Here is a 115,343-nt window from a genome sequence, read left to right as displayed (position 1 = left end):
CGAAGTAAATGTTCTCGAGTTCGATTAATACGGTACCATCGTCTTTTTTGTTGATGATATCTTCAGCATCGTAATACGACTCAACTTTCATTTGTAAATCGAGGTATACTTTTCCTTTCTGACTTGTATCAAATTCGGCTTCGGCAGGAATGTAAAAATCTTTGAAAGCCATGATTTTGTATTTCTTATTAGGCTCGGTATTGAAGGTAAAATCGCCATCTTTGCCCACTATAACTTCCTCTAATAATTCGCCTTTGTCATTGTACAATTTAACGGTAGCGCCCGGTAAAAGCTCGAGAGATTTCAGGTCTCGCACTTCTCCTTCCACCAAATATTGCAGTTTATTTTCTTCGCGAACAAAAGTGTACAAATTATCATCTCCGGTTCTGTTAGAAGCAAAATAGCCTTTATCGTTCACTTCGTCTAAAATAAAATTGAAGTCGTCCATTTCGCTATTGATGGTAGAACCCAAATTAAGTGGTTTGTCGAATTCGGTATCCGATATTTTATAACTCATAAAAATATCAAGATTCCCATTGCCCTGGTGACCATCGGAAGCAAAATAGAGCGTTCCGTCTTCGGTTACAAAAGGGAACTGTTCACGGTGAATGGTATTGATAGTTTCGCCCAAATTACGGGGCTGACTGAAAGTGCCGTCTTGTAAAATATCGACCACAAAAAGATCCATCGAACCAATGGTTCCTTTCATGTCACTGGCAAAATATAATTTCTTGCCGTCTTTGGTTAAGAAAGGATGCTGTACAGAATATTCATCACTGGAGAACGAACACATTTTGACATTGGTCCATTTGCCGTCAACGAATTCTGCTTTGTAAATTTTAACGGTAGCCACTCTTTCATTATTGATTTCGACTTGTCTGTCACCCGTGCGATTGAAATACATAATCTTCCCGTCCGCGCTGAAGGTTGCATTACTTTCGTGCTTTTTGGTATTAATAATTTCCGGAAAAGGTTCCACTTGTACCAACTGCCCTTTATCGTTTACAGAAGCCATAAATAAATCCAAATACGGCCGGTCGTTCCAACCATACGCCTTGTCACCATCGGCATTTCGAAGCGAGGCAAAAGTGACTTTATCTCCAAAAAAAGCAATACCAAAATCACCATTGGTCTTATTTTTCGACATCATTTCGAGCTTGTAACTGTTAGGTGTATTTCGAGTAGCATTCTTCATGAACTTGGGCGTATTTTGCTGATAACCTAAATACTCCGACATGATGGCATCGCCTTTGTCAAAATCTTTGATTCCTTTAAGAGCGTTAGCATAACGGAAATAGACATCTTTCTTTACACTGTCTTTAAAAGTAAAAAACAGTTGTCCGTAGGCTCTAACCGCATTGTTCATTTGAAAATTATAATAGTAACAATCGCCTAAATTTTGTAATACTTCACGAGATTGAGGCAATTGCTCATATGCAGCCGCGGCTTTAATGTAAGCTTTACGTTTGAATAAAGCATTCGCTTGCTTGGCACTGCCTTTCTTTTGGGCAAAAAGAGTGGTGATACTGCAAAAAATTATAAATATGTAAATGATTTTTTTCATCGTATCCGTTTTAGAAGAATCTTGGTGATTTATCATACCCTTTTCCGGATGACATTCGACCTAAATCGAGGTCAAACAACACAAAAACCTCATGTGAACCGGTGTTAAATTTTCTCAAGTTCGTGAGTGTATAATCGTATGAATACCCAATTCTGAGGGTTGGTGTAATATAAAAACTGGCGAGTCCGCTCACCGAATCGTCTAGGCGATAGCCAACACCTGCTTCGAATTTATTGTTAATCAAAACATTGGTAGTCAAATCAACTGAAAGCGGTGCTCCGGCTACACCTTTAGCCATGAATGCAGGCTTCACTTTGAAATTGTCGTTGCCGTTAAAAGTAAATACATAACCTCCCGTCAAAAAATAATGAACTGCTTCTACTCCGGTCGTTGTAATACCGTTGGTATTTTCGAGATGTTTGGTAGTTAATAAATTTGGTGCTGAAAATCCTAGGTAATAATTGTTGCCAAACAAGTAAGTTCCGGCACCAATATTAGGAAAGGTTTGGCTCAAATTGTTCTGAAAAGCAGGATCCGGTAATGGATCGGTGTATTGGAAACCATTAAAATTGGTACTGAATAACGTTACACCCGCTTTCACCCCAAAAGACAATCGAGTACTTTCGGACAAGGATAAGACATAGGCAAAGTCGGCAAAAATATTGCTTTCGTTTACCACATCTCCAATTTCATCATGCACTACGGATAAACCTAACTCGATTTTTTTAGAAATAGGTTTATGTACAAAAAAAGATTGTGTGGTAGGCGCGCCATCAATACCAACCCATTGCGCACGATAGATACCACCCATTTTGATGATGTCTTTATCCTCGGTAGCATAAGCCGGATTAATCACACTCATGTTGTACATGTAATGGGTAAATTGCGGGTCTTGTTGGGCAAACAACTTGGAGGAGCACATTGCCAAAAGTAAGCTTACAAAGCAGTATCGGATCATATATTTTTTAGTAGTACTCATCTTCATTATCGGTTTAGATAAACTCTTCCTTGAATCGGCTTTCTGACACCGTCATTAAAATAGAGAATATAGAAATAAACCCCGTTTGGCAATATGTTGTTGCCTAAATTGAGTCCGCTCACGGTTGTGGTTCCATCCCAATTTGGCGTATTTCTGTTTCCGGTATAAATCAGGTTACCGTATCTATTGTACACTTCTAATTTAAAATTCGGATAAATGATAGCCAAGTTTTCAATTTCAAAAGTATCGTTGATACCGTCATTATTAGGCGAATAACCATCCGGAATAAGTATGTCGTCACATACGGTCAAATCAACTGTAACTTCCAGACGAACCGAACCTTCACAGCCGCTCGCTGTAGTTAAAGCAGCGTAATACGTAGTTCCCTGAACCAATAAATCCGAAGCACTATAAGCCGTTCCTCCCGTTGATGCGTTGTACCAAATTACTGTTGGGAAGCCAACCAAATTGCCCGATAGATTAGCAATAGTCGGACTATCATCTTCGCAGAAAAGATTACCGTCTTGGATGAGTTGCGGCGTACCCAACTGCGTAACATTGAAATCGATTGGAGGAATAATAGTTCCGGTGACACCACAAGTTGTGGTTACCGAATCGAGTTGAACGATTGTTAACGTAGTTGTTCCGTTATTTACCAATTCTGAGGTCGCAATAGTGAAACTTCCATTCCCACCACTAATAGTGATGGTAATCGTCGTAGTAGCGGTATTAGCACCTGACAGTTGGTAGGTTAAAGTATAATCGCCATCGGCTAAGTTGCCGGCTCCGGTAATAGTAACCAAACTGGCAAAGTTGGCACAAGTATCTTGTACTGTAACTATTGCATTTTGAAAACTTGGCAACGCATTAATTACTAAAGAAACAGAAGCGCTCTCAGTAGTATTGGTACAACCTGTAGTAGCAATTATTCCGAAAATAGTCATTGTGTAATTGCCGGCCAAACTAAAAATGGTTGCCGGAACTGTAAATTGTCCTGCACCACCGGTTATGGTAACATTGCCTGAGTTGTTGGAAGTTGGATTAGTACCCGGAATGGAATAATTGAACTGATACACACCATCGGGTAAGTTAGTGGCTCCCGAAATATAGACAACTAAATCGGTACCATAACAAACAGCTGTTGAACTTAAATTAGTACTGTCAATGTCTGCTAAAGGTCGGACAATAATTTGAGCAGCCACACCAATTAACGTTGTAGAACAATTGGTGATTGTATTTAAGATGGTGTTAAAATTAACCACTGTTGTTCCGATGTTTGGCAGCAAAGAAGCCGGAATATTGAAATTCCCTATTCCACCGGCTATTGTAACTGTAACCGTTTGTCCAGATACTGTATTAGCTCCTACCAAATCATAATTAAGAGTGTAAGTTCCGTCGACCATCCCATTCAAACTAACCACTACATTTGAACCCAAACAAGACGGAGAAATAGTTATATTAAAACTAGCTATTTGCGGATTAGGTAAAATGGTAAACTGAACAGTTTCTGTATCTGTCGAACAAGAATTTGTAACAGTATAAGTATAAGAATAAGTTCCGGCAGCAAAACTGAAAATGGTTAAAGGCGACGTCACAGTTTGTGATGCTGCATCAGTCCAAACACCACCGGTGTCTTCTCCATTTAACAGGGAAGTCAAATCTAAAACCCCAACACTTGGACAAAGTGTTACTATTCCGCTAAAAGTTCCTGCATTTGGCAGCGGATTAACGACTACAGTGACCGTTGATGCCGAATTGGCACATGGTGTCGTTCCTGTAACATTATAAGTAAAAGTATAAGTTCCTACACCAACTAAAGAAGGATTAAAGATATTTCCGGATAAAGCGCCGGTGTTATTATCGTCGTTCCATGTTCCTAGCCCTTGTGTTCCGTCTAGTCCCGTTGTCAAATCCAATGAGGTTACATTGGTACAAGTTGATATTGTTTGACCAATGCCTCCTGAATTTGCTGCCGGAACAACCGTAACAGTAACTGATGCCGAAACAGGAGAACAAAATGGAGAACTAACAGTATAGGTAAATGCCCCTTGGTTGTCAACAGCCGGATTAAATATCCCGGATGCACTGGCCAAAGGCGGTGACCATGTTCCTCCAATTTGTGCAGTTGAACCAAGTAATCCAAATAAATCTTGAGGCCCGTCTGTAGAACACACTACTAAGGTGTTATCAGTTCCTGCTATTGGTAACGGATTAACTATAACAGTCACAGTGGAGGTTGCATTAGCACATGGTGAATTTCCGGTTACAGTATAAGTAAAATTATAGGATCCAACACCTACTGCTGATGGATTAAAAATACTTCCCGTCAAGGCACCGGTGTTATCATCATCACTCCACAATCCGGATTCCTGAGTTCCGTCTAATCCACTTAATAAATCTACTGATATCTCGCTTACGCAAACATTCAATGTTTGACCAACTCCGCCAGAGTTAGGCTCTTGAATAATATTTACAACAACAGTTGCTGAATCTGAATCACACAAGCCTCCCCCTACAGTATAGGTATAAGTCCCTGCTGCATCAATGGTCGGATTAAACAAACCTGTCCCACTTGTTAATGTTGGCGACCATGTTCCTCCTGATTGCGCATTTGGACCTAGTAAACCAAAGAGATCTTGAGGAGGATTGTTCTCACAAAGTGTAATCGTATTATCATCTCCTGCATTTGGAACCGGATTAACAATAACTGTTATCACAGCACTATCGTTATCACAAGGTTGTGAACCTGACAAAGTATAAGTATAGCTTCCCGCAACATCTACTGCAGGGTTAAATATACCGGTTCCGCTGGCTAATGCAGGGGACCATGTTCCCCCGGACTGTGAGTTAGGACCAAGCAATAATGCTAAATCTTGTGACGAACTATTAACGCACAATGTAATTGTATTGTCATTTCCGGCCTCCGGACCCGGTGTTACCGTTACAGTTACGGTGGCCGTATCATCAGTACAAGGCAAAACTCCGGAAATAGTATAAGTATAAACTCCTGAAGTATCTAAAGCCGGATTAAAGATACCCGAACCACTCGCAAGCGCGGGTGACCAAGTTCCTCCAGATTGAGGAGTCCCGGATAATGAAGCAAATAAATCAACTGAATTTTGGTTTGAACATATAGCTAAAATACCATCGTTCCCAGCATCTGGCACGGGGTTAACCGTTACTTGCACACTAGCACTTGAATCCGGACAAGGAGCTACCCCGGTAATTGTATAAGTATAAGTTCCGGCTAAATCAACTGCCGGATTGAATACTCCGGTGCCACTGGTTAAAGTTGGAGACCATGACCCTCCAGCTTGTGCTGTTGGACCTAATAAGGTAAATAAATCAATTGGAGGACTTAACACACATAGTGTAGTTGATGCATTAACTCCCGCTATAGGAGGTTGAGTTACGGTGAGTGTTATGGTATCGCTTTGCGGGTTGATACAACTTGGCGTACCTGCGCTGGCCACACTGATAATGTTGATTGTAGTGTTGGCAGTATAGGTGCCACTGATAGTCGCTGTACCGGAAGCATTCAACGTAATGGTTTGGTTTGCTCCGCCGTTGATGTTATAAGTCACCGTGGCATTTGGCGTTCCGGTGAAAGTAAACGTAGCAGTGCTGTTGGCACAAATCGTAGTCGGACTCACCGATACACTCGCCGTTGGCAGTGGTAATATCGTTAAGGTAGTACTGCTGGTTTGCGGGTTGATACAACTCGGTGTGCCTGCGCTGGCCACACTGATAATGTTGATTGTAGTGTTGGCGGTATAGGTGCCGCTGATAGTCGCTGTACCGGAAGCATTCAACGTAATGGTTTGATTTGCTCCACCGTTGATGTTATAAGTCACCGTGGCATTTGGCGTTCCGGTGAAAGTAAACGTAGCAGTGCTGTTGGCACAAATCGTAGTCGGACTCACCGATACACTCGCCGTTGGCAGTGGTAAGATTGTTATGGTTACAGTAGCTGTATCCGGTACACACAAAGCCGATGAGACAGTATATGTAAAAATATAAGGACTCCCATTTAGGTTCATTGATGAAACATCAAGAGTCCCTTGAGAACCGTTTGTGGTTGACAATGGACCCGACCAGACTCCGGTGTTATCAGGAGTTCCCCCTAATAAATTAAATAAATCAAAAGGTACTGTAGTTGGAACTTGATCAATACATATACTTCTGACCCCATCATTTCCGGCATCATTTAATTCATAAATATTAACCAAAACTTCAAATCTGTCACTACTTTCACAAGGAGGATCGACCGTAGAAGCATAATAAAATTGCCCATTAACCAAAGGTGTAGCAGGATCCAAAGGAATCCCAAATGCAGAAGTTAAATACCAATTATTATTTCCGGTAGCTACCAAATCGGCTACTGTGGGAGGACTTCCAGGAATATTACAAAATTCTTGAACGGAATTTCCTGTTGGAGGCGGCACTAAGCCTACATTAACAAATACAGACAACCTTGATGTTTGACAGCCGGTATCAGGATTAACTTGACTTATGTAATAGATTGTATTATCATTCAAGATGGTTGTCGGAGAAATAGCAACTCCTCCTACAGGAACCGTGTACCATTGTAAATCATTACCATTAATAACAAACTGAGGATTGGAAGGAGTTGCCTGACTCAAATTAGTTACACAAACCCCTTGAAAATTTGCCCCCGTTGGGGCCGAATAAATAGTAACGGTAACACTCTGTCGAACCCCACAAGAACCGGAATTGTCGTCGGCAAAATAGTCTTCGCCATTGACCAAAACCGTAGAAGATGATAAAGCGGTTGTAGAAGTAGCTGTAGCATACCATCTGACACCACCGCCATTATCAACAGCTTGTAAACTGGCAATAGTTGGCGACTGTATATCACAAAAGGACTGGTTAGCATTGGTTATTGTAGGACATTGAGAATACAACAAACTATTCTGCCCAAATAGTGTCAGCAATAAAACACAATTAAAAAAATATTTTTTGGCGAGAGTAGTAATTCTCATAAGCAGTTTGATTAAATACATTTTACCTAATACCTCAAGCCATATTTACATAAAGAACACAACACTGTTATCTAAAATTAACAGCATGCAATATCTTTTGGCATTGTAAAATATTAAGATGAAATTCCCGATACTATATTACTTATAATTTTCAACACAGATTTTGACTTGTTAAAATATTATAAACAAAATAATCAACATTATTAACAATGATTGCGACATGACTTTTAAACACAAGAAAATGCTAATCAATTATTTAAATGAAAAAACTTAAAACAAAAATGAAGTTATCAATAAAAAATGAATGTGTTTAAAAATAAAAATTGTTGATAAGTTTAGCTAAAAGAAAACCTATCAACAATTAATTGTAAAAATCTTACTTCTTTAAAAAAGAGGCTGACTCAAAGAATGCTTCACCTCATTAAACTCAGCGATAACTTCATTGATAATATCCTCAACAGACATAACTTCGTGAATTAATCCGGCTATCTGCCCTATTTCCAATTCGCCATCAGTTAAATCCCCTTCGAACATTCCTCTTTTAGCTCTGGCACGACCTAGAAGCGCTTTCAACTCTTCAATTGAAGGACATTTAGCATACAACTCTTGTAAATCTTCATAAAATTTATTTTTGATTAGCCTAACCGGCGCCAACTCTTTTAAAGTGACTTGGGTATCCCCTTCTTTCACTAAAAGGACAGTTTTTTTGAAATTTTCATGGGCAGAACTTTCAAACGAAGCTACAAATCTTGATCCCATTTGCACACCATCTGCACCTAAAACCATAGCAGCCAACATTCCTCTTCCGGTGGCTATTCCTCCTGCCGCAATTAACGGAATTGAAATTTTTTCTTTCACCATAGGAATTAAGGTTAAAGTTGTTGTCTCTTCTCTACCATTATGTCCTCCTGCTTCAAAACCTTCTGCCACAACAGCATCTACCCCTGCTTCTTGCGCTTTTAAAGCAAATTTAGAACTGCTCACCACATGAACTACGGTAATTCCGTGAGCTTTCAAATGACTTGTCCATGTTTTGGGATTTCCTGCAGAAGTGAACACCACCTTCACGCCTTCTTCAATAATAATTTGAATGATTTCTTCAATATTGGGATAAAGCATTGGCACATTGACTCCAAAAGGCTTGTCCGTAGCTGCCTTACATTTTTGAATGTGTTCTCTGAGTACATCGGGATACATCGATCCAGCGCCGATTAATCCTAATCCACCGGCATTACTAACAGCACTAGCTAATTTATAACCGCTGTTCCAAATCATTCCTCCTTGAATTATGGGATATTTGATATTAAAAAGCTGGGTAATTTTATTCATTATTATAAGAAAGGGTTAAGTTTATTTCTTGATTAACTTCCCGGTTTGTACAAAATCGCGACTCTTGATTGTATAGAGATAAATCCCGGAGGAAAAAGACTCTAAATCTATATCGAAACCGGATTGGATGTTTTGCGCCAACACTAATTGTCCTAAATTATTAAATATGGAAATCGTGGCTGAATCAAAATGATTAGGGAAAGATACTTTTAAGTTTTCTGCAACCGGATTTGGATAGACTAAAAACCTACCAAGAGTAGCATCATTGACTGACAGTTGTGCCAAATTCAAAGCCGTTTGAAAATCGGGGATTCCATACCCAAACTGTGAAGTCGGATTCGCATATCTATCGGCTGATTGTCGGATAAAATCCAATACTTGTTGATTAGTAGCCCAAGGAATAGCTTGCCAGAAACTCGCAATAGCGCCCGCCATGATTGGTCCGGAAAACGAAGTCCCGTTGGCCACACCTATGGTTCCGGTGACACTCGACACAACGGCACCTTGCCCTTGCGCCATAACATCGGGTTTTATCCTTTGGTCAAACGTTGGACCAATAGAACTAAAAGTAGCATAGGTTTCATCGGCCTTTACGGCTCCAACAGCAAATCCGTGTAAAGCATCTGCCGGAACAGCCACGTATGGATTTGGTCCTGAACCTGAATTCCCGGCACTCGAAACACAAATCATTCCTTTGCTAAAAGCGATGTTAGTACCTCTGGAGATAAATGAGGTAGCACCGTCCATATTGGCGTAAGTGTAATTGTAGTTGGGATTGTCATACTGAAAGTAACCCAAAGAAGTATTGATAATATCTGCGCCCAAATAATCCGCCATTTCAGCAGCTTCGACCCAATAACTTTCTTCCAACGGATTCTCAGATGCTGCATCTTCTGTAATGAATAGATAATACTGTGCATCGGGAGCAGTTCCAATCAACTGATTTTCTACATAACCACCCATAGTGGAAAGCACCAAGGTTCCGTGTGAATTCGAAGTGTAAAACTCGCTGGATTGTCCCACAAAATTATAGCCGCCAAGAATTAAATTATTATCTCTTAAACGTTGAAAAGGATTCGCCGTATCCACACCGGGAAAACCGGCATCCATGACTGCTATAATCTTTCCGCTTCCCGTGAAATTCTGTTGGTGTAACTGATGTAAGTTAAGCATTTGTGCTTGATTTCCGGAGTTGCCATAAGCGAAATCAATCTGAGTTTCTAAGACTTTATTGATACTATTGGAAGAATTATTCTGAGCTGAGGCTTGGTTTCTTCCTGAGATATTGAGGCTTTTGTTGGCATATTCAATATGATGAACAAATTCAATTTCGGCTAAGCCATTAATAACTTCCAAACTTCCTCTAACGTGTATCGCATTCATCCATTTGGATTTGGCCTTTACTTCTATTGCGGGAATTGCCTCGATTTGATCTACATAAGACTGATGGATAGGCACATCTTGAATATTGATAGCAATATTTTGATTTGTTCTTCTATCCAAGGCTCTTTGTGAAAGCATTGCCAAAGGATTGTCTAAGTAATATTGCGCATTAGGTTTGTTATTGAAGTATACCCAAGCATCTTCTTGCGCAAAACTGACAGCTGTCAGCAATAAAAAAGTAAAATAATACCATTTTTTCATAGCGCCTTACCATTTGTAAAGTGCTAATTTATGAAATTACTCCCGATCCAACTAATTCATCGCCTATATTCCAAGCTACAAACTGGCCTTCGGTTATAGCTGACTGCGGTTCCTCAAAAGCTACATACAATCCGCTTTCGAATTGATATAAAGTGGCTTTTTGCAAGGCTTGTCGGTAACGAATTCGGGCCATGACTTGCATGGTTTCTCCGTTTTTCAGTGCTAAATCTTCTCGAATCCAATGAATTTCAGAAGGCTGTACTCGAAGTACTCTTCTAAACAAACCCGGATGATTTTGCCCTTGACCAGTATAAATCGCGTTGGTTTTAACGTCTGTAGCAATGATGAATAGCGCTTCTTTGGTTCCGCCAACATTCAGTCCTTTTCGTTGTCCAATCGTAAAATAATGCGCACCTTGATGTTTTCCTACCACTTTACCATCTTCCGGAGTATAGGTTATTCCTTTGGATTCATAGGCTAATTGCTCTTCTAAAGAATGAAAAACCGGCTTTTCTTTACGGTAAATTTTGCTGTCAGCGGCTATCTCATAAATCAAGCCTTCCTTAGGTTGCAATTGCTGTTGTAAAAATTCAGGCAGGCGTACTTTTCCGATAAAGCACAATCCTTGGGAATCTTTTTTCTCAGCGGTTACTAAATCTAATTGCATTGCTATTTCACGCACTTCCGGTTTGGTCAGCTCGCCAATTGGGAAAAGTGCTTTGGACAATTGTTCTTGGGATAACTGACAAAGAAAATAAGATTGGTCTTTGTTTCCGTCCTTACCGGCGAGTAATTGGTATACCGATTGACCATTGACTACTGTTTCGGCTTTGCGACAATAATGACCTGTAGCCACATAATCGGCACCTAAACTTAAGGCAATGTTCATGAAAACATCGAACTTAATTTCTCGATTACACAATACATCGGGATTAGGTGTACGACCTTGTTCGTATTCCTTGAACATATAGTCGACGATTTTCTCTTTGTACTGTTCGCTTAAATCAACTGTTTGAAAAGGAATACCGAGTTTTTCGGCTACCAGAAGCGCATCGTTACTGTCTTCCAACCACGGACACTCATTGGAAATAGTTACCGAATCATCGTGCCAATTTTTCATAAAAAGCCCAATCACTTCGTAACCTTGCTCTTTTAGTAAATAGGCAGCAACACTGGAATCAACACCGCCTGACAATCCGACAACAACTCTTTTCATTTGATTTAAAAAATTTGTTGCAAAATTAGGCTAATATTTAGTTTTCTTGTAGAGGTTTAACTCTTTTTTGGAATTTGCGCCCTTGCTTGTCCATGTTAACGTCTTTGAGCTTACCTTTCTCCAGCACTTTCCACAGGCCTACTTTTTTTCCGTTTTTATAAATACCTTCAGCTGCCAAATTGTTATCGGCTGTTCTGAAAGTTGCTTTACCTTCGTATTGTCCGTTCTTATAATTAGTTTCTTCAAGTACAATACCGTTTTCAGTATAGCTTTTATACACGCCGTCTTTCACTCCATTCTTATAAGTAGTCTCTTCTGCCAAAACACCACTTTTGTAAAACACTTTGCGAACACCATTAAGTTTTCCATTCACATAAAATTCTAAAGTCATGATAGCCGGAGAATTTTCATGATAATACTTCCATTCGCCTTCAAATTGCTTGTTCACTACTTTTCCCTCGCTGACTTTGTTGCTTTTTTGATTGTAAAAAATGGTGTAACAAGAATTGTCTTTCGGATTGAACTCACGCGTTGCTATGACTGTTCCGGCTTTGGTATCGTCAAAAAACTTAAATAAGCCGACTTCTTTACCATGATCGAATGTCCCTTCATAACGCGGACGTTTAGACTCTTCATAAAAACCTTTCCAAAGTCCGTGCTTTTTACCGTTTTCGTCTAATTTATTATAATCCTGCGCCAAGGCAAAAACACTTGAGAACAAAAAAAGAAAGATATATTTCATAAATGTGAGGTTTTATTTCAGCGCTTTATTCGGTACAAATTTATACTAATTCTTGTAACGGAAAAACATCGGGTTTTATTACAACTGCAACTGTTAAATTTATTTTAAAAAAAGTTCTTCGATTTGTTTAACTTTTCTGACACTGATAAAATAAGAAAAATCAAGGAAAAATAGAAGAAAAACACATAACACCCTCAAAAGCAAAGTGTTTCAAAAGTCAAACAAAACTGTTAAAGTATTTATAAATTTAAGTTTTGTTTATCTTTTAACAAAATTAGTTAAACAATGTTTACTAATTTAGCCAAAACATTAAACAAAAAATTATTATGAAAAATCTAATCAAAAAATTGTCTTTAGCATGTATTGCTTTAACGATGTTGTCTTGCAGCGATGATGACAACAACACTCCACAACAACAAACTATTGCTGAAATTGCTAGCGGTAATGCTGACTTTTCAACATTAGTGACAGCTTTGAACCGTACAGGTCTAACTGCAACCCTTAACGGTTCTGGCCAGTTTACCGTATTTGCTCCAACTAATGCGGCATTTCAAACATTCTTCAGTTCGCTAGGTTCCGGAGTAACTGTTGACAATGTTGATGTGAATGTATTGAGAAACATTTTATTGAACCATGTAGTAGCTACTGAAATCAAAAGCTCAGATATTCCTGCTTCAGTTTACGTTTCTACTTTATCACCAATCACTACGGCAGCTAATGCACCTACTATAAGCATGTTTGTGCAAAAATCAGGTGCGACTGTTACTATCAATGGTGGTGCTGACAGCAAAGGGGCAGTTGTTTCAACTGCTGACGTTGATGCCAGCAATGGTGTAATCCACATTGTAAACAGAGTGATACAAATTCCAACTTTAGTAGACCACGTAGTTGACAATCCTGAATTTGACACTTTACAAACTGTGGTAACTAGTACTGGTGGTGCTTTTGGTGATCAGAGCGCTGTTTTAAGTGCTTTGAGCGGATTAACCCCTGCTTCTCCGGCTACTCTATTTGCACCTAACAATGCTGCTTTTACCAGTTTGCTTTCTGAGCTTAGCACTGCCGGAATCTCTCCAACCGGAGCTCAATTTTCAAGTGTATTACAGTACCACGCTGTTGCCGGTAATGTTCGCTCATCAGCTTTATCGGGAATTGTATCAGGTTCCTCTGCCGGTGTAGTACCTACTTTAAACGGTCAGAACATTACTTTCTCATTAACTGGTGGTGCTAAAATTACAGGTGCTTTCACTCCTGCCAGACCTGCAAGCAATATCATTACTACAGATATTCAAGGAAGCAACGGTGTAATTCACGTATTAGATAAAGTATTATTACCTGCCTTATAATTTTCTTTGCTATGGAAAAGAAAAGGCGCAGTTTAAAACTGCGCCTTTTTTATTTTAGAATAATCTGTTAGATTATTTTTTTTTGCCTTGAAGTCTCTTTTGCTCTTCAGCTTGCTCCATCATTTCTCTCATCTTTCTTTGGAACTTGCTTTCTGTTTTTGGCTTGGCTTTATTCTCTTGAATTTGAGCGTGAATTTTATCGCTGTCGATAAAGTATTTCTTAATAACCAACATGATACCGATAGTAATTAAGTTGGAAATAAAGTTATACAAACTCAAACCTGAACCGTAGTTATTGAAGAACAACAACATCATTACCGGTGATAAATAAATCATAATTTTCATGATTTTCCCCATATCCGGCATACCTTCTTGTGGTGGTTGTGACATCACCTGATCACCCGAAGTCATTTTCATATAGAAGAAAATAGCGATAGAAGCTAAAATCGGGAACAAACTGATATGATCTCCATAAACCGGAATACGGAAAGGCAATTTCGCAATCTCATCAAAAGAAGATAAATCCTCTGCCCATAAGAATCCTTTTTGTCTTAACTCGATGGCTGACGGGAAGAACTGGAAGGAAGCATACATAAACGGAATCTGAATTAAGGCCGGAATACAACCCGCCATAGGATTCACACCGGCTTTGTTATACAACTTCATCGTTTCCTGTTGTTTTTTCATCGGATCTTTACTGAATTTTTCACCGATTTCCATAATCTCAGGACGCAACACTTTCATTTTGGCTTGCGATAAAAACGACTTAAAAGTAATTGGCGACATGGCAATCTTAATCAAAATAGTAAATACTATAATGGCGATACCCAATCCCATAAAGGTACTCAAGAAACCAAACAAAGGCACAAAAATGAATTTGTTAATCCAACCGAAAATACCCCAACCTAACGGAATAATTTCATCTAAATTTCTATCGTAGTTATTTAACAAGGTATAATCGGCAGGTCCGTAAAACCAATTCATTTTATAATCTAACTCGCCATTGTTAAACGCCAAAGCAGAGGTAGTTTTAAACTCTTTAGTAAAAATAGTGTCCTTCTCTTCATCCTGCACCAAATCATGCGATTTTAAACTTGCTTTTTCAAATGGTGTTTTGGTTAATAATACTGAAGTAAAGAAATGTTGTTTGTATGCGATGTAAGTCACTTTTTCCGGCGTTTCTTCTTGATCTCTGCCTTGACTTACATAATCATCTTTTCCTTCTTCGTATTCAAATACAATTTCCGCATAACGATTTTCATAAGAGATACTTTTCTCATTGCGATACGTTTTCATATCCCATTGGAAATCGACAGGTTTTGAAGTATTCAATACCGAATTCAATCCTTGAGTACGGATATCGAAATCCAACATATAGTCTTTTGGCTTTAACACATATTTGTATTCCAAGAAAGCGTTATCGCTAGATTTTAGCTTCATCGACAAAACCTGATTGCCGTCTACAGTAGTTAATGTTGGCTCGAAAAATAAATCTTTTGTATTAAGTATTCGATTGTCTTTGGTTTGCAATTGTAAATTGAAATAGGCATTGTTGTCTTTGATCAACTCAACCAACTCTTTCGAATTTTTATCGAACTTCTTAAAGTTTTTTAAAGTGGCTTCTGCAATGTACCCCCCTTTGTTGGCAATTTTTAAAATCACCAAATCGTTTTCAAGAGTAGTAAAGGCTTCTTTAGCAGATGGCAAAGTTGCTGAGTAAGCAAAGCTACCTAATTTGCCTTGCAATTGTTGTATTTTAACCGAATCACCTACTGTAGTATCAGTGATAGTTTGGGCAACTGCTTTGGTATTTTCTTTGTTGCTTTTGGCTTGAATTGCTTTTTCTGTTTTGGCTTTGGCTTCCTCCTTAATTTCGTCTTGACGGTTGTTATACATCATCCATAGGATAATGATAAAGATTAAGGCAAAACCGATAATCGAATTAAAATCAAATTTCTTTTGTTCCATTTTTTAATTATTAGTCGTAAGAAGCAACAAAGACCACTTAGTTGCTTACTGTTTTTTATGATTTACCATTGCGGCCACAAAGCTAACAAAAATTGGGTGCGGATTGGCAACGGTACTCTTATATTCCGGATGGTATTGGACACCGATGAAAAAAGGGTGGTTTTTCAATTCCACAATTTCCACCAAACCGGTTTCAGGATTAACACCCGATGTACTCAAACCAGCGGCTTCCAACTGTTTTCTGTAATCGTTATTGTATTCGTAGCGATGACGATGGCGTTCTTGAATTTGGTTTTTACCATAAATTTTATACGCCAAACTGTCTTCTTGCAAGTCGCATTTCCAGGAACCCAAACGCATAGTACCGCCTTTGTCGGTGATATTTTTTTGTTCTTCCATTAAGGCAATAACCGGATGCTGGGTTTCGTCGTTCATCTCGGTAGAATTGGCATCTTTCCAACCCAATACGGTTCGAGCATACTCGATAACGGCCATTTGCATTCCCAAACAAATTCCGAAAAAAGGAATGTTATTTTCTCTGGCATAGCGAACGGTTTCAATCTTACCTTCAATACCCCTTCCTCCAAATCCTGGCGCGACTAAAATACCATCTAATCCTTGTAACTGTTCGGCAGCATTGGTTTCATCCAAATACTCCGAATGAATACTGATGACATTCACTTTAGTTTGATTGGCGGCTCCGGCGTGGATAAAAGCTTCTAAAATCGATTTATAAGAATCTTGCAACTCGACGTATTTCCCAACCAAACCTACATTTACAGTTTGCTTCGGATGTTTCAATCGGTGTAAAAAGGTATTCCAGTTTTTTAAATCCGGTGCGGATTTTTTCGGCAGATTTAATTTCTTCAGGGCAACGATATCCAATCCTTCTTCCAACATTAGATTCGGCACTTCGTAAATAGTAGAAGCATCGATGGATTGGATTACGGCTTCGCGTTTTACATTGCAAAACAAGGCTAATTTTTGACGCAATTCATCGGACAATTCATGTTCGGTTCTACACACCAAAATATCAGCTTGAATTCCGCTTTCCATCAAAGTCTTAACCGAGTGTTGGGTTGGTTTTGTTTTCAATTCACCTGCTGCTGCCAAGTATGGAATTAAGGTCAGATGGACTACAATACTGTTGCTTTCTCCCAACTCCCAAACCAGCTGACGCACTGATTCGATATAAGGTAACGATTCAATATCGCCGACAGTACCGCCAATTTCGGTGATAACAATATCGTAGTCGCCCGATTTTCCGAGCAACTGCATACGATCTTTGATTTCGTTGGTAATGTGTGGTACAACTTGAACGGTTTTGCCCAGAAATTCTCCTCTTCGCTCCTTTTCAATCACCGAAAGGTAAACCCTACCGGTAGTAACATTGTTGGCTTGAGAAGTCGGCACATTTAAAAATCGCTCATAGTGTCCTAAATCCAAATCCGTTTCAGCACCATCATCGGTTACAAAACATTCGCCATGTTCGTAAGGATTTAAAGTTCCGGGATCGACATTGATATAAGGGTCAAATTTTTGAATAGTAGTTCGGTATCCTCTAGCCTGAAGTAGTTTAGCCAAAGAAGCCGCGATGATTCCTTTCCCCAAAGAGGAAGTCACACCGCCGGTAACAAAAATGTACTTAGTTGGATTCATTGTAAGTTGTATGTTGTGTTGTTGTTGTTTTAAAAAACGAGGCAAAAATACGATTATAATTCGATTGTTAGATTGTTAGAACGTTAGATTTTTAGAAAAAAGAGAATCCAATAATCTGAGCTGTCTAAGCAGTCTAACATTCTAAAAATCTTTCTTAGGATACTGTTTTTTGATGTTGCGCACCAAGGCTTCTAAACCGTTTAATTTCAACTCATAAACCAACTTTAATTGTTCACCCAAAGCGCCTTTAGGAAATCCTTTTTGAGAATACCAAACCACATAATGTTCGGGTAAGTCAATAAGATAATAGCCTTCGTATTTACCGAAGGGCATTTTGGTATGGGCGAGTTTGATGAGGAGTTTTTGTTGGTCGTTCAAAATTACTTCCAATTAAACACGATTTCACGTTTAATATCCGGATGTAAACTGTAGTGAACCGGACAAGTCAAAGCCGTTCTTTCTAAAATGGTTTTAGTCTTCTCGTCGGCTTCGATACTCATATTGAAAGTCACGTGAATTTCTGAAATCCTTCTCGGATCGGCTGCCATCACTTTAGTCACTTCGGCTGTTGAGCCTGAAAAATCAACACCCATTTCTCGGGCTTTGATACCCATAACAGTAAACATACAACTGGCTAAACCATTAGCCACGGTATCGGTTGGTGAAAAAGCTTCTCCTTTACCGTTGTTGTCGATGGGCGCATCGGAGATGATTTCGCTACCGGATTGTAAATGAACGGAAGAGGTTCTTAATTCTCCCAAATAAGTAACTTTTGAAGTAGGCATTATGAGGCTTCTTTGATGGATAAATCAGTATCGTAGTACAGGATGTAAATTCCGCTATTGGAATAGCCGTGAGTACTGTTAGGATTGTAATTGAATTTGCTTTCTATTTGCTCCGAGTCATCGAATTGAATTGTTTGTTCGAATGTTTTCTCCTGAGATAAGCGCAATAACGTATCGAAAGTCACATCGAAACCTCGAATAGCAAAAGCATTAGGAATAATCTTGTTTAGCTTTTTGTATTTGACATCAAACTGATTGGCTTCAACACTTTCATTCGGACGGGTCAACGATGGATATAACAATTTTAATTTGGTCAATCGCGTCAAGGAAATTTCTTCAAAATCTAAGGTTTCGTTCGGCTCCATAATTACCAATTGCACTTGATAGTCCTTTTGGGCCGCTAACATAGCATTGGTAGTAGCCAAAATCATCCCGGTGCTTTCTGAAGCTAATACAACATAATTCATCTTGTCTTTTTTCAGGCAAACTCTCAAACTATCCGCCGAAAAAGTATTCTTAGCCGACAATCCGACGATTCTGGCACTGGCTTGATTTTCTTGCAAGTACTGTTTCACACTCCCTTTTTTCGGATCGACTACAGCTACAACATTACCAGCTTTCGCATTCATAAACTCGAAAATGGAGGCCCGCATTTGCTCTAACGAAGGCATGGATTGGTAAAGGTTGCTGAACTTCTTCCCTGATTCTTTGGATAAGGGAGAAATTACCGGCGTATTGGTTGACTGCAACATTTCAGCCAGTTTTTCTACATTCGCTTGATAGAATGGTCCGATTACCGCATCCATAGCACTAAGATTATTTTCGGTTACTAATGAAGCAGCATCAAACGTATTCTTGGTTTCCTGAGAATCTAAAATTTTGATATCGACATTCATTCCCAATACCCGAGCCGAATCGATGGCCATTAAAGCACCTGAATAAAAATCCAAGGTCATGTTGAGAAACTTGTCTTTCTTCAAACGCGCTTGGGTTGAATTCACCGTATCACTTTCAATTTTGCTGATATTAAACGGTAAAAGTAATGCGAGTTGTTTTCTCGCATTAGTATTTATTTTCTTCATTAAATTGCCTTGTTCTTTTTTGATAGGCTCTTTGCGTTGCCCTTTGGGAACTCGGAGAATCATACCCAACTTAACGCCTTTTTTCAATTCGGGATTCAAAGCTATTAATTCTTGTTCGGTCATCCCGTAATCGTTAGCAATGCTGGAGATGGTTTCTTTTGGACGCACTACATATTCTTCCAAGTATTTTTTGGTACTCACTGTAGGTGCTTTTGGTGTTTCTTCTTTAGTTCTACTGCTTTCAGCTCCCGTTTTACTTTCAGGGTTACCGGAAATCACCAACTTTAAGCCAACCGGAAAATCGTTAACAATAGCCGGATTCAATCGCTCCAATTCCTGTATGGTCATTCCGTATTTTTTAGAAATACCGTATTTGGTTTCTTTAGGTTCGATAGTGTGATAAGTAACATTTGCCTTTGTCACTTCAGGTTTAGATTCCGATTTTACTACTGGCTTTGGAGTTTCTTTCGGCGCTGTTACAGGCTTCTCATAAGTTTCCTGATGTGCAACTGCAGATGGAATTCTGATGGTTTGACCGATTTTCAATCCGTCTTTTAACAACTCTGCATTGGCGGATTTTATAGCATCAACACTAACACCGTATTGTCTGGACAAACTGAACAAAGTCTCTTTAGGCTGTACCAAATGAGTGGTCGAATTCCCTTTGGCCTTGGGAGTAGTTTGTTTCTCTTCTGCTGAAAAAGTCGATGTTGCTACAGTAGGCGGAATTAACAATACGCTGTTGAGTTCAATCCCATTCTGAGAGTCGGGATTGAGTTTGTAAATATCATAAGGTGTAACCTTGTATTTTTGCGCAATCATCGTAATTGTTTCCCCTTGAGCTACAGTATGCTTCACGTATTTATCCTGCTTTGCCGACGTATTAAACGTGACACTCAGTACAAATAGCATTGAGAAAATAATTCGGTTTTTCATAAACAGATACTTTATTTAACGTTAAAGTTAACAAATCTTTTGAAACGCAATAGGAATTGCCTTCTTTTTCATTAACTATTTTTGGTTAACAAAAACTATTCCCATTCAATTGTGGCGGGCGGTTTTGAGCTGATATCATACACTACTCGGTTTACTCCTTTTACTTTATTGATAATTTCATTGGAGATTTTCATCAGGAATTCGTAAGGCAAATGTACCCAATCGGCGGTCATTCCGTCTGTAGATTCTACAGCACGCAAGGCTACAACTTTTTCGTAAGTTCGTTCATCTCCCATAACGCCTACACTATTCACCGGCAACAAGATGGCGCCTGCCTGCCAAACTTTATCGTATAAGCCGTGCTCTTTCAAACCGTTGATAAAAACAGCATCCACTTCCTGTAGTATTCTAACTTTCTCCGGTGTAATCGCCCCCAAAATTCGGATGGACAAGCCCGGTCCCGGGAATGGATGTCTGCCTAAAAGCTCCGGATCAATACCTAATGTTTTACCAACGCGACGCACTTCATCTTTGAATAACATGCGCAATGGTTCAACGATTTGTAGTTTCATGTAATCGGGCAAACCGCCTACATTGTGGTGTGACTTGATGGTTGCGCTTGGTCCTTTCACCGAAACAGACTCGATCACATCAGGGTAAATCGTGCCTTGTGCCAACCATTTCACATCTTCGATGCGATGGGCTTCATCGTCAAACACTTCGATAAATACACGACCAATAGCTTTGCGTTTGGCCTCCGGGTCTTCCACTCCTGCTAAAGCTTCCATAAAACGATCGGTGGCATCTACGCCTTTTACGTTCAAGCCCATGTCTTTGTATTGGTGCAAGACGTTTTCGAATTCGTTTTTGCGCAATAAACCGTTATTCACAAAAATACAGTACAAGTTTTTACCGATAGCTTTGTTCAATAAAACGGCTGCTACGGTAGAATCTACACCGCCGGACAAACCAAGGACTACTCTGTCGTTTTGTAATTTTTCTTGCAATTCTTTAACGCAATCTTCTACAAAAGCGTTTGGCGTAAAGTTTTGTGGTACTTCCGCTATTTTGACTAAGAAATTTTCTAAGAGCTGTTTTCCGTCGGTAGAATGGTATACTTCGGGATGGAATTGAATCGCATAGGTTTTTTCCCCTTCAATGCGATAGGCTGCATTGGCCACGTCTTTGGTACTGGCCAATAAAACACCGTTAGTTGGCAATTGTTTGATGGTGTCGCTATGACTCATCCAAACCTGACTGTTTAAGGCGATTTCGTCAAAAAAGGCTTCATCATCTTTGATGAAAGACAAATTGGCGCGACCGTATTCACGAATGTTACTCGGCGCTACTTCACCACCATTAAAATGTGCTAAATATTGCGCTCCGTAGCACACGGCTAACAAAGGCATTTTGCCTCGAATTTGAGATAAATCAGGATGAGGAGCGTCTTCAGCTCTCACAGAATAAGGGCTACCCGAAAGGATAACTGCTTTGTAGGTCGATAAATCATCCGGAAAATGATTGTAAGGGAAAATTTCGCAGAATATGTTTAATTCGCGAACGCGGCGTGCAATAAGTTGTGTGTATTGCGAACCGAAATCTAAAATAAGTACGTTGTGTTGCATGTGCAAAAGTAGCACTCTCAGTTGAAAATAAAAAATCGAAAACCGACATTTAGCCAAATAAAAAAGCATCCCTTTGAGAGATGCTTTTTGAATTATAGTAAATACGATTACTTCTGTTTAAACGCTTTTACACCCGGGAAATAAGCTGTATTAGCCAATTCTTCCTCAATGCGCAACAATTGGTTGTATTTCGCCATACGGTCGGAACGCGAAGCAGAACCGGTCTTGATTTGACCACAATTTAACGCTACCGCTAAATCGGCTATCGTATTGTCTTCAGTTTCTCCCGAACGGTGAGACATTACGGAAGTGTAACCCGCATTGTGTGCCATATTAACGGCAGCGATAGTTTCTGTTAAAGTACCGATTTGGTTTACTTTTACTAAGATAGAATTCGCAATGCCTTTTTCGATTCCGGTTGACAAACGTTGTACGTTGGTTACAAATAAATCGTCTCCAACCAACTGTACTTTGTCGCCAATTAACTCGGTTAAGTATTTCCAGCCTTCCCAATCGTCTTCGTACATTCCGTCTTCGATGGAAATAATAGGATAATTAGCCGCCAAAGAAGCCAAATATTCAGCTTGCTCTTTTGAGGTTCTTACTTTTCCGGTAGCACCTTCGAATTTGGTGTAATCGTATTTTCCGTCTACATAAAATTCAGAGGCAGCACAATCTAAAGCAATCATTACTTCATCTCCGAATTTGTAACCGGCATTTTCAACCGCTTTTTTAATCGTATCCAAAGCGTCTTCAGTGCCACCGGCTAAGTTAGGCGCGAAACCACCTTCATCACCAACGGCTGTCGACAAATGTCGGTCGTGTAACACTTTTTTCAAGTGGTGGAAAATCTCAGTTCCCATTTGCATGGCGTGGGTAAAATTTTGGGCTTTTACCGGCATAATCATAAACTCTTGAAACGCGATTGGCGCATCAGAGTGTGACCCACCGTTGATGATGTTCATCATCGGCACCGGCAAAGTATTGGCAGAAACACCACCAACGTAACGGTACAAAGGCAAACCTAATTCGTTAGCAGCCGCTTTGGCTACAGCTAAAGAAACCCCTAAAATGGCATTGGCACCTAAGTTAGATTTATTAGCCGTTCCGTCTAAATCAATCATCAATTGGTCGATGTGGTTTTGTTCGAAAACCGAAACGCCCATCAATTCCGGAGCAATTTTAGTATTGACATTCTCCACGGCTTTCAAAACACCTTTCCCCATATAGGCTTTTCCGCCATCTCTCAACTCTACCGCTTCGTGTTCGCCGGTAGAAGCTCCGCTGGGAACAGCAGCGCGACCTAGAACGCCGTTTTCGGTTACTACATCTACTTCAATAGTCGGATTTCCTCTGGAGTCCAAGATTTGTCTTGCGTGTACTTTGATAATAATACTCATTTTTATAATATTAAATATTTGATATTAGATTTTAGCTATATCACAAATATATTCCATCTTTATTTAAGAATTTGACAATTGAGCCGAATGTTATTAACGCAAACGATTTAGTATTGTCGAATTTTCAGTAGCGAATGATTCGGGCTTTTTTGTTGTCCATATTCCCGCTGTCCGAGTTACGCGGTAACGCTTCCCATCGGGGCTAATGAAGCAGCCTTAAACCGTTTGTAAGGTTTTGGCTTTCTCGATATTGGCTACAAACTCGTCAAACAAATACTCGGCGTCGTGTGGTCCCGGACTGGCTTCCGGATGGTATTGCACCGAGAAACAATTTTTAGATTTCATGCGCATTCCGGCTACGGTATTGTCGTTGATGTGATAGTGTGTAATTTCCAAATCGGGATGTTTTTCCAGTTCTTCTCTGTTGACAGCAAATCCGTGGTTTTGCGAAGTTATTTCTCCTTTTCCAGTTAGCACGTTCATGACAGGATGATTTATTCCTCGGTGACCGTTGAACATTTTATAAGTTGAAACACCGTTAGCTAAACCAATGATTTGGTGACCGAGACAAATTCCGAAAACCGGTTTGTCAGATGCAATCATTTGTTTAGCCGTTTCAATTACTTCAGTTAACGGCTCCGGATCGCCGGGACCGTTGGACAAGAAATAACCATCTGGATTAAAGGATTTTAAATCTTCAAACGGCGTGTTGTACGGAAACACTTTAATGTAGCAATCGCGTTTGGCTAGGTTTCTCAAGATGTTTCTTTTGATGCCTAAGTCGAGAGCGGCAATTTTATAAGTAGCGTTTTCGTCACCGAAAAAGTACGGTTCGGTTACCGATACTTTGGAGGCTAACTCTAAACCTTTCATATCCGGTACTTGAGCCAGTAAGGTTTTTAATTCTTCTATCGGAGTACCATCGGTGCAAATTACGGCGTTTTGGGCGCCGTTGTCTCGGATGTAACTCACTAAAGCGCGGGTATCGACATCGGAAATACAGATAAGATTTTGCTTTTCGAAATAGTCGTATAAGTTGCTTTCTGAGTCGGGGCGCGAATGGGTAAAACTGAAATTTTTACACACCAATCCTGAAATCATGATTTTATCGGCTTCGACTTCGTTGGCGTTAACACCGTAGTTACCGATGTGCGGATTGGTGGCAACCATGATTTGTCCGAAATAGGATGGATCAGTGAAGATTTCCTGGTAACCGGTCATTCCGGTGTTGAAACAAACTTCTCCGAAGGTTTTCCCTGAGATACCGATGGATTTACCATAGAAAATAGTACCGTCGGATAGTAGTAGTAAGGCTTGTGGTCTTGTAGTGTACTTCATTTGTTGTGCTGTGTGTGTGTTAGTTGTTGCCCTTCGACAAGCTCAGGGTGACAGTTTTAGTTAGCTATAGGCAAAATTACTTTATTGTGTTGTGATTATAAAACGGAATTATTAAAGTTTATAAACATTCCTTAAGATTCCTTTTAGCCCCGATTCCTTCGGCAATTCGCTACACTCGTGTGAAGTGGAAATCCTTTACTGTTTTTGGAAAAAGCCCTTCGACTGCGCTCAGGGTGACAAACAGTAAAGATTGTAACGCAAAGCGGGAAAATGGTATGCCGGTAAATCCCGAGCCATTCGATTCTAAACCTCTACAATGTTCAGAATAGTGCAAAAAAAAAGGATAAACAAAACTGTTTATCCTTTATATTTAAGAGTGGGCAACCATTAGGCTTGCTCTTCTTTAGATTCTTCGTCAGCCGGAGCTTCAGGCGTTTGGTCTGCGGCAGGAGCTTCTGCTACCGGAGTTTCTTCAACAGCCGGAGTTTCTTCCACTACATCTTCTACAACCTGTGCAGGAGCTTCTGCTTTAGGTGCAGCTGCTACAGGAGCTTTCTCGGTTGAAGTCGATTTTTTAGCACGACGTGTTCTACCTTTTTTCTCCTCTTTTTTACCTCCGTTGTATAGTTCGTTGAAGTCTACCAACTCGATCATGGCCATATCAGCGTTATCTCCCAAACGGTTCCCTAACTTGATGATACGAGTGTATCCTCCCGGACGGTCACCAACTTTAGCAGCTACTTCTCTGAACAATTCAGTTACTGCATATTTGTTTCTGATGTAAGCGAAAACAATACGTCTGTTGTGCGTAGTATCTTCTTTTGATTTGGTTACTAACGGCTCAACAAATTGTTTAAGCGCTTTGGCTTTAGCAACAGTGGTAATAATGCGTTTGTGCTCGATAAGAGAACAAGCCATATTAGCCAACATAGACTTTCTGTGTCCGGTTTGTCTGCTTAAGTGATTTACTTTTTTTCCGTGTCTCATGACGTACTTTTTTTAACCTTCATCTTGCTACAATCCGCTTTGGAGAGCAAAATATGAAGTAATTTATTCTTTATCTAGTTTATATTTGCTTAAGTCCATTCCGAAAGTCAAATTTTTGTTGGCTACCAACTCATCTAACTCAGTTAATGATTTTTTACCAAAATTGCGGAACTTCATTAAGTCGTTTTTATTGAAAGATACAAGATCTCCTAAGGTGTCAACTTCGGCTGCTTTCAAACAGTTCAAGGCTCTTACAGACAAGTCCATATCAACCAATTTGGTTTTCAACAGTTGTCTCATGTGTAATGATTCTTCGTCGTAAGATTCTGTTTGAGCAATTTCATCAGCTTCCAATGTGATTCTCTCATCGGAGAACAACATAAAGTGGTGAATCAAAACTTTAGCAGCTTCTGTTAGGGCATCTTTCGGATTGATTGAACCATCAGTTTTGATTTCAAAAACCAATTTTTCGTAATCTGTTTTTTGCTCCACACGGAAGTTTTCAATCGCGTATTTCACATTTTTTACCGGAGTAAAAATAGAATCGATGAAAATGGTACCGATAGCTGCATTTTGTTTTTTGTTCTCCTCAGCAGGAACATAACCACGACCTTTCTCGATAGTCAATTCCATGTTAAGATTTACTTTGCTGTCAAGATTACAAATTACCAATTCCGGGTTTAACACTTGGAATCCAGAGATGAACTTTTGGAAGTCACCTGCTGTAATTTGGTCTTTTCCGGAGATAGAGATAGAAACCGTTTCGTTATCAACCTCTTCAATTTGACGTTTGAAACGTACTTGTTTAAGGTTAAGGATAATTTCGGTTACATCTTCTACCACTCCTGAAATAGTAGAGAACTCATGCTCAACGCCTTCGATACGAACCGAAGTGATGGCATATCCCTCTAAAGCAGAAAGTAAAACTCTTCTAAGGGCATTACCTACGGTCAATCCGTATCCCGGTTCTAAAGGTCTGAATTCAAATTTACCTTCAAAATCGGTAGAATCGATCATGATAACTTTATCGGGCTTCTGAAAATTAAATATTGCCATAATTTAGACGAATGTCAATTATTATTTGTTGTACAACTCTACGATTAATTGTTCTTTGATGTTTTCTGGAATTTGAAGTCTTTGAGGAACAGAAACAAAAGTTCCTTCTTTAGTATCGTTATTCCATGTAATCCACTCGTATACGTGAGAAGAGTTGGCTAATGAACGCTCGATAGCTTCAACAGATTTAGATTTTTCACGAACAGCTACTTTATCACCGGCTTTCAAGTGGTAAGACGGGATGTTTACCAATTCACCGTTAACTGTGATGTGACGGTGAGAAACGATTTGTCTTGCAGCTCTTCTTGAAGGTGCAATTCCCATTCTGTATACTACGTTGTCTAAACGAGCTTCACATAATTGTAAAAGAATTTCACCGGTTACTCCTTTAGAAGCAGCCGCTTTTTCGAACAAGTTTCTGAATTGTTTTTCCAAAATACCGTAAGTGTATTTTGCTTTTTGTTTCTCCATTAACTGAACAGCATACTCGGATTTTTTACCGCGTTTTTTTGCCATTCCGTGTTGTCCCGGAGGGTAATTTCTTTTTTCGAAGGCTTTGTCTTCTCCGAAAATTGCTTCGCCGAATTTACGGGCGATTTTTGTACTTGGACCAGTATATCTTGCCATTTTAAATTGTTTTAAGACAGAGGTTATGAATTCAGGTCGAATCCTTCGATAACCTTGGTTCTGCCTTGATTATACTATAATTATACTCTACGTCTTTTAGGAGGACGACATCCGTTGTGCGGCATTGGTGTAACGTCGATGATTTCGGTTACTTCAATACCTGAGTTATGAATAGATCTGATAGCAGACTCACGTCCGTTACCAGGTCCTTTAACATATACTTTTACTTTTTTAAGACCAGCTTCTAAAGCAACTTTTCCACAATCTTCGGCAGCCATTTGAGCTGCGTACGGAGTGTTCTTTTTAGAACCTCTGAAGCCCATTTTACCGGCTGAAGACCAAGAAATAACTTCACCTTTTTTGTTAGTTAACGAAATGATGATGTTGTTGAAGGTTGCATTAATATGAGCCTCACCCGTTGATTCAACGATAACTTTACGTTTTTTTGCAGTCGTTTTAGCCATACTATTTATTATTTAGTTGCTTTTTTCTTGTTAGCAACAGTTTTTCTTTTACCTTTTCTTGTTCTAGAGTTGTTCTTAGTTCTTTGTCCTCTTAAAGGAAGACCAGATCTGTGACGGATTCCTCTGTAACATCCGATATCCATCAAACGTTTGATGTGCAATGACACTTCTGAACGAAGCTCACCTTCAATTTTGTAGTATGAAACGGCATCACGGATTGCTCCGATTTCGTCGTCATTCCACTCTTGAACTTTTTTATCTTGGCTAACTTGAGCTTTTTCTAAAATCTCAATAGCTCTGCTTTTACCAATTCCGAAGATGTAGGTCAAAGCGATAACTCCTCTTTTGTTTTTTGGGATGTCTACCCCTGCTATTCTTGCCATAACTTATCCTTGTCTTTGTTTAAATCTAGGATTCTTTTTATTAATCACGTACAATCTGCCTTTGCGACGTACGATAATGCACTCGGCACTTCTTTTTTTAACTGATGCTCTTACTTTCATATTAGTTAGCTTTAGTATCTATAAGTAATTCTTGCTTTGGATAAATCGTAAGGGCTCATTTCCAATTTCACTTTGTCACCTGGTAACAATTTGATGTAATGCATACGCATTTTTCCGGAAATATGAGCAATTACAACGTGTCCGTTTTCTAATTCTACACGAAACATCGCATTGGATAATGCTTCAATGATGGTTCCGTCTTGTTCTATTGCTGATTGTTTTGCCATAAAAATTAAGCTACTGCTTTTCTATTTTTACCACTTTTCATCAATCCGTCATAGTGTTTATTCAATAAATAAGAATTTATTTGTTGAATAGTGTCAATAGCAACTCCCACCATAATAATTAGTGAAGTACCACCATAGAACATTGCCCAAGATTGTTGCACATCAAGACTAACAACAATAGCTGGGAACACAGCGATTAATGCTAAAAATAATGAGCCCGGGAATGTTATAAGAGACATGATCTTATCTAAGAAATCTGCCGTTTCTACACCAGGTTTAACACCAGGAATAAAACCACCGCTTCTTTTTAAATCATCTGCCATTTTATTGGTCGGAACTGTAATTGCCGTGTAGAAGAAGGTGAAAATCAAAATCAACAAAGCAAAAACAAAGTTGTACCAAAATCCGAACATATTACTGAATGTACCGGCAATAGACTGGGAAGTTTCAGAATTTGAAAGACCTGCTAAAGCAGCCGGAATAAACATAATAGCTTGTGCGAAGATGATTGGCATAACTCCTGCAGAATTCAATTTTAACGGAATCCATTGTCTGTTTCCACCCATCATGTCTTGTTCGAAATCTCCGGTGGTTGTACGACGAGCGTATTGTACCGGAATTTTTCTAACTGCCATTACTAATAATACACAAGCGATGATTACTAACAACCATACTACTATTTCGAAAACCAACACCATTGGTCCACCATTGTTATTAGTAACCTTAGAGGTGAATTCTTGAATTAATGCTTGCGGTAATCTGGCTAAGATACCTACCATGATTAACAAGGAAATACCGTTACCTATACCTTTATCAGTAATTTTTTCACCTAACCACATGGAGAAAATAGTACCCGTAGTTAAAATTAATACTGACGAGAAAAGAAATTGGAATGAATCAATTGGCAAAAGGAAAGCATTGCCCGGAAGGGTTGAATGCAAGTTATATAAATAACCAGGTCCTTGTACTAATGTAATGGCTATAGTTAACCATCTGGTGATCTGATTCAATTTCTTTCTACCGCTTTCTCCGTCTTTTTGCAATTTTTGCAGGTAAGGGATAGCGATACCCATTAATTGAACAACAATTGAAGCTGAGATGTAAGGCATGATACCTAAAGCAAAAACTGATGCTTTAGAGAAAGCTCCTCCGGTAAACATATCCAGTATTGAACCAATACCATTTTCTGTTTGATCGGCTAAGTTTTCCAACTGAGTTGCATCAATGCCCGGCAAAGTTACATGCGCACCAAATCGATAAACCAATAACAAACCGAGCGTAAACACGATTCTGTTTCTTAGTTCTTCTATTTTCCAAACATTATTTAATGATTCAAAAAATTTCTTCATTGTAATATCAATTATAAGGTTACAGCTTCACCACCGGCAGCTTCAATAGCCGCTTTTGCAGTAGCAGTAAACTTGTGAGCAGTTACTTTTAATTTTGCTTTTAATTCTCCTCTGCCTAAAATCTTAACAACTTCAGTTTTGGTAGCTAAACGATTTTCAACCAACACTGCAAAATCTACAGTATCTGTTACGATTCCGTTATCTACTAAAGCTTGAAGTGTATCAAGATTTACTCCTTGATATTCTACTCTGTTAATGTTCTTGAAACCAAACTTAGGCACACGTCTTTGAAGTGGCATTTGACCTCCTTCAAAACCAATCTTTTTAGAGTAACCTGAACGAGATTTAGCTCCTTTGTGTCCACGTGCAGCAGTACCACCTTTTCCAGAACCTTCTCCTCTACCTACTCTTTTATTTTGATTGTGTGTTGAACCTTCAGCCGGTTGTAAGTTACTTAAATTCATAACTATGATGATTTATTATTTAACTTCCTCAACGGAAACTAAGTGTTTAACTTTATTTATCATTCCAAGGATAGCCGGATTTGAATCATGCTCCACAACTTGTCCCATTCTACGAAGACCTAAAGCTTCCAATCCTCTTTTTTGGGTAAGAGGACAGTTGATTTTGCTTCTAACTTGTTTTACTAATAATTTAGCCATAATTTCCTTGAATTAACCTTTAAAAACTTTCTCTAAAGAAATACCTCTCTGTTTGGCAACAGTAACGGCACTTCTCATTTGCAATAAAGCATCAAAAGTTGCTTTAACTACGTTATGAGGGTTTGATGAACCTTGAGATTTTGACAATACGTCGTGAACCCCAACTGACTCCAATACCGCACGTACAGCACCACCGGCAATAACTCCGGTACCGTGAGACGCAGGCATTAAATATACAGCAGCTCCACCAAATTTTCCTTTTTGTTCGTGAGGTACAGATTGACCACTTAACGGAATTCTAACTAAGTTTTTCTTTGCATCTTCTACTGCTTTAGCAATAGCTTCAGAAACATCTTTAGATTTTCCTAATCCGTGACCAACTACACCATTCTCATCACCTACAACCACGATAGCAGAAAACCCGAAAGCTCTACCTCCTTTGGTTACTTTGGTAACACGATTTACACTTACCAAACGATCTTTTAATTCAAGACCGCTAGGTTTTACTAATTCTACATTTTTGTATTTAGACATAATATATTAGAATTTAAGTCCAGCGGCTCTTGCGCCTTCAGCTAATGATTTAATACGACCGTGGTACAAATAACCTCCTCTGTCGAAAGTTACTTCTGTAATACCGGCTTTTAACGCTTTTTCGGCAGCAAGTTTTCCAACAGCAGCAGCGATTTCAACGTTAGTACCTTTTAGATCAACTCCTTTATCTTTTGATGAAGCAGCTAATAAAGTAACTCCATTCACATCATCAATGAGTTGCGCATAGATTTCTTTATTACTTCTGAACACAGATAATCTTGGTTTAGCAGCAGTACCGCTAACAATCTTTCTGATTCTGAATTTAATTCTTTGTCTTCTTTCAGTTTTTGTTAATGACATAATGCTAATTTTTACGCTGATTTACCTGCTTTTCTTCTTAATACTTCACCAACAAACTTAACTCCTTTTCCTTTGTAAGGTTCAGGCTTACGGAAACCTCTGATTTTGGCAGAAATTAATCCTAAAAGTTGTTTATCGTGAGACGTCAACTTAACGATTGGGTTTTTCCCTTTTTCAGAAATCGTTTCCAATTTTACTTCAGGAGCTACTTCTAAAACGATATTATGTGAAAAACCTAAGGCTAAGTCTAATTTTTGACCTTGATTAGAAGCTCTGTAACCTACTCCAACCAATTCTAATTCTTTTGTAAAACCATCAGATACTCCTACAATCATATTGTTGATTAAGGCTCTGTATAATCCGTGTTTTGCTCTGTGTTCTTTATTATCAGAAGATCTTTCAACGATTACTTGACCTTCTTCAACTTTTACTGTTACATCTGAGTACTCTTGTGAAAGTTGACCTAATTTTCCTTTTACAGTAACTGTAGTAGCGTTTACATCAACAGTTACACCTGCAGGAATCGAAATTGGATTTTTACCTATTCTTGACATTGTTTAACTGTTTTTTAGTATACGTAACAAATTACTTCTCCACCAACATTTAATTGCTTAGCTTGTTTACCGGTCATCAAACCTTTTGAAGTGGAAACGATAGCAATTCCTAATCCGTTAAGGATTCTAGGTAGTTTTGCAGCACCTGCATATTTACGTAAACCTGGTTTACTAATTCTTTGGATATCTTTAATTACCGGCTCTTTAGTATCTTTATCATACTTCAAAGCGATTTTGATGGTACCTTGTACAGTACTGTCATCAAACTTGTAGCTCAAGATATATCCTTGATCGAATAAAATCTTCGTGATTTCTTTTTTCAAGTTAGAAGCCGGGATTTCTACCACTTTGTGGTTAGCCATCACTGCATTTCTAACTCTCGTAAGATAATCTGCAATTGGATCTGTATACATATTTATTAAAATTCGGCAACGGTTTTCAAAAGAAACTATTCCCCTGAACCTGAAGCCATTAAACTCAATTTTTAAAGCAGATAATTGCACGTTACCGGCAAAAATCCGGCAAATGTACAATTATCTGCTGAAATTCCAACTATTACCAGCTGGCTTTTTTTACTCCCGGGATCAATCCTTGGTTTGCCATTTCACGGAAAGTAACACGCGAAATACCAAATTGTCTCATATATCCTCTTGGTCTACCTGTTAATTTGCAACGATTGTGCATACGAACCGGTGAAGCATTTTTTGGTAATTTTTGTAAACCTTCATAATCTCCGGCTTCTAATAAAGCCTTTCTTTTTTCAGCGTACTTTGCTACCGTATTAGCTCTTTTAACCTCACGGGCTTTCATTGATTCTTTAGCCATGTCTTAATTCTTTTTAAAAGGTAAACCTAATTCAGCCAATAATGACTTTGCTTCTTTATCTGTTTTTGCAGAAGTTACGAAAGTTATATCCAATCCGGAGATTTTGTTTACTTTGTCGATATCAATCTCAGGGAAAATGATTTGCTCAGTTACCCCTAAGTTGTAGTTACCTCTTCCGTCAAAACCTGTAGCTTTGATACCGTTAAAATCTCTTACACGTGGTAAAGAAGATGTAATCAATCTGTCTAAGAACTCATACATTCTTTCACCTCTAAGGGTTACTTTAGCACCGATTGGCATGCCTTTTCTCAATTTGAAAGACGCAACGTCTTTTTTGGAAATAGTAGCTACTGCTTTTTGACCGGTAACTTTAGTTAACTCTTCTACTGCATAATCTACTAATTTTTTATCAGACACTGCAGCACCAACGCCACGGCTTAAAACGATTTTTTCCAATTTTGGAACTTGCATCACGTTTTTATAACCGAATTCTTCTTTAAGGGCAGCAATTACTCTGTCCTTATATTCTTGTTTAAGTCTAGGTGTATAAGCCATAACTATAATACTTGATTAGATTTTTTTGAAAATCTCACTTTCTTATCTCCTTCAACCTTGATTCCAACCTTAGTTGCGCTTTTTGATTTTGGATCAATTAAGGCAATATTGGAAATATGAATAGGAGCTTCTTTCTTAACAATGCCTCCTTGAGGGTTTTTAGCACTCGGCTTAGTGTGTTTAGACACCATATTTACCCCTTCAACGATGGCTTTGTTTTTTTCACGGTCAACGCGTAAAACTTTACCTTCAGCACCTTTGTGGTCACCTGCGATAACTTTTACTACATCTCCTGATTTTATTTTTAGCTTTATCATCTTACTAACGAATTAAAGCACTTCTGGTGCTAATGATACAATTTTCATGAATTGTTTTTCACGAAGTTCTCTTGCAACCGGACCAAAAACACGAGTTCCTCTCATTTCTCCTGCTGCATTCAAAAGAACACAAGCATTATCGTCGAAACGGATGTAAGAACCATCGGCTCTTCTCACTTCTTTTTTGGTACGCACAACAACTGCAGTAGAAACAGCACCTTTTTTTACGTTTCCGTTTGGTGTTGCATCTTTAATTGACACTACAATTTTATCTCCAACAGAGGCATAACGACGTTTCGTTCCTCCTAAAACACGGATAGTCAAAACTTCTTTGGCTCCTGTGTTATCTGCTACTTTTAATCTTGATTCCTGTTGTACCATAATTACTTCGCTCTTTCAATGATTTCAACTAATCTCCAACATTTGGTTTTTGATAAAGGTCTTGTTTCCATGATCTTTACGGTATCACCAATGTTACAGTCATTTGTTTCGTCGTGTGCATGAAACTTTTTAGTTTTCAATACGAACTTACCATATAACGGGTGTTTTACTCTGGTTACTTGTGCCACAACAATAGACTTGTCCATTTTGTTTGACGTAACAACACCAATTCTTTCTTTTCTTAAATTTCTTTTTTCCATCTTTTCAGCTAGCATACAATTATTGTAACTCTCTTTTAGTTAGCTCAGTTGCTACTCTAGCAACAGCTCTTCGGGCACTTCTGATTTGAAGTGGATTGGCGATTGGAGAAATAGCATGTGTAGATTTTAAATCCATATAAACTTTTCTCAACTCAGTAAGTTTCACTTGCAACTCAGCTGCAGACAGATTGATAATTTCTGATTGTTTCATAATATTTTTTTGATTATGCTTCGAAATCTCTAGCAACTACAAACTTAGTTTTAACTGGAAGTTTTTGAGCAGCTAAACGCAAAGCTTCTTTAGCAACTGATAGTGGCACGCCACCTACTTCAAACATGATTTTTCCTGGTTTAACTACAGCTGCCCAATATTCAACAGCTCCTTTTCCTTTACCCATACGAACCTCTAGAGGTTTTTTGGTAATTGGTTTATCCGGGAAAATTTTAATCCATAATTGTCCTTCTCTCTTCATGAAACGAGTTGCAGCGATACGCGCAGCCTCGATTTGACGTGAAGTTAAGAACATTCCGGTTTCATGTACTGATTTAATTCCAAACATTCCATTAGAAAGCTCGTGTCCTCTTTGAGAAACACCTTTCATTCTACCCTTCTGTACCTTACGGTATTTTGTTCTTTTAGGTTGTAACATCTTTCTTTAGTTTAAAATTACTTTCTTTTACGAGCTCCTGGTTTTCCGTTTGATTTTCCACCACGTGGAGCATCATTTTTTCCACCACCTTGACCGGCTTGTTTTTTGTCCATGCCTACTAATGGAGATAGATCTCTTTTTCCGTAAACCTCACCTTTCATGATCCATACTTTGATACCCATTCTACCATAAGTAGTATGAGCTTCACCTAAAGCATAATCAATATCGGCTCTGAAAGTTGATAGAGGAATTCTTCCTTCTTTGAATTGCTCAGAACGTGCCATTTCAGCTCCATTCAAACGACCAGAGATCAAAACTTTGATACCTTCTGCATTCATACGCATTGCTGCAGCGATAGCCATTTTAATAGCTCTTCTGTATGAAATACGGCTCTCGATTTGACGAGCGATACTTGTTGCAACTAAATAAGCATCTAACTCTGGTCTTTTAATTTCAAAGATGTTAATTTGAACCTCTTTGTCAGTAACTTTCTTAAGTTCTTCTTTTAACTTGTCTACCTCTTGACCGCCTTTACCAATAATGATACCTGGACGAGCCGTAGTGATAGTAACGGTTACAAGTTTCAAAGTTCTCTCGATAATTACTTTTGACACACTAGCTTTTGATAAACGAGCGTGGATGTACTTTCTGATTTTATAATCTTCGGCGATTTTATCACCGTAATCATTTCCACCATACCAGTTTGAATCCCATCCTCTGATGATACCAAGGCGATTTCCAATTGGATTTGTCTTTTGTCCCATACTGTTTATTAATTACTTTGTGTGTTATCTAATTGTCCCAACACGATAGTTACGTGGTTAGAACGTTTTCTAATTCTGTGTGCTCTTCCTTGTGGAGCCGGACGAAGTCTTTTCAACATCATCCCGCCGTCTACACGGATTTCTTTAACAAATAAGCCTGCTTCCGCTACATTACCTTCAGCATTTTTCTGTTCCCAGTTGTTGATAGCTGATAATAATAGTTTTTCTAATTTGCGTGAAGCTTCTTTTGAGCTAAATCTTAAAATATTTAAAGCTCTTTCCACTTTCTGACCTCTTACCAAGTCTGCTACTAAGCGCATTTTTCTAGGTGAAGTAGGGCAGTTATTTAATTTAGCAAAGGCAATAGACTTGTTAGCCTCTTTTCTTGCGTCTGCAGTTTCTCTTTTACGAACTCCCATTGCTTCTTATTTTTTACCTTTATTTTTTGCTCCAGCATGACCTCTAAAAGATCTTGTTGGTGAAAACTCTCCTAATTTATGTCCTACCATGTTCTCAGTTACATAAACCGGAACAAATTGACGACCATTGTGAACTGCGATAGTTTGTCCTACGAAGTCCGGTGTAATCATTGAAGCTCTAGACCAAGTCTTAACTACTCCTTTATTACCTCCGGCAATATTTTCCTGAACTTTTTTATCTAATTTATAGTGAACAAATGGTCCTTTTTTTAATGAACGTGCCATGTCTATCTAATTATTTCTTTCTGCGTTCTACAATATACTTGTTGCTCGGGTTAACTTTAGAACGAGTTCTGTAACCTTTAGCCGGTAAACCTTTTCTAGAACGTGGGTGACCTCCAGATGAACGTCCTTCACCACCTCCCATTGGGTGATCTACTGGGTTCATTGCTACCGGTCTTGTTCTTGGTCTTCTACCTAACCATCTGCTTCTACCTGCTTTACCAGATACGATTAATTGGTGATCAGAGTTAGAAACAGCTCCAATAGTTGCTGAACAAGTCAACAAGATTAATCTTGTTTCACCTGAAGGCATTTTAATAGTAGCATATTTTCCGTCTCTTGCCATTAATTGAGCAAATGTACCTGCAGAACGAGCAATAACCGCTCCTTGTCCAGGACGCAATTCAATACAAGAAATAACAGTTCCCAATGGAATTTTGCTCAAAGGCAAAGTATTTCCGATTTCAGGAGCTGCACCTTCACCAGACACAACTGTTTGTCCTACTTGTAATCCGTTTTGAGCAACAATATAGGTTTTCTCCCCATCTGCATACCACAATAACGCGATAAAAGCTGTTCTGTTTGGATCGTACTCGATAGATTTCACTGTAGCAGGGATTCCCACTTTAGTTCTTTTGAAATCAATGATACGATACCTCTGTTTGTGACCACCGCCTGTATAACGCATGGTCATTTTTCCTTGACTATTTCTACCTCCTGAGTTTTTTATCGGTGCTAACAAAGAGCGCTCCGGCTTATCAGTTGTAATGGCGTCAAAACCATTCACAACTCTAAAACGCTGACCCGGGGTAATAGGTTTTAATTTTCTAACTGACATTTTCTATTAGATATTATTATAAAAATCTATTGTTTCTCCTTCTTTTACTTGAACAACTGCTTTTTTATAAGCATTTGTTTTACCGCTGATCAATCCGCTTTTTGTATATTTTACGGTTCTGTCAGCTCTGTAGTTCATCGTGTTCACATCTACAACAGTAATTCCATAAGCAGCCTCTACAGCTTTCTTAATTTGAACTTTGTTGGCTTTTTTGTCAACAACAAAACCAAAACGATTAAAAACCTCACCTTCTTTGGTGATTTTTTCAGTAATGATAGGTTTAATAATGATACTCATGGCCTGTTATTTACTTAAGTTTTCAACAATTCCTTCTAATGAACCCTCAGATAACACTAAATTATTAGCGTTTAATATAGCATAAGTGCTTAATTCTGAATTAGTTACAACACTAGAGGCTTTTAAATTGCGTGACGACAAATATACATTTTTATTTAAATCACCCAACACGAACAATGATTTTTTGTTCTCTAACCCTAAAGCTTTCAAAACGTTAATGAAATTTTTAGTGTTTGGTGTTTCAAAATTGAAGTCTTCCACAACAACTAAATTTGACTCTTTTACTTTTAAAGACAAAGCTGATTTACGAGCCAATCTTTTTAAAGTTTTGTTCAATTTGAAAGAGTAGCTTCTTGGTCTTGGACCGAAAACTGTTCCTCCACCTTTGAACAATGGACTCTTTTTAGATCCTGCACGAGCAGTACCTGTACCTTTTTGCTTTTTAATCTTACGAGTACTTCCGGCAACTTCAGCTCTTTCTTTAGCTTTGTGGTTACCTTGTCTTTGATTGGCTAAGTATTGCTTAACATCAAGATATACTGCGTGATTATTTGGCTCAATGCCGAATACTGAATCAGAAAGTTCAACTTTTCTTCCAGTATCTTTTCCGTTGATATCTAAAACTTTTACTTCCATTACTTCTGAATGATTACATAAGAGTTTTTGTGTCCAGGAATAGCACCTTTAACCACAAGTAGGTTCTTTTCAGCCACTACTTTCAAAACTCTAAGATTTTGTACTTTTACATTATCTCCTCCCATTCTTCCAGCCATACGCATCCCTTTGAATACACGTGATGGATAAGAAGATGCCCCGACAGATCCCGGCGCTCTTAAACGGTTGTGTTGACCATGTGTGGATTGTCCAACCCCACCAAAACCGTGACGTTTTACAACCCCTTGGAAACCTTTACCTTTTGATACACCCTGTACATCAACAAATTCTCCTTCGCTGAATACTTCCACAGTGATATTATCACCTAATTTGTAGTTTTCTTCAAATCCTTGGAATTCAACGACTTTTTTCTTAGCAGAAGTACCCGCTTTTTTAAAGTGACCTAAATCAGCTTTTGTAGCGTGTTTTTCTGATTTGTCATCGAAACCAAGTTGAAGAGCCTCATACCCGTCAACCTCTTTGGTTCTGACTTGGGTAACGACACATGGACCAGCTTCGATTACTGTACAAGGAATGTTTTTCCCGTTTTCATCAAAGATGCTTGTCATGCCGATTTTTTTTCCAATTAACCCAGACATATTAAACTTATTTTAAATTACTAATTTTTTGAAAAGGGCATACTACCCCAATCGAGCGTGCAAAAGTATAATAATTATTTTAGAATGCAAACTATTGATTATCCTTTTTTTAAGATTTTTTTAAACTAATCCCAAAACCACTAAAACCGGTTAAAACAGACTAAAAAAACAATACACCGAAACACTCAAATAAAAAAACCGCCTCGTTCACTAAACGAGACGGATTTAATTTTAGATCATACTAGAATCAGACTTTGATTTCCACTTCTACACCACTAGGCAATTCAAGCTTCATTAAAGCATCAATTGTTTTTGATGAAGAACTGTAGATATCCAATAATCTTTTGTATGAACTTACTTCGAACTGCTCTCTCGCTTTTTTATTCACGTGTGGAGAACGCAATACAGTAAATATTTTTTTGTGCGTAGGTAACGGAATTGGACCTGTTACAACAGCACCTGTGCTTTTCACAGTTTTTACGATTTTCTCAGCTGATTTATCCACCAACATGTGATCGTAAGACTTTAATTTTATTCTAATTTTTTGACTCATCTTGATAAAAATTAAGCGTTACCTTTTGCTTTTTTAATTACTTCTTCAGAAATGTTAGAAGGAGTTTGTTCGTAGTGAGAGAACTCCATAGTAGAGGTTGCTCTACCAGAAGATAATGTTCTTAATGTAGTTACATAACCGAACATCTCTGATAACGGAACGTGTGCCTTAATTGTTTTAGCACCTGCTCTGTCACCCATATCATTTACTTGACCTCTTCTTCTATTCAAATCTCCCACGATATCTCCCATATTTTCTTCAGGAGTAATCACTTCGATTTTCATGATTGGCTCAAGAATTACAGCTCCGGCAGCCTTAGCCACTTCTTTGTAACCCATTTTAGCAGCCAACTCGAAAGAAAGCGCATCAGAATCTACCGGGTGGTAAGAACCATCCAATAAAGTTACCTTCAAACTATCCACAGTGTAACCAGCTAAAGGACCTGTTTTCATAGCTTCTCTGAATCCTTTTTCAACAGCCGGGATAAATTCCTTAGGTACGTTACCTCCTTTTACCTCGTTAACGAATTGTAATCCTACAAAAGGCTTACCGTCAACTAAATCAGCAGGCTCCAAACGGAATACGATATCACCAAATTTACCACGTCCACCCGATTGTTTTTTGTAAACTTCTCTATGTTGTGCAGATTTAGTGAATGCTTCTTTGTACTCAACTTGAGGTTCACCTTGGTTCACTTCAACTTTGAATTCACGTTTCATACGATCAACAAGGATATCTAAGTGTAACTCACCCATACCTGAGATAATCGTTTGACCTGAAGCTTCATCAGTTCTAACAGTAAACGTTGGATCCTCTTCGGCCAATTTAGCCAAAGCCATACCCATTTTATCAACGTCAGCTTTAGTTTTAGGCTCAATAGCGATACCGATTACCGGATCTGGGAATTTCATTGACTCAAGGATAATCGGATGCTTCTCATCACACATCGTATCTCCTGTTTTGATGTCTTTAAATCCAACTGCCGCACCAATATCTCCTGCCTCGATGTACTCGATTGGATTTTGCTTGTTAGCGTGCATTTGGTAGATACGAGAAATTCTTTCTTTGTTTCCTGAACGAGTGTTCAAAATATACGACCCAGCATCTAAACGACCTGAGTAAGCACGGAAGAAAGCCAAACGACCAACATAAGGGTCTGTTGCAATCTTAAATGCCAAAGCAGCAAACGGCTCTTTTACATCAGGACGACGAATAACTTTCTTTTGATCTTCTTCTAATAAATCTTTATCATCAGGGTGAATACCTTCAATACCTTCTTTATCTAATGGAGATGGCAAATATTTACAAACAGCATCCAACATGAACTGAACTCCTTTGTTTTTGAATGAAGATCCACATAACATAGGAATGATAGCCATATCGATAGTAGCCGCACGTAAAGCCTTATTGATTTCTTCTTCAGTAATAGAATTCTCATCTTCCATGTACTTGTCTAACAAGTTCTCATCATAAGTAGCAATTTCCTCGATAAGTTTTGAGCGATATTCTTTCACTTCATCAACCATATCAGCAGGAATATCAACAACATCAAAAGTAGCTCCCTGTGTATCATCATGCCAAATGATAGCTTGATTTTTCACTAAGTCAACCACCCCTTTGAAATCTTGCTCCTCACCAATCGGCAAAGTAATAGCTACTGCATTTGATTTCAACATGTCTTTTACTTGTTGACAAACACCCAAGAAGTTAGAACCTTGACGGTCCATTTTGTTTACAAATCCCATACGAGGAACTCTGTACTGATCTGCTAATCTCCAGTTGGTTTCAGATTGAGGCTCAACACCGTCAACCGCACTAAACAAGAACACTAAACCATCTAATACACGAAGGGAACGGTTCACCTCTACGGTAAAATCTACGTGTCCCGGAGTATCGATAATATTGAAGTGGTAAGCCTTAGATTCAGGAATAGCTTTTCCTTGAACAGTTGGGAAATTCCACTCACAAGTAGTAGCGGCAGAAGTAATTGTAATACCTCTTTCCGCTTCTTGTTCCATCCAGTCCATAGTTGAAGCTCCGTCATGAACTTCTCCAATCTTATGGGTTTTACCTGTATAAAATAAGATACGCTCTGTTGTTGTTGTTTTACCAGCATCAATGTGAGCTGCAATACCTATATTTCTAGTATATTTTAAATCTCTAGCCATTTCTTAAATATTAAAATCTAAAGTGAGAGAATGCTTTGTTTGCTTCTGCCATTTTGTGAGTATCCATTCTCTTTTTAACAGCAGCACCTTCTTCTTTAGCCGCGGCTAAGATTTCAGAAGCTAATTTTGCAGCCATTGACTTTTCATTTCTTTTGCGAGCGTAAAGGATCATCCATTTCATCGCCATTGAAATTTTTCTGTCCGGTCTGATCTGCATCGGAATTTGGAAAGTCGCCCCACCTACACGACGAGAACGAACCTCTACGTGCGGCATAACATTGGTTAATGCATCTTTCCATACTTCTAATGAAGTTTTCTCATCATTGTTCTTTTTCGTTTCTACGATATCAATAGCATCGTAAAACACTTTAAAAGCTGTTGATTTCTTACCATCCCACATTAAGTTGTTCACAAAACGGGTAACCAATTGATCATTAAACCTTGGATCTGGTAAAAGAGGTCTTTTTTTGGCCTGTCTTTTTCTCATGTCTTTTCTTTAAAAGTTTTTAAATTACTTTTTAGCTTCTTTTGGGCGTTTAGCACCGTACTTAGATCTTCTTTGTGTTCTTCCTGCTACACCTGAGGTATCAAGCGCACCACGCACAATGTGGTATCTAACTCCCGGTAAATCTTTTACCCTTCCGCCTCTCACTAATACTATCGAGTGCTCTTGTAAATTGTGTCCTTCTCCAGGGATGTAAGCATTCACCTCATTCCCGTTAGTCAAACGTACACGCGCAACTTTACGCATCGCAGAGTTTGGCTTTTTAGGAGTAGTAGTGTAAACACGCGTACAAACACCTCTTCTTTGAGGACAAGAATCTAAAGCAACCGATTTACTCTTCTTAGTGATTTGAGTTCTTCCTGTTCTTACTAATTGTTGAATTGTTGGCATAATTAAATACTAAAATTTCTTTATTTATTAAATTCCCTTTTTTTAGGGGTTGCAAATGTAGTAATTATTTTTATCGAAACAAATCATAATTAATTAATTTTCAAATAGATTCTTTTTCGATTCAATTAACCGCAATAAAAAGATATTTTTTACGTTATTTTGAAGCAAAGTCCAATCGCTTGAAAAAGTTTTTTTTTCTTTTTGCCTTCTTCATTATTAGCGGAAATATCTCTGCCCAAAGCTTGCATTTAAAAATCTTAGGTCAAAATGAAGCAGAAAACAAAATCATTGACAGCATCGGTTACGAAAGAAAACATAAAAACATCAAATCGGTTAACAACACCAATGTTTTACTACTGGAAAAATTAAACAAAACAGGATACTTAGACAGTCAAATCATCGAAACCTACAAACCCAACGACTCTGTTTTACAATTCAAATACAGCCTCGGAACAAGAATAAAGTATGCACGCATATATATAGGTATAAATTTTCAAGATTTCATACCCAAAAATTACCTTGCAAAAAAAGACACTCTGACGCTTCCATTTGACCAAACAGAAACATTCCTTTCAGAAATCATTACGAAATTAGAAACTTCGGGTTTTTCTATGGCTAAAGCAACCCTGATTAATGTCATCAAAAAAGACGATATAATCACCGCCGACCTGAACTTAAATAAAGAAACCCAAAGAACCATCAACGATATTGTCATCAATGGCTACCCAAAATTTCCGGTTAGCCACAAAAAAAATATTTTACGCCTTTATCGAAATAAAACTTTCAACCAAAAAAGTGTAGAAAAAATTTATGCCGACTTTGAAAAGTACCGCTTTATAAAACAATCCAAATACCCTGAGATTTTATTCACCAAAGACTCCACCAAAATTTACATTTATCCGGAAAAAGCCAAACCCAATACCTTCGATGGCTACTTGGGATTCACCAATGACGACAAAGAGAAACTAGTAGTAAGTGGCTACTTAGATTTAGTCTTGAGCAATATCTTAAATTCCGGAGAAAAAATTGCACTCTATTGGAAAAGCGACGGTCAAGACCAAAAAACTTTCAACCTAGGATTGGAGCTGCCCTACATTTTCAAAAGTCCTCTTGGCTTGAAAGCAGAATTAAACATCTTCAAGCAAGACAGCACCTTCCAAAACACCAGAACCAACATAGAATTGGGATACTTTTTTAATTACAACACACGCGCTTATCTGGGATATCAATCTACCGAATCAAGCGATATACAAAACACCAACTCAACATCTATTAGTGATTACGAAAACTCGTTTGTTACTGCTTCATTTGAATTCGCCGCCTTTTCAAACCAAGATTTTTTATTTCCTGAAAAAACCAATCTGCATCTAAAAATCGGCACTGGAAAGAGGGACTCAAAACTCAACAGTAACGAGCAATTTTTCAGCAGTCTACTTATTAAACATAATTTTTACTTGAATCCCAAGAACATTATCAACATCAAATCACAAAACTTCTATTTGCGTAGCGGTGATTACATCATCAATGAACTTTATCGTTTTGGCGGAATCAACTCCGTTAGAGGCTTTAATGAAAACAGCCTGCAAGCCAATACTTTTACATCCTTACTAACCGAGTATCGCTATTTGGCAACTTCTAATCTTTACGTACACACCATAATTGATTACGGCTATATGGCAGACAATGTATCTAATGTTAAAGAAAATTTACTGGGCTTAGGCTTAGGATTTGGACTTTTAACTCAAAACGGTCTTTTTAACATTATTTACGCCAATGGAAGCACCAAAAACCAAACCGCAAAACTCTCCAATTCCATTGTACATATCAGCTTTAAGGCCAATTTCTAAAAGTTTAAAATTTTAAGAATAAATTTTAAGAATTCTTTAGGATTTTTAAGATTTTTTTAAGACTTTTGGTTAACTAATTATAACCAAATTAAATAATGAAAACAAAGTTAAATGGATTCTTGACGCTATTCATAGCGTTATTGGTGCAAATTTCTTTTGCACAAGAAAGGATTGTAACCGGTGTTGTTACCGACAACAGCGGCTTACCAATTCCGGGAGTTAATGTTCTTGTTAAAGGAACTAAACTGGGAACTCAAACCGATTTCGACGGTAAGTTTTCCATCAGCGCCTCTCCAACGCAAACTCTTATTTTTAATTATGTTGGTATGAAGTCGCAAGAAATTGTAGCCTCATCAACAACAATTAATGTAAAAATGAAAGATGATGCAGTTGAATTGGAAGGTGTTGTAGTAACTGCTTTGGGGATCAAAAGAGAGAAAAAATCTCTCGGATACTCCACTCAAGAAGTAAAAGGATCTGATGTATCTGACACACCTATCACCAACTTCGCGGATGCTTTATCCGGAGAAATCGCTGGTTTAGATGTTCAATCCACAGGAACACTAGGAGGTTCCTCAAACATCATCATCAGAGGTTACAATTCGATTTCAGGTTCTAACCAAGCACTAGTTATTATTGACGGAACTCCGGTATTGAATGACACCAACAACTCTGCGGACCAAAGAACAGGTCGCGGGGGGTATGACTATGGGAATGCCGCAATGGACATCAATCCTGACGACATTGAAAGCATTAACGTATTGAAAGGAGCAGCGGCTACCGCATTATATGGTTCAAGAGCCTCCAATGGTGCCTTAATTATTACCACCAAAAAAGGCAAAAAAGGGGAAGGAATCGGAGTTAGTTTTACAAGTTCAATTACAGCAGGAACTGTAGACAGTAAAACCTTACCAAGATATCAAAACAAATACGGAGCCGGTTACGGACCTTATTATGATGACCCAAGCGGATACTTCAGTTACTTCGATATCAACGGAGATGCTACCAACGACTTAGTGGTTCCTTTTACTGAAGACGCTTCTTATGGAGCTGCATTTGATCCGAATTTATTAGTATACCAATGGACTTCTATCTTCCCGCAATTACCAGGTTATCTTCAACCTACTCCATGGGTTGCCGGGAAAAACAACCCTAACTCAGTATTCGAAACAGCTTTGACTAAAACCAATTCCGTTTCATTCGGAAAAAGTACAGACAAAGGTAGTTTCCGTATGGGATTCACTAATAAAATCCAAGAGGGAGTTATGCCTAATAGTGAAATTAAAAGAAACACTATTACCTTTGCTGGTTCTCAAAACTTAACTGATAAACTAAGTGCTTCAGTTGACTTCTCATACACCAACAACATAGGAAAAGGAAGAAACGGGACCGGTTATGACGGTAACAACCCAATGCAAGCTTTCAGACAATGGTGGCAAACTAACGTTGACCTTGGCCAACAAAAAGACGCTTTCTTCAGTACAGGAGAAAACATTACTTGGAATGTAAATTCAGTTTCAGATTTGTCTCCAATCTATACAGACAACGTTTACTGGGTACTCTACAGAAACTACCAATCTGACAGTAGAGACCGCTACACCGGAAACTTCAAATTAGATCAAAAAATCAACAATTGGTTGAGTTTAATGGGAAGATTTACTTTTGACTCCTTCAGTGAAATCAGAGAAGAGAGAACCGACGTAGGTTCAGCTAATGTTTCTCGATACAATGTGGTAAACAGAAAAGCCTCTGAGCTAAACTACGATTTAATGGCTAATATGAATTACGATATTAACAGCGATTTAAATATAAACGGTTTAGTTGGTTTCAACTTAAGAGTAAATAAATTAAACTCTTTAGAAGCGGAAACCAATGGAGGTTTAGTAACACAAGGATTGTTTACATTATCAAACTCTGTTAACCCACTAACATCTGAAGACTATAATAAGATAGATTACACTAAAAAAGTAGATGGTGTATTTGCTAAGGTAGGCTTAGGATATAAAGGAACTTATTATTTAGATGTAACAGGAAGAAGAGATAGATCTTCCTCTTTACCGGTTAAGAATAATACTTATTTCTACCCATCAGTTTCTACAAGTATTATTTTCTCCAATTTACTCAAACAAGATTGGTTAACTTTTGGTAAATTCAGAGCAAATTACGCTGTTGTAGGTAACGACACTGACCCTTATCAAGTATTCAATACTTATGGTGTAGGTGCTTCTTTCAACGGTGCTGCTACAGCTAGTAACCCATCTTTCTTCAACAATCCAAATTTAAGATCTGAAGAAAGTCAAGATATCGAGTTAGGTTTAGAATTACAATTATTCAAAAATCGTTTAGGCTTAGACTTTTCCTACTACAGCAGAAAAACAGTTGATTTGATTACTCCAATAGCAGTTTCATCAGGAACTGGAGCCACAAACTTATGGTTAAACGGTGCTGATATGGAAAACAAAGGGATTGAATTGGTTTTAAACGGAAAACCAATCAAAACAGAAGATTTCTCTTGGGACATTAAAATCAACTACGCTAAAAACAGAAGTGAAGTTACTCGTTTAGCTGAAGGTGTTGAATTCATCCAATTGGCTTCAGTTCAAGGAGGTGTAACCTTAGGTGCTGCTTTAGGCGAGCCTTTCGGTGTTATCAGAGGTAGAGATTTTATATATGGTGATAACGGGCAACCAATGGTTTGGAGTCCAAACGATCCAGACTTACCTTCTGCAGGCTGGATAGGTATGTATAAAAGAACTTCTTCAAGTAATGAAGTTATCGGAAACATCAATCCGGATTGGACTGGAGGAATTAAGAATACTTTCAAATACAAAAATATTAGTTTAGGCTTCTTGATTGATATTCAAAAAGGTGGTGATGTATTTTCACTTGACACCTATTATGGTTATGCCACTGGTCTGTATGATTTTACAGCTGGCACTAATCACCTTGGAAATCCTGTTCGTGATGCTGTAGCCGATGGTGGAGGTGTAATTTTACCAGGTGTATTATTTGATGGCACCCAAAATACAGTAGTAGCTGATGCAACAACCTATGCTAACCCGTGGGGATATGTAAGAACGCCACAAGCATCTCATGTGTACGATGCTTCATTTGTTAAATTGAGAGAAGTAAGTCTTACTTACAACTTCTCAGACAAAATAGCCAAACGCTTGTTCATGCAAAACCTTTCTTTATCTGTAATTGGTAGAAACCTATGGATTATCCACAAAAACGTTCCTTATGCCGACCCTGAAGCTGGTTTAAGCGCCGGTAACATTCAAGGATACCAATCTGGAAGTTACCCTGCCATTAAAGAAATTGGAGCTAGCCTTAAATTTGAATTTTAAAAAAAAATGATATGAAAAAATATTTGTTTTTATTTACATCTGTACTGCTTGTTAGCTGTGCGAATGATGATAAATATGAGGATATCAACCGAGATCCTAACAATCCGACTCAAGTATCTGCTGATGCCTTATTCACATCTGCAACCAAGAGTTTGTTTGACCAAATGGAAAGCACAAACGTGAATACTAATGTATTCCGCTTGTTTGCACAATATTGGACAGAAACAACGTATGTTGACGAAAGTAACTACGATTTAGTAACACGTAACATTCCATCCAATCATTGGACTGAAATGTATTCCAATGTTCTTTATGACTTAAAAGATGCTAAATCAATGGCCGATACCGATAACAAAAAGGCGATGATTGAAGTATTAGAAGTATATACTTGGCAACAATTGGTAGATACTTTTGGAGATATTCCATATTCTGCTGCTTTACAAGGTTCTGCTGAACCTACACCTGCTTATGACAATGATACCGACATCTATGCCGATTTATTGGTTAGAATCAATGCGGCTATTGCCATGTTTGACGCAAGTGGCGAAGCCGGTTTCGTTTCTTCTGATGTAATCTATGGCGGTAATATCAGCCAATGGGAAAAATTTGCCAATACCGTAAAATTGAAATTAGCCATGAGAATGGCCGATGTTAACAATACATCAGCGCAACAAGCGGCACAACAAGCGGTTACTAGCGGAGTGTTTACTTCAAATGCAGACAATGCAATCATACAATACCTAGGCTCTACTCCGAACACAAATCCATTGTGGGTTGATTTAGTACAATCAGGAAGAAGTGACTTCGTAGTAGCTAACACTATTGTTGATTACATGAACAACCTTTCTGACCCAAGAAGAGCGATATTCTTTGATGATAATATCCCGGGCTATCTAGGTGGACCTTACGGTGAAAACAACTCATTCTCACAATACACACACATTGGTGACGTGATGCATGATCCAACGTTCCGTGGTGTTTTGTTAGATTACGCTGAAGTAGAATTCTTGTTGGCTGAAGCTTCTGAAAGAGGATACAGCGTTGGCGGTACTGCCGAATCACACTACAATGCTGCTATCACCGCTTCAATGGAAGACTGGGGCGTATCATCTGTTGATGCTGCTGCTTATTTAGCTAATCCAAGTGTTGCTTACAGCACTGCTGCCGGAACATGGAGACAAAAAATTGGTCTTCAATTCTGGATTGCTATGTACAACCGTGGATTTGAAGGATGGTGTGTTTACAGAAAATACGACGCCCCTGTGATGAACTTGGCCGCTATTTCTGAATTACCAGTTCCAAAAAGATACACTTATCCGTTACGCGAGCAAACTCTTAATGGCACTAACCATGCTGCCGCTGCTGCCGCTATCGGAGGTGACGAACTAGATACTCCGGTATTCTGGGATGTCAATAACGGAGGTGGTGCCAGAATGGCAAGAAGATAATTCCGAAACCACTCAAACGAAATTAAACCACCAGTTTTCACTGGTGGTTTTTTTATATCTTTGCACCATGGAAAAAGAAAATCAAATCTTCGGTATCAGAGCGATTATTGAAGCCGTTAACGCTAACAAAGAAATAGACAAAGTCTTTATTCAAACCGATGCGCAAGGCGAATTGATGCAAGAACTGCTCAAAACCCTAAAAAAAAACAGCATCAATTTCTCATACGTTCCCGTAGAAAAACTCAATCGTTTAACCGCTAACAACCACCAAGGGGCTGTGGCAACCATTGCTCCTATCTCATTTGTCAACTTAGAAACCCTAGTGGATAGCGTTGTGGAAAGCGGCAAAACACCTTTATTCTTAATCCTCGACCAACTCAGCGATGCCCGAAATTTCGGCGCCATTATCAGAACTGCCGAATGTACAGGCGTCGATGGTATCATTGTCCAAAAAACCGGTTCCGCTCCTGTAAACGGCGACACCGTAAAAACCTCTGCCGGAGCCGTTTTCAATGTGCCGATTTGCAAAGTTGATCACATCAAAGACGCCATTTTTTACCTGCAAGGCAGCGGCATCAAAACCGTAGCCGCCACCGAAAAAACCGAAGACAGCCTATACAGTCTAAACCTCAATGAACCTGTTGCCATCATCATGGGTAGCGAAGACCGCGGCATCAACCCGTCGGTGTTGAAAATTGTAGATGAAAAAGCCAAATTGCCTATGTTCGGTACTATCGGTTCCTTAAATGTTTCTGTAGCCTGCGGCGCCTTTCTTTACGAAACAGTTCGTCAAAGACAATAATCACCTCTCTTATATTTAATATTTAATATCTAAAATTTAATATTAAAAGCGAAAGGCTCGGGATTTATCCCAAATCCTTGTTCCCGCTTTACGCGCTACATGGTAGCTGCTCCACACGAGCGTAGCGAACTGCCGAAGGAATCGGGGCTAAAGAACTACCTATTCGGCCGACTTGTTATCGTCTGTCGCTGCTTTGTAGGTGTAAACGTAATGTATTGTAGTTGCAGGAGTTTCTGCTTCAATTTCCTCCGGTTCCGGCGTATTGACAAAGTTGCCGTTCTCATCAAAATGCTTCATAAACATATCGTCCTCCGGATTAAAATCGGGTTGCTCCCACTCGTACTGTATCGCTTTTTTATAATCGGGTGTTTTAAAGATAGCCGCAAAAACAAAACCGGTCAGGAATCCGGCCAAATGGCCTTCCCAGGAAATTTGTCGGTCAACCTCAGGAAACACATACCAAATCATGCCGCCGTACAACATCACCACCGTAAGCGATAACGCCATGAGTCGGTAATACTGTGTCATCATGCCTTTAAAGAAAATAAAAGACACCAACACATAAATCAAACCGCTGGCACCAATGTGATAGGATTCGCGACCAATAACCCAAGTGATCAATCCGGAAAATAAAATACCGTAAACCAACACCTTGAGTGAGATATCGCGGTAAAAATAGATCAGCGCCGCTGTTAAAATAAACAACGGAAACGTATTGTTGGCTATGTGATTCAAATCGCCGTGCAAAAACGGACTCAACACTACGCCGTGCAAACCTTCCAAAGTTCGAGGATAAATGCCGTGTGTGGTCCAATCGAGATTGAAGCGATCTTCCGCTAAGAAAACGCTCCATAACACCAATACCAAAAAAAACGGCACTATCCATACCGAAGGCGTAAACTTAAAATGATGCTGATCGTTCATAGACTTAAAATAACGCATTTGACTTGTCAAAAACACCGCCAAGATAAAAATAGTGCTAATTTGTCAGTTTAAGGTATTTTTTAAAAAGTTTAAAAGAAGCCTTTCGTTTGTGTTTAGCCCCGATGGGAGAAGTTACCGTGTAACTCGGACAGCGGGAACACGGTGCAAAAAATGCCCGAACGTTTGGCTCCTAAACTTCATAAAAATTGTATTTTTACCGCATGGAAGCACCTTTGGCAGAACGCATCAGACCACAGCGACTGGAAGACTACATCAGTCAGTTACACTTGGTAGGCGAAAACGGTTCGTTAACCCAGCAAATTGCTCGCGGCGTTATTCCGTCGATGATTTTTTGGGGTTCACCGGGCACGGGCAAAACCACTTTGGCGCAGATTATAGCCAAGCAAAGCAACCGTCCGTTTTACGAGTTAAGCGCCATTAACAGTGGTGTGAAAGACATCCGCGACGTGATTGAAAAAGCGAAACAAAGCGGCGGCTTGTTTACCGCCAAAAACCCGATTTTGTTTATAGACGAGATCCATCGTTTCAGCAAATCACAACAAGATTCTTTGCTGGCAGCCGTGGAAAAAGGTTGGGTAACGCTCATAGGTGCTACGACTGAGAACCCAAGTTTTGAGGTGATTCCCGCTTTGTTGTCACGTTGTCAGGTGTATATTTTGAATCCGTTTTCCAAGGAAGACTTATTGGCTTTGTTGCACCGCGCGATGAAGGAAGACAAAATCATTTCCGCTAAAAAAATCAAATTAAAAGAAACCGAAGCCTTACTGCGACTTTCGGGCGGTGACGGACGCAAACTATTGAATATTTTTGAACTCGTGGTCAACGCCAGCCCTGAAGGTCAAATTACAATTACCAACGACAAAGTATTGGAATTGGTGCAGCAAAACACTGTGTTGTACGACAAAACCGGAGAACAACATTACGACATTGTTTCGGCTTTTATCAAATCCATCCGCGGTAGTGACCCGAATGGCGCTGTTTATTGGCTGGCGCGCATGATTGAAGGTGGCGAAGATGTGAAATTCATCGCCCGTAGAATGTTAATTTTATCCAGTGAAGATATCGGCAATGCCAATCCGACGGCGTTTATTATGGCGAACAATACCTTCCAAGCCGTTTCCACCATTGGCTACCCGGAGAGCCGAATTATATTGAGTCAGTGTGCGATTTATTTAGCCACATCGCCCAAAAGCAATGCGAGTTACATGGCTATAGGCGAAGCGCAAGCTTTGGTGAAGCAAACCGGCGATTTATCGGTACCGATTCATTTGCGCAACGCGCCAACCAAACTGATGAAGGAATTGGGTTATGGCGAAGCATACCAATATTCGCACAACTACACCAATAATTTCTCGGAACAGGAATATTTACCCGATGAAATCAGGAATACAGATTTCTACAAACCGGGAAATAATGCTCGAGAAAACGAAATGCGTACCTTTTTGAAAAATCGTTGGAAAGATAAGTACGGGTATTAGTTTTGGTTGTTAAAACTTCAAATTAATCGGTTCTGACACCAAATTTCCGTTGTTGTAATATTCAAACACCCATTGTCCGTCTTTGAGTAATACGGTTCCGTTTACCCCATTTTTATCGGCCATAAACACATTCTTTTGGGAAGTGTTGTACAAGCGCATGATGACTTTCGGCTCATTGTCAACTACCTGATAACCATTTGCTGTTGGTTGTGCGAAAAAGAAAGGAGTATTGGGTTTAGATTCTATTTTGTTGTCTATTACTCTTACTGTAGGTTTTTCATTTGAATTAGGCGTGGAAACCGATTCAATTCTGGTTTCGGAAACCCTAACAACTGGTTTTTCAACTGTTGGTTCTGAACTTGAGACTTTGCCTTCATAGCGATAACCAAGTGTTTCAAAAGACTTGGCTGCAGCTCTCAAGGCTTGATTGTACGCTATAGAATATTGTTTCTCGCGACTGGTTCCGAGTTCGGTTTTGTAAACGATATTGCCCTTGCAATCCTTTAAAGCCACTCTGACTTTGGTAACCATTATACCGCTTTCATTGATGAGATCAGCCGTTAAAAAATCACAGCGATTAACCGTATCATCTGCAAAAGATTCATCACTGAAATACGCTTTGAAACCATATTTTTGAAGCAACAACTTTACAGCGGTATTTAGTCCAAACCGGTCATCTGATTTAAAACTGTCAAACTTTTTGGGTACAATTACGTATTGGTAATAATTAACTCCCTGAGAGTAAGACATAAAAGACACAAACAGTAACAAGAGTGCTATTTTTTTCATTAGAGTATGTTTTTTAATTCTGTTAGATGATGGATTGTTTTAAAGGTTGCTCCCGCATGTAATTTTTTCTCATCGAATAAAATGGCTTCCATGCCGAATTCGATGGCTCCGCGTACATCGGCATCAATACAATCACCAATCATTATGGCATTTTTTTTATCAACTTTAGCCAAAGATAAGGCAAATTCAAATATGTTGCGATGCGGTTTTTTTACGCCTGCCATTTCCGAATTGGTTACGGTTTTAAAATAACTTTCTAAACCGGAATTGGCCATTTTTTTATATTGTACTTCAGCAAAACCGTTGGTAATGATGTGCAAATTGTACTTGGGAAACAAATAATCCAAAACTTCAAAAGCACCATCGAACAGTAGGTTATTATCCGGTAAAAATGTAATATAATCATGGGCAATTTTATCGATAGCTTCGTCAGTGATATCATATTGCAATGCCTCAAAAGACTGCTTCAATCGTTGGTACCGCAATTCTTCGTGTGTCATTTTATCTACTTGATACAATTTCCAACAAGCCTGATTGATGGGCGCGTAAACTTCTACAAACTGATGGGTATCAAGCGTAGGATGCTGTTCTTTAAAAATTTTATCAAAGGCCAAAACCGAATTGGCGTCAAAATCCCAAAGCGTATGATCGAGATCGAAAAAAATGTCTGTGATGTGTTTCATGTTAAAAAATGCCTTCATCCTGAAAGCTCAAATAGCCTTTTTCGGTAATGATAATATGGTCGAGCACTTTAATATCCAATTGCTCGCCGGCAAAGGTAAGCTTTTTAGTGATTTCTCTGTCGGCTTCACTAGCCACAAGTTTTCCGGAAGGATGATTGTGGCTTAAAATAATAGAAGTCGCGTTGTGTTCCAAGGCTAATTTAAAAATCAGGCGAACATCTACAACAGTTCCGGTAATGCCGCCTTTTGAAAGTTGGGCTTTGTGAATCACTTTGTTGGCATTGTTGAGATACAGCACCCAAAATTCTTCGTGCAACAAATCGCCTATAATGGGTTGCATGATTTCGAAAACCGCTTTGGAAGAAGTAATTTTAAAGAAGTCAGGCAACGCTTCTGTCCGGCGCCTTCTGCCCAATTCTAAAGCTGCCGCTATAGTGACCGCTTTGGCCTCGCCTACGCCTTTGAATTCCATGAGTTGCTTAAGCGATAACTTACCGAGTGCATTCAGATTATTGTTAACGCTAAGGAGTATTCGTTTGCTTAAGGAAACCGCGCTTTCATTCCGACTGCCGGAACCAATCAGAATGGCGATTAATTCGGCATCACTTAAAACTGATTTTCCTTTAAGCATCAATTTTTCACGAGGTTTATCGTCTTCTGACCAATGTTTTATAGAAAAGTTTTGTTCCATGGCTTATACTAAAAAGAAAGAATTATCGTTAGTTCTTGAAACCTTAAAAGTATGAAAACTTTTTATTTTTTGCTAACTTTACTTACATTTTTAACTTGTAGTCAAAAAGAGATTGAGCAAAATAACGCTGAACCGTTGCTTGAAAACACATTTGAGAACCGTCTTTCCGAAGCGGCGCTTTCCGTAATTGATGAGGAAGTAGTGTACACGCCTGATTATGTTGCGATAAAATATCCTAACGGAGATGTTCCGGCTAAGACCGGCGTTTGTACCGATGTGGTCATCAGAGCGTACCGAAAATTGGGAATCGATTTGCAAAAAGAAGTACATGAGGATTTGAAAACCAACTTTTCAAAATATCCCAATTTAAAAAAATGGGGATTGAAGAAACCCGACACCAATATCGATCACAGAAGAGTACCGAATTTAGAAGTTTTTTTCAGTAGAAAAGGGCAAAAATTAGCCGTTACCCAAAACCCGAGCGATTATAAAACCGGAGAAATCGTGACTTGGATGATTAACGGAAAATTACCGCACATCGGGATCATAACCCACAAAAAATCCTCCAATGGTCATCCGATGATTGTGCACAATGTGGGCAACGGACAAGTATTGGAGGATTGTTTGTTTCGTTATGAGATTGTCGGTCATTTTAAATACCGAAAATAATTTGTAGACTAAAGAATCAACTTTTTCACCTCATCAAAATTCAACCCGCCGTAATTGCCGGAACTCATAAGCAACAAAGCGGTATTATTTAAATCGTAAGAGAATAAAAAGTCTTTAAACTCAACTGGATTGGTGTAAATAATCAAATCGTTTCGCTTGAATGACTGGGCAATTTGGTCGTAAGTCACTTCTTCCAATTGTTTGATTTTGACCGCATCGGGCGAATAAAAAACCACGGCCACATCGGCTGCATTTAAAGCACCTTCGTATTCTTTGAGGAATTCAGCATTCAAACTACTGTAAGTATGCAACTCGAGGCAAGCCACCAATTTTCGATCCGGATACTGCGCTTTTACCGCTTTCGTTGTTGCTGCAACTTTACTTGGTGAATGCGCGAAGTCTTTATAGGCTACTTTGCCTTTCCCTTCAGCTATTTTTTCTAATCGCTTACTGGCGCCTTTAAAACTGGCAATGGCTTCATAGAAATCGGCTTCGTCTACGCCCATATTTTGGCAAATCCATTTGGCTCCGGCTAAGTTGTTTAGGTTGTGTGCTCCAAACACTTCAATCGGCATCGGACCTTCAGGCGTATCTAAAAAAGTTACACCGTCTTTAACAGCATAACTTGGCGTTTGGTAAGGAATTCGGCGAATGGTATTGGTAGATTCTTCGGCAACTTTTTTTACGGTGGCGTCTTCTTCATTATAAACCAAAATTCCGCCTTTAGTGATTTGATTGACAAAAATTTCAAACTGTTCCACATAATTATCAAAGGTTGGAAACACATTGATATGATCCCAGGCAATACCCGACAACAAAGCGATATTGGGTTGGTACAAATGAAACTTTGGTCTTCTGTCTATGGGCGACGATAAATATTCATCTCCTTCTAACACAATAAAATCATTCTCATGTGTAAGATGCACCATAGTGTCAAAACCTTCTAATTGGGCGCCAACCATATAATCTACCTCAATATTATGGTAATGCATTACGTGTAAAATCATAGAAGTAATAGTGGTTTTTCCGTGAGAACCGCCTATAACTACTCGGGTTTTATTTTTGGATTGTTCGTATAAAAATTCGGGATATGAATAAATTTTCAGTCCTAATGCTTGGGCTCTGATCAATTCGGGGTTATCAGCTTTGGCGTGCATTCCGAGAATAACGGCTTCAATATCGGCAGTAATCTTTTCGGGAAACCAACCCATTTCTTGGGGAAGCAAGCCTTTTTTGTCCAAACGAGATTTGGAGGGTTCAAAAATAGCATCGTCGCTTCCGGTTACTTGGTATCCTTTTTCGTGTAAGGCCAATGCTAAATTGTGCATGGCTGCACCGCCAATGGCGATAAAATGTGTTCGCATGAGATTATGACTTATTTTTTTCTTTATAGGTTTCCAAAAGTAATCTGGCTCTTTCGGGCTGATTCATTTTGTTTTTGTAGAGATTTGCCAGTTTTTGATAAGATGTTTTTGAACCGCCAACGGTAATAGCCTTTAGGTAGTACTTTTCAGCTTCTTTGTATCGGTCAAAATATTCTGCTATTCTGCCTTGGGCTAAATAACCGTCAACCGGTGAAATTTTGAGTAATTCAGCAGCGTACCTTTGAGCCTTTTTTTCGCTTCCACCAACAATTCCAGGAAGCTGCAAATACAACTCGATTAATGCCCAACGAGCTTCAATATGATTTGAATCGAGAGCAATGGCCTTCTCAAATGAGGCTTTCACATCATCAATCATTCCCAAAGCTTTAAACTTGTTAGATTCTTTGGCTTTCATTCCTAAACAGCCACCATACTTGTAATGATAATTGGCCTCTCCGGGTTTGAGTTTAATTAACTTACCATAATAAAACATGGCTTTATCCCAAGATTTTTCTGCTCCTTCAATGTCACCGAGATATTCTAATGTTTTTATATGATTAGGGCTTTCCTTCAGAAAACTTTCAAAAATTGGCTTGGCCAAATCATACTTATCCTGCATGAAAAACTTTTCAGCTTTATCAAAATTAGATTGGGAATAAACTAACATCGGAAAACAGAATAACCATTGAACAATCAATCTCATTTAAGGCATTTTAGTTTTAAAGGAAAACAAAGATAGTACATTTTACGCTAACAGATATTCGAAGCTCTATTAAAGAAAAATCGTTTTTCCAAAAACCAAAAAGCAAAAAACATCGTACATATCCGCAAACCAAAACATCCTTAAACGGTTAAAAAAAACGATTAAAGACACCTTATAAAAGCATTACAACATCCTGTTTTTGAGGTATTTATTTAAAAAACCTGTCTAATAAAAGAAAAAAAACAGCTAAAAAATGTAGTTAGTCGATTTTTAAGGTAATACACCTAAAAATGAAACCACTTGTTTTGTTGCACTTTAAATTTGTATTGGTATTAACGAAGTTTAAAATTCATCGCCCTATGAAAAAAAACTACAACTACACAGACAATAAATCTTTCTTAGCATTATTTTTTTTAAAAAAACACTTATTTCTAATAGTGCTTTTAGTGCTAACTTATGGTTCTTCTTTATCTCAGGTTTCCGGACCTTTTTATCCAACTACTGGCTCAAATGTAACAGGTATCGGAACTGTAGGTTGGACTGCCACAAATAATATTGTAAGTGCCAATACCATAAATGCTACTGTGACCTTTACAGCAAGTGGAAATTCAAATTACTTGATGGGATCTAATTATGGTTTCAATATTCCTAATGGTGTTCAAGTTACGGGAATTGTTGTTGAAATTCATCGTAGAACAAGCTCGGTAGCCGCCGGAAGAACGGCTAAAGACAATGTTGTAAGCTTGGTTAAGAACGGTACTATTTTAGGAGTTAACAAAGCTGTTCCGACCAATTACACTACAACACTCACTACCGCTACTTATGGTTCAGCAACTGATTTATGGGGAACCACATGGACTGCAGCGGATGTTAATGCCTCCAATTTTGGGGCTGTAATAGCCGTAACGGCCACGAACAATCCAACTGTTCATGTAGATTACATTAGAATAACGGTACATTACATCCCTATTCCTGTAATTTCTTCACTCAGTCAAACTAGCGCATGCTTTAACTCTTCAACTCAGATAATTATAACAGGTAATCACTTTACCAATGCCTCCAATGTAAGTTTTAATGGTATTTCTGCCTCATACATTGTAAACAGTAATACACAAATAACGGCAACTTTACCAAATGGTTCATCCACAGGAAATATAACTGTTACTACTCCATCAGGCACTACGTCCAGCCCAACATCATTTACTATAAACCCTTTACCAACAGTAGAACCAATAACCGGCAATTTAATAGTTTGTCCTGGGGCTGATACCCAACTTTCAAATGCTACAATTGGGGGGATTTGGTCAAGTAATTCAACAAGTATAGCTAATGTAAATAATTCGGGTAATGTAACCGGTATTAGTGCTGGAACTTCATTGATAAGTTATACTTACACAGACGGAAACGGTTGTTCCAATGCTTCCTCTGCTACAGTTTTAGTTAATACACCTCCTAGTGTAACTGCTACCGGTACAGTTTGTTTTGGAAACACTTTACAACTCTCACCAATGTCAGGCGGAACTTGGATTAGCAATGATGTTACAAGAGCTACAATTGACAACAGCGGACTGGCAACGGGGCTTAATTATGGCACTGTAACCTTTACTTTTACTGACGAAACCACAACTTGTTCCAGTACAACCGGTTTGATTGCCATTCCATCCCCAATGTCAATCACCAATCAGCCAACTGATATTACTATTTGTGAAAATAGTCCTTTTTCTATTTCAGTTGAGGCGAATGGAGACAACTTAAGTTATCAATGGTATAAAGGAGCTACTTTACTTACCAATGGTGGGACTATTTCAGGAGTCAATTCCTCAACCCTCTCCTTTTCTCTTGCTGCACCTTCGCATACAGGTAATGATTATTATTGTGTAATAAGCAATGGATGTGAATCTAACTTAGTCAGTAACTATGCGATTGTAACCGTTAATGCTCAAAGTGTAGGCGGTACTGTTTCCGTTTCACTACCTAATGTTGTTCCAGTGGAAAGAACCACTACTGTATGCCATTTCGGATCCGGCACACTTTATTTAAGTGGGCACGTCGGCAATGTTATACGATGGGAATCGACCACAAATGGCGGAACAACTTGGAACAACATCAACAATACCACTACTACTCTCAATTATACGAATATTTTGCAATCAACATTTTTTAGAGCCGTTGTTCAAAACGGAAACTCTTGTATTTTGGCCTATTCCTATGTTGGTTTAGTTGATGTTATCCCGAACATAAAACCAACACCGGTTACCGCCACACCTAATACACTATGTATAGGTGAATCCTCGGTTTTATATTCCGAAAGCGGTTTTGCAACAAGTTCTTACTTAGCAACAGGAGGAACTTTCAGCAATGCGAATCCTGAAAATTGGTTAATTGACGGTTGTGGAAATTGCTTAAATGCCGGTGGAAGTAATACTGCCGAAGGACCGTTCAGATTAAGCGCTACCAACGGAGGAACCTACTCCGGAATCAATTTTGCATCAATCGGAAAGTTTGCCATTGCTAACGGAAATTACAACTCCATCATGCAAACACCTATATTCAACACCTACGGATTGTCCTCAGCCAGTTTGAGTTTTAATCATGCTTTCAATTTACAAGCAGGGGCTTCTGTATCGGTTGAACTTTCCTTAGACAGTGGTGCTACCTACACGGTAGTTTTAGCAACCTTTAGTGGTCCAAGCATAAGAAATCCCTATAATGCCTTCCCTAATCAAACTATTGATTTAAGCAATTATATCGGACAAGCGAATCTAAGAATTCGATTTGTATATAATGGAACCGCGAATAGTTCTTGGGCCATTGATAATATTTTAATTCCCGAAGCACCGGCCAACATAACCACACAATGGATTGATTCAATCACCGGAGAAGTGATTAGCACCACTGCTACGGCTACAGTTACACCAACCACAACCACAACATATGCTATCACTTCTTTCTTGAACGGATGTAGCAGTTATGGTCCTGATGGAACAACTTATATTACCGTTACCGTAAACCAAAGGCCTACTGCTTCAATTGGCCCTTCACAAACTATCTGCAATAATGGAACGGCCACCTTTAGTGTTGCCTTAACAGGATCAGCCCCTTGGACCATAACTTATACTAATGGAATAACTTCCACGACAGTTAATAATATTACTACTAACCCTTATATTTTTAGTGTTAGCGGGATGACTGCCAATAGAACGTATACCATTACCTCGTTAAGTGATTCTAAATGTGTGGCAAAACCGGAAAACATTACGGGCTCAGCGACAGTTACAGTTTTAAACGGAACGGTTGGATTGTGGACCGGATTAGTTAGTGATGATTGGTTTGACTGCAAGAATTGGGCTGGTGGATTACCTTCACCGTCAATTGATGCCGTAATTCCAAATGGTGCTATCAGAATGCCGGTTATTGACCCAGTAAACTCTGCTTTTGCAGCGCTATACGGTAATGTTGCAAGGGCTCGCGACGTGATTATTGCCACCAACGCCTCTTTAACAATGAATGCAAATTCAAATTTGTATGTTAATAGAGACTGGAAAAACAGTGGTACGTTTGAACACGGTACCGGTACTGTTGTTTTTGACGGTTCCTTGTTAAACCAAATACAACTGGTTAATACCGGAATAAAAAACAACGAAACTTTCTATAATCTTACCCTTAACAATACTAATGGTGCTAAAGGAATTAGTCTAATCGACGGTTTTGAACTTACAGTCATCAACAACCTATCCTTGTTAAGTGGTGATTTAAGATTGGTTGGAGAAGCACAAATTGTACAAAACGGCACTTCAGCAAATACGACAACAGGAACAGGAAAAGTATTAAAAGATCAACAAGGCACTATAAGTAGTTATCACTATAACTATTGGTCTTCTCCTGTTTCAACTAACGGCACTACTTACACCATTGGCGGTGTATTGAGAGACGGTACAGAATCCTCTTCCAACCCTTTTAATCCCGGAGTCATTAACTTTGGAAGCGGATCCGGTTTTGCAGATGGTGCTTTAACGAGTCCGATAAAGCTTAGTACCAGTTGGATGTATAAATACACTAGCCTGAATGCTAACTATGCCGGATGGCAATTTGTTGGAGTTAATGGCAGTATCAAGATTGGAGAAGGTTTTACTATGAAAGGACCTTCAGGAAGTGTCCCAGCCTCTGAACAACAAAACTATGTTTTTTCCGGAAAGCCAAACAATGGCAATATCAGTTTGACTATCGGCATGAATCAAACATATTTGGTTGGAAACCCATATCCTTCAGCATTAGATGCCGATGAATTCATCAAAGACAACATTAAGGATGGTGACGGAAGGGCAGCCAGTAATATTTTTAACGGTGCATTGTATTTTTGGGATCATTTTGGTGGTCAAACTCATATACTCAATCAATATATTGGTGGGTACGCTACCTATACTTTAATGGGCGGCGTAGTTGCCATATCAAATGACCCATTAACGGCGAATAATGGCACCAACGGTGTGAAAACCCCGAAAAGATACATCCCTGTAGCACAAGGATTTTTCATAGGCACTACAAATGTAGCTCCATTAACCAGTAATAATCCTAATCTTACCTCTCCTGTAACAGGTGGTACTGTGATGTTCAAAAATACGCAACGTGTTTTCAAAACGGAATCTGCGGCAAACTCAGTTTTCTTCAGAAACCAACAAGAAGAACAATCTGTTAGTTCAGATGAAAGAAGTAAAATTAGACTTCTGTTCCAGTCACCTTTACAAACATATCGCCAAATATTAATCGGTACAGATGAAAACACGACTAACAGTTTTGACATCGGCTATGATGCACCTATAATCGATTTAAATCCGGATGATTTTTATTGGAATATTGATAATAATAAATTTTCCATCCAAGCTGTGTCGAACTTTACATCCGACCAGGTTATTCCACTTGGAGTACAAACTTCTGTAGAAGGACTTTGCACCATAAAGATTTTAGGATTAGATAACATTGCATCAAGTACAGCTATATACATTCATGACAATCAAACCGGAATCTATCACAATTTAAGCGAAGGTGATTTCAGTATTTCATTGCCTACAGGTGAATACAATAACCGATTTAGTTTACGTTTCTCAAGCCAAACCTTGAGTAATGATGTGCCTAAACAAATCAATCCGATTATTTATTTCACCAACAATGACAATATGCTCAATATTAAAAATCAAGATTTGAACCTTAACTTTAAAGACGTTTCGATTTACAATATTTTGGGACAACATTTGTTTACTTATTCCATTACAAATAATGACATTGAAGATTTAAGTATCCCAATTCAAAATATCAGTTCCGGAACATACATCGTGAAACTTAATACTATTGATCAAAAATCCTTTAGTCAAAAAATCATCAAAAAATAAACCTAGCCTTTAGCTGAAGAATTTAATAGACAATAATTAAAACAGAAACTGTAACGCTAAAATGTCAATAATAAAAAAACGTCCTGATTACTCAGGACGTTTTTATTTATAAGTTTTAAGTGGAAATTACTTCACTAAAGTCATTTCGTCAACAATGTGTTTAGCACCTGAGAAATTCTCAATCACCCATAACACATAACGGATATCAACGTTAATAGTTCTTTGTAATTTGCTGTCGAAGATAACGTCTCCGGCCATAGCTTCAATGTTTCCGTCGAAAGCCAAACCAATTAATTCTCCTTTACCGTTCAATACCGGTGAACCTGAGTTTCCTCCGGTGATATCATTATCGGTTAGGAAATTCACGTGTAGAGAACCGTCTTTATCAGCATAACGACCGTAATCTCTGTTTTTGTTCATCTCTAAAACTTTCAAAGGCAAATCAAATTCTTGATCTCCTTTTTTGTATTTCTTAACCTGACCATCTAAAGTGGTGTAGTTGTTAATTTTGGCGTCATTACGCTTATCAGCCGGCAACGAACGTACTTTACCGTAAGTCAAACGCAAAGTAGAGTTAGCATCCGGATATTTGATAGTTCCAATTTTTGACTCTCTCAAACCTTCTACTAACAAACGAAAAGAAGCACTGAAATCGTTTTGCGCTTTGGCAATTTCATCTGATTTAGAGCTGAAATGTGTCAACATATCATTCGATAACACATACAACGGATCATTTTCCAAAGCACCTTGGCTAGGAATCACTAAAAACGCTTTGATTCGGTCTAAAGAAGTAAAAATACTAATATCGAAAGCCGCATTTACGTACTTGGTAAAATCGTTTCCGTTTTCATCACCAATCTTTTTCACAGACGGTGCGATAGCATATCCTGTAGCTTTGGTTGCGTAGATTTTTAATTGAGCTGCCAAAATATCTTTCTCAGCAGGAATGTGTATTTCTTTGTACATTTCTGTTGCCATTTCTTCAATAGCCGGAGCCATTTGAGCACGTTTAGTCGCATCTGCTTTAGCATAAGCTTCCAATTGTCTTCCTAAAGTTCTTCCGATAGTACCGAAAGAAGTCGTTCTGAACAATTGTTGCATGTAGTTATCGTGTCTTGACTTTTCGTTAGTTAAAGCGTAAAACTTGTTGATGTTGGCAATTACAGTTCCATACTTAGCTTTATTAGCAGGTTTGTTAGCCCATTTTTCAAATTTTGTTTCTTGTGCTGCTTTTGTTTTGGCAGTACCAAACTTGGTCAAAGCGTCAATCATTCCCTGACGGTTTTTCCAATAGTTAGCCGTTGAAGCATATTTGGAAGCATACATTAGATTCAAAGCATCACTTTGATCCATATATTTTTTCATGTTATCCATACCTACTTTAGCACCTTCAACCCAAGCAGGATAAGCAAACTTAACGTTTTGCTCAATTCCGCCTGCCGGCATCCAACGGTTGGTTCTACCTGGATAACCTAAAATCATGGCAAAGTCATTTTCTTTAACACCGCCAATATTTACCGGCAAATAGTGTTTAGGCTGTAAAGGCACATTGTTTTCTGAATACTCCGCTGGATTACCGTCTTTGTCAGCGTAAACGCGGAACATTGAGAAATCAGCGGTGTGACGCGGCCATTCCCAGTTGTCGGTATCACCACCAAATTTACCTAAGCTTTCAGGTGGTGTTCCTACTAAACGTACATCCTTGTAATCTTGGTAAACAAAGTAGTAAAACTCATTCCCTTGGAAGAATGAACGAACAGAAACCGTGTATTTTCCACCACCGTTGTTTTCTTTTTCGATAGCCGCAATCTCAGCATTAATGGCTTTCTCTCTGTCGGCTTCCGACATTGAAGGATTAACTTTAGCTAAGATACGCTTAGTACAATCGTCCATTCTCACGAAAAAGCGAACAAATAAGCTGGCTGGCTTCATTTCTTCTTTGCGGTTTTTAGCCCAAAAACCATCTTTTAAATAGTTTTTTTCTGCCGATGACAATTCGGCTATAGCATCATATCCACAGTGGTGATTGGTTAACACCAAACCGTCTTTAGAAACGATTTCCGCGGTACAACCTCCGTTAAACTGAACGATAGCATCTTTCAAACTGTGGTTGTTGATACTGTAAATTTCTTCGGCTGTCAACTGCAAGCCCATTTTTTGCATGTCTCTGTGATTCAAACGCTCGATGAACATCAAAAACCACATTCCTTCGTCGGCTTTTACACTAGTCGGAACAAGCATAATGGCAGCAATCAAGGATAAAATAATTTTCTTCATTGTTAATATGTGTTTTAAATAGTTTGTGTGTTAGTAACCTACGAGATAAAAAATACTTGATACCTGCAAGCTAAAAACGATTGCGAATATACTTTTTTTTAAGGAGTAAGCAGAAAAACCGCTTTAAAAACTATAACGATTGAGAGAATTTTAACTTAATTTTTAGAAATAAAAAAAGCCACTCTTTAGGATAGCTTTGTAATGATAGTAAACTGCAGATTAAATACCATGACTATTTTCCGGCTCCTCGGTATCAACATTCAGCATTTCCCAAAGCTTGTCTTTCAATTCGGTAAGCCCTTGATTGGCTACTGAGGAAATGAACAAATAAGGTAAACCTTTGAATTCTTTATCGAGTTGCTGTTTGAGTTCCGCTTTCAGTTCATCATCGAGCATATCGCATTTCGAAATGACTAACAAACGATCCTTATCTAACATCTCCGGATTATAACGACGCAATTCATCCAATAAAATTTCGTATTCTTTTTTGATGTCATCTGCATCGGCCGGCACCAAAAACAATAAAGTAGAGTTTCTTTCGATGTGTCGCAAAAAGTAATGACCTAATCCTTTGCCTTCGGCTGCGCCTTCAATAATACCCGGAATATCGGCCATGACAAACGATTTGAAATCGCGGTACGCCACAATCCCTAAATTGGGCTTTAAAGTAGTAAACGGATAATCAGCAATTTTTGGCTTGGCAGAAGTCAATACCGAAAGTAAAGTCGATTTTCCGGCATTTGGGAAACCTACCAAACCAACATCGGCTAAGACTTTCAACTCTAAAATCACATCCATTTCTTCCGGCGGCATACCCGGTTGTGCGTATCTCGGTGTTTGATTGGTAGCACTTCTGAAATGCCAATTACCCAATCCACCTTTTCCCCCTTTGACCAAGATTCTTTCTTCGCCGTGCTCGGTAATTTCGAATAAAATTTCTTCTGTTTCTTTATCGCGTACTACGGTTCCGAGTGGCACTTCGATAATTTTATCTTCACCGTCGTGACCGGTACTGCGAGAACTTCCGCCATCGCCCCCGTGACCGGCTTTAATATGACGCGCAAATTTTAGGTGAAATAAAGTCCACAGTCCTTTGTTCCCTCTCAATATGACGTGACCGCCTCTTCCTCCGTCTCCGCCATCAGGCCCGCCTTTTTCAATAAATTTCTCTCTATGCAGATGCGAGGATCCTTTCCCTCCTTTTCCGGAAGAAACATAAATTTTTACGTAGTCTACAAAGTTTCCTTCTGTCATTATTTCTAGGGTTCAGTCTAAGTTTTACTGCGTCAGTTCGCTAACGCTCGTGTCAGTCTCAATTTAACTGTTTACAACTTACTGTAAACTGCGACTGTGACTGTTGACTTATTTTATTCTTTTATCGCTTTTACAAGCACTTTATCAATCTTTACGCCATCCATATCGATGACTTCTATTTCAAATTTATTCCAAATGAGTATTTCTCCGGTTTTTGGTATATTACCTAGTTCGGTCATGATTAAACCACTCACTGTAGTGACGTCATAATCGTTAATCAGTTCGTCCATATCAAAATACGTCAGGAAATCGTGTAACGAATAATGGCCGTCTACCAACCAAGTACCATCTTCACGGGCAATTAATTTGAACTCGTCTTCGTAGAAATCGGCAGCGTCACCAACCAAGGCTTCTAAGATGTCGTTCAGCGTAATGATTCCTTGAAAAACGCCGTATTCATCAGTTACTAAAGCATAATGTACTTTCGATTTTTTGAAATTCTCCAGTGCTTTGTAAGCTGACGTATGCTCTATCAAATACACCGGTTCTTTGGTAATGGCCTTTAAATCGAAGGTACCTTTTTTCTCAAAAGCCGTAAACAAATCTTTCAGCAAAACCACACCGACTACATCGTCCAGATTTTCATTACAAACCGGATAAACCGAATGTAATTCGTCCAATACTTTGGCTTTCAGCTCCTCAATTGTATCTTCATACGACAGATAAACTATTGATTTCCGGTGCGTCATTAACGAATTTACTTTTCGGTCGCCAATGTGAAAAACACGCTCTACAATATCTTGCTCAATTTCCTGTACTTCACCGCCTTCAGTACCTTCTTTGATGATGGCTTTGATTTCTTCTTCGGTCACTTTACCGTCAGCTGTCGGTTTGATTTTGAAAACATCCAATATAAAATCGGTTGAAACCGTAAGCAACCAAATAAACGGCATAGTGATGATGGAGACCATTTTCATGGGAACGGCCACGGCTTTCGCAATAGCCTCAGGATAGTTCAAACCAATTCTTTTCGGCAATAATTCGCCTAAAACCAAAGAGAAAAATGTCAATACCACTACAACTATCCCAACGGAAAGTGAATGAGCATACGGTTTTAAACCGGCAAATCCTTCTACAAACAACTTAACATCTTCGGTAATCTTGTCGCCCGAATAGATACCGGTTAAAATCCCGATTAAGGTAATTCCGATTTGAACGGTGGACAAAAATTTGTTGGGCGAATTGGCCAAATCGAGAGCCACTTTCGCATTGGTATTCCCTTTCTTTGCTGCGGTCTCCAAACGATTTTTACGTGCGGATATCAAAGCGATTTCCGACATCGAAAATACTCCGTTAAGCAGGATTAAAAAAAGAATAATAAGTATTTCCATTTGTTATTGGTTGCGAGTTTTGGGTTGTTAGGTTGCGGGTTTAACTCGACCCGAGCAAAGCGAATTGGCAAAGCAAAAAAGCACCTCGGAACTTAAAAACTATCAAAAACGTTTGTGAGTCTTTCTGTTACTTCCTCAATAGTCCCGATACCGTTTACCGCGTGAAATTTGCCTTGAGCTTTATAATAATCCATCAAAGGCGCTGTTTTTTCGTTGTACTCTTGGTAGCGGTTTCGGATTTTCTCTTCGTCTTGATCATCAGGTCGGCCGGAGGTTTTCCCTCTTTCCAATAAACGAGCCACTAAAATATTATCGTCGGCTTCTAAAGCCACAGTAGCCGTGATGTTTTGTCCTTTTGCCTCTAAAAATCGGTCCAAAGCTTCCGCTTGTGCAAGCGTTCTCGGAAAACCGTCAAATAAAAATCCGGCCGACTGAGGGTTTTTATCCACTTCGCTTTGCAACATTTGAATGGTCACTTCATCCGGAACCAAATCACCTTTGTCCATGTAGGTTTTGGCTAACTGGCCTAACTCGGTGTCGTTTTTAATGTTGTATCTGAAAATGTCTCCGGTAGACAAGTGTGTCAAGTTGTATTTCTCTTTTAAAAATTCAGCTTGAGTACCTTTTCCGGCACCCGGTTTTCCGAAAAGAACGATGTTGATCATTTTGTAAAAGTTATATGTTGTAAGTTGTATGTTATAAGTTATTATGTTGTATGTTGTGAGTTGTTGATTAAATCATATTTAAGTGGTCTTGCACCAAATTTTAACCTACAACTTACAACCTACCACCAAATTATTGCGCCAATTGGTAAACATCCGGTAAATTTCTGCCTAAACCATCGTAGTCTAAACCATAACCAACGATAAATTTGTTTGGAATACGGATACCAACGTAATCAATTTTAATCTCTTTTTTGTAAGCTTCCGGTTTAAAGAATAAAGTAGCAATTTTCAAATGCTTAACTTTCTTTTCTTTAAAAATGGCTTTCAATTCTTCCACTGTGTTGCCGGTATCAACGATATCTTCCACAATGACAACAGTTCTGCCTTCTAAATCTTGATCTAAACCGATTAATTGTTTCACATCACCAGTACTTTGCGTACCTTCATAGGAAGCCATTTTAACGAAATTCACCTCGCACATTCCGCGGTATTTTTTCATCAAATCACTCAAAACCATAAAGGAACCGTTTAAAACCCCAATAAAAACAGGCACTTCATCAAAAAAATCATCATCCATTTGCTTTGCCATATTCGCAATCGCAAAATCAATTTCTTCTGAAGAAATAAATGGCTCGAAGGATTTATCGTGTAAGTGTATCATGTTGTGTTGATTTTGAAATAAGCTGCAAATTTAAAGAAGTCTAAAGTATTACATACTAAGTATTGACACTTTTTTGCAAAATAGATATATTTACCTAATGGATGCTACTTACTACCAAACTATAGCCAACAGTACAGCGCATCGCAAATGTCGAGATGACCAAAGAGATTTCATCTTTAACCATTGCGAATATTTACCTGATTTATTGCAAATCAGTTACAACACTACAGACAAAAACCACCACAAGGCTTGTTGGATTTTGGAATTGGTCTTTGAAGAACGATTGGCACTCATACAATCGCATCTGAGTGATTTTTGCGACAATTTAAAACACTTCACTTCGGATTCCGCTATTCGTTCGTTGTCGAAAATTTGCTTGTTTTTAGCCCAAAGTAAAACCCTTAAGCTAACCGAAATCCAAGAGGAACAAATTATAGAAGCTTGTTTGGACTGGCTGATTCAAACCGACAAAGCTGCAAACGCTGCGTACAGTATGAGAGCCTTATACTTTTTAGGCAAAAGACAGCCTTGGATAAACAGCGAATTAAAACTCATTTTATCCCGCGAATTCGAGAACCAAACGCCGGGTTATCGCTCGGCCGTTAAAGACCTTTTAAAACGATTGCGATAGTTTTATGGATTACTTATCTTTGCGCAAACACAACTACAATGAACTACTTTTCCTCCGATTTTAAACTCGGCATCCTAGGTGGCGGACAATTAGGCAAAATGCTTTTGGCCGAAACCCGAAAATTCGACATTCAAACTTATGTACTGGATTCCAGTGATGAAGCGCCAAGCCGTTTCGGTGCTCACGCTTTTTACAAAGGGAGTTTGATGGATTTTGATACCGTTTACCAATTTGGGAAACTGGTCAATTTACTAACCATCGAAATTGAAAATGTAAATTTGGATGCTTTAGACCAATTGGAAGCTGAAGGCTTACCCGTTTTCCCGTCGCCCAAAACCTTGCGACTCATTCAAAACAAAGGCAGGCAAAAGGATTTTTATGTCGACAATCACATTCCAACCTCACAGCACCAACGTTTTGTTGACCTCAACGATTTGAAAAAATCGCTCGAAAAAGACGAACTCGAATTTCCTTTTGTATGGAAATGTGCCCAATTTGGCTATGACGGTAATGGTGTGAAAATCGTACGCTCTACCCTGGATTTAATCAATCTTCCCGAAGTAGAATGCATCGCCGAACAAATGGTGCCGTTTAAAAACGAATTGGCAGTAATTGTTGCCCGCTCGGTTTCAGGTGAAGTCAAAACTTATCCTGTTGTAGAAATGGAATTCCATCCCGAAGCCAACCAAGTAGAATATGTAATCTGTCCGGCACGCATCAACGAGAAGGTCACCCAAAAAGCCACTGAGGTTGCTTTACAGGTATCACAAGCCTTCAATCATGTTGGCTTATTAGCGGTGGAAATGTTCCAAACCGAAGCCGATGACATTTTGGTGAATGAAGTCGCGCCAAGACCACATAACTCGGGTCATTACAGCATAGAAGCGAGCTACACTTCGCAGTTTGAAAACCATTTGCGAGCCATATTAAATTTACCTTTAGGCAATACCGATAGCAAAGTAGCCGGAATTATGGTAAATTTGGTGGGCGAAGAAGGCTTTTCGGGTTCGGTAGTTTATGAAAACATCGAAAAAATTATGGCCATTGACGGCGTAACGCCACATATTTACGGCAAAAGAGAAACCCGTCCGTTCCGAAAAATGGGACACGTAACCATTGTTAATGAAGACATGACCGAAGCCAGAAAGATTGCGGAAGAAGTGAAAAACAGTATTAGAGTAATTAGTGAAATGAAATAACCACAAATTTCACAAATTAGCACGAATTCAATTGGTGTTAATCAGTGTAATTCGTGGCAAAAAAAATAAAACATGAGTAAAGTAGCCATCATCATGGGTTCAAAATCAGATTTACCCGTAATGCAAGAAGCCATCGACATCTTAAACGGATTTGACATCGAAACGGAAGTCGACATCGTATCGGCCCATCGAACCCCCGAAAAATTATTCGAATTCAGTAAAAATGCACACCAACGCGGGATTTCGGTCATTATAGCCGGCGCCGGTGGTGCTGCCCATTTGCCGGGCATGGTTGCTTCGATGTCGCCTTTGCCGGTGATTGGCGTTCCTGTAAAATCGAGTAATTCTATCGACGGCTGGGATTCGGTGTTGTCTATTTTGCAAATGCCGGGCGGCGTTCCGGTAGCCACTGTGGCCTTAAACGGTGCTAAAAACGCCGGTATCTTAGCCGCGCAAATTATAGGCAGTCACGACAAATGCGTACTCGACAAAATCATTTTCTACAAAGAAAGCTTGAAAGAAGCGGTCAATAAATCGTCGGACGAACTCAAAAAATAAAATGATTTAGGAGCTGTTTCCCGCTATACGTTGCAATCTTTTTACCGCTTTTGTCACCCTGAACTTATCTTAGGAACTTTCTAAAAAGCGCTAAAAAGGATTTCCACTACTATCGGGGCTAGAAACCATTGATAATAAACACATGAAAATCTTAACCTCAACATTCCAAACCAAACACAATACTGCGCCATTCTCTCAAATCAAAATTGAGGATTACCAACCGGCGTTTGAAGAAAATATTGCCAAAGCACGCGCCGAAATTGACGCTATCATCAACAATCCCGAAGCGCCGACTTTTGAAAACACCATCGAAGCCTTAGATTTTGCCGGACAAACCTTAGACCGTTTGTCCTCTATATTCTTCAACTTGAATTCGGCCGAAACTTGCGACGAAATGCAAAAAATCGCCCAAGAGGTTTCGCCTTTGCTAACCGCTTTTGGCAACGACATCACCTTAAATGAGGATTTATTCAAAAGGGTCAAAGCCGTTTATGAGCAAAAAGACCAACTGGATTTAACGCCTGAGCAAGCTACGTTACTCGACAAAAAATACAAAAGCTTTACCCGAAACGGTGCGTTGCTTTCTGATGATAAAAAGGAAGTTTTACGCGAAATCGACAAAACTTTAGCCAAACTCAAACTCACTTTTGGCGAAAATGTATTGGCCGAAACCAACAGCTACAAACTGCACATTTCCAACGAAGCCGATTTACAAGGCTTACCCGATGGTGCCAAAGAAATGGCGCGTTCTCTAGCCAAAGCTGACGATTTAGACGGTTGGCTATTTACCTTAGATTTCCCGAGTTATTTGCCGTTTGTAACCTATGTAGACAACCGCGAATTACGCAAAGAAATGGTCATAGCCGCCGGCAAAAAAGCCTTCCAGGAAAACGATTACGACAACCAAGAGAACGTGAAAAACATCGTGAAATTGCGTCACGAAAGAGCCCAATTATTGGGTTATGCCTCGCATGCACATTTTGTTCTAGAAGAACGCATGGCGCAATCGCCAGAAAAAGTACAATCGTTTTTAAATGATTTATTGGCCAAAGCCAAACCGGCTGCCGAAAAAGAGTTTGCTGAACTAACCGCATTTGCAAAGGAATCAGACGGATTAGATAGCCTTGAAAAATGGGACGGCACATATTACTCGGAGAAATTGAAGCAAAAATTATTTAGTTTAGACGACGAAATTTTAAAACCGTATTTCCAACTGGAAAACGTGTTGAACGGTGCGTTTACTGTGGCTGAAAAATTATTCGGTATTACGTTTAAAGAAGTATTTGACATTGATAAATACCACACCGACGTGCAAACTTTTGAAGTAGTAGACTTTGAAGGTCAACTGGTAGCCGTTTTTTATGCCGATTTCTTCCCGAGAAAAGGCAAACGCAACGGTGCTTGGATGACCTCATTCAAACCACAATATATTAAGAATGGTGTAAATGAAAGACCACATGTTTCGATAGTGTGTAATTTCACGCCACCAACGGAAACGAAACCTTCCCTCCTAACCTTTAACGAAGTGACGACTTTGTTCCATGAATTCGGACACGCGTTGCATGGCATGTTGGCCAATACGACTTATCCGAGTTTATCGGGCACCTCAGTATACTGGGATTTTGTGGAATTGCCGAGTCAGATTATGGAAAATTGGTGTTACGAACCGGAAGCCTTGGCGTTGTTTGCCAAACATTATGAAACCGGTGAAATCATTCCGCAACAATATGTCGACAAAATTAAAGAAAGTGCGAGCTTTTTAGAAGGTATGGCGACCTTACGCCAATTAAGTTTTGGGATTTTAGATATGGCATACCATGCCAAAGCACAAACCGTAGACAACGTGAAAGCGTTTGAAAAAGCGGCTATGGAAATCGCTTCTTTGTATCCTGATGTTGCAGAGAATTGTATGAGTGTTTCGTTTTCGCACATTTTCCAAGGCGGTTATTCTTCGGGTTATTACAGTTACAAATGGGCGGAAGTATTGGATGCGGATGCTTTTGCGTATTTCCAAGAGCGAGGCATTTTCGACAAGGAAGTTGCTGCCAAGTTCAAAGACAATGTACTTTCCAAAGGCGGTACCGAATTACCGATGGAACTCTACAAACGTTTCCGCGGACAAGAACCCAAACCGGAAGCTTTGTTGAAACGCGCGGGATTGATTTAGACCACTTAGATTATTAGACTGCTCAGAATATTAGAAACCGAAGTTTAGGCTTCGGTTTTTTTGTACACTATACCCGCGTTAGGGATGGGAGCAAGTACCGCGTACTGCGGACAGCCCGACCCCGATAGCCAAACATTCGGGTCAAAGCAGATTATACTTATCGGGGGAACGCCCTACTCCTAAAAACAAAAAAGCCACCTTTCGGTGGCTTTCTTTATGGTGTGAAATGACAATTACTTTTTCACCACTTTAATTATTCTGGCAGCATTAGCAGCTTGTACTTTTACAAAGTAAGTACCGGCGGCTAAGTTTGACATGTCTACTGTAGTGCTTAAAGCATTTACGTTTTTAGCAGTTACTTTTTGACCTACAATATTGAATACTTCGATAGCCGTGATGGTATCAGTATAATCTACAGTCAACAATGAGTTCACCGGATTAGGGTACAATTTTAAACCGGCTAAGTTGAAAGAATCGTTGCCCAAAGTAACAGTGACAGTTACTGCAAAGGCAGCACTGCGACAACCTGTTGCAGAAGTACTCACCACATAATATGTAGTACCACTTACCAATTGGGTGCCGGTAGCTAAAGGATTTAAATTATCGATGGCATCGTCCTCTGAGGCAAACCAAGTTAAATTATCTCCGGTAACCACTAATGAAGCGATAGTAGCTTCAGCAGGATCATTAACGTTGAAAATTTGGGTTGGATTTCCGGTTGGCGTTGCAGCGCTGTTCACAGCAACAGCAACGGTGGCTTCTCCAAAACATCCTGAGTTAGGGTTTGTACCTCTTACGGTGTAAGTGGTATTTGCTGTTGGCGCTACCGTTACTGATTCACCTGATAATGCACCTGGGTTCCATGACCATGTTAATCCGAAAGGAGCCGGAGCTAATTGACCTCCGAACACCACATTTAATCGCTGCGTAGAAGCTGTAGGAACTACAGTTCCGGCAGTCACCAAGTTTTGGAGTGAATTGGTAGCCAATGTTGTACTGGTAACAGCCGAAATAGTGGTATTAGCAGTAGTAGCTGTAAAGTAAGTAATTGCATTATTAGTACTATCGGCACCATTTTGTCTGATATCAACAATAATATTAGAAACACCATCCCAGTAATAAGGTGTAGCAAAAGTGATGGTATTTACTCCAACTTGATGGTTGTAAGTGGACGGACCATACACGGTAGTCAAACCTGTAGTTTGAAAAGCAGTCAATGCAGTATTTGAAGTTGTTCCGATACTGATTGAGAAATTAGTAACATTAGAGCCTGAACCTAAAGTGGTAATGTTATAAGCAATTGAAGTGATATTTCCGGCAGTTAATCCTAAAGCTTGTAATTCGGCTGCAGTGAAAACCGTTTGGTTCCAATATTGCGCCCAACGGTTACAAAATGCTGTAGGTTGCGTAGTTGCACTTGTTAATGTAGTGGCGTTTCCAACGGCTAATGTTCCTGTTACTGAAGCATTCAACGCTGTTGAACTTCCTTCACAAATAGTATTTTCTGTAGCTGTAGCGACAACAACCGGATTCTGATTGATATTTACTGTTACGTTGGCAGTAGTAGTACACAAAGCTCCTGATGTTTGAGAAGCAGTCAAAGTGTAGCTAGTTGTCGCGGAAGGATTGAAAACCCAACCATTAACAGCATCTCCCGTTACGTTTGTTGATGGAGACCAAGTAAAAGTATTGTAATCTGTACCACCGGTTGAAAGGGTAACCGGATTTGAAGATTGCCCTTGACAAACGGCAGCTGTATTGTTAGTACTTACTGTTAAGGCAGGTGGTGCTACTACTGAAGCTACAACTTCAGTTCTGGCAGAAGTACATCCTTGGTTGTATTTTAAATCATAGAAATAATAGTAAGTACCTGTGGTGGTTCCACCCCATTCTGAAGAGGTAACTGTTACTTTACCATCGGTTCCAACATAAGGGAAGGCTAAAGTTGAAGAGTCTCTGACTAAAGTAACTCCCGTGTAAGCTTTCACCAAGATTCTGTATCCTGTTCCGGCAGGAACTGTAAAATTAAGCGGAATAACATTTGGTGTTGTTGTACCTCCGGCAGCAATCGCTACATCTCCGGTGGCGTATAACTCCGTTAAAGCAGCATTGGTTACTTTAATGTTTACCGTACCGGCTGTAGTGGAGTATAAGGATACACTTTGTAAATTAACACTTTCCGTTGCATTGAAAACAATACCCCAATTTACTATGGAAGTTCCTGTTGCAGTGGCTGGAGGAGCCGATTTACCTGAAGATTGTGTAACTCCTGTTGAAGCTTGTGCCCAATAAGAGGTTGTAGTGTTAATGCTTGGCGTAGTAAAAGTACCTCCGGTTGCTAAAGTTAATCCACCGGTTTGAGTTGCATGCCAAGTTATAGTTCCTTCATTTGAAGTAGCTGATAAATTTACTGTTCCTTGTCCACATACAGAACCAGGAGTAGTTGCAGTAATTACCGGTGGATTACATAGTGTTTTGAAAGTTACCGGAACTGAAGTCCAATTGCTCAAACCATTAGCATCACAATTGGTTCTGATCCAAACGAAATAATCTGTACTTGGAGTCAATCCTGAAACTGTTGCAGTCACTATACCTTGTCCAACACTTCCTGATGGCGTTGTACCTGATGTTGGCGCTGTATTAGAAGTTGAATGATAATAATCGTAACCATTATTAGTTGAAACAGAAGCCGTCCAATTAAAAGTAGCACCTGTAGCTGTAACATTATTAATAGTTAAACCGGTTGGAGCCAAACAACTTGGTTGTGCAATTACTGTAAGTTTATAATCTTCTGCTTCTGTTCTTGTATTGGTGGAAGCACAAGCATCAGGAGCAATAGCATTGAAATCCACTCTGATTCTCAATCTGTAATCTCCCAGTGGCGTACCGTTTGGCACTACAAAACTTCCGACTTGATTGCCTCCGTATGCTGTAGTCACGAAAACTCTTTCCGTAGCATTATCAAATATCAAATCATTGTTCCAATCTACCCAAATACTGGTTCCAAGAGTTCCGCCAACAATATCAGAAGCAAAGTTGATGGTTCCTGTTGGATATTGACTCACAGCTGCTGTATCATAGTTATTTTGATAACCGGTTGGGGCATAACCAGAAGCTAGATTTGAAATATTAGTTGTTCCTCCCGAGGTAGAGAAATTATTAATATATGTTGCATTTGAAGTAGAAGAAGGGACGCAATATCCTGTTAAGAATGTAGCTGATGCCCAAGCACTATTGTCGCCCGAGCCACAAATAGCTCTTACGTAATATGTATAAGTTGTATTGGCTGTTAACCCGCTCACAGGCAAACTTAGTCCGCTGGTGGTTCCGCTAGTAACTAAACCGGTTGTACCACTACCAACAGTTCCTGAACTTCTTACTTCATACTCATAACCGCCATTAGGAGCTGATACAGATGCAGTCCAAGAAACAGTAGCACTATTAAGCGTGAGATTTCCGGCAGTCAATCCCGTTGGAGCAACACAAGATGGTGGTGTCCAAGTGTAAGTTAAACCGGCACTTGGGATAGTAGTCCCATTGTATGCCATAGTATTATTGTTTGCAATACCTGCAGTAGAGTTAATCCAATCACCACCACCGGCAGCGATAGTTCTGTTATTGTAAACTGTTGCCGAACCACCACCTAATCCAACTTGTGGATAGGTAGTACTTGGCGTAACTCTGTCCACACAAGTTCCATAAACAACTTTCACCTTACCGGTTGCTGTGTCCAAACGAATCTGAAAATTCAAATTTTCAGCAGAAGTAGCACCGCTGGTCGTATAGCGACATACGTTAGCCCACTGTACAACAAACTCATTGGCCACTTGTTGCCATCTTATTTCAGGAACGCCTGTACCTGCACTGGCTGATTTGGCATCAATATCAAGAGCAAAAGCAGCTACAGCATTACGTCCTGCAGAAATCGGAGTGGTTGTTGCTGTAGTACTACCGAACAAAACATATCCATTTACATTGACATATATAGTATTGTATGTCACACCTTGAAAAACAAAAGGACTCGGTAATGTAACTGTAGTTGACTCGCTGTCAAAAGCATCATAACCGGTCCAAAGCACAGTCCCTCCTGTTATAGGAGTATAAGAGCCCGCTGTTTGTGTAAACGTGTAATTGTTTACTTGAGCAAGAGATGTGTTTGCCAACAATAGAAAAATCGGCATCAACAAAACTGCATACCAGCGTTTAAAACCAACAGGATTGCCCTGTTCTGCCAGTAAAGTAATTTTTTTCATAATAATAATTTTTAGTTAACAAAGCTAAATTAGGGCGTTTTAAAGCCTTTCCAAGTCAATAAAATCAATTTAACTTTTAAGAATTATTTTCTATAACAAATTTACAATTTTTAAGACTTTTTAATCATAAAAACTGTTAAATAACCAACTCCTTCAATAATTATTTTATACTATAAAGTCAAACTATTAAATATGTTTCATTTTTTTTTGAAAGTTTAAAAACTTTTATCTAACTTTGTTTCATGGAATTCAAAGAAGCAAAAAATAAGTTCGTTCAAACTTGGGGTGCTTTAGGCTCGCAATGGGGCATCAACAAAACTATGGCACAGATTCACGCCTTGTTAATGGTGTCGCACGAACCCGTTTCCATGGAAGACATCATGGAAGAACTGCAAATTTCACGTGGTAATGCCAGCATGAACTTAAGAGCTTTAATGGATTGGGGCATTGTTTATAAAGAATATAAAACCGGAGAACGCAGAGAATACTTTACCGCTGAAAAAGACTTAGACGAATTGGCCGTAAAAATTTCTAAAGAGCGCAGTAAGCGTGAGATTAAACCTGCTTTGAAAGTATTAAAAGAAGTTTCCTCTATCGAAGCCGACGGAACTACTGAAGAAAAGCACTTTGTAGAACAAACCACCAAATTATATGACTTTGTACTGAAAGCCGATAACGTTTTGGATAAAATAACCGAATACAAAGATAATTGGCTGGCTCAAATTTTATTAAAATTTATGAAGTAAACCTTTTTTTTAATCAAAACTTTCATTTTTTTCTGAAAGTTTAAAATTTATAATAACTATGAATGCAATAAAACAATTTAATGCCTTTGCCGTAGGACTTCCTTTCGCCATAGCCTTTACTTATCCGTTATTTAAAGAAGGTGCCCTGATGTTAGCCCTACTTTCTACCATGTTGACCGGTTTTATTCAAGTCGTATTGGCTTTGTGTATGCTTTATGATGAGCCGAATGACAGAAAGCTTCAAGGCTACATAGCAGCTACAATCATATTTTTCACACTGTGGTACATCAATGCGCAAATCGAATATTATAATCCGCTAACCTTAACTCTGTTTGGGATTCCTGCTGCACTAGCTTTTTACTTGACTTATATCATTCACCAAAAAGCAAAACTATGAACCTCAACCTTATCGGATACGCTATTTATTTACTGATAACGATTGTAATTATTATCAAAGTAGGCCGAATTTGCTACCAAAATGGGAATGTATATGTGGCGCAACTCATTCCAGAGCACATGGGTTTATGCCATAAAATCAATCAAATACTCCTATTAGGGTATTATTTACTCAATATTGGGTACTGCGCCATGACACTAATTTCCTGGGAAAAGATTACCACGCTCAACCAACTCATTGAAGTCATCGCCTCCAAATCGGCCATCATCATCGGAACCATTGCCTTGATGCATTATCTAAACATTTACGCTCTCACCAAATACATTCAAAAATTAATTTAAATACATATTATTATGGAAACTACAAAAATCATAATCGGTTACGCTATCTATCTACCTGTGGCTTTGTTTTTAACTTACTATGTTTCTAAGACTTTGTTCAAAAACAGTAAAATTTACATGTTGGATATCTTTAAAGGAAGAGAAGAAATTGCCAATGCCACCAACAAACTCTTTGAAACGGGATTTTACCTGCTCAATCTTGGCTTTGCTTTGATGATTTTAGAGATGAATCTATACGAGGACAGTTACCAGCGATTGATTGAAGAACTCAGTTATAAAATTGGCGGATTCACCATTTATTTGGGTTTGATGCTTTTTTTGAACCTTTACTTTTTCTTTAGAGGCAAACGAAAAGCCCGAGAAGCACAAACAGAAGAACACTTAGCTTTCAAAGACTAACGCAAACTAAAAAAAGGAGCCGAAGATTGACTTCGGCTTTTTTATTGGAACAAAACCAGTAAAATCCACCACAAAATGGGAATACTCTCTGCCCAAAAAGCAGAATAATATTTCGAGCGATTCTCATGCGCAAAAAGCAGAAAAAGCAAAACGCTGCCTGCAATACCCGATTTCAGTATCAATGAAGGCCAATTGAAATCGGCGTACAAAAATTCCAATACAATAAATCCAACCAACAACAAAGCCCCCAAAGTTTTGGTTCGACCTACGCCTATTTGTTGCGGTACGGTTTTCAAATGCGGGTCATCGTATTGCAAATCGATGATTTCAAAAATCAAAACCAACACAAAAATTAAAATGTAACGCTGAACTGCTACTAAAAAAACTGCAATGGTCAATGGATAACCAGAATCAAATATCGGCAAAAATAAAGTCACGCCAACCCAGCACAAGGTTACTATATAAATCTTCACACCGGCCCAATTGCGCGCATTCTTTCGATTAGGAAAAAAAGGTAACGTATAAAGTAATGTCAGCAATAAAAAAACAAGAGCTACTATTTTGGTTTGAGAAGCCAATTGGAAAAAGTAAAACCCACAAGCCAAAAAAGATAGAAAGCTCAAAACAACTATCGCTTTTAATTGCTTCCGCAATTGTATTTTTCGGATTCGCGCCAAAGCATCATATTTCACAAAATTGTAGGCGACTATTGTTCCGAAAAAAGCAAAAAGAGCCGTGTTTTCGATAGTTGAAATTTGAAACAAAAATCCTGTAATTTTCACCAATGCATAAACCGACAACGCCACGTGTACGCTGCTGTTTAGGTAAAAATCCAAAAGTCGTTTTACAATTTGCATTCTTTAAAGATAAACAATGTGTTAATAAGAAGCTGTTTTGGTTAAAAAATTCTCAAAATATTAGACTTTGTTTAGCACAAAATTAGAACATTAATAATTACTTTTGTTGGCGTTATAAAACCTTAGTGTTTTGCAACCAACATACACAACTAAATACATTTAGAACCTTACAATTTAATGAAAACAGACGCATTTGCATTACGCCACATCGGTCCGCGTGAAAGCGACCTGAACCACATGTTCAAAACCATCGGAGTGGAAAACTTCGACCAATTAATCTACGAAACTATTCCAGACGATATTCGCTTGAAAAACGATTTAAATCTGGATGCTCCTATGACCGAATATGAATACTTGACTCACATTCAGGAGTTGGGCAGAAAAAATAAATTATTTAAATCATACATTGGTTTGGGATACCATCCGACTATAGTGCCCGCTGTAATCCAAAGAAATATTTTTGAAAACCCGGGTTGGTACACTGCTTATACACCTTACCAAGCCGAAATTGCACAAGGCCGATTAGAAGCGATTTTGAATTTCCAGACCATGGTAATGGAATTGACCGGCATGGAAATCGCCAACGCTTCCCTACTAGATGAAGGAACTGCTGCCGCCGAAGCGATGGCTCTACTTTATGATGTTCGCACTCGTGACCAAAAGAAAAACAATACTTGTAAATTTTTCGTTTCCGAAGAAATTTTACCGCAAACCTTATCTGTATTGCAAACGCGTTCTACGCCTATCGGTGTCGAACTGGTCGTAGGCAACCACGAAACCTTTGATTTTTCATCCGATTTCTTCGGAGCCATTCTACAATATCCGGGCAAGTTCGGACAAGTTAATGATTATGCTGCCTTTATTGCCAAGGCGAATGAAAACGAAATTAAAGTAGCCGTAGCTGCCGATATTTTATCGTTAGCCAAACTGACTTCTCCGGGAGAAATGGGCGCTTCAGTTGTTGTTGGAACCACACAACGTTTTGGTATTCCAATGGGCTTTGGCGGACCACATGCAGCCTACTTCGCCACTAAAGAGGAATACAAACGCTCTATGCCGGGCCGTATCATCGGAGTATCTATTGATGCCAACGGAAAACGCGCTTTGCGTATGGCATTGGGAACCCGTGAGCAACACATCAAACGTGAAAAAGCGACTTCTAACATCTGTACCGCTCAAGTTTTATTAGCGGTTATGGCCGGAATGTACGCGGTTTTTCACGGACCGAAAGGATTAAAATACATCGCTAATAAAGTACATGCATCCGCAGTAACTCTGGCCGATGCTTTGAATAAATTAGGCGTTTACCAAACCAATACGGCTTTCTTTGATACCATTTCAGTAAAAGCAGATGCGGTTAAAGTAAAAGCCATAGCCGAAAAACAAGAGGTTAACTTCTTTTACATCGACAACCAAACGATTTCAATTTCCTTAAACGAAACGACTTCGTTAAGCGATTTGAATCAAATCATAGCCATTTTTGCAGAAGCCACCGGCAAAGAAGCTTTTACGGTTTCAGGTTTAAGTTCACAAAATAATTTCCCTGCTTCACTCGAAAGAACCTCAACGTTTTTACAACACGAAGTATTCAACAACCATCATTCTGAATCACAGCTGATGCGTTACATCAAAAAATTAGAGCGCAAAGATTTGTCGTTAAACCACTCGATGATTTCCTTGGGTTCTTGTACAATGAAACTCAATGCGGCGGCTGAAATGTTGCCTTTGTCGATGCCAAACTGGAACAGCATTCACCCATTTGCGCCGGCAGATCAAACAGAAGGTTATCTTACCATGCTAAAAAAACTGGAGCAACAGCTGAATGTAGTAACCGGTTTTGCAGGCACCACTTTGCAACCGAATTCAGGAGCGCAAGGCGAATACGCCGGTTTGATGGCGATTCGTGCATACCATTTGTCACGCGGTGATGCTCACAGAAATGTGTGTTTGATTCCGTCCTCGGCACACGGCACCAATCCTGCTTCAGCAGCTATGGCCGGTATGCAGATTATCGTAACCAAAACCATGGAAAACGGTAACATCGATGTAGAAGATTTGAGAGCAAAAGCTATCGAGCATAAAGACAATCTCTCGGCCTTAATGGTGACTTATCCGTCAACTCACGGTGTATTTGAGAGTGCTATTTGCGAAATCACTAAAATTATTCACGATAATGGTGGTTTAGTCTACATGGATGGCGCTAACATGAACGCCCAAGTTGGTTTGACCAATCCGGCTACCATTGGTGCCGATGTTTGTCACTTAAACTTACACAAAACATTTGCTATTCCGCATGGCGGAGGCGGTCCTGGTGTTGGTCCGATTTGCGTTAACGAAAAATTGGTTCCTTTCTTACCAACCAATCCTATCGTAAAAGTTGGCGGTGAACAAGCCATTACAGCCATCTCATCCGCACCGTACGGTTCTGCTTTAGTGTGTTTGATTTCTTATGGCTACATCACCATGTTAGGCGCTGAAGGCTTGAAAAAATCGACTGAACACGCTATTTTAAATGCCAATTATATGAAAGCCCGTTTGGAAGCACATTACCCGGTTTTATATTCCGGAGAAATGGGACGCGCGGCACACGAAATGATTTTGGATTGTCGTGCCTTCAAACAAAACGGTATCGAAGTAACCGACATTGCAAAACGTTTGATGGATTACGGTTTCCACGCACCAACGGTTTCTTTCCCGGTAGCCGGCACTTTAATGATTGAGCCTACTGAATCAGAAGATTTAGCCGAATTGGATCGTTTTTGCGATGCCATGATTGCTATTCGTAAAGAAATTGCTGCTGCCTCAGCTGACGATAATAACAACGTATTGAAAAATGCACCGCACACTTTAGCCATGCTTACAGCAGATACTTGGAGTTATCCATACACTCGTGAGCAAGCTGCTTATCCTTTGGAGTACATCCACGAAAACAAATTCTGGCCAAGTGTTCGCCGAGTAGATGATGCTTACGGAGACAGAAACTTAGTTTGTTCTTGTGCGCCGATTGAAGCGTATATGTAATTTAAAAGTACGAAGTTAGAAGTACAAAATACAATGTAATACAAAAGGTTCCAAGTTTATTCTTTGGAACCTTTTGTTTTATTGCTAAACCCTTGAGAAGTTTTACTTTTGTATCAAATAAAAAACCATGAACGACATCAAAAACCAAGACGATTTATATTTATTAGTAGATGAATTCTACAAAAAGCTCTTATCCGATGAGGCTATCAGCTATATTTTTACTGATATAGTCAAGATAAAACTCGAAGAACATTTACCTATTTTGGTTACCTTTTGGTCTCAAGCGATTTTAGGCACCGGCGGTTATACCAAAAACTTAACGCAAATTCATTTGGATGTTAATGCCAAATCATACCTTTCACCGGAACTTTTTAAAATTTGGCTCAATCATTTTTACAATACAGTCGATGAAAACTTCGTCGGTCCAAAAGCAGAGCAAATCAAAACCCAAGCCTTAAGTATCGGAACAGTTATGCAAATTAAAATAAAAAACGAGAGGAACTAACCTCTCGTTTTTTGTTATTGTTTGATAATCTTTTTTACTATTGAACCCGAATCATTGGTTAGCTTGAGCACATAAATACCTGCTTGTAAATCTTGTATATTAATTAGATTACTATTTAGTTTATCCTTTCGTATCATTTGTCCCAAATGATTGTATAACTCATAACCGGTCAAACCTTCAACATTACTTACTTGTAAAAAATCATTTGCAGGATTAGGATAAACTGCTACGTTTTGAAGCGAATTTTCTGGAGAACTCAGTGTTGCATCTACCACACAAATATTAAAACTTGAAGTGGTTAACGGTGTCGAATATTCATTTACCACACGTACATAATACTCGTTACCAACCGTATAAGCACCATAAGTATATGTTTCGCCAGACCCATTTCCGTTGGCATTTCTGCAATACACCAGCGTTCCGTTACATCCTCCTTCATAAACTTGATAACCATTGCTAACATCTACAACAGTAGACAAGGAAATGGTCAAGGAAGCATTAGTTGCCGTAAACTTATACCAGACATCTTGTGATGGATTAGGCGAACACGGAAATATAGAACTCACACCATCTAAAGTTGAACCGCTTAAAGCTACCGTATTGGTGGTACAACTACTATTGGGCTGAATCGTGATAGCATTTGAACAATTATCATTTGCAGGCTGTGGATAGCTTTGCACACAAATCGTAAAAGTATTGATAGATGGGGTTGTAAATGCATTAAAAACTCTGACAAAATAGGTTGTCCCTATTTCAAAGTTATTGAACAGAACACTCTCACCGGAACTACTGGCATTGTTGGCATTTCTGCATAGGAATGACGGTCCGCTGCAATTACCGGTTAAAACTTCAAAGCCATTACTTATCCCCGAAGTTCCTGATAAATGAATCCCCATTGTTTTTTCAGTTGCTACAAAACTATACCAAACATCTTGAGATGCATCCGCAGCACATCCGGGGGCAGCAGTAGTTATTGTCGCACCGGAAAATGTTCCTTCAACTGCATTACATGCGGTTGAAGTATTCAAAACAATTGCATTGGTACAATTGTCATTGACCGGCGCCGGATAACTTTGCAAACAAATAGAAAAAGTATTGGAAGACGTTGCTATGAAAGCATTAAAAACACGAATATAATAAGTGGTTCCTATTTCATAGTTGTTATAAATTAGACTTTCTCCTGAACCCGTTGTATTGTTAACATTTCTGCAAATGATTATTGAACCGTCACAACTTCCGGTTCTAACTTCAAAACCGTTACTGATTCCGGCGGTTCCAAATAAAACTATACCCATCATTTTCTCAGTAGCAACAAAACTATACCAAACATCCTGAGAGGCATCCGTGGCACAACTCGGTTTAGGTGTTGCTATTGTTGCACCATTAAATGTGCCTTGAACCGTTGTACAAGATGAACCGGGAGTTAAGACTATAGCATTAGCGCATAAATCATTTTGAGCATAAATTACTGCTGCGTTAAACAAGGCTACTAGGAGAAAGTAAAGTTTTTTCATATTCATATTTTTTTCAAAAATAAAACAATCTAAATTATTTACAAAAACGAGAATAATTTATATTTTGTTAAAAAAAGACAGTAAAAAACAAACGAATTCGCAAAAATTAACAATTAATAAATAAAAGCGTTAAATGTTATTATTAAATCAATAATTTAGTAGAACTATTACTTTTACACATGAACATTAAAATATCCGGTTCCGGGAGTTATATCCCGACCGAAATAGTGACCAATAAGGATTTTACTAAACATGTCTTCCTTAATGATGACGGTACACCTTTCCCATTACCCAACGAAGTCATCACCGAAAAATTTTACGACATCACCGGCATTGAAGAACGCCGTTATGTCTCTGACGATTTATTAACTTCAGACATAGCTACTATCGCTGCCAAAAAAGCGATTGAAAACGCCGGTATAGATCCCGAAACTTTGGACTATATTATCTTTGCCCACAATTTCGGCAATGTTAAAAAAGGCGCGATTCAAACTGATATTTTGCCGAGTTTAGCTACCCGAGTTAAATTTGATTTGCGTGTCAAAAACCCTAAATGTGTTGCCTATGATATGCTTTTCGGTTGTCCGGGCTGGATAGAAGGTGTGATTCAGGCACAAGCTTTCATCAAAGCCGGTATGGCCAAAAAATGTTTGGTGATTGGAGCCGAAACTTTATCTCGTGTAGTAGACATGCACGACCGCGACAGTATGATTTACTCAGACGGCGCCGGCGCTACCATTATAGAAGCTACAGAAGAAGAAGAAGGCGGTATTTTAGCACACGCTTCTGCTACTTTTACGTATGACGAAGCCTATTATTTATTTTTCGGAAATTCTTTCAATAAAGAGCACGATCCCGATGTGCGTTACATCAAAATGCACGGGCGAAAAATTTACGAATTTGCTTTAAGTCAGGTTCCCAAAGCCATGAAAGAATGTGTTGACGCGAGTGGTATCGATATCAGTAACATCAAAAAAGTGCTCATACACCAAGCCAATGAAAAAATGGACGAAGCCATTATTCAACGCTTCTACAAACTTTATGGACAAAAAGCACCGGAAGGCATTATGCCAATGAGCATTCATAAACTAGGAAACTCAAGTGTAGCTACAGTCCCAACTTTGTACGATTTACTGGTAAAGGGCGAATTGGAAAATCATAAACTGGACAAAGGCGATGTCATTTTGTTTGCTTCCGTAGGTGCCGGAATGAATGTGAATGCGATTGTGTACAGAATGTAAAAAAGTTTATCCGTTCAAAGGTTTAAAAGTTTAATTTTGCCGAATACCTAACGACAATCTTTTTAACACGCTATGTACGAGAAGACCTATCCGAGCAAACGATTTAACCTTACTTTACAGTTTTTAAAAAAACACGTTAAAACCTCCGAAACCATTCTTGATTTGGGTGTTCCCAATCCGTTTTCCAAAATCATGGAAGACAATGGTTATACCGTTATCAATACCAAGGGCGAAGACGTAGACAACGACCAAAGTACTCTGCAAAAAGAAAACTACAAGGTATTTACTGCTTTCGAAATCTTTGAGCATTTGCTTAATCCTTATACAGTGTTACAAAACGTAAAAGCTGACAAAGTATTGATCTCAATTCCTTTGCGTTTGTGGTTTTCACCGGCATATCGTAGTAAGACCGATATGTGGGACAGGCATTACCACGAGTTTGAAGATTGGCAACTCGATTGGTTGTTGGAAAAAGCCGGCTACAAAATTGTTGACCGCCTAAAATTCACCCATCCGGTAAAAAAGTTAGGATTGCGTCCTTTGTTGCGTTGGATTACGCCTCGCTACTATTTGGTATATGCTGAAAGAGTAAAATAATGAACTACTATATTGTTATTCCGGCGCATAACGAGGAGGCCTTTATGGCACTGACGCTACAATCTTTGGCAGACCAAACGGTTTTGCCAAAGAAAGCTGTTATTGTGAATGACAATTCTACTGACAAAACCGGCGAAATTGTGCTGACTTTTGCCAAAAAACATCCTTGGATTTCATTGGTCAACGCTACTTCCGATGCGATTCATTTGCCCGGCAGCAAAGTTATTCTGGCCTTTCAAAAAGGATTAGAAACACTAGATGATCAATACGACATTATCGTCAAAGCCGATGCCGATTTGATTTTCCCTCCGAATTATTTCGAAACCATCATACATCATTTTCAATCCGATGCCAAAATCGGGATGGTTGGCGGTTTTGCTTACATTGAAAAAAACGGAGAATGGCTTTTGGAAAACTTAACCGACAAAGACCATATTCGCGGCGCCTTTAAAGCCTATCGAAAAGCAACTTTCCAACAAATCGGCGGATTAAAACCGGCTATGGGCTGGGACACTGTTGACGAGTTGCTGTGCAAATTTTACGATTGGAAAGTAGTAACCGATGCGTCTCTGAAAGTCAAACACCTCAAACCAACCGGTGCCAATTACAATAAAACAGCGCGTTACAAACAAGGCGAGGCTTTCTACACTTTGGGTTACGGCTTTTTCATCACAGCCATTGCTTCTTTAAAATTGGCGATACGAAAAGGCAAACCGCTACTTTTTGTAGATTACATCAAGGGGTTTTGGAAAGCGAAATCGGCTAAAAAACCTTTATTGGTCTCAGAAGCACAAGCGAAATTCATTCGAAATTACCGTTGGAAAAAGATGAAAGAGAAGTTGTTCTAAAAAAGCTAGGGATTCCTTCGGCAGTCGCTTCGCTCGTGTGTAGTGAAAATCCTTTTTAGAATAGCCCGGTAGCCCAATGCAAGAAAAAATTCAATCCTAAAAACATTGTAACGGATAGCCCGACCCGAAGGGACACGAGGCTGAAAGGCGACTGCAGAAGGAAACACCCAAAAACTTATAACTTATAACTGCTTCGCCGATTCAAAAAATAAAGAAATTTATTTTTCCTCGGGTCATAACTTCTGCTTATTTTTGACATTATTTTAGGCCTATGATGCTCATTCGGTATTTATCGCAAATTGGGAAATATTTCTTGATGTTGAAGGAAGTTTTCCGCAATCCCACAAAATGGTCGGCTATGCGACAGTTGATTTTTAAGGAGATTGATGATTTGATCATTGACTCACTTGGGATTGTTTGCTTTATTTCGTTTTTCGTTGGCGGCGTAGTGTCGATACAAACGGCTTTGAACTTGACCAATCCGTTGATTCCGAAATACCTCATCGGTTTTGCCACTAGACAATCGGTTATTTTGGAGTTTGCGCCCACTTTTATCTCGATTATTATGGCGGGAAAAATGGGCTCATTCATTACTTCGAGTATAGGAACCATGAGGGTTACCGAACAAATTGACGCCTTGGAAGTGATGGGTGTGAATTCGTTAAACTATTTAATTTTTCCAAAAATTATTGCCTTGCTACTCTACCCTTTTGTCATTGGAATTTCAATGTTTTTAGGTGTTTTTGGTGGTTGGATTGCCTCAGTTTACGGCGGGTTTGCCTCTAGTAATGATTTTATCACCGGAATACAACAAGAATTCATACCGTTTCACATTGCTTATGCTTTTATCAAAACTGTGGTTTTTGCGATGTTGCTCGCCACTATTCCGTCGTTTCACGGGTATTACATGAAAGGCGGCGCGTTGGAAGTAGGTAAAGCCAGTACGGTTTCGTTTGTATGGACGTCGGTGACAATCATTTTATCGAATTATATTTTAACACAATTACTGCTAACCTGATGATAGAAGTTAAAAATGTAGAAAAGTCTTTCGGAGACAGCAAGGTGTTAAAAGGAATTTCAACTGTTTTTGACGCCGGAAAGACCAATTTAATTATCGGACAGAGTGGTTCGGGAAAAACGGTTTTACTGAAAAGTTTGCTCGGCATACACTCGCCCGACAAAGGCACAATTTCCTTTGACGGTCGCATCTATTCGGAGTTAACACCGGATGAAAAAAGAGCGTTGCGAACCGAGATTGGGATGGTATTCCAAGGCAGTGCACTTTTCGACAGTATGACGGTGGAAGAAAATGTAGGCTTTCCGTTGAAAATGTTTACCAATAAAACCGATGCCGAAATTAAAGACCGCGTGAATTTTGTCATCAACCGCGTGAACCTCATCAATGCCAATCATAAAAAGCCTTCCGAAATTTCGGGTGGTATGCAAAAAAGGGTGGCGATAGCCAGAGCCATTGTGAACAATCCGAAATATCTTTTTTGTGATGAACCCAATTCAGGTTTAGATCCGAAAACGGCTATCGTAATCGATAATTTGATTCATGAAATCACGGTAGAATACAATATTACGACGGTAGTCAATACGCACGACATGAACTCGGTAATGGAAATTGGCGACAAAATTATCTTCCTCAAAGAAGGTGTTTTGGCTTGGGAAGGCACCAAAAAAGACATTTTTAAAACGGATAATGAAGCGATAACCGATTTTGTGTATTCGTCTAATCTGTTCAAAAAAATCAGAAAAGCGCAGAATAAAGAAGAGTAATTATTCGTGCATCAAATACACCCAACCCGATTTCACTTCGCCGGTATCCATAGTAGCTAAATAATAATAGGTAGCACTTGGCAGAATGTGTCCGTATTTGTCTTGTCCTTTCCATTGGTTGACGTAATTCCCCATTTCATACACCAACATCCCGTAACGGTTAAAAATCTTTAGCCTTTCTACCCCAAAACCGGTTAAATCTAAAGAATCGTTATCGCCGTCATTGTTGGCCGACACTCCTTTCGGAATCGAACAAATGGTTCGAATTACATTTATAGAATCGGTAACACTACACCCATTTTGATCCGTAATAGTTAAATCGTAGTTCCCGGTAGCCGCTTTGGTTATCACAATCGGATTTTGCGAACTACTGAAACCATCCGGTCCGCTCCAATTGAAATCTACATTTGAAGTGGTAGTGGCCGTAATCACATATTCGTCATTGATACAATCCTGACTCAGACTAACAACAGGTAAAGCATTTACGATGATTTCCACACTATCTGATGGTGATTGACAACCATCCAATACCGTATAAACAGTATAAGCTCCACTATCATTAAGCGATAACGGATTCAACGTTGGATTTTGTTGTTGGGAAGCAAACCCGTTTGGTCCGCTCCATACATAGGTAGCATTAGGTACTATTGAAGCGTATAAGTTCAAACTTTGGGTGTCGCAAATCACCGCATCTGAAGAAGCCACAGGTTGTTGCGGAATTTCTTTTAGAGTAATGTTCACTATGGCTTCATCCGAAGTATTGCAATTGCCTTCTACTCGATATTTAAACTGGTAAGTTCCGAAAGATACAGCTGCTGAATTCCAAAGATTGTTAGTCAAAGTTCCGCTTGAAGTCAGTTCCGACCAAGTGCCGTTGGCATCGTAACTACCTTGTAAGAGTGCAAACAAATTGACTTCACCTTGACGACCGCAATATGAAACTGTATTGTTATCACCTGCATTAGGTTGGGTATTCGAAATATTAATGGTATAACTCAACACTTGATTCAAACAGGAAGATTGATTGTTTGAATAAGAGATACTCACATAATAAGTTCCGTTATTAGCCGGCACGTTAAAAGGCAAAAAGTCAAGGGAATTTGTTGTACTCAATATGTTGGCTGTGTCGTTTCCTTTCCACCATTGGTATTGGAAAAAAGAAAAATCAGGGACAGATAATGTCAGATTTTCGCCGTTACACAAAATTGCATCAGCAGTAATCACCAACGGATTCGGATTGACAATTTCAAAAGCACTATTTAATAAATTCCCACAGGCATCTTCTACTTGAAAGTTATACGTAGCGGCTTCTAAAGCTGAAAACATATTGGAGTTACCGTTATCAACAGCAAAGGGCTGACCGTTTTTAGTGGTAATTCGGTATTGCAACGGATTTAACCCTTCTGCCAGGACAATTACCTCAAAAGTGCTACCGCAGGAAACAGCATAAACATCAGTAATCTTTGGCAAGCCATTGAACTCAAACTCTTCCAGGGTTTCATAACACCTAAACGTTAATTGATCTTCAAAAAGATTAAAAACCTTCAGCACTCGGAAACTTCCCAATGTGGCAAAATTATAATTGATAGCGTTATTAATCAATGGGAAAGAGTTCATGTTGTTTGGCGGAAAACCTTCATTATAGCCAATATTAGTTATAGGATGTCCCCAACTGTTAGTACTAGGATTCCATTTTTGCAGCCAATAAGATGTTTGCCCTAAATTATTTGAACTATGTGCTAACGACAAATCAAATGATCCGCAATTCGGATTGATAGCAATATTGGTCACCGGTTGGTATCCTTGTATAGTTACCGGCACAGTAAACGGAATACCGCAAACTATAGCCTCAAAAGTATAATCTCCGGCAGGGAGCATTCCTAAAAAGAAAGAAGTTCCGTTTTGATTAATTCCGTCCGATACGTTAAAAGGCAACGATTGCGGATAGGATGCTGGTGCCGTAAGCATAGTGACCGAAGATAATTCAGCCGTAAAATAAACAGCACCATATCCAGGCAAACAACCGACTCCAATTATAGGTGACGGCGGTCCCGGAGCCGGAACAATATTGATTATGATTTCAACTGGAACTGTGCCACCACATAATTCAATAGCATTAAAAACATAAGTCCCCACAGGCAACACCAAACCAATATAATTTGCTGAATTGATTTGGGAAGTATAATCAAACGGAAGTCCTAAAGTATAAGTTGCTGGAGCCGATATCAGAAGTAGTTCCTGTATATTATAAATCAAGACCGAACCGGAAACACAACCAACGTTGTAAACCAAATGGAACGGGGGATTTTCTGAAAAAGAAACCTCTATGACCAACGTAAAGGATTCATCACACTGATTTATAGCTTTAAAGGTATAAATTCCGGCAATCAAACCTGTTACTGAGACAGAGTTGTCGGCTATTTGGGGTGTGAAATTGTACGGTATGGGCAAATTGAAACCCGATGGCCCAGACAAAAGATTCAATTCGACTACATTGTAAAAAACCGCCATTTTATGAGTACAATCGATTGGCGCTAATGCGTAATACGAATCTTTATTCAAATTAGAGACTAGCCCATTGAGTGTATAAGTAGTACCACATCGATCGACTATGGTAAAGGTGTAATTGTAATCCTGCTCATAAAAAGGAATGTTTTGTGTAAATGACAAACCGGATGGCACAGTTTGCGTATAAACTAAATTTGAACCACTTGGTGGAGTAACCGTAGTGGTAACTGTTAGCGGATAAGCAATTACACCATTGGGGTCCAAAGTTTCAAATAAGGCTGAAACAGCAACGCTATCGCAATCGTCTAATTGTGGGGGCAACATTTCAAATACTATAGCCGTATTGGCTTTTTCAATGGTAAATGTCTGGACAACAGCATCATCACAATTGTCTCGAACCCGAACTTGGTATGTTCCTTGGGTTAGGTTGTTAAACGTATTGGAAGTTTGTATCGGTCTGATAATAGGTCCGGAAAAAATCTCATAACTAACCGCAGTTCCTGTAAGCGCAGTAACAATGATAGAACCGTCAAAACTGCACACTTCATCATTTCCTATAATTAAATAGGTTAAGGTATCTACTTCGTCATCAATCGTAACCTCTTGTTGTTGTGTACCACTTTGACTGCCTAAAGATTGCGTAGCCACAACACTATAAGTGCCGGCAATTAATCCGGTTAAGGAGTTTGCCGATTGCACGGAAATAGGCGTAGTCACATCCGGCAAGCGATAAACGGAATACAACATGGTTGCGCCTGCTGTGGTATTAGCAACTGAAAAATGCAACTCACCATTGGCGGTACAAGTTTCATCCACTTTTGTGACTGTAAGAGTAAAATTTGACAATTGTCCAAAACTCAATTGAGTCAAAAAAAGCAAGATTACTCCAATTTGCCAACGCATATCTTTCATAGTAGTATAATTTTTAATCTTGAAAGATACGATAAATCCTATTTGGATGCGTAAATTCTTAGAATTTGACACAAAAAAAAGAGCAAATGCTCTTTTTTAATTATAATTTGTCGGCCATAGCGGTAATCCGCTTGATGTCTTGTTCTTTGCTTTTCGGGTAAATCATCAGCACACTATCGTTATCCACAATGATGTAATCGTCTAAACCATCTATGATTACCAATTTTTGAGCATTCGAACGAATGATGTTGTTGGAGGCATTTTCTAAAATCACCGTAGCATTAACTATAGCATTGTTTTGATGGTCTTTATCGAGTTTTTCATGCAATGAACCCCAAGTTCCCAAATCGTTCCAATCGAAAGTTGCCGGTAGTACATAAACGTTATCTGCTTTTTCCATCACGGCATAATCAATTGAGATGTTTTCTGCTTGGGCGTAGTAATCCAAAATGAATTGCCTTTCTTGCGAAGTATTGTAACTGTCTAATCCTTTTTGAAATAAAGCATTCATTTGGGGTTGAAACTTTTCAAAAGCTACCGTAACCGATTGCGCGCTCCAAATAAAAATACCGCCATTCCACAAAAAATTTCCTGCTTCCAAAAACAACTTGGCGGTTTCATAATCGGGTTTTTCTCGGAACTGTTTAACTTTTTTAATTGGATTAGTATCAACTCTGTCAAATTCGATATAGCCAAATCCGGTGTTGGGAAAAGTCGGCTGAATTCCTAAAGTCATCAGTGCATTTTTCTCCTGACAAAAGTCAAAACATTGTTGCAAGTCGCGGGTGAAAGCTGCCTCATCTTCTATCCAGTGATCGCTGGGTGCTACTACCATTAGAGCATTAGGATTTTGCTTTTTAATTTTTAACGAAGCATATAAAATACAAGGCGCTGTATTGCGCATCGCTGGCTCCAGCAAAACTTGCTCAGGTTTCACCATAGGCAATTGTTGCAATACCAAATCGTTATATCTTTCGTTGGTAAGAATGAGTATATTTTCTGTTGGAATCAACTTTGATAAACGGGCAAATGTTTTCTGAATCAAGGTTTCTCCCGAGCCTAACATGTCGTGGAATTGCTTCGGAAAATCGGTAGTACTTACCGGCCAAAATCGGGAACCGACACCGCCGGCCATGAGTATTGCGTAATAATTGTTGTTCATTTTTTTTTGGGAGTAACTGAGTTGCTAAGATACTAAGTTGCTGAGTTTTTTTTGCAAATTTATACCGGAATTATTTCCACCTCAGCGTTGGCGTTAAACAAATACAAGCGTCCTGTTTTAATTTCGAGGCATTCGTAGCGCTTTACTCGCAAGCCTTTCTTTTGAAAAATTCTGCCGTTTTTAATGCGGAATAAACTGCCGCTTGGGACTTCGTGCACAAAGTGAATATCGGGTTTGCGCTCGTCAAACTGTTTCAAGGCGAAAGCCAATCGCGCATCGGTATCGCTACTTGCTGTGGGATTTCGGAAATGATTGGCCACCAATGGCAACACCGAATGCGGAAAAATCTCGGGGCGAATAAACGGCACCATCAACCGCTGAAACGTATGCTTCCACTCGTTGCCATGTGGTTTTATCAAACGACCGAATTTTTCATAAGCCACCAAATGGGCAATTTCATGAATTAAAGTGATGAGGAATCGGTATTTGTTCAAATTAGCATTCACAGTAATCTCATGCTTTCCACCTACCGCTCTACGATAATCTCCGTGGCGTGTTTGGCGCTCGTTGACTATCTTCAAATGCACATTGTTGCTCTTGATTAATTCAAAGCAAGGCAGTACGGCGTGTTCGGGAAGGTATTTTTGAAGGACTTCGCTCAATGGATGATGGTTGCGGGTTACGAGTTTCGGTTTTTAAGGTGTAGACGAACTTACTTGAATTAATTTTCCATTGTGGTATTTGTTGCCGGTTAAAGCAAAATGGGCAATATAATCAGCCATTGCTGCGGCGGAAATTGGGGCTTCATAACCCGGAAAGGCTTCTTGCAACATCTCGGTATTTACAGCTCCGAGCGCCAACACATTGAAGGCAATACCTTGCTCTTTATATTCTTCAGCCAACAGTTCAGACAGCGTAATCACAGCACCTTTACTGGAACTGTACGCCGCCAAACCGGCAAACTTCATGGTTCCTTGAACGCCGCCCATCGAACTGATGGTTACCACATGACTGCCTTCTTGAAGGTATGGCAAACAGACACGAGTCAGATTGGCTACCCCAAAAACATTCACTCGGTAAACGCTTTCAAAATCTTCTTGGAAGGTTTGCGAAAACGGTCGGTTCAACAAACTACCGGCGTTGTGTATGATAACATCCACTTTTTTCCAAGCATGGGTAAGAAACTTGTCGACCTCAATTAACTCTTCTTCTTTCCCTAAATCTACCGACAAACAAGTAATGTTTTCATTTTCGATTAGTGCTTGCGGTGTTTTACGGGAAATCGCTAACACTTGGTGTCCGGCTTTAGCCAATTGTAAAGCCAATTCGTAGCCAATACCACGCGAGGTTCCGGTAATAATGATATTTTTTTTCATAGCGTTCTTTTGTAGGGTAAATATAGTAAAACCTGAAAAGCTTACAAAAAGAAAAACCTTCCCGTAAAGGAAGGCTTTTGTATTGATTTTTGAAGATGGATTTACGAAACCAATCCTCTTGAAATTACAATTCTTTGGATTTCGGAAGTTCCTTCGTAAATCTGTGTGATTTTCGAATCGCGCATCATTCTCTCTACATGGTATTCGGCTACATAACCGTTTCCACCGTGAATTTGAACGGCTTCATTAGCCACTTCTAAAGCAATTTCAGAAGCGTACAATTTGGCCATAGCGCCAGAGTGAGCAATGTCTTTTCCTTCGTCTTTCTCACAAGCTGCTTTCATGATTAACAATTTAGCTGCAGTGATTTTAACATACATATCGGCCAATTTGAAAGCAATGGCTTGGTGCTTGAAGATTTCTTTACCAAAAGCTTTTCTTTCGTTAGCGTATTTTAAGGCCAATTCGTAAGCACCGGTAGCGATACCTAAGGCTTGAGAAGCAATTCCGATACGACCGCCGTTCAAAACATTCATGGCAAAATTAAAACCGAAACCATCGGCTCCGATACGATTTTCCTTTGGTACTTTTACATCAGTAAACATTAACGAATGCGTGTCACTGCCGCGGATTCCCATTTTCTTTTCTTTAGGTCCGATTTCAAAACCTTCCCAACCTCTTTCTACGATGAAAGCGTTGATTCCTTTATGTCCTTTTTCGACATCAGTTTGTGCCATTACTAAATATGTAGAAGCAGTTCCTCCATTGGTAATCCAGTTTTTGGTACCGTTCAGCAAATAGTAATCGCCCATATCTTTGGCAGTCGTTTTTTGAGAAGAAGCGTCACTTCCGGCTTCCGGCTCAGAAAGACAGAACGCACCGATTACTTCTCCTTTGGCCAACGGCACTAAGTATTTCATTTTTTGTTCTTCCGAACAATATTTTTCCATTCCGGCACATACTAAAGAGTTGTTCACCGACATAATTACCGCTGCCGAAGCATCTACTTTGGCAATTTCTGTCATGGCTAAAACATAAGAAACGCTGTCCAAACCGGCACCGCCATATTTCGGATCTACCATCATTCCCATAAATCCTAACTCTCCCATCATCTTCACTTGTTCTGTTGGAAACTTGGAATGTTCGTCTCTTTCTATTACCCCCGGCAACAATTCGGCTTGGGCAAAATCGCGAGCCGCTTGTTGAATCATTAACTGTTCTTCGGTTAAATTAAAATCCATATACTGTAACGGTTATTGTTTGTTGTTTCTTTACTTTTGGTGCGCAAAAATAGGATTTAAAAGTTAGAATTTCAAACGTTTTCGTAATTTTAGCCAATGTTGAAAGAAAGTTATAAAGTTATAGGCGTCATGTCGGGTACTTCGCTAGATGGCGTCGATTTGGCGCACATCCATTTCACGGTAAATCACCAAAAATGGAGCTACAAAATTTTAGAAAGTGAAACCGTCCCGTACACCGAAGATTGGTTAAACAAATTGCGAACTGCAGTTGATTTTTCTCAGAAAGAATTAAAACAACTGAACCGCGATTATACTTCACTTTTGGGACATACCATTAAAGACTTTATCAGCCGCAATAAAATCAATAAGCTTGATGCCGTTTGCAGTCACGGACACACGATTTTGCACCAACCGCAAAATGGCTTGACATTGCAAATCGGCAACTTAAAAGAAATTGCTGAAATAGTTAATCAAACAGTAGTTTGTGACTTTCGGGTGCAAGATGTAAAACTCGGTGGACAAGGCGCTCCTTTGGTGCCGATTGGTGATCGAATTTTATTTGCTGATTATGATTACTGCCTGAATTTAGGCGGATTTTCCAACATTTCATTTGAACAAGACGGAAAACGTATAGCATTTGACATTTCACCGGTGAATACCGTATTGAATTTTTATGCGAATCAACTCGGCTTACCGTATGACGACAAAGGCGAAATAGCCCGCAGCGGCGAAACCGATATTGCGCTTTTGGAAGAATTAGACAACTTGTCGTATTACCAAAAACCGTATCCGAAATCATTAGGCTTTGAATTTGTCAAAACCATCGTCCTGCCTTTGATAAAGAGTTACGATCTTACCGTAGAAGACAAAATGCACACCTTTATCAAGCACATTGCCAAACAAACAGCTTACGCTTTGCCGGAAAGAAAAGGCAAAATGCTCGTTACCGGTGGCGGTGCTTACAATACTTTTTTATTGGAATGCATGCAAAACTATTTGACTGACATGACCATCATTGTGCCTGATACCAAAACCTTAGAATACAAAGAAGCTCTTATTTTTGGCTTACTTGGTGTTTTGAAATTGCGCAAAGAAGTTAATGTTTTGAGCAGTGTTACGGGCGCTAACAAGGACCATTCCTCCGGCAAAATATACCGACCCTAACAAATATAAGCATAAAAGTTACCCTGATATTTAATGTGTTTTATAAACAGATTTACCAACTTCCAGCTTACAACTCCTAACTCATAATTACTATATTTGCACCACAAACTAAAATTCTAACTAAAACACGGTCTGAAACAAACACTGACCAAACTAAACTCATGAAAGATTTACTTAAAAAATTCGAAAACAAACAACCTGAAATAGTATTCCATTGGAAAGATAACGAAACCGATGCTGAAGGATGGACTGTGATTAACTCCTTGCGCGGTGGTGCTGCCGGAGGCGGAACTCGTATGCGTAAAGGATTAGACATGAACGAAGTATTGTCGTTGGCCAAAACTATGGAAGTGAAATTCTCAGTGTCAGGTCCGGCGATTGGCGGTGCAAAATCTGGAATTAATTTCGACCCGAATGATTCGCGTAAAAAAGGGGTTTTGCAACGTTGGTATAAAGCGGTTTCTCCGTTATTGAAAAGCTACTACGGAACCGGCGGTGATTTGAATGTAGACGAAATCCACGAAGTAATTCCGATGACCGAAGAATGTGGTGTTTGGCATCCGCAGGAAGGTGTTTTTAACGGCCACTTCAAACCTACCGAAGCCGATAAAATCAACCGAATCGGGCAATTGCGTCAAGGCGTAATTAAAGTAATCGAAAACCCGAAATTCTCTCCTGATGTTTTGCGTAAATATACTGTAGCCGATATGATTACCGGTTATGGTGTAGCCGAAGCCGTACGTCATTATTACGACATATATGGCGGCGATGTGAAAGGCAAAAAAGCCATCGTACAAGGTTTCGGAAACGTAGGTTCGGCAGCGGCTTTTTATTTGGCCGATATGGGTGCTAAAGTGGTGGGTATCATTGACCGCGACGGAGGTGTGATTAAAGAAGAAGGCTTTTCGTTTGAAGAAATCAAAAGGTTGTTCTTGAACAAAGACGGCAACAAATTGGTAGCACAAAATATGATTCCGTTTGCAGAAATCAACGAAAGTATTTGGAAATTAGGCGCACAAATCTTTACCCCTTGCGCGGCTTCCCGATTGGTAACCAAAGACCAAGTTGACACCATGATTGCCTCCGGATTGGAAGTGATTTCTTGTGGGGCGAATGTACCTTTTGCCGATAAAGAAATTTTCTTTGGCCCGATCATGGAAGAAACTGATAGTAAAGTAAGTTTAATTCCGGATTTCATTTCCAACTGTGGTATGGCGCGTGTTTTTGCCTACTTCATGGAGAAAAAAGTACAAATGACAGACGAAGCTATTTTCTACGACATATCAGAAACCATTAAAAAAGCCCTGGAAAAAGCACACGATTTGAATTCGGATAAAAAGCATATTAGCGCTACGGCTTTTGAAATTGCTTTGAAACAGTTGGTTTAATATTTCATTAACTGTACGGATTACACAATATTTAGTACCTTTAAGCGTTATAAAGTAAACTAACACCGGATAAAATGAGTTTCGAAATATCAGATAACGATAAAAAATCCTTAGCCATCACTACGTTAGTGTATGCTGTTTTGCTGTTGTTGTTATTCTTATTGCGCTTTTGGCCTCCGGCTGACATGAAAATCATGGGCGGCGGTGGCGGTGGCGGCATCGAAATGAACTTTGGCGACAGCGATTTCGGTATGGGCGACAATTACAAAAGCGAAGTACTGAATGTAAAAGACCAAACTAAAGTTACCCCAACAGCAGCCTCGCCTGAAGATGATGTGATTGCCGATGAAAGCGACGATAACGAAACCAACGTAGCCATTCCGAAAAAGGATATCAAAAAAACGCCTTCACCGGTTGAGCCGAAAAAAGACATCAAACCTACGCCTGAAAAACCGAAAGTTTCTAAAAATGCGAATGACGCTTTGTCGAGTTTGTTAGGCAACAAAGGCGGCGACGGTAACGATTCCAAAAGCGGCAATAAAGGCAATGCCGGCGGAAACTTAAACTCCAGCGGTTATTATGGTAACGGCAGCGGAACAGGTTCGGGTGGCGGAAACGGGAGTGGCAACGGAACCGGAAATGGTTCGGGTAGCGGCTCCGGTAGTGGTAGCGGAAGCGGTGGTGGAAATGGTAGCGGTTCAGGTTATTCATTAGGTAACAGAAAAGCCTTAAGTAAACCACAGCCGGATTACACTTGCCAAGAACAAGGTCGAGTAGCCGTTCAGGTAACGGTTGACCGAAACGGCAACACGATTAGTGTGATTGCCGGTGTACAAGGAACGACCAATACTGCTAAATGTTTGCTTGACCAAGCGCGCATAGCCGCTCAAAACACCAAATGGCAAGCTGACGGTAATGCTCCGGAAAAACAAGTTGGAAAAATCATCTATACATTTAGTCTGAATTAAAGATAAAACGTGAACTATAGCCCTGATAGCAGTGGCATCCTTTTAAAAAAAATCTCCACCCGAAAAGGTGGAGATTTTTTTTAAAAGATAGAACGGATAGCAGGACAACTGTGGTAAGAAAGGTAATGGTCCTGCTCCTTATTCTTAGACTATTTCGGACTCGTAGCGATGACGAATTTCAATTTGTTTCTCACGCCAATTTGCAGCACGTCTACTAAATCTTGTACTTGCAAGTTGAACGGAATTCTAATCACAACCGTTTGTTGCTTAGAAGGGTCGATTTTAGACAACAAGGTGGTTTCCAATTGCTCGAAAGCGACTTGTTCTTTGTCGATAAAAAACTCTTTCTGTTCGGTAACAGAGAGCGTAATTAATTGCTTGTTGGTTTTTTCGTTGGTTTGCGACTTAGGCAAGGTCATTCGAATCACATTGGGATTGGCCAAGGTGGAAATGATGAGGAAAAACAACAACAAGAAAAACATAATGTCGCTCAAGGACGAGGTGGCGACTTCTGCGTGAAATCGTTTATTTCGCTTTATGGCCATTTGGTCTTTGGATTATGTTGACAAATTCTAATACTTGTTTTTGGATAGACAACGCAAAGCTATCGATGCGGCCGTTGAATAAGTGGTACGCGGCATAAGCGATAATTCCAACAATCAATCCGGCACCACTACTGATCATTTTTTCGTATAAACCTCCGGAAATGTTTCCGATACTGATGTCTTCGGTTACTGAAATACTATAGAAGATTTTGATTACCCCGGAAATGGTTCCGATAAATCCTAACGTTGGCGCGATACCGGCGATTAATCCGAGTTGTCCTAAGCGTTTTTCCATATAACCGATTTCGATGTTGGCGGCGCGTTCCATATTGGATTCTATTTCGTTGATGTGGCGACCGATGGTAAGCACACCTTCTTTAATCACATTACCTTGCGCATTGCCGCTTCTTTCGGCTGCGTTTACAGCCAATTCGATGTTGGCATTATTCAAATGATTGCGAATATCGGCCATCAAATGATTGTCGATTTTAGCTGCTTTTTGAATATACATATAGCGTTCAAAAATGAGATACAAAGTGTAAAAAAGTAAAATGGCAATAGGGATTAAAAAAAGACCACCTTTGAAAAGGAACTCTAAGACAGAAACTTCATTAGTTAAAGCGGGATTTGCAGTGTCTACGGTTGGAATATTCTGAGCTAAACTGTCCACTTGCAACTGTAAAAATGTACTGATCATATTTGTTTAATTTTGGGCTGTTAATTCTGAAAATAGTTTCAAATTTGTATTGACCGTATCGGCATCACAATATACAACGAAAAAAAAATTAAAAAAGTATATCAAAAAAATATTTTCCCGAAATTATGAACTATCAGGAAACCTTGGAATGGATGTTTAACAAACTGCCGATGTATCAAACGCAAGGTGCTACGGCATATCGAAAAGACATCACCAATACGGTGCTGCTGGCGGAGCATTTAGGGCATCCCGAAAAACAGCTGCAATACATACACGTAGCCGGAACCAACGGCAAAGGCTCTACTTCTCACCTATTGGCTTCGGTATTGATGGAAGCGGGATATAAAGTTGGGCTTTACACTTCACCACACTTAAAAGATTACAGAGAGCGAATTACCATTAACGGCGAACCGATTTCGGAAGCTTATGTTGTAGAATTCATCACCAAAAATAAACCCTTTTTTGAAACGCATAACTTGAGTTTTTTCGAGATGAGTGTAGGTTTGGCCTTTGACTATTTTGTTAAAGAGAAAATCGACATAGCGGTTATTGAAGTCGGCATGGGCGGTCGCTTGGACTCCACCAATATTATTACACCTCTGATTTCCGTTATTACAAACATTGGATTAGACCATACACAATTTTTGGGTGACACCTTTGAAGCCATTGCTTTTGAAAAGGCCGGGATTATCAAAAACAACATTCCTGTGGTAATTGGCGAATACTTACCGGAGACCAAACCTGTATTTACAGCTAAAGCGCAAGAGACAAATTCCGAGCTATACTTTGCCTCCGATTTAGTACAAGAAGACTATCCTTGCGGCTTGTTGGGCGACTATCAGTTTTACAACAAAAAGACTGTTATCCAAACTTTGCGGGTTTTACAGGAAAAGCATTTATTGCAAGTTTCAGAAGACGCCATTAAAAACGGTTTCCTGAAGGTGATTGACAACACGCATTTGCAGGGGCGTTGGCAGCAATTGGGCACTAATCCGAAAATTATTTGTGATACAGCTCACAATGCACACGGTTTAAAAGTGGTAATGAAACAGCTAGAAAAAGAAAAATACAATCATTTACATTTGGTTTTAGGCGTGGTAAACGACAAAAAACTGGATGATATTTTGATTTTATTGCCAAAAAATGCAAAATATTACTTTTGCCAACCGAATATTTCGCGCGGCTTAGAGGCGTCTGTTTTACAAGAAAAAGCGGCAGCATTCGGACTTAAAGGCGCAATATACAATTCTGTTTCAGAAGCTTACGAACACAGTAGAAAAATGGCCGGTGTTGATGATTTGATTTATATAGGCGGCAGCAATTTTGTGGTTGCAGAAATTTTGTAATTTTTTTTCATTTTAATTTGCAGAATCAAAAAACTGCCCTATATTTGCACCGCAATCAAGCACAAAACGGGCGATTAGCTCAGCTGGTTCAGAGCATCTCGTTTACACCGAGAGGGTCGGGGGTTCGAATCCCTCATCGCCCACTACCGTTTTAAAATTCCACTTACATAGTGGAATTTTTTTTTGCCCATATCTAAAGCGACTTCTACACATAAAAAAAACCACTCCGAAGAGTGGTTTAATATTATATAAATTCGAGTGTTCTTTCGAGTGCCATACCTCGCGATCCTTTAACCAAAATAGTTTTGTTTTGCCATTCAAAAGTAGACAATGCATTTGCGAAATCATCGAAAGTTTTATAGAAGAAAAAATGAGCTTTCGGGAGTTGATTGGCGTAAAAATCTTTTCCCACGAAATAACAGTTCATGGATTCGTTTGTACTTAAAAAATCGACTATACTTTTGTGTTCTGCCTTGCTCTCTTGGCCAAGCTCATACATGTCGCCTATGACAATTATTTTATTAGGCTTATCCAATTGTATAAAATTCTCCAAAGCGACTCTCATACTGCTTGGATTAGCATTATAAGCGTCTAAAATGATTTCATTGGTATGCTTAACCATTAACTGCGAACGATTATTATCAGGCACATAGGATTCAATAGCTTTTTTAATATCCTCAATCGGCACTTTGAAGAAATGACCAATAGTAATAGCCATACAGATATTAGTAGCGTTGTATAATCCAATCAAATGCGAAGTAATCTCAGCACCGAGCGCTTTGACCCTTACAAAAGGATTGGCAGAAACTGACTCGATAAAGACAGTAGCACTGGGATTGGTTTGACTGAAAGTAATTCTGTTGAAATGTGCCGTTTTTTCGTTTTGCAAGGTATCGTCTAAATTGACAAAAGTAGTTTTATTATACTTGGCTAAAAAAGCATACATTTCGCTTTTCCCTTTAATCACGCCTTCAACACCACCAAACCCTTCCAGATGCGCTTTCCCGAAATTGGTGATAAAACCATAATCCGGTTGCGCTATGCCGCATAAAAACTCAATCTCTTTTTGATGATTAGCGCCCATCTCTACAATTCCGATTTGGGTGGATTGGTCAAACGACAACAAAGTGAGTGGCACACCAATATGATTGTTCAAATTACCAACAGTAGCTTTAACTTGAAACTTTTTAGCCAAAACAACGTTGACCAATTCTTTGGTGGTGGTTTTACCGTTACTCCCGGTCAAAGCAATTATAGGCAACTTTAAATATTGCCGGTGATATGTGGCTAATTCCTGTAGCACTGTTAAACTGTCCGAGACCAAGATTGTTCTGTGGTCAATACGATACGCTTCATTATCAATTAAAACATACTTAGCACCTTTTTCTAAAGCTTCTGCAGCAAAAGTATTGGCGTCAAAACGATCACCTTTAATAGCTACAAAAAAGGAATCTTTGTTAATCTTTCTGGTATCGATAGCAATCCCGGAGGTTTGCAAAAAAAGGGCATGAATCTCTTGAATGGTCATCCGCAATTGTATTAAAATAAAAAAGCCCTTAAAAATAGGGCTTTTTTGGTATTATAATCAACTAATATTAGTTTCTTGGTCTTTTCTTTTTGTCGGCTTTTGAACCAACTCTTGACATAGCACATCTGAATCCGATGTAATCTGTCGCGATATCTTGCGGGAAGTATCTTCTTTGTGCAGGATCTAACCAATATGCTCTGTCTCTCCAAGAACCTCCTTTGTAAACTCTTACATCATCGTTTACCAAAGTCGTTCTTTTGTTTGACTTATCATATTTTTTAGTCATGTTTCCTAAACTGTCTGTAGAAACATTATGCTTAGGAGAATCATACATTCTTTGATCGTCTCTTACTTTGCCTTTTTCATCTCCATCTTCAGAACCAAACTTAAAGTATCTTGAAGATTGTTTGTCCCCGTCACGATAGTTACGGTTATCAGATTTATCAAAGTTTTGTCTCAAATAAGTTTCTTTATCATCAACCGGTACTTGAGCGATTTGCCCAGGGAAGTTTCTTGAAACAATTTTACCATTTGATAATGTATCGAATTGTTGGGTTTCGGCAGTAACCAATTCCACTTTACCGTCTTCTCCAATTTTGTTTTTCATGTAAACGTTACCTCTGTAGTAGTTGAAGTCGTTCGCTTCATCATCAACGATAGGTCTGTAAACGTCTGCTACCCATTCAGCCACGTTTCCGGCCATGTCATACAAACCGAAATCATTTGGCGGATAAGATTTAACTTTATTAGTGATATCAGCACCGTCATCAGACCATCCGGCTAAACCACCGTAATCACCTTTTCCTTGTTTGAAGTTAGCCAATTGATCCCCTCTAACTTGTCTTTTACCAGAACGAGTATAAGTACCGGACCATGGATATTTCTTTTGACCTTTGTAAGCGTTGTACTCTCTTTGACCTACATCTGCAGCAGCAGCATATTCCCACTCTGCTTCAGTTGGCAATCTATACTCGGGCAAAATCAAACCTGAAGTTCTTTGGGCATAAACATTTTTAGGACTGTTACCTTGGGTATTAGTTGCTCCGGCTGCAGCTGGATCACCACCCTTTCTAGCGGCTGTTTTTTGTCCTTTTTTCAATACGATTTTTTCATCACCACCCATAGCTGTTGACGGCGAAGCCAAATAAGCTTCCGTACTGAAAACTTTATCGGCAGAAGCATCAGTTACCTTAGCATCTTTCTTCAAAAATCTTTGCTCTTCTAATATTTTTTCGTTTACACGGTCAGTTCTCCATTTAGCAAATTCAGTAGCTTGAATCCAATTAACCCCTACTACAGGATACTCAGCATAAGCCGGATGTCTTAAATAGTTATTGGTCATGGTCTCGTTATATCCTAAACGATTTCTCCACACCAAGGTATCAGGAGAAGCACCTTCATAAATATTTTTGTAGTTTTCTTGATCCGGAGGGAACACTCTTTTTAACCAATCCAAGTACTCCATGTACATCATGTTAGTAACCTCAGTTTCGTCCATGTAGAACGACATTACGTGTTGCTGATTTGGTGTGTTGTTCCAATCATGCATCACATCATCCTGAACTTTACCCATAGTAAATGTTCCGCCTTCCACCAAAACCAAACCCGGTCCTGTAGCCTGCTTCTTAAATTTAGAAGCATACTGAAAACCACCTTTCTTGTCGTTGATTTTCCAACCGGTAGCTCTAGAGCCTCCTTTAGAATCAGATTTCTTACTACAACTGGTAAAACCAATCATTACCACTAGGGATAGCAATAATTTTACAGCGATAATTTTGTTTACTTTCATATTTTTAGTAGGTAAAAATTTTAGAGGCGCAATATAAGAATTAACCTTTATACTGCAACAACTTTTTTTATTAATACTAAAACACGCCGTTTTCGACGAGTTTCATATACAACGCAAAAATAATAGTTTTATTGTATTTTGACTTAAAAAAAATATTTTTTTCCTTTTTAATACTATTTTGTTGAAATTTGCGTTAATTGTTGACTATGAAAAAGATTATTACTGTACTTATTTTGTTAACTGCTTTTTTGAGCAACTCTCAAGAGCAGGGCAATGTTGTGTTGAATTGGATGGAAAAAAAAGCCTTTTCATACGGAGACTATACTTACACCATCCCACAATTTAATCAGGAGAATTTTCAGTTTGATAATTACAATCGAACACTACATTTCAATCTTCGAATAAAACGCAATAGTCCGGTTAGTGAAAACAGTTTACAACTGAGTAATGTTGTTTACGAACCGATAAGTGAAGAACAATTGGGTGATATCTCTGCAATTAATCTTCCCACAGCATTCAAATATTCTGTAAAAAACAGTAAAGCACGCAACATCAATTACGCCCAAATCAGCATTACTCCCATCATCAAAGAGGGCAATTCGTATAAAAAACTACTTTCATTCAGTTATTCGATTCAAAATAGCAACAATAATAGAAGCGCTCCTGTTGCAAACAATATCAACAGTATAGAGAACTCAGCTTTAGCAACAGGTAATTGGTATCGTTTTTATGTTCAAAAATCAGGAGTTTATAAGGTAAGCAAAAACTTTCTCCAAAGCTTAGGAATGGAAACCAATGTTGACCCCAGAAAAATAAAGATTTACGGTCACGGAGGCAGAATGGCACCTCTCCAAAACAGCACTCCTTATCCTATGGATATTGAGGAAAATGCCATTCTATTTGTAGGCGAAAACGATGGAATATTCGACAACCAAGATTATATCCTTTTCTATGCGGAAGGGCTGGACAATTGGAGCGATGAAAATAAAACTCATTTAAACTTGTATGCGGAAAAAGCCTATTATTATGTGACCGTTTCCGGCGACACCGGTAAAAGAATTGTTGATTTTACTCAACCCACCGGAAGCCCAACAACAATAATCACAGAATTTGACGACTACAAGTTTCACGAAGTCGACGACATCAACATCGCAAAATTAGGCAGGGTTTGGTTTGGAGAACAATTCGGCATCGACAATGAACAAGAATTCGAGTTTGATTTTCCTAATTTAGTGACCGGAACTCCCATTCAAGTAACTGCTCATGTGGCAGCCTCAGCTTTCAATCAAACCAGCTTTAAAATCGAAGCCAATAACCAATTGGTGGGGAATATCGGAATTAACGCTTTGGGCATTAACAGCGGATGGGCAGCATTTGATAACACCTTGGTTAACAATGTCACTGTTAACAGCGATGATGTTACTATAAAAGTGACATACGACAATGGCGGCGTACCAAGCGCCAAAGGCTATTTGGATTACATCGCTATCAAAGCCAAAAGAAACCTCAAAGGAACCGGAAAACAATTCCGATTTCAATTCAATCAGGCACCGTTATTATCGGGAATTGGAGAATACCAAATTACTAACGCATCAAGCATTGCTCAAGTTTGGGACATTACTGATATCTATAACGTTACCAAAGCCGACAACAGCAACCAAAGCTTGTTTTCGTTTAAAGCAAACTTAGGGGAAACCCGAAAATATATAGCGGTTGAAAACTCTGATTTCTTATCACCATCTAAAGAATCCAAATCAAGAGTAGAAAATCAAAATATTAAAGGAACGATTTTCTCCAATGCACAAGGTCAGTTTCAAGATATCGATTACCTTATTATTACTCCCAAATTCTTAACCGCGCCGGCCGAAAAACTGGCCAACTTTCACCGAAACTATTCTAATCTGAATGTCAAGGTAGTGAATCTGGAAAACATCTACCAAGAATTCTCCTCCGGGAAACAAGACATTGCAGCCATTAGAAATTTTATTAAATACGTATATTTCAACGCTTCGGAAGATGGCAAGAGAGTAAAATACCTTAACCTTTTTGGGGATGGTTCTTACGATTTTAAAGATCGTGTAGCGAACAACACTAATATCGTCCCCATTTTCCACGCGCTTAACAGCTACACCGAAACCGAATCTTCTTTTTCCTCGGATGATTTCTACGGAAGTATGGATCCCGACGAAGGGAATACAGCCTTTTTCTTTGACGGAATTGATATTGCTGTCGGCAGAATGATTGTGAGCACAATCCAACAGGCAGAGGAAATGGTGAACAAAGTAATTGAATACCATGATTTAAAATCTTACGGCAGTTGGCGCAACAATTATGTAGCCATTGCCGACGATTCTGATAAAACTGCCGATGCCACTTTACAAACCAAGCAAAACAACCTAACAGATGTTATTGTTACCGAAAAACCCTTTATCAATTTCAAGAAAATTTTACTCGATTCTTACCAACAAGAAACTTCGGCAGGAGGAAAACGCTATCCCAAAGCCAGAGAAGAAATTTTTGCCGCTTTTGAAAAAGGCGCTTTGGTATTCAATTACCTTGGTCACGGCGGAGAAGACGGACTCTCAGGAGAGAGAATTTGGGAAAAGTCAGATGGCGAAAACTTACTCAATAGGTACAAATACCCATTATTCATAACCATTACCTGCGATTTTTCTCGATTTGACAATCCGTACCGACCAACTGCAGGAGAATATACTTATTGGAATCCTCGTGGCGGGGCTATTTCCATGATTACAACCGTTCGCTCTATCGGTCAAATTCCGGCAGAAATTTTCAACGACCGAATAGCTAAATACCTTTTCTCCTATGGCAGTAGCGAGTACACTTCCATCGCGGAAGCCCTTCGTTTGGCCAAAAACGAAAACCCAAACACCGCAACCAACGTAGTATTTTATTTGGGCGACCCGGCTTTGATGTTAGCCATTCCAAAACCCAAAGTAGTTCTTACCAAAGTAAACGACATGCCGATAACCGGACCAATAGACGATTTGCAATCTTTAGCCTATGTAAAAATCGCCGGAGAAGTATTGGACGAAAACAACAATTTACTCCCTCTTTACAACGGAGAACTTTCAGTTAACATCTTTGACAAAAACGTCACCAGAGCGACCTTAAATAATGACGGAAATAGTCCGGCCATTAATTTCACAACGTTAGGAGAGACCATTTTTAGGGGTAATGCTACAGTAAGCAACGGCCGATTTGAATTTGGCTTTGTGGTTCCAAGAGACATCCGCATCCCCGTTGGCAACGGAAAAATAAGTTTTTACACCAAACGAAATCAAATTCTGTTTGATAAAACGGGCTACAATACAGACATCAGAATAGGCGGAATTAATCCGAATGCAGCCACAGACAATATCGGACCGAGAGTACGATTATATATGAATGACGAAACTTTTGTCAATGGAGGTATCACTAACAAATCGCCTTTTTTACTCGCCTTACTCGAAGACGAAAACGGAATCAACACTGCCAGCGGGATTGGCCATGATATCATAGGTATTTTAGATGGCGATGAAAGTAAGCCTTATATCATGAACGATTATTACGAAACCGAATTGGACGATTACACCAAAGGAAGAGTGTATTTCCCTTTCCGAAATTTGGCTCCGGGATTACACACTATTACTTTCAAAGCCTGGGACGTATACAACAATCCGATTACTGCCGAAATTCAATTTGTGGTAGTAGGAGAAGAAACCATAGCGCTTGATAACGTTCTGAATTATCCGAATCCGTTTGTAAATTACACCGAGTTCTGGTTTTCACACAACAGACCATTTGAACCTTTAGAAGTACAAATCCAAGTCATGACAATTACCGGTAAGATAGTATGGACTAAAAATCAAACTGTAATTACTGATGGCTTCTTATCCAGAGAAATCACCTGGGACGGAAAAGACGATTTCGGCGATCGAATCGGAAAAGGTGTTTACATCTATAAATTAACTGTAAAGTCCGCTTTATCGAATAAAAAAGCAGAAAAAATAGAAAAACTTGTTATCCTTTAGGAAAATGCTATATTTGTTAACTTTTATTAAAATGAAGATGAAAAAAATTGCGTTACTACTTTTATTCTCTACCACTATAACTTTCGTAAACGCCCAACAAGACAGCCGAGTAATCACTACCGGAGTTCCTTTCCTTTTGGTAGCTGCCGATGCGCGCGCTGCCGGTCTAGCTGACCAAGGAGTAGCCACTTCAGCGGATGCTTTTTCACAACAATGGAATCCGGCAAAATATGCCTTTAGTGTTGACGGACAAGGGTTCACTGCCAGTTACACACCTTATTTGACGGATTTAGTAAATGACATATCATTAGGTCAAGCCACTTACTTCAAACGCTTTGGAGCCGATGGGCGTAGTGCTTTTGCGGTAAGTTTGCGCTATTTTGGCTTAGGAGAAATAGAACTCCGACAAAATGCCGACGATCCGGCTCAAATAGTAAAACCTAATGAACTAGCTTTAGACGGTTCTTACTCGCTTAAGCTTAGTGAAAAATTCTCCATGGCCGTAGCCGGTAGATACATCCGTTCAGCTTTAAGAATCCCAACCGGAGAGGGCGATGCCAAACCGGCAAGTTCTTTTGCAGTAGATATCGCAGGTTTTTACCAAGGCGAAGAAACGGCTTTAGCAGATTTTAACGGCAGACTGCGATTAGGATTCAATTTCCAAAACTTAGGACCAAAAATCAACTACGATGCGGGAGCATCCGACGACAATAGCGCCAACTTTCTACCGGCCAATATGAGATTAGGTGGTGGATACGATTTCATCTTCGACGAATACAATAAAGTTTCCGTGAGCGTTGAACTGGCTAAACTTTTGGTGCCAACACCACAAAGTGCCGACTTAGACGGTGATGGATTAGTAACTACACCGGAAGAAATTGATTTGAGAGATGCCAATAACGCAGCCTACAATAAAGTAAATTGGGTTTCCGGTATTTTCAAATCGTTCAACGACGCACCGGGCGGATTCAGTGAAGAATTAAAAGAGTTCACTTATTCGGTTGGAGCAGAATATTTATATCAAGACTCTTTTGCCATGCGTTTAGGCTACTTTAATGAAAGTCCGGAAAAAGGTGCCAGAAGATTCTTTTCTTTGGGAGCCGGTTTCAAATACAATGTAGTTAAAGTAGACGTATCTTATTTATTTTCTGCCTCGAAAGTTAAAAACCCGTTAGAGAATACACTACGTTTCTCTTTAACGTTTAACTTTGGTGATAAATACGAAGAATATTAGTAGATAAACAATCATAAAAACAACATCCAAATTTCAATTGAAATTTGGATTTTTTTTCCTCAATACTGAAATAAATGCTATTCGAATGCAACAAATAAACATCAACACCTCGTTTACGGTTTTCCAATCTACAGCGGAATTACCACAAGACATTCAATCCTTAATGCAACAAGCCGTAGCTATCCGAAAAAAAGCTTATGCTCCTTATTCAAAATTCAGAGTCGGAGCTGCACTGCTGTTAGACAATGGTCAAGTTGTTTTAGGTTCTAATCAAGAAAACGCAGCTTACCCATCCGGACTTTGCGCAGAGAGAGTCGCTATATTCCAATCGGGCGCCATTTATCCCGAAGCGAAAATTTTGAAAATGGCAATTTCAGCAGGTTCTGACACCAACGAGACCAAATCACCTATTCCGCCTTGCGGTGCTTGCAGACAATCGATTTATGAATACGAGTTCAAGCAAGATGCAGATATTGAGATTTACTTTATGGGAGAAAGCGGAGCCATTTACAAATCGGATTCCATTAAAAATTTATTACCCCTAAGTTTCGATAAAAACTTCTTATAGCAAATAAAAATTACTGCTTTTAAATTTTACTTCTTACGGGGAATGTTTTACTTTTGCCTTTCGCAAATTTGTGTGTGAGTGAACTATTTTGCGTTGAATAAAATAAAAACTTAAATAACACTTTAGAAAAGTAAAAATGAAAGAAGTAACCAGAGAAGTTTATTTAAAATGGTATGAAGACATGCTGTTTTGGAGAAAGTTTGAAGACAAACTTGCCGCACTTTATATTCAACAAAAAGTTAGAGGATTTCTTCACTTATATAACGGACAAGAAGCCGTATTAGCCGGAGCACTCCATGCAATGGATTTATCCAAAGACAAAATGATTACGGCTTATCGTAATCACGTTCAACCTATCGGAATGGGTGTTGATCCCAAAAAGGTAATGGCTGAATTATTAGGAAAAGTTACAGGAACATCCAAAGGTATGGGTGGTTCTATGCACATCTTTTCCAAAGAACACGGATTTTACGGAGGTCATGGTATTGTAGGAGCGCAAATTCCTGTAGGTGCCGGTATGGCTTTCGCCGACAAATACTTCAATACCGGCGGTGTTACCCTAACCTATTTTGGTGACGGTGCCGCGCGTCAAGGTTCTTTACACGAAGCTTTCAACATGGCTATGCTATGGAAATTACCGGTGGTTTTCATCTGTGAAAATAACGGATACGCCATGGGAACTTCAGTAGAAAGAACAGCTAATCATACTGATGTTTGGAAATTAGGTTTAGGCTATGAAATGCCATGCGGACCGGTTGATGGCATGAACCCAATTAAAGTAGCAGAAGCGATGCATGAAGCTATTGAAAGAGCACGTCGCGGAGACGGACCAACTTTCTTAGAAATGAAAACGTACCGTTACAGAGGTCACTCAATGTCTGACGCCCAATTGTACCGCTCTAAAGAAGAAGTGGAAGAGTACAAAAAAATCGATCCGATTACCCAAGTCTTAGACATCATCAAAGAGAAAAAATACGCTACTGATGAAGAAATTGAAGTGATTGACGAAAGAGTAAAAGATTTAGTAGAAGAATGTGCCACATTCGCCGAAGAATCTCCTTTCCCGGATGCACAACAATTGTATGACGTAGTATACGAACAAGAAAATTATCCTTTCATTCCTCACAGACTATAATTATGGCAACAAAAATCACTATGCCGCGTCTAAGCGACACGATGACGGAAGGAACCGTAGCTACTTGGTTAAAAAAAGTGGGCGACAAAGTTTCTGAAGGAGATATTTTAGCAGAAATTGAAACTGACAAAGCCACTATGGAGTTTGAAGCTTTTACAGCCGGAACTCTTTTACATATTGGGATTAACGAAGGAGAAACCGCTCCGGTAGATTCGCTTTTGGCCATCATTGGTAAGGAAGGCGAAGATATTTCAGCCCTACTTTCTGGCGGCAACGCAACGGAAGTTACTGAATCAAAAGCTGAAACTCAACCAACAACCGAAAAAACACAACCAACCGCTTTACCAAAAGGGGTTACTGTAGTTACCATGCCACGTCTAAGTGATACCATGACAGAAGGAACAGTAGCTACTTGGTTGAAAAAAGTAGGCGACGATGTGAAAGAAGGCGATATCCTAGCTGAAATCGAAACCGACAAAGCTACTATGGAGTTCGAATCTTTCAACGCCGGTATGTTATTGTACATCGGAATTCAAGAAGGACAATCGGCTCCTGTTGACAGCGTTTTAGCGATCATCGGACCTGCAGGTACCGACATTACAGGTGTTGCTGAAAACTTTACAAAAGGAGGCGCTTCAGCTCCGGCTGCAACAGAAGTAACTCCTTCTCTAGCTCCCGTTACCACAACAATCCCTGTAGCAGAAACAACTGCAAGCGGAAGAATATTTGCTTCGCCTTTAGCTAAACAAATTGCCAAAGACAAAGGCATCAATTTAGCTCAAGTAAAAGGTACCGGAGAAAACGGACGCATTACCAAAAGCGATGTGGAGAATTTCACGCCATCGAATGTCACACCGAGCGCAGTCGAGGTGTCACAACCAACAACCGATAACAGTCAACCAACAACCGTTGTCAAACCATTTGTCCCTGCCGGTGAAAAATTCTCTGAAGAGATTAAGAATTCGCAAATGCGTAAAACCATTGCGCGTCGTTTGGCAGAATCAAAATTTACAGCACCACATTATTACTTAACTATTGAAGTAAGTATGGATGAAGCGATGAAATCACGTGCCGTTATCAACACGGTTCCGGATACTAAAGTATCGTTTAACGATATGGTAGTAAAAGCTTGTGCCATGGCCTTGAAAAAACATCCGCAAGTCAATTCGCAATGGAGAGAAGATGCCATGATTATCAATCACCATGTAAATATAGGAGTGGCAGTAGCCGTTGAAGACGGATTGGTGGTACCCGTACTAAACTTTACCGACCAAATGACTTTGTCACAAATTGGTGCTGCAGTGAAAGATTTAGCCGGAAAAGCCAAAAACAAAAAACTGACACCGGCCGAAATGGAAGGTAGTACTTTCACCGTTTCAAACCTTGGAATGTTTGGCATCCAATCTTTTACTTCTATTATCAATCAACCGAATTCAGCTATCCTTTCAGTAGGAGCTATTGAAGAAAAACCGGTGGTTAAAAACGGACAAATCGTAGTAGGCAATACAATGACTTTAACGCTAGCCTGCGACCACAGAACCGTTGACGGAGCTACAGGAGCACAATTCTTGCAAACGCTAAGAATTTATCTTGAGAATCCGGTAACTATGTTAGCATAATATAAAAACACTTTAAACTGTAATAAAACCCGCTCCTTAGAGTGGGTTTTTTATTGGGGCGTGTCCTTTCAGGCCGGGCTATCCGCTGTATCTTTTACTGTTACAACTCATATCTAAATAGACTATAGTCCAAACCAGTAAAAGGATGCCGCTCCTATCCCTCACGCGAAGCATTGCCTTTACAACAAACCTTTTTATCTATTGGATTTGATATTAAAAGGAGGAAGCCCGGTGGGCTTCAGGTAGTTTTGATTTATCAAAACCATATAAAACAAA

The 115,343-nt window shown here is 39.2% G+C and carries 102 protein-coding genes and 1 tRNA gene (1 of these 103 running past the window's edge); 33 read left to right on the top strand and 70 right to left on the bottom strand.

Features of this window, described 5'->3' with window-relative positions; all coding sequences use genetic code 11:
* From Q0M21_RS12195 to Q0M21_RS12165, 7 genes are all read right to left on the bottom strand, one after another.
* Positions 1-1,564, bottom strand: partial view of an OmpA family protein gene (locus tag Q0M21_RS12195; protein ID WP_295338749.1) — the 5' portion only. 320 nt of this gene lie to the left of the window's left edge; only the first 1,564 of its 1,884 coding nucleotides appear in the window; it begins with the start codon at positions 1,562-1,564; its stop codon lies beyond the left edge, outside the window.
* Positions 1,565-1,574: 10 nt separating this feature from the next.
* A complete protein-coding gene (locus Q0M21_RS12190; protein WP_367273731.1) occupies positions 1,575-2,543 on the bottom strand; it encodes a type IX secretion system membrane protein PorP/SprF in 969 nt (322 codons plus the stop codon).
* Positions 2,544-2,548: 5 nt separating this feature from the next.
* Positions 2,549-7,546 (bottom strand): gliding motility-associated C-terminal domain-containing protein, encoded by a 4,998-nt coding sequence (locus tag Q0M21_RS12185; RefSeq protein ID WP_295338745.1) that lies wholly within the window; start codon positions 7,544-7,546, stop codon positions 2,549-2,551.
* A 384-nt stretch (positions 7,547-7,930) separates the two neighbouring features.
* Positions 7,931-8,875, bottom strand: a complete 945-nt coding sequence (locus Q0M21_RS12180) for a nitronate monooxygenase (RefSeq protein WP_295338742.1) — start codon at positions 8,873-8,875, stop codon at positions 7,931-7,933.
* A 21-nt stretch (positions 8,876-8,896) separates the two neighbouring features.
* The gene (locus tag Q0M21_RS12175; protein ID WP_295338739.1) at positions 8,897-10,519 is read right to left on the bottom strand and encodes a S8 family serine peptidase; all 1,623 of its coding nucleotides are present in this window, start codon (positions 10,517-10,519) and stop codon (positions 8,897-8,899) included.
* Positions 10,520-10,547: 28 nt separating this feature from the next.
* Positions 10,548-11,735: a tRNA 2-thiouridine(34) synthase MnmA gene (gene mnmA, locus Q0M21_RS12170; RefSeq protein WP_295338735.1), complete on the bottom strand. Its 1,188-nt coding sequence runs from the start codon at positions 11,733-11,735 to the stop codon at positions 10,548-10,550.
* A gap of 37 nt (positions 11,736-11,772) precedes the next feature.
* Complete coding sequence (locus tag Q0M21_RS12165; RefSeq protein WP_295338732.1) at positions 11,773-12,477, bottom strand: hypothetical protein; 705 nt, start codon at positions 12,475-12,477, stop codon at positions 11,773-11,775.
* Positions 12,478-12,803: 326 nt separating this feature from the next.
* Here Q0M21_RS12165 and Q0M21_RS12160 point away from each other — a divergent pair, with 326 nt between their 5' ends.
* Positions 12,804-13,823: a fasciclin domain-containing protein gene (locus tag Q0M21_RS12160; protein ID WP_295338729.1), complete on the top strand. Its 1,020-nt coding sequence runs from the start codon at positions 12,804-12,806 to the stop codon at positions 13,821-13,823.
* A 72-nt stretch (positions 13,824-13,895) separates the two neighbouring features.
* Here Q0M21_RS12160 and yidC read toward each other — a convergent pair whose 3' ends face one another.
* The 40 genes from yidC to rpsL form a co-directional block, all read right to left on the bottom strand.
* Positions 13,896-15,791: a membrane protein insertase YidC gene (gene yidC, locus Q0M21_RS12155; RefSeq protein WP_295338725.1), complete on the bottom strand. Its 1,896-nt coding sequence runs from the start codon at positions 15,789-15,791 to the stop codon at positions 13,896-13,898.
* A 45-nt stretch (positions 15,792-15,836) separates the two neighbouring features.
* Positions 15,837-17,450 (bottom strand): CTP synthase, encoded by a 1,614-nt coding sequence (locus Q0M21_RS12150; protein ID WP_295338722.1) that lies wholly within the window; start codon positions 17,448-17,450, stop codon positions 15,837-15,839.
* Positions 17,451-17,591: 141 nt separating this feature from the next.
* Positions 17,592-17,828, bottom strand: a complete 237-nt coding sequence (locus Q0M21_RS12145; RefSeq protein ID WP_295338802.1) for a DUF3820 family protein — start codon at positions 17,826-17,828, stop codon at positions 17,592-17,594.
* Positions 17,829-17,830: 2 nt separating this feature from the next.
* On the bottom strand, positions 17,831-18,235 hold the full coding sequence (locus Q0M21_RS12140; RefSeq protein WP_295338717.1) for an OsmC family protein: 405 nt from the start codon (positions 18,233-18,235) through the stop codon (positions 17,831-17,833).
* Positions 18,235-20,253 (bottom strand): LysM peptidoglycan-binding domain-containing protein, encoded by a 2,019-nt coding sequence (locus Q0M21_RS12135; protein WP_295338714.1) that lies wholly within the window; start codon positions 20,251-20,253, stop codon positions 18,235-18,237. Before Q0M21_RS12135 ends, Q0M21_RS12140 begins: the two co-directional genes overlap by 1 nt.
* A 95-nt stretch (positions 20,254-20,348) precedes the next feature.
* Positions 20,349-21,878, bottom strand: coding sequence for a glutamine-hydrolyzing GMP synthase (guaA, locus tag Q0M21_RS12130; RefSeq protein WP_295338711.1), 1,530 nt, complete (start codon positions 21,876-21,878; stop codon positions 20,349-20,351).
* A 107-nt stretch (positions 21,879-21,985) separates the two neighbouring features.
* Positions 21,986-23,278 (bottom strand): phosphopyruvate hydratase, encoded by a 1,293-nt coding sequence (gene eno / locus Q0M21_RS12125; RefSeq protein ID WP_295338708.1) that lies wholly within the window; start codon positions 23,276-23,278, stop codon positions 21,986-21,988.
* 216 nt (positions 23,279-23,494) lie between these two features.
* The gene (carA, locus tag Q0M21_RS12120) at positions 23,495-24,616 is read right to left on the bottom strand and encodes a glutamine-hydrolyzing carbamoyl-phosphate synthase small subunit (protein WP_295338705.1); all 1,122 of its coding nucleotides are present in this window, start codon (positions 24,614-24,616) and stop codon (positions 23,495-23,497) included.
* Between the two features lie 387 nt (positions 24,617-25,003).
* Positions 25,004-25,603 (bottom strand): 50S ribosomal protein L17, encoded by a 600-nt coding sequence (rplQ, locus tag Q0M21_RS12115; protein ID WP_295338702.1) that lies wholly within the window; start codon positions 25,601-25,603, stop codon positions 25,004-25,006.
* A gap of 63 nt (positions 25,604-25,666) precedes the next feature.
* Complete coding sequence (locus Q0M21_RS12110; protein ID WP_295338700.1) at positions 25,667-26,659, bottom strand: DNA-directed RNA polymerase subunit alpha; 993 nt, start codon at positions 26,657-26,659, stop codon at positions 25,667-25,669.
* A 21-nt stretch (positions 26,660-26,680) separates the two neighbouring features.
* Positions 26,681-27,286 (bottom strand): 30S ribosomal protein S4, encoded by a 606-nt coding sequence (gene rpsD, locus Q0M21_RS12105; RefSeq protein ID WP_295338697.1) that lies wholly within the window; start codon positions 27,284-27,286, stop codon positions 26,681-26,683.
* An 80-nt stretch (positions 27,287-27,366) separates the two neighbouring features.
* Positions 27,367-27,750 (bottom strand): 30S ribosomal protein S11, encoded by a 384-nt coding sequence (rpsK, locus tag Q0M21_RS12100; protein ID WP_133533891.1) that lies wholly within the window; start codon positions 27,748-27,750, stop codon positions 27,367-27,369.
* Positions 27,751-27,758: 8 nt separating this feature from the next.
* Complete coding sequence (rpsM, locus tag Q0M21_RS12095) at positions 27,759-28,133, bottom strand: 30S ribosomal protein S13 (RefSeq protein ID WP_290877559.1); 375 nt, start codon at positions 28,131-28,133, stop codon at positions 27,759-27,761.
* Positions 28,134-28,136: 3 nt separating this feature from the next.
* Positions 28,137-28,253 carry a type B 50S ribosomal protein L36 gene (gene ykgO / locus Q0M21_RS12090; RefSeq protein WP_002987490.1) on the bottom strand — a complete coding sequence of 39 codons (117 nt, stop codon included), beginning with the start codon at positions 28,251-28,253 and terminating at the stop codon, positions 28,137-28,139.
* Between the two features lie 11 nt (positions 28,254-28,264).
* Positions 28,265-28,480 (bottom strand): translation initiation factor IF-1, encoded by a 216-nt coding sequence (infA, locus tag Q0M21_RS12085; protein ID WP_026725626.1) that lies wholly within the window; start codon positions 28,478-28,480, stop codon positions 28,265-28,267.
* A gap of 5 nt (positions 28,481-28,485) precedes the next feature.
* Positions 28,486-29,829, bottom strand: coding sequence for a preprotein translocase subunit SecY (secY, locus tag Q0M21_RS12080; protein WP_295338686.1), 1,344 nt, complete (start codon positions 29,827-29,829; stop codon positions 28,486-28,488).
* Positions 29,830-29,840: 11 nt separating this feature from the next.
* Positions 29,841-30,293: a 50S ribosomal protein L15 gene (gene rplO, locus Q0M21_RS12075; RefSeq protein WP_295338683.1), complete on the bottom strand. Its 453-nt coding sequence runs from the start codon at positions 30,291-30,293 to the stop codon at positions 29,841-29,843.
* Positions 30,294-30,308: 15 nt separating this feature from the next.
* Positions 30,309-30,491, bottom strand: a complete 183-nt coding sequence (gene rpmD / locus Q0M21_RS12070) for a 50S ribosomal protein L30 (protein ID WP_131476282.1) — start codon at positions 30,489-30,491, stop codon at positions 30,309-30,311.
* Between the two features lie 12 nt (positions 30,492-30,503).
* Complete coding sequence (gene rpsE / locus Q0M21_RS12065; RefSeq protein WP_171222711.1) at positions 30,504-31,028, bottom strand: 30S ribosomal protein S5; 525 nt, start codon at positions 31,026-31,028, stop codon at positions 30,504-30,506.
* Between the two features lie 3 nt (positions 31,029-31,031).
* Positions 31,032-31,385 carry a 50S ribosomal protein L18 gene (rplR, locus tag Q0M21_RS12060; protein ID WP_290877988.1) on the bottom strand — a complete coding sequence of 118 codons (354 nt, stop codon included), beginning with the start codon at positions 31,383-31,385 and terminating at the stop codon, positions 31,032-31,034.
* Between the two features lie 11 nt (positions 31,386-31,396).
* Entirely contained in the window at positions 31,397-31,939 is a 543-nt protein-coding gene (gene rplF, locus Q0M21_RS12055) for a 50S ribosomal protein L6 (RefSeq protein ID WP_295338677.1), read from the bottom strand.
* A gap of 14 nt (positions 31,940-31,953) precedes the next feature.
* On the bottom strand, positions 31,954-32,352 hold the full coding sequence (gene rpsH, locus Q0M21_RS12050) for a 30S ribosomal protein S8 (protein WP_131476286.1): 399 nt from the start codon (positions 32,350-32,352) through the stop codon (positions 31,954-31,956).
* Positions 32,353-32,494: 142 nt separating this feature from the next.
* The gene (gene rpsN / locus Q0M21_RS12045; protein ID WP_131476287.1) at positions 32,495-32,764 is read right to left on the bottom strand and encodes a 30S ribosomal protein S14; all 270 of its coding nucleotides are present in this window, start codon (positions 32,762-32,764) and stop codon (positions 32,495-32,497) included.
* A 3-nt stretch (positions 32,765-32,767) separates the two neighbouring features.
* Entirely contained in the window at positions 32,768-33,319 is a 552-nt protein-coding gene (rplE, locus tag Q0M21_RS12040) for a 50S ribosomal protein L5 (protein WP_283239745.1), read from the bottom strand.
* Positions 33,320-33,321: 2 nt separating this feature from the next.
* Positions 33,322-33,636, bottom strand: a complete 315-nt coding sequence (gene rplX, locus Q0M21_RS12035) for a 50S ribosomal protein L24 (RefSeq protein WP_295338667.1) — start codon at positions 33,634-33,636, stop codon at positions 33,322-33,324.
* Positions 33,637-33,648: 12 nt separating this feature from the next.
* Positions 33,649-34,017: a 50S ribosomal protein L14 gene (rplN, locus tag Q0M21_RS12030; RefSeq protein ID WP_007803649.1), complete on the bottom strand. Its 369-nt coding sequence runs from the start codon at positions 34,015-34,017 to the stop codon at positions 33,649-33,651.
* Positions 34,018-34,019: 2 nt separating this feature from the next.
* A complete protein-coding gene (rpsQ, locus tag Q0M21_RS12025; protein WP_162128603.1) occupies positions 34,020-34,277 on the bottom strand; it encodes a 30S ribosomal protein S17 in 258 nt (85 codons plus the stop codon).
* Between the two features lie 19 nt (positions 34,278-34,296).
* The gene (gene rpmC / locus Q0M21_RS12020; protein WP_295338661.1) at positions 34,297-34,488 is read right to left on the bottom strand and encodes a 50S ribosomal protein L29; all 192 of its coding nucleotides are present in this window, start codon (positions 34,486-34,488) and stop codon (positions 34,297-34,299) included.
* Positions 34,489-34,501: 13 nt separating this feature from the next.
* Positions 34,502-34,927, bottom strand: coding sequence for a 50S ribosomal protein L16 (gene rplP, locus Q0M21_RS12015; RefSeq protein WP_131476292.1), 426 nt, complete (start codon positions 34,925-34,927; stop codon positions 34,502-34,504).
* Positions 34,928-34,944: 17 nt separating this feature from the next.
* The gene (gene rpsC / locus Q0M21_RS12010) at positions 34,945-35,691 is read right to left on the bottom strand and encodes a 30S ribosomal protein S3 (protein WP_295338657.1); all 747 of its coding nucleotides are present in this window, start codon (positions 35,689-35,691) and stop codon (positions 34,945-34,947) included.
* Between the two features lie 8 nt (positions 35,692-35,699).
* On the bottom strand, positions 35,700-36,110 hold the full coding sequence (rplV, locus tag Q0M21_RS12005) for a 50S ribosomal protein L22 (RefSeq protein WP_188601661.1): 411 nt from the start codon (positions 36,108-36,110) through the stop codon (positions 35,700-35,702).
* A gap of 6 nt (positions 36,111-36,116) precedes the next feature.
* Complete coding sequence (gene rpsS, locus Q0M21_RS12000) at positions 36,117-36,395, bottom strand: 30S ribosomal protein S19 (RefSeq protein ID WP_007136562.1); 279 nt, start codon at positions 36,393-36,395, stop codon at positions 36,117-36,119.
* A 10-nt stretch (positions 36,396-36,405) separates the two neighbouring features.
* Positions 36,406-37,230, bottom strand: coding sequence for a 50S ribosomal protein L2 (rplB, locus tag Q0M21_RS11995; protein WP_295338649.1), 825 nt, complete (start codon positions 37,228-37,230; stop codon positions 36,406-36,408).
* Positions 37,231-37,236: 6 nt separating this feature from the next.
* A complete protein-coding gene (gene rplW, locus Q0M21_RS11990; RefSeq protein WP_295338646.1) occupies positions 37,237-37,527 on the bottom strand; it encodes a 50S ribosomal protein L23 in 291 nt (96 codons plus the stop codon).
* Positions 37,528-37,533: 6 nt separating this feature from the next.
* Positions 37,534-38,163 (bottom strand): 50S ribosomal protein L4, encoded by a 630-nt coding sequence (rplD, locus tag Q0M21_RS11985; RefSeq protein ID WP_295338643.1) that lies wholly within the window; start codon positions 38,161-38,163, stop codon positions 37,534-37,536.
* Entirely contained in the window at positions 38,163-38,780 is a 618-nt protein-coding gene (gene rplC, locus Q0M21_RS11980; protein ID WP_295338639.1) for a 50S ribosomal protein L3, read from the bottom strand. The genes rplD and rplC overlap by 1 nt, the downstream gene beginning before the upstream one ends.
* A 247-nt stretch (positions 38,781-39,027) precedes the next feature.
* Positions 39,028-39,333, bottom strand: coding sequence for a 30S ribosomal protein S10 (rpsJ, locus tag Q0M21_RS11975; protein WP_026710316.1), 306 nt, complete (start codon positions 39,331-39,333; stop codon positions 39,028-39,030).
* An 11-nt stretch (positions 39,334-39,344) separates the two neighbouring features.
* Positions 39,345-41,501, bottom strand: coding sequence for an elongation factor G (gene fusA / locus Q0M21_RS11970; protein ID WP_295338634.1), 2,157 nt, complete (start codon positions 41,499-41,501; stop codon positions 39,345-39,347).
* Positions 41,502-41,511: 10 nt separating this feature from the next.
* Positions 41,512-41,988 carry a 30S ribosomal protein S7 gene (rpsG, locus tag Q0M21_RS11965; RefSeq protein ID WP_131476300.1) on the bottom strand — a complete coding sequence of 159 codons (477 nt, stop codon included), beginning with the start codon at positions 41,986-41,988 and terminating at the stop codon, positions 41,512-41,514.
* A 24-nt stretch (positions 41,989-42,012) separates the two neighbouring features.
* Positions 42,013-42,396 (bottom strand): 30S ribosomal protein S12, encoded by a 384-nt coding sequence (gene rpsL / locus Q0M21_RS11960; RefSeq protein ID WP_007136570.1) that lies wholly within the window; start codon positions 42,394-42,396, stop codon positions 42,013-42,015.
* A 179-nt stretch (positions 42,397-42,575) separates the two neighbouring features.
* Between rpsL and Q0M21_RS11955 the strand changes: the two genes are divergently transcribed.
* The 4 genes from Q0M21_RS11955 to rlmB all read left to right on the top strand — a co-directional run bounded on the left by Q0M21_RS11955 (position 42,576) and on the right by rlmB (position 49,840).
* The gene (locus Q0M21_RS11955) at positions 42,576-44,243 is read left to right on the top strand and encodes a BamA/TamA family outer membrane protein (RefSeq protein WP_295338628.1); all 1,668 of its coding nucleotides are present in this window, start codon (positions 42,576-42,578) and stop codon (positions 44,241-44,243) included.
* A gap of 95 nt (positions 44,244-44,338) precedes the next feature.
* Complete coding sequence (locus Q0M21_RS11950; protein WP_295338626.1) at positions 44,339-47,590, top strand: SusC/RagA family TonB-linked outer membrane protein; 3,252 nt, start codon at positions 44,339-44,341, stop codon at positions 47,588-47,590.
* Between the two features lie 11 nt (positions 47,591-47,601).
* Complete coding sequence (locus Q0M21_RS11945) at positions 47,602-49,038, top strand: SusD/RagB family nutrient-binding outer membrane lipoprotein (protein WP_295338622.1); 1,437 nt, start codon at positions 47,602-47,604, stop codon at positions 49,036-49,038.
* Between the two features lie 67 nt (positions 49,039-49,105).
* Positions 49,106-49,840: a 23S rRNA (guanosine(2251)-2'-O)-methyltransferase RlmB gene (rlmB, locus tag Q0M21_RS11940; RefSeq protein WP_295338619.1), complete on the top strand. Its 735-nt coding sequence runs from the start codon at positions 49,106-49,108 to the stop codon at positions 49,838-49,840.
* Between the two features lie 159 nt (positions 49,841-49,999).
* On the opposite strand, the gene Q0M21_RS11935 is transcribed toward rlmB, so the two are convergent.
* Positions 50,000-50,764 carry a rhomboid family intramembrane serine protease gene (locus Q0M21_RS11935; protein WP_295338616.1) on the bottom strand — a complete coding sequence of 255 codons (765 nt, stop codon included), beginning with the start codon at positions 50,762-50,764 and terminating at the stop codon, positions 50,000-50,002.
* 221 nt (positions 50,765-50,985) lie between these two features.
* On the opposite strand from Q0M21_RS11935, the gene Q0M21_RS11930 reads away from it, so the two are divergent.
* Positions 50,986-52,263 carry a replication-associated recombination protein A gene (locus Q0M21_RS11930; RefSeq protein WP_295338612.1) on the top strand — a complete coding sequence of 426 codons (1,278 nt, stop codon included), beginning with the start codon at positions 50,986-50,988 and terminating at the stop codon, positions 52,261-52,263.
* Positions 52,264-52,272: 9 nt separating this feature from the next.
* Here Q0M21_RS11930 and Q0M21_RS11925 read toward each other — a convergent pair whose 3' ends face one another.
* The 3 genes from Q0M21_RS11925 to radC are packed head-to-tail and all read right to left on the bottom strand — an operon-like array spanning position 52,273 to position 54,426.
* Positions 52,273-53,052 carry a hypothetical protein gene (locus Q0M21_RS11925; RefSeq protein ID WP_295338609.1) on the bottom strand — a complete coding sequence of 260 codons (780 nt, stop codon included), beginning with the start codon at positions 53,050-53,052 and terminating at the stop codon, positions 52,273-52,275.
* Positions 53,052-53,735, bottom strand: coding sequence for a YjjG family noncanonical pyrimidine nucleotidase (locus Q0M21_RS11920; RefSeq protein ID WP_295338605.1), 684 nt, complete (start codon positions 53,733-53,735; stop codon positions 53,052-53,054). The genes Q0M21_RS11925 and Q0M21_RS11920 overlap by 1 nt, the downstream gene beginning before the upstream one ends.
* Position 53,736: 1 nt before the next feature.
* Positions 53,737-54,426 carry a DNA repair protein RadC gene (gene radC / locus Q0M21_RS11915; protein ID WP_295338601.1) on the bottom strand — a complete coding sequence of 230 codons (690 nt, stop codon included), beginning with the start codon at positions 54,424-54,426 and terminating at the stop codon, positions 53,737-53,739.
* A gap of 51 nt (positions 54,427-54,477) precedes the next feature.
* Here radC and Q0M21_RS11910 point away from each other — a divergent pair, with 51 nt between their 5' ends.
* On the top strand, positions 54,478-55,095 hold the full coding sequence (locus Q0M21_RS11910) for a DUF1287 domain-containing protein (protein ID WP_295338596.1): 618 nt from the start codon (positions 54,478-54,480) through the stop codon (positions 55,093-55,095).
* 8 nt (positions 55,096-55,103) lie between these two features.
* Here Q0M21_RS11910 and murC read toward each other — a convergent pair whose 3' ends face one another.
* Positions 55,104-56,459 (bottom strand): Mur ligase family protein, encoded by a 1,356-nt coding sequence (gene murC / locus Q0M21_RS11905; protein ID WP_295338593.1) that lies wholly within the window; start codon positions 56,457-56,459, stop codon positions 55,104-55,106.
* Positions 56,460-56,463: 4 nt separating this feature from the next.
* A complete protein-coding gene (locus Q0M21_RS11900; protein WP_295338590.1) occupies positions 56,464-57,162 on the bottom strand; it encodes a hypothetical protein in 699 nt (232 codons plus the stop codon).
* Positions 57,163-57,521: 359 nt separating this feature from the next.
* Between Q0M21_RS11900 and Q0M21_RS11895 the strand changes: the two genes are divergently transcribed.
* Entirely contained in the window at positions 57,522-62,549 is a 5,028-nt protein-coding gene (locus Q0M21_RS11895) for a T9SS type A sorting domain-containing protein (protein ID WP_295338586.1), read from the top strand.
* A gap of 126 nt (positions 62,550-62,675) precedes the next feature.
* On the opposite strand, the gene Q0M21_RS11890 is transcribed toward Q0M21_RS11895, so the two are convergent.
* The 5 genes from Q0M21_RS11890 to hpt form a co-directional block, all read right to left on the bottom strand.
* The gene (locus tag Q0M21_RS11890) at positions 62,676-64,826 is read right to left on the bottom strand and encodes a S46 family peptidase (protein WP_295338583.1); all 2,151 of its coding nucleotides are present in this window, start codon (positions 64,824-64,826) and stop codon (positions 62,676-62,678) included.
* 219 nt (positions 64,827-65,045) lie between these two features.
* Complete coding sequence (obgE, locus tag Q0M21_RS11885; RefSeq protein ID WP_295338580.1) at positions 65,046-66,080, bottom strand: GTPase ObgE; 1,035 nt, start codon at positions 66,078-66,080, stop codon at positions 65,046-65,048.
* Between the two features lie 113 nt (positions 66,081-66,193).
* Positions 66,194-67,471, bottom strand: coding sequence for a hemolysin family protein (locus tag Q0M21_RS11880; protein WP_295338577.1), 1,278 nt, complete (start codon positions 67,469-67,471; stop codon positions 66,194-66,196).
* 92 nt (positions 67,472-67,563) lie between these two features.
* On the bottom strand, positions 67,564-68,136 hold the full coding sequence (locus Q0M21_RS11875; protein WP_295338574.1) for an adenylate kinase: 573 nt from the start codon (positions 68,134-68,136) through the stop codon (positions 67,564-67,566).
* A gap of 130 nt (positions 68,137-68,266) precedes the next feature.
* On the bottom strand, positions 68,267-68,797 hold the full coding sequence (gene hpt, locus Q0M21_RS11870; protein ID WP_295338571.1) for a hypoxanthine phosphoribosyltransferase: 531 nt from the start codon (positions 68,795-68,797) through the stop codon (positions 68,267-68,269).
* Positions 68,798-68,894: 97 nt separating this feature from the next.
* Here hpt and Q0M21_RS11865 point away from each other — a divergent pair, with 97 nt between their 5' ends.
* From Q0M21_RS11865 to Q0M21_RS11850, 4 genes are all read left to right on the top strand, one after another.
* Positions 68,895-69,428, top strand: a complete 534-nt coding sequence (locus Q0M21_RS11865) for a hypothetical protein (protein ID WP_295338568.1) — start codon at positions 68,895-68,897, stop codon at positions 69,426-69,428.
* Positions 69,429-69,466: 38 nt separating this feature from the next.
* Positions 69,467-70,627, top strand: a complete 1,161-nt coding sequence (locus tag Q0M21_RS11860) for a 5-(carboxyamino)imidazole ribonucleotide synthase (RefSeq protein WP_295338565.1) — start codon at positions 69,467-69,469, stop codon at positions 70,625-70,627.
* Between the two features lie 72 nt (positions 70,628-70,699).
* Positions 70,700-71,185 (top strand): 5-(carboxyamino)imidazole ribonucleotide mutase, encoded by a 486-nt coding sequence (gene purE / locus Q0M21_RS11855; RefSeq protein WP_295338562.1) that lies wholly within the window; start codon positions 70,700-70,702, stop codon positions 71,183-71,185.
* Positions 71,186-71,327: 142 nt separating this feature from the next.
* On the top strand, positions 71,328-73,352 hold the full coding sequence (locus Q0M21_RS11850) for a M3 family metallopeptidase (RefSeq protein WP_295338558.1): 2,025 nt from the start codon (positions 71,328-71,330) through the stop codon (positions 73,350-73,352).
* 233 nt (positions 73,353-73,585) lie between these two features.
* Here the strand turns inward: Q0M21_RS11850 and Q0M21_RS11845 are convergent, their stop codons facing one another.
* On the bottom strand, positions 73,586-77,605 hold the full coding sequence (locus Q0M21_RS11845; RefSeq protein WP_295338555.1) for a GEVED domain-containing protein: 4,020 nt from the start codon (positions 77,603-77,605) through the stop codon (positions 73,586-73,588).
* A gap of 242 nt (positions 77,606-77,847) precedes the next feature.
* Between Q0M21_RS11845 and Q0M21_RS11840 the strand changes: the two genes are divergently transcribed.
* The 4 genes from Q0M21_RS11840 to Q0M21_RS11825 are packed head-to-tail and all read left to right on the top strand — an operon-like array spanning position 77,848 to position 79,488.
* Entirely contained in the window at positions 77,848-78,351 is a 504-nt protein-coding gene (locus tag Q0M21_RS11840; RefSeq protein WP_295338552.1) for a MarR family transcriptional regulator, read from the top strand.
* 58 nt (positions 78,352-78,409) lie between these two features.
* Positions 78,410-78,748 carry a hypothetical protein gene (locus tag Q0M21_RS11835; RefSeq protein WP_295338549.1) on the top strand — a complete coding sequence of 113 codons (339 nt, stop codon included), beginning with the start codon at positions 78,410-78,412 and terminating at the stop codon, positions 78,746-78,748.
* Positions 78,745-79,089 (top strand): hypothetical protein, encoded by a 345-nt coding sequence (locus Q0M21_RS11830; protein WP_295338546.1) that lies wholly within the window; start codon positions 78,745-78,747, stop codon positions 79,087-79,089. Before Q0M21_RS11835 ends, Q0M21_RS11830 begins: the two co-directional genes overlap by 4 nt.
* Positions 79,090-79,101: 12 nt before the next feature.
* The gene (locus Q0M21_RS11825; RefSeq protein WP_295338542.1) at positions 79,102-79,488 is read left to right on the top strand and encodes a hypothetical protein; all 387 of its coding nucleotides are present in this window, start codon (positions 79,102-79,104) and stop codon (positions 79,486-79,488) included.
* Between the two features lie 41 nt (positions 79,489-79,529).
* On the opposite strand, the gene Q0M21_RS11820 is transcribed toward Q0M21_RS11825, so the two are convergent.
* On the bottom strand, positions 79,530-80,345 hold the full coding sequence (locus Q0M21_RS11820; protein WP_295338539.1) for a hypothetical protein: 816 nt from the start codon (positions 80,343-80,345) through the stop codon (positions 79,530-79,532).
* A 177-nt stretch (positions 80,346-80,522) separates the two neighbouring features.
* Between Q0M21_RS11820 and gcvP the strand changes: the two genes are divergently transcribed.
* Together gcvP and Q0M21_RS11810 are read left to right on the top strand one after the other, a co-directional pair.
* On the top strand, positions 80,523-83,366 hold the full coding sequence (gene gcvP / locus Q0M21_RS11815) for an aminomethyl-transferring glycine dehydrogenase (RefSeq protein ID WP_295338535.1): 2,844 nt from the start codon (positions 80,523-80,525) through the stop codon (positions 83,364-83,366).
* Positions 83,367-83,493: 127 nt separating this feature from the next.
* Complete coding sequence (locus tag Q0M21_RS11810) at positions 83,494-83,871, top strand: group III truncated hemoglobin (protein ID WP_295338532.1); 378 nt, start codon at positions 83,494-83,496, stop codon at positions 83,869-83,871.
* 14 nt (positions 83,872-83,885) lie between these two features.
* Here Q0M21_RS11810 and Q0M21_RS11805 read toward each other — a convergent pair whose 3' ends face one another.
* Positions 83,886-85,385 (bottom strand): T9SS type A sorting domain-containing protein, encoded by a 1,500-nt coding sequence (locus Q0M21_RS11805; protein ID WP_295338529.1) that lies wholly within the window; start codon positions 85,383-85,385, stop codon positions 83,886-83,888.
* Between the two features lie 179 nt (positions 85,386-85,564).
* Between Q0M21_RS11805 and Q0M21_RS11800 the strand changes: the two genes are divergently transcribed.
* The 5 genes from Q0M21_RS11800 to Q0M21_RS11780 all read left to right on the top strand — a co-directional run bounded on the left by Q0M21_RS11800 (position 85,565) and on the right by Q0M21_RS11780 (position 89,853).
* Positions 85,565-86,626: a 3-oxoacyl-ACP synthase III family protein gene (locus tag Q0M21_RS11800; protein ID WP_295338526.1), complete on the top strand. Its 1,062-nt coding sequence runs from the start codon at positions 85,565-85,567 to the stop codon at positions 86,624-86,626.
* Between the two features lie 72 nt (positions 86,627-86,698).
* Complete coding sequence (locus tag Q0M21_RS11795; RefSeq protein WP_295338523.1) at positions 86,699-87,223, top strand: methyltransferase; 525 nt, start codon at positions 86,699-86,701, stop codon at positions 87,221-87,223.
* Entirely contained in the window at positions 87,223-88,071 is an 849-nt protein-coding gene (locus tag Q0M21_RS11790; protein WP_295338520.1) for a glycosyltransferase family 2 protein, read from the top strand. The genes Q0M21_RS11795 and Q0M21_RS11790 overlap by 1 nt, the downstream gene beginning before the upstream one ends.
* A 271-nt stretch (positions 88,072-88,342) precedes the next feature.
* Positions 88,343-89,089, top strand: coding sequence for an ABC transporter permease (locus tag Q0M21_RS11785; RefSeq protein ID WP_295338517.1), 747 nt, complete (start codon positions 88,343-88,345; stop codon positions 89,087-89,089).
* The gene (locus Q0M21_RS11780; protein ID WP_295338513.1) at positions 89,089-89,853 is read left to right on the top strand and encodes an ABC transporter ATP-binding protein; all 765 of its coding nucleotides are present in this window, start codon (positions 89,089-89,091) and stop codon (positions 89,851-89,853) included. The genes Q0M21_RS11785 and Q0M21_RS11780 overlap by 1 nt, the downstream gene beginning before the upstream one ends.
* Here the strand turns inward: Q0M21_RS11780 and Q0M21_RS11775 are convergent, their stop codons facing one another.
* The 5 genes from Q0M21_RS11775 to Q0M21_RS11755 all read right to left on the bottom strand — a co-directional run bounded on the left by Q0M21_RS11775 (position 89,854) and on the right by Q0M21_RS11755 (position 97,052).
* Entirely contained in the window at positions 89,854-93,273 is a 3,420-nt protein-coding gene (locus Q0M21_RS11775; protein ID WP_295338509.1) for a gliding motility-associated C-terminal domain-containing protein, read from the bottom strand.
* A gap of 100 nt (positions 93,274-93,373) precedes the next feature.
* Positions 93,374-94,435 carry a mannose-1-phosphate guanylyltransferase gene (locus Q0M21_RS11770; RefSeq protein ID WP_295338506.1) on the bottom strand — a complete coding sequence of 354 codons (1,062 nt, stop codon included), beginning with the start codon at positions 94,433-94,435 and terminating at the stop codon, positions 93,374-93,376.
* Between the two features lie 59 nt (positions 94,436-94,494).
* On the bottom strand, positions 94,495-95,097 hold the full coding sequence (locus Q0M21_RS11765; RefSeq protein ID WP_295338503.1) for a SprT-like domain-containing protein: 603 nt from the start codon (positions 95,095-95,097) through the stop codon (positions 94,495-94,497).
* Positions 95,098-95,130: 33 nt separating this feature from the next.
* Positions 95,131-95,811 (bottom strand): SDR family oxidoreductase, encoded by a 681-nt coding sequence (locus tag Q0M21_RS11760; RefSeq protein ID WP_295338500.1) that lies wholly within the window; start codon positions 95,809-95,811, stop codon positions 95,131-95,133.
* A gap of 101 nt (positions 95,812-95,912) precedes the next feature.
* A complete protein-coding gene (locus tag Q0M21_RS11755; RefSeq protein ID WP_295338497.1) occupies positions 95,913-97,052 on the bottom strand; it encodes an acyl-CoA dehydrogenase family protein in 1,140 nt (379 codons plus the stop codon).
* A gap of 96 nt (positions 97,053-97,148) precedes the next feature.
* Here Q0M21_RS11755 and Q0M21_RS11750 point away from each other — a divergent pair, with 96 nt between their 5' ends.
* From Q0M21_RS11750 to Q0M21_RS11740, 3 genes are all read left to right on the top strand, one after another.
* Positions 97,149-98,216: an anhydro-N-acetylmuramic acid kinase gene (locus Q0M21_RS11750; protein WP_295338494.1), complete on the top strand. Its 1,068-nt coding sequence runs from the start codon at positions 97,149-97,151 to the stop codon at positions 98,214-98,216.
* 161 nt (positions 98,217-98,377) lie between these two features.
* On the top strand, positions 98,378-99,604 hold the full coding sequence (locus tag Q0M21_RS11745) for a Glu/Leu/Phe/Val dehydrogenase dimerization domain-containing protein (protein WP_295338491.1): 1,227 nt from the start codon (positions 98,378-98,380) through the stop codon (positions 99,602-99,604).
* 74 nt (positions 99,605-99,678) lie between these two features.
* Positions 99,679-100,572 carry an energy transducer TonB gene (locus Q0M21_RS11740; RefSeq protein WP_295338488.1) on the top strand — a complete coding sequence of 298 codons (894 nt, stop codon included), beginning with the start codon at positions 99,679-99,681 and terminating at the stop codon, positions 100,570-100,572.
* Between the two features lie 149 nt (positions 100,573-100,721).
* On the opposite strand, the gene Q0M21_RS11735 is transcribed toward Q0M21_RS11740, so the two are convergent.
* Both Q0M21_RS11735 and Q0M21_RS11730 read right to left on the bottom strand, forming a co-directional pair.
* The gene (locus tag Q0M21_RS11735; RefSeq protein ID WP_290875544.1) at positions 100,722-101,117 is read right to left on the bottom strand and encodes a biopolymer transporter ExbD; all 396 of its coding nucleotides are present in this window, start codon (positions 101,115-101,117) and stop codon (positions 100,722-100,724) included.
* Positions 101,098-101,814: a MotA/TolQ/ExbB proton channel family protein gene (locus tag Q0M21_RS11730; RefSeq protein ID WP_295338485.1), complete on the bottom strand. Its 717-nt coding sequence runs from the start codon at positions 101,812-101,814 to the stop codon at positions 101,098-101,100. Before Q0M21_RS11730 ends, Q0M21_RS11735 begins: the two co-directional genes overlap by 20 nt.
* A gap of 125 nt (positions 101,815-101,939) precedes the next feature.
* On the opposite strand from Q0M21_RS11730, the gene Q0M21_RS11725 reads away from it, so the two are divergent.
* Together Q0M21_RS11725 and Q0M21_RS11720 are read left to right on the top strand one after the other, a co-directional pair.
* The gene (locus tag Q0M21_RS11725; protein ID WP_295338481.1) at positions 101,940-103,160 is read left to right on the top strand and encodes a folylpolyglutamate synthase/dihydrofolate synthase family protein; all 1,221 of its coding nucleotides are present in this window, start codon (positions 101,940-101,942) and stop codon (positions 103,158-103,160) included.
* A 68-nt stretch (positions 103,161-103,228) separates the two neighbouring features.
* A tRNA-Val gene (locus tag Q0M21_RS11720) sits at positions 103,229-103,303 on the top strand.
* A 101-nt stretch (positions 103,304-103,404) separates the two neighbouring features.
* Here Q0M21_RS11720 and murF read toward each other — a convergent pair.
* The gene (gene murF, locus Q0M21_RS11715; protein WP_295338478.1) at positions 103,405-104,688 is read right to left on the bottom strand and encodes a UDP-N-acetylmuramoyl-tripeptide--D-alanyl-D-alanine ligase; all 1,284 of its coding nucleotides are present in this window, start codon (positions 104,686-104,688) and stop codon (positions 103,405-103,407) included.
* 67 nt (positions 104,689-104,755) lie between these two features.
* A complete protein-coding gene (gene gldJ / locus Q0M21_RS11710; RefSeq protein ID WP_295338476.1) occupies positions 104,756-106,477 on the bottom strand; it encodes a gliding motility lipoprotein GldJ in 1,722 nt (573 codons plus the stop codon).
* Positions 106,478-106,683: 206 nt separating this feature from the next.
* Between gldJ and porU the strand changes: the two genes are divergently transcribed.
* The 5 genes from porU (at position 106,684) to Q0M21_RS11685 (ending at position 115,067) form a co-directional block, all read left to right on the top strand.
* Complete coding sequence (porU, locus tag Q0M21_RS11705) at positions 106,684-110,511, top strand: type IX secretion system sortase PorU (RefSeq protein WP_295338473.1); 3,828 nt, start codon at positions 106,684-106,686, stop codon at positions 110,509-110,511.
* 37 nt (positions 110,512-110,548) lie between these two features.
* Complete coding sequence (porV, locus tag Q0M21_RS11700; RefSeq protein ID WP_295338471.1) at positions 110,549-111,745, top strand: type IX secretion system outer membrane channel protein PorV; 1,197 nt, start codon at positions 110,549-110,551, stop codon at positions 111,743-111,745.
* An 85-nt stretch (positions 111,746-111,830) separates the two neighbouring features.
* The gene (gene cdd / locus Q0M21_RS11695) at positions 111,831-112,313 is read left to right on the top strand and encodes a cytidine deaminase (RefSeq protein WP_295338468.1); all 483 of its coding nucleotides are present in this window, start codon (positions 111,831-111,833) and stop codon (positions 112,311-112,313) included.
* Between the two features lie 136 nt (positions 112,314-112,449).
* A complete protein-coding gene (gene pdhA, locus Q0M21_RS11690; RefSeq protein WP_295338465.1) occupies positions 112,450-113,448 on the top strand; it encodes a pyruvate dehydrogenase (acetyl-transferring) E1 component subunit alpha in 999 nt (332 codons plus the stop codon).
* Positions 113,449-113,450: 2 nt separating this feature from the next.
* Positions 113,451-115,067, top strand: a complete 1,617-nt coding sequence (locus Q0M21_RS11685; protein ID WP_295338462.1) for a pyruvate dehydrogenase complex dihydrolipoamide acetyltransferase — start codon at positions 113,451-113,453, stop codon at positions 115,065-115,067.
* Positions 115,068-115,343: the final 276 nt, after the last annotated feature.

It is taken from the genome of Flavobacterium sp. (genome assembly GCF_024710485.1).
In the GTDB taxonomy this organism is placed as follows: domain Bacteria; phylum Bacteroidota; class Bacteroidia; order Flavobacteriales; family Flavobacteriaceae; genus Flavobacterium.
Note: the sequence above shows the minus strand (reverse complement) of the source record. Positions and strands in the feature narration are given on the sequence as shown.

Bases quoted from the DNA above. Each gene is read 5' to 3' on its own strand.
- Q0M21_RS12190 (WP_367273731.1), bottom strand. From the start codon at position 2,543: ATGAGTACTACTAAAAAATATATGATCCGATACTGCTTTGTAAGCTTA.
- Q0M21_RS12185 (WP_295338745.1), bottom strand. From the start codon at position 7,546: ATGAGAATTACTACTCTCGCCAAAAAATATTTTTTTAATTGTGTTTTA.
- Q0M21_RS12180 (WP_295338742.1), bottom strand. From the start codon at position 8,875: ATGAATAAAATTACCCAGCTTTTTAATATCAAATATCCCATAATTCAA.
- Q0M21_RS12175 (WP_295338739.1), bottom strand. From the start codon at position 10,519: ATGAAAAAATGGTATTATTTTACTTTTTTATTGCTGACAGCTGTCAGT.
- mnmA (WP_295338735.1), bottom strand. From the start codon at position 11,735: ATGAAAAGAGTTGTTGTCGGATTGTCAGGCGGTGTTGATTCCAGTGTT.
- Q0M21_RS12165 (WP_295338732.1), bottom strand. From the start codon at position 12,477: ATGAAATATATCTTTCTTTTTTTGTTCTCAAGTGTTTTTGCCTTGGCG.
- Q0M21_RS12160 (WP_295338729.1), top strand. From the start codon at position 12,804: ATGAAAAATCTAATCAAAAAATTGTCTTTAGCATGTATTGCTTTAACG.
- yidC (WP_295338725.1), bottom strand. From the start codon at position 15,791: ATGGAACAAAAGAAATTTGATTTTAATTCGATTATCGGTTTTGCCTTA.
- Q0M21_RS12150 (WP_295338722.1), bottom strand. From the start codon at position 17,450: ATGAATCCAACTAAGTACATTTTTGTTACCGGCGGTGTGACTTCCTCT.
- Q0M21_RS12140 (WP_295338717.1), bottom strand. From the start codon at position 18,235: ATGCCTACTTCAAAAGTTACTTATTTGGGAGAATTAAGAACCTCTTCC.
- Q0M21_RS12135 (WP_295338714.1), bottom strand. From the start codon at position 20,253: ATGAAAAACCGAATTATTTTCTCAATGCTATTTGTACTGAGTGTCACG.
- guaA (WP_295338711.1), bottom strand. From the start codon at position 21,878: ATGCAACACAACGTACTTATTTTAGATTTCGGTTCGCAATACACACAA.
- eno (WP_295338708.1), bottom strand. From the start codon at position 23,278: ATGAGTATTATTATCAAAGTACACGCAAGACAAATCTTGGACTCCAGA.
- carA (WP_295338705.1), bottom strand. From the start codon at position 24,616: ATGAAGTACACTACAAGACCACAAGCCTTACTACTACTATCCGACGGT.
- rplQ (WP_295338702.1), bottom strand. From the start codon at position 25,603: ATGAGACACGGAAAAAAAGTAAATCACTTAAGCAGACAAACCGGACAC.
- Q0M21_RS12110 (WP_295338700.1), bottom strand. From the start codon at position 26,659: ATGGCAATATTTAATTTTCAGAAGCCCGATAAAGTTATCATGATCGAT.
- rpsD (WP_295338697.1), bottom strand. From the start codon at position 27,286: ATGGCAAGATATACTGGTCCAAGTACAAAAATCGCCCGTAAATTCGGC.
- rpsK (WP_133533891.1), bottom strand. From the start codon at position 27,750: ATGGCTAAAACGACTGCAAAAAAACGTAAAGTTATCGTTGAATCAACG.
- rpsM (WP_290877559.1), bottom strand. From the start codon at position 28,133: ATGGCAAGAATAGCAGGGGTAGACATCCCAAAAAACAAAAGAGGAGTT.
- ykgO (WP_002987490.1), bottom strand. From the start codon at position 28,253: ATGAAAGTAAGAGCATCAGTTAAAAAAAGAAGTGCCGAGTGCATTATC.
- infA (WP_026725626.1), bottom strand. From the start codon at position 28,480: ATGGCAAAACAATCAGCAATAGAACAAGACGGAACCATCATTGAAGCA.
- secY (WP_295338686.1), bottom strand. From the start codon at position 29,829: ATGAAGAAATTTTTTGAATCATTAAATAATGTTTGGAAAATAGAAGAA.
- rplO (WP_295338683.1), bottom strand. From the start codon at position 30,293: ATGAATTTAAGTAACTTACAACCGGCTGAAGGTTCAACACACAATCAA.
- rpmD (WP_131476282.1), bottom strand. From the start codon at position 30,491: ATGGCTAAATTATTAGTAAAACAAGTTAGAAGCAAAATCAACTGTCCT.
- rplR (WP_290877988.1), bottom strand. From the start codon at position 31,385: ATGTCATTAACAAAAACTGAAAGAAGACAAAGAATTAAATTCAGAATC.
- rplF (WP_295338677.1), bottom strand. From the start codon at position 31,939: ATGTCAAGAATAGGTAAAAATCCAATTTCGATTCCTGCAGGTGTAACT.
- rpsH (WP_131476286.1), bottom strand. From the start codon at position 32,352: ATGTATACAGATCCAATTGCAGATTATCTTACGAGAGTTAGAAATGCA.
- rpsN (WP_131476287.1), bottom strand. From the start codon at position 32,764: ATGGCTAAAGAATCAATGAAAGCCCGTGAGGTTAAAAGAGCTAATACG.
- rplE (WP_283239745.1), bottom strand. From the start codon at position 33,319: ATGGCTTATACACCTAGACTTAAACAAGAATATAAGGACAGAGTAATT.
- rplX (WP_295338667.1), bottom strand. From the start codon at position 33,636: ATGATAAAGCTAAAAATAAAATCAGGAGATGTAGTAAAAGTTATCGCA.
- rplN (WP_007803649.1), bottom strand. From the start codon at position 34,017: ATGGTACAACAGGAATCAAGATTAAAAGTAGCAGATAACACAGGAGCC.
- rpsQ (WP_162128603.1), bottom strand. From the start codon at position 34,277: ATGGAAAAAAGAAATTTAAGAAAAGAAAGAATTGGTGTTGTTACGTCA.
- rpmC (WP_295338661.1), bottom strand. From the start codon at position 34,488: ATGAAACAATCAGAAATTATCAATCTGTCTGCAGCTGAGTTGCAAGTG.
- rplP (WP_131476292.1), bottom strand. From the start codon at position 34,927: ATGTTACAACCTAAAAGAACAAAATACCGTAAGGTACAGAAGGGTAGA.
- rpsC (WP_295338657.1), bottom strand. From the start codon at position 35,691: ATGGGACAAAAGACAAATCCAATTGGAAATCGCCTTGGTATCATCAGA.
- rplV (WP_188601661.1), bottom strand. From the start codon at position 36,110: ATGGGAGTTCGTAAAAGAGAAACTGCAGACGCAAGAAAAGAGGCTAAC.
- rpsS (WP_007136562.1), bottom strand. From the start codon at position 36,395: ATGGCACGTTCATTAAAAAAAGGACCATTTGTTCACTATAAATTAGAT.
- rplB (WP_295338649.1), bottom strand. From the start codon at position 37,230: ATGTCAGTTAGAAAATTAAAACCTATTACCCCGGGTCAGCGTTTTAGA.
- rplW (WP_295338646.1), bottom strand. From the start codon at position 37,527: ATGAGTATCATTATTAAACCTATCATTACTGAAAAAATCACCAAAGAA.
- rplD (WP_295338643.1), bottom strand. From the start codon at position 38,163: ATGGAAGTAAAAGTTTTAGATATCAACGGAAAAGATACTGGAAGAAAA.
- rplC (WP_295338639.1), bottom strand. From the start codon at position 38,780: ATGTCTGGGTTAATTGGAAAAAAAATCGGCATGACAAGCATCTTTGAT.
- rpsJ (WP_026710316.1), bottom strand. From the start codon at position 39,333: ATGAGTCAAAAAATTAGAATAAAATTAAAGTCTTACGATCACATGTTG.
- fusA (WP_295338634.1), bottom strand. From the start codon at position 41,501: ATGGCTAGAGATTTAAAATATACTAGAAATATAGGTATTGCAGCTCAC.
- rpsG (WP_131476300.1), bottom strand. From the start codon at position 41,988: ATGAGAAAAAGACAGGCCAAAAAAAGACCTCTTTTACCAGATCCAAGG.
- rpsL (WP_007136570.1), bottom strand. From the start codon at position 42,396: ATGCCAACAATTCAACAATTAGTAAGAACAGGAAGAACTCAAATCACT.
- Q0M21_RS11950 (WP_295338626.1), top strand. From the start codon at position 44,339: ATGAAAACAAAGTTAAATGGATTCTTGACGCTATTCATAGCGTTATTG.
- Q0M21_RS11945 (WP_295338622.1), top strand. From the start codon at position 47,602: ATGAAAAAATATTTGTTTTTATTTACATCTGTACTGCTTGTTAGCTGT.
- rlmB (WP_295338619.1), top strand. From the start codon at position 49,106: ATGGAAAAAGAAAATCAAATCTTCGGTATCAGAGCGATTATTGAAGCC.
- Q0M21_RS11935 (WP_295338616.1), bottom strand. From the start codon at position 50,764: ATGAACGATCAGCATCATTTTAAGTTTACGCCTTCGGTATGGATAGTG.
- Q0M21_RS11930 (WP_295338612.1), top strand. From the start codon at position 50,986: ATGGAAGCACCTTTGGCAGAACGCATCAGACCACAGCGACTGGAAGAC.
- Q0M21_RS11925 (WP_295338609.1), bottom strand. From the start codon at position 53,052: ATGAAAAAAATAGCACTCTTGTTACTGTTTGTGTCTTTTATGTCTTAC.
- Q0M21_RS11920 (WP_295338605.1), bottom strand. From the start codon at position 53,735: ATGAAACACATCACAGACATTTTTTTCGATCTCGATCATACGCTTTGG.
- radC (WP_295338601.1), bottom strand. From the start codon at position 54,426: ATGGAACAAAACTTTTCTATAAAACATTGGTCAGAAGACGATAAACCT.
- Q0M21_RS11910 (WP_295338596.1), top strand. From the start codon at position 54,478: ATGAAAACTTTTTATTTTTTGCTAACTTTACTTACATTTTTAACTTGT.
- murC (WP_295338593.1), bottom strand. From the start codon at position 56,459: ATGCGAACACATTTTATCGCCATTGGCGGTGCAGCCATGCACAATTTA.
- Q0M21_RS11900 (WP_295338590.1), bottom strand. From the start codon at position 57,162: ATGAGATTGATTGTTCAATGGTTATTCTGTTTTCCGATGTTAGTTTAT.
- Q0M21_RS11895 (WP_295338586.1), top strand. From the start codon at position 57,522: ATGAAAAAAAACTACAACTACACAGACAATAAATCTTTCTTAGCATTA.
- Q0M21_RS11890 (WP_295338583.1), bottom strand. From the start codon at position 64,826: ATGAAGAAAATTATTTTATCCTTGATTGCTGCCATTATGCTTGTTCCG.
- obgE (WP_295338580.1), bottom strand. From the start codon at position 66,080: ATGACAGAAGGAAACTTTGTAGACTACGTAAAAATTTATGTTTCTTCC.
- Q0M21_RS11880 (WP_295338577.1), bottom strand. From the start codon at position 67,471: ATGGAAATACTTATTATTCTTTTTTTAATCCTGCTTAACGGAGTATTT.
- Q0M21_RS11875 (WP_295338574.1), bottom strand. From the start codon at position 68,136: ATGATCAACATCGTTCTTTTCGGAAAACCGGGTGCCGGAAAAGGTACT.
- hpt (WP_295338571.1), bottom strand. From the start codon at position 68,797: ATGATACACTTACACGATAAATCCTTCGAGCCATTTATTTCTTCAGAA.
- Q0M21_RS11865 (WP_295338568.1), top strand. From the start codon at position 68,895: ATGGATGCTACTTACTACCAAACTATAGCCAACAGTACAGCGCATCGC.
- Q0M21_RS11860 (WP_295338565.1), top strand. From the start codon at position 69,467: ATGAACTACTTTTCCTCCGATTTTAAACTCGGCATCCTAGGTGGCGGA.
- purE (WP_295338562.1), top strand. From the start codon at position 70,700: ATGAGTAAAGTAGCCATCATCATGGGTTCAAAATCAGATTTACCCGTA.
- Q0M21_RS11850 (WP_295338558.1), top strand. From the start codon at position 71,328: ATGAAAATCTTAACCTCAACATTCCAAACCAAACACAATACTGCGCCA.
- Q0M21_RS11845 (WP_295338555.1), bottom strand. From the start codon at position 77,605: ATGAAAAAAATTACTTTACTGGCAGAACAGGGCAATCCTGTTGGTTTT.
- Q0M21_RS11840 (WP_295338552.1), top strand. From the start codon at position 77,848: ATGGAATTCAAAGAAGCAAAAAATAAGTTCGTTCAAACTTGGGGTGCT.
- Q0M21_RS11835 (WP_295338549.1), top strand. From the start codon at position 78,410: ATGAATGCAATAAAACAATTTAATGCCTTTGCCGTAGGACTTCCTTTC.
- Q0M21_RS11830 (WP_295338546.1), top strand. From the start codon at position 78,745: ATGAACCTCAACCTTATCGGATACGCTATTTATTTACTGATAACGATT.
- Q0M21_RS11825 (WP_295338542.1), top strand. From the start codon at position 79,102: ATGGAAACTACAAAAATCATAATCGGTTACGCTATCTATCTACCTGTG.
- Q0M21_RS11820 (WP_295338539.1), bottom strand. From the start codon at position 80,345: ATGCAAATTGTAAAACGACTTTTGGATTTTTACCTAAACAGCAGCGTA.
- gcvP (WP_295338535.1), top strand. From the start codon at position 80,523: ATGAAAACAGACGCATTTGCATTACGCCACATCGGTCCGCGTGAAAGC.
- Q0M21_RS11810 (WP_295338532.1), top strand. From the start codon at position 83,494: ATGAACGACATCAAAAACCAAGACGATTTATATTTATTAGTAGATGAA.
- Q0M21_RS11805 (WP_295338529.1), bottom strand. From the start codon at position 85,385: ATGAAAAAACTTTACTTTCTCCTAGTAGCCTTGTTTAACGCAGCAGTA.
- Q0M21_RS11800 (WP_295338526.1), top strand. From the start codon at position 85,565: ATGAACATTAAAATATCCGGTTCCGGGAGTTATATCCCGACCGAAATA.
- Q0M21_RS11795 (WP_295338523.1), top strand. From the start codon at position 86,699: ATGTACGAGAAGACCTATCCGAGCAAACGATTTAACCTTACTTTACAG.
- Q0M21_RS11790 (WP_295338520.1), top strand. From the start codon at position 87,223: ATGAACTACTATATTGTTATTCCGGCGCATAACGAGGAGGCCTTTATG.
- Q0M21_RS11785 (WP_295338517.1), top strand. From the start codon at position 88,343: ATGATGCTCATTCGGTATTTATCGCAAATTGGGAAATATTTCTTGATG.
- Q0M21_RS11780 (WP_295338513.1), top strand. From the start codon at position 89,089: ATGATAGAAGTTAAAAATGTAGAAAAGTCTTTCGGAGACAGCAAGGTG.
- Q0M21_RS11775 (WP_295338509.1), bottom strand. From the start codon at position 93,273: ATGAAAGATATGCGTTGGCAAATTGGAGTAATCTTGCTTTTTTTGACT.
- Q0M21_RS11770 (WP_295338506.1), bottom strand. From the start codon at position 94,435: ATGAACAACAATTATTACGCAATACTCATGGCCGGCGGTGTCGGTTCC.
- Q0M21_RS11760 (WP_295338500.1), bottom strand. From the start codon at position 95,811: ATGAAAAAAAATATCATTATTACCGGAACCTCGCGTGGTATTGGCTAC.
- Q0M21_RS11755 (WP_295338497.1), bottom strand. From the start codon at position 97,052: ATGGATTTTAATTTAACCGAAGAACAGTTAATGATTCAACAAGCGGCT.
- Q0M21_RS11750 (WP_295338494.1), top strand. From the start codon at position 97,149: ATGTTGAAAGAAAGTTATAAAGTTATAGGCGTCATGTCGGGTACTTCG.
- Q0M21_RS11745 (WP_295338491.1), top strand. From the start codon at position 98,378: ATGAAAGATTTACTTAAAAAATTCGAAAACAAACAACCTGAAATAGTA.
- Q0M21_RS11740 (WP_295338488.1), top strand. From the start codon at position 99,679: ATGAGTTTCGAAATATCAGATAACGATAAAAAATCCTTAGCCATCACT.
- Q0M21_RS11735 (WP_290875544.1), bottom strand. From the start codon at position 101,117: ATGGCCATAAAGCGAAATAAACGATTTCACGCAGAAGTCGCCACCTCG.
- Q0M21_RS11730 (WP_295338485.1), bottom strand. From the start codon at position 101,814: ATGATCAGTACATTTTTACAGTTGCAAGTGGACAGTTTAGCTCAGAAT.
- Q0M21_RS11725 (WP_295338481.1), top strand. From the start codon at position 101,940: ATGAACTATCAGGAAACCTTGGAATGGATGTTTAACAAACTGCCGATG.
- murF (WP_295338478.1), bottom strand. From the start codon at position 104,688: ATGACCATTCAAGAGATTCATGCCCTTTTTTTGCAAACCTCCGGGATT.
- gldJ (WP_295338476.1), bottom strand. From the start codon at position 106,477: ATGAAAGTAAACAAAATTATCGCTGTAAAATTATTGCTATCCCTAGTG.
- porU (WP_295338473.1), top strand. From the start codon at position 106,684: ATGAAAAAGATTATTACTGTACTTATTTTGTTAACTGCTTTTTTGAGC.
- porV (WP_295338471.1), top strand. From the start codon at position 110,549: ATGAAAAAAATTGCGTTACTACTTTTATTCTCTACCACTATAACTTTC.
- cdd (WP_295338468.1), top strand. From the start codon at position 111,831: ATGCAACAAATAAACATCAACACCTCGTTTACGGTTTTCCAATCTACA.
- pdhA (WP_295338465.1), top strand. From the start codon at position 112,450: ATGAAAGAAGTAACCAGAGAAGTTTATTTAAAATGGTATGAAGACATG.
- Q0M21_RS11685 (WP_295338462.1), top strand. From the start codon at position 113,451: ATGGCAACAAAAATCACTATGCCGCGTCTAAGCGACACGATGACGGAA.